Source organism: Dactylosporangium sp. CA-092794 (assembly GCF_050948465.1).
Lineage (GTDB): Bacteria > Actinomycetota > Actinomycetes > Mycobacteriales > Micromonosporaceae > Dactylosporangium.
Window position 1 is genome coordinate 4695023 of record NZ_CP192044.1, and the last position, 115343, is coordinate 4810365.

Sequence of the window (115343 nt, forward strand, 5' to 3'; positions counted from 1 at the left end):
TGGTGGTTGGGTTGTGGCGTGGGCGGGTTAGTTTCCGCGGATGGTGCAGCGGTTGGTGCGGGGGTTGTTGACGGACTGGATTTCGTTGGGCGTGCTGGCGTCGTCGGTGCCGCGGGATGTGGTGGATGAGGTGGTGGCGGTGACGGGTCGTGCGGCGCGGCGTTCGGGTGGGAAGTTGCCGCCGCATGTGGTGGTGTATTTCGTGATGGCGTTGGCGTTGTTTGCTGATGAGGACTATGAGGAGGTCGCGGCCCGGTTGGCGGAGACGTTGCTGGAGTGGGGGTGTTGGGATGGTGCGTGGTCGGTGCCGACGTCGGGTGGGTTGACGCAGGCGCGGCAGCGGTTGGGGTCGGCGCCGGTGGTGGAGTTGTTCGATCGGGTGGCGGTGCCGGTGGCGTCGGAGTTGACGCGGGGTGCGTGGCTCGGGCCGTGGCGGTTGATGGCGATTGACGGGTTCGAGTGGGACGCGCCGGACAGCGAGGAGAACGCTGCCCGGTTCGGGTTCGGGTCGGGTGGGGCGGCGTTGTCGAAGGTGCGGGTGGTGACGGTGTCGGAGTGCGGGTCGCATGCGGTGGTCGCCGCGGGGGTGGGGCGGGCGGGTCAGGGTGAGCTGACCGTGGCCCGGGGGTTGCTGACCGGGCTGGGCGGCGGCTGGCTGTTGCTGGCTGACCGGAACTTCTACAGCCTGGCCAATTGGAACGCCGCCCGGCGGGGCGGGACGCAGTTGCTGTGGCGGGTCAAGTCCGGTCTGCTGCTGCCGGTGCTGCGGGAGTTGCCGGACGGGTCGTACCGGTCGGTGCTGATCAACCCGAAGATCCAGAGCCGGTTCCGCCGTCGGGATCTGCAGGCCGCGGCCGCGGCGGGGGCCGGCCTGGACCCGGATGAGGCGGTGGTGGTGCGGGTGGTGGAGTACACCGTCCCTGACCGCGGCTCCAGCGACCGCGAGCCCGGCGCGGAGGTGATCCGGCTGATCACCACGATCGTCGACCCGGCCGCCGCCGCCGCGACGCAACTGGCCGCGGCCTACCACGACCGGTGGGAGCACGAGACCGGTAACGACCAGCTCAAGACCCATCTGCGCGGACCGGGCCGGGTGCTGCGCTCGAAAAGCCCGGACCTGGTCGTCCAGGAGATCTACGGCTACCTGCTGACCCATTACGCGATCAGCGCCCTGATCTGCCACGCCGCGACCGAGGCCGGTATCGACCCCGACCGGGTCAAGTTCCTGCGCACGGTACGGATCGTGCGCCGCCGGATCGACGACCCGGCGGCATTTTCCCCCTGAGCACCAGCCACAACTGCTCGCCAGGGTCCACGCCGACATCACCGACCGCCGGCACCTCAACCCACCACGCCGCCACCGCAGCTACCCCCGCGTGGTCAAACGCGGCCGGCACAACAGCTACCGGGTCAAACGGGCCACCGACATCGGCGTACGCCACGCCGGGCCAGCCACCATCACCCTCACCACAAGATCAACTTAAGCTAAGTGGCATTGACCCATAGGTACCATATGTCTCCGCGATCATGGCAAACCGCCGGTGTCGGGCGATCGCCTGCATGATCGCGGAGACTTTCTGTCGGTGACCGCGGCCGGTCAGCCGGCGCCCAAGTGCGGGTCGCCAGGCAGCCAGGACGCCTCGGCGAAGGCCCGCCCGGCCGCGTCGGCATACGCCGCCGCCCCCAGCCACGCCCGCGCGAACGCCGTACCGTCGTCGTCCGCCAGCCGGCCGAACGCATCCCGCGGCCGATCCGCCGCCGCACTCGCCAGCCGATCGAGCAGCGCCGCCCCGGTCTCCAGCCGGGCCCGCCGCAGCCTTGCCGCGTCGGCTGACCCGCGCCCGCCCGGCATGGTGAGCATCGCCCGGCCGCCGGCCACGGTCCGCTCGACCTGCGTCCGCAGCAGATGCAGCGCCGGATCACTCACCACCGGCCGCCACCCACCCCCGTCGCCGTCACCGTGAACGCCGCTGCCGCCTCCGCCGTCGCCCCCATCGCCGCTGCCGTCGTCACCGCCACCGTTGCTGCCATCGCCGTCGCGGTCGTTGCCGTCACCGTTGCCGTCACCGTCACCGTCACCGTTGCCGTCACCGCCACCGTTGCCGTCGCCGCTGCCGTCGGCTTCGCGGTCGTTGCCGTCGTCCCCGTCGCCGCTGCCGTCACTGCCAGCGTTGCCGTCGCTGCTTCCGCCGTCGTCACCGCCACCGTTGCCTTCGCCAGCGTTGCCTTCGTCACCGTTGCCGTCGGTGCTGTCGCGGGTGCCCTCGGCATCGTTGCCGGCGTTGGGGTCGGTGCCGGGGTCCGGGTCGGCGTTGGGCGGGGTGAGGGGTGCGTCGTCGGGAGCCGCGACGGGTGGGAGGCCGGGCAGGGCGGGGGACTGCGGGAACTGGCTGCCGTGGAGCCGGTCGAAGGCGAGGTCGGCGTGGCCGTCGTACGGCGCGGGCAGGTGCCACCCGCCGGCCTCCGGCGGCGCCACCGCGAGCGGCAGCACGGTGCCCGGCCGCCCCGGGTCCGGCCTGGCGATGAGGAGCAGTTCGAGGCCCGCGGCCCGGCCGAGGACGCGCAGGTTGTCCCGGTAGCCCAGGGCCGGATGCTCCGCCGCGACCCGCAACGTCAGCGGCATGCCCCCGGCCTCCTCGGCGACCACGGCGTCGCCGTCGGTGCCGCGGATCGTCAACCGCAGGAACAGCAGGTCGTCGCCGGCCGGGCGGTCCGTCACCGGCACGGCGAGCGCCGCGAACGCCCGGTGCACCTGGTCCGCGACCGGCTCGGCCCACAGCCCGGCCAGCGGCTCCTCGTGCCAGCTGGCCCCCGACGCGGTGACGGCCCGCACCGCCCGCCCGGCCCCGAGCTGCCGGCTGTCCGATGCCGTGGCCCCGGACACGACCAGCCCGGCCCGCGTCAGCCCTCGATGCGTGAGCGCGGTCTCACCCATGGCGACGGTCGCGTTTCCGGCCCGGGCCGCCCGCCGCGCGTCGCCGGGCATGACGTCGGCGACCATCCACAGCCGCCCCCGCCGGTCGGCCGCATACGTGACCACCCCGGCATGCCCGGTGCCGGCCAGCACCGCGGTCGTGAACAGGCCGTACAGCCGCAGGCTCCCCTCGAGGTGGTACTGCCGCCGCGCACTGCCCAGCAGCCCCTGCCCGAAGGCGCCGGCCTGGCCGGTGTGCAGCCGGTGAGTGACGTCGAGCAGCTCCCGCAGCGCGTCGGCGAGGTCCCCGAGCCGGTAGTGCGCGTCACCGGCCCGCCCCGCCTGCAGCAGCGCGGCCACGATCCGCGCCGCGGCCGCCGGCCGGTACACCCGGCACGCCTGCGCCTCGTGCGCCGCCCGCAGCAGCGCGGCCCGCGCGACCGTGCCCGACCCGGTCACGCCGTCGGCGAGCACCGCGGCGGCCGCCCGCCACAGCTGTTCCACTGCCGCCCGTTGCTGCACCGTCAGCTCGGCCGCGCCCTCCACCGGCCCAACGTCGTCGACCCGCTCGTCGACCGCGCTCTCGGCGCCGCCCCCTGCGGGCGCGCCCGGGCCGTCGTCGCTGGGGGCGGGGGCCGGATCGGCGGGGGCCGGCGCGGAGGCGGGATCCCAGACCGGGGCCAGCGAGAGCACGGCCGCGCGGTGCAGGCAGTTCGGCGCGAGCAGGCAGGTGCACGTCACCGACTCCGCGTCTCGGACCGCATCGGCCGACGCCAACAGGGTCACGGTCGTGGCGTCGTCGATCGTGACGGTGGTCCGGTCGCCGTCGCGCGTCACGGGACGGTCCGCGAGCTTCGCGGCGGTGTCGTCGAGCTTCTTGCGCAGCCGGGCGGGCAGCGCCTCGACGGCCGCGACCAGGACCTGGGCGTCGATCGGGGGCAGGGAAGCGTTCATGGCCGCACCTTCTCCGCGACCCAGCGGGCCAGCTCCAGCGGACTGAGCGCGGCGACCGGCATCCCGGCCGCCACGAGCTGCGAGGCGATCGACACCGAATATCGAGGCCGCCCCGCATCGTCGAGGCTCGCGCACCCGAGCACGGTCACGCCCGACTCGACGAGCGCCCGGGCCTCGGCGAGCAGGCCCCCGACCGGGTACCCCTCCTCGAAGTCGCTGACCAGCACGACGAGTGTCCGCGACGGTACCGTCACCAGACTCCGAGCGTGCCGAAGCCCTTTGGCGATGTGGGTACCGCCGCCGACCCTGACCTCCAGCAGGAGGCTCAGCGGGTCGCTCACCCGGTCGGTGAGGTCGACGACCTCCGTCGAGAACGCCACGAAGTGCGTCGTCAGCGCCGGCACCCCGGCCAGGATCGCTCCGGTCAGCGCCGACCAGATGATCGACGCCTCCATCGAGCCGGAGACGTCCACCACGAGCACCAGCCGCCAGTCGACCCCGCGCCGCGCCCTCGTGCGGAACACCGGCCGCTCCGGGATCACCTGGACCCGCCCGTCCGCGTCGCGGCGCAGGTTCGCCAGGTTGGCCCGCAGCGTGCGCGGCAGGTCCAGCGGCCCGCCCGGCCGGTACGTCGGCCGCGGCGTCGCGATCCCGGCCAGCGCCGGCCGCAGCCGCGTCGCCAGCCGCCGCGTCAGCGCCTCGACGATCCGCGCGACGAGCGGCCGCAACCGCGCCACCGAGCTCTCGGGCAGCCCGCCGGCCAGCGACAACACCGTCTGCAGCAGCTCCACCGACGGGTTGACCGCCTCCGGATCGAGCAGGAGCACCGCGTCGCTGCGCCCGGCCTCCGCCGCCCGCGCCAGCACCTCCTCGCGCACGCCCGGCCCGAACAGCGCGGACAACTCCTCGGCCCATTCCCGAACCCCGGGGAACGGCGCCTCCCGCCCGGCCCGCCCGGCCGCATCGGCGGCGGACCCTTCCCCGTGCCCGGCCCCGTACAGCTCGTCGAGCGCCGTCGCAAACCGCCGCGCCGCTCCGCCCATCTCCAGTTCCTGCCGCCCGAGCACCAGCCGCCACCGATCAACAGCGGAGAGCGTCCGCTCACCGCTATCACGCGGCCCGGCTTCTGCCGGCGAATCGGATATTTCCGAAATGTGGGCGGCAAAGCCGTCCGCGCCGCCCGCAGCCTGCACGGCCACGAGCGGACGCAACGCCCCGACCAGCGACGCACCCCGCGTGCCGTGCGGGGGGTCGCCCGTGCCGTGCGGGGCGTCGCCCGTGCCGTGCGGCGTGGCGCTGCTTGGGGCGGCCTCCGCGCTGGTCGTGCCCTGGGCGCCGGCCGCGGTGAGCGCGGCTTCCGTGCTTTCCGCGCCGCTCGCAGCCGACGCGGACGCGCTCGGCATGGCAGCCACAGCGGCCGCGGCCGCCCCGGCGGCGGTCGCGGTGGGCGTGAGCGGCGAGCCGGCGACGGCCGCGACGGGCGGGGGCAGCGGGCCGGCGGGGGTCGCGACGGGCGGGGGCAGCGGGCCGGCGGGGGTCGCGGTGGGCGGGGGCGGCGTGCTGAAGGTGGTCGCGGTGGGCGGGGGTGGCGGGCCGGGGGTGGTTGCGGTGGGTGGGGGCAGCAGGCCGAGGGCGTCGGCGGCGGCGCGGCCGGCGCGGTCGGCGAGCAAGCGGTGCAGCAGGCCCGACGGGTCGGGGGTGGTCAGGTCCAGGGACTGGGCGTCGCCCAGGCGGTCGCGGACCACCGCGAGCAGGCGGTCGCGAGCGGCCGGGCTGGCGGTCTGGAAGCCGCCGCGCAAGGCCGGCAGGCGGGACAGGAAGGCCGCGTCCGGCAGGGACGACACGCGGTCGAGCAGGCCGTCCAAGGTCTCCGGGGCGGCCTGCAGCAGCGGCTCGGCGGCGGCGAGGAGGCCGCGCAGGTGGCCGAGCAGGCGGCGGCGGGCGGCGTCCGCGGCGGCGGCGTCGACCCACGAGGCGACGCGGGTGCCCAGGGCGGCCGGGGTGTCCAGGCCGAGCAGCACCGCGACGGCGCCCGCCGCGGCGGCCATCGTCGGGGTGCCGGTGGCGGCCAGGTGGTGCAGGGCGGCGGCCAGGCGCAGGCCCACGCCCGCGGCGTCGGCGCGGCGGGCCAGGGCGACCAGGGCGCGGACGTCGGCCAGGTCGTCGGAGCCGGCGAGGCCGTCGATCTGGCGGACCGCCGCCTCCTCCAGCGTCGCGGCGAGGGCCGGCAGGTCGGCCAGGGCGGCGGCGGCCTCGGCGGGCAGGCCGGGGACGTGGCCGTTGCGGAGGCGGTCGAGCAGGGCCAGGGCGGCCATGAGCTCCTCCAGCGTCGCGCTGGAGGGGACCTGGTCGGAAAGCTCGGCCAGGCGCTCGGCGGCCAGGCCGGGCAGTCCGCACTCGGCCGCGGTGGCGAGACCGGAAATGATCAGGGCGGCGGTCGGCTCCTCGGCCCGGCGGCGCTCGCGCAGCGCGCCCTCGGCGGCCTGGGCGAGGGTCACCCCGCGCAGGCCGGCCACGTCGAGCATCGCCTCGGTGCCGGGCGTCCACTCGATGGTCCAGCGGGTGGTGAGGGCGTCAACGCCGCCGGTGCCCTCGACGGTGGCCGGCGCCGCGTAGGGGACGCGGCACACGGCGAGCCGGCGCAGCGCGACGTCGCGGCGGCGGTCGAGGTCGGAGCGCAGCGGGTCGAGGCGCAGGTCCTTGGTCCGCTCGCCAGGGCCGGGCAGGCGCAGCTCGGCCAGCAGGGCCTGAACCGCGGGGCGCAGGCCGGAGCGCGGGGCGCCGGGGGCCAGGGTGCCGCGCACGTCGCCGACGAGGACGGCCTCCATCGCGGCGGCGACGACCCGGCCGCGGCCGAGCACCTCGCCGTCGGCGAGCACGCTCTGCAGCGCCTCGACCACCTCGCCGCGGCCGGGGGCCGGCAGGCCGCGCAGCCGGGCCAGGTCGGCGGCGAGCCGGAACGCCTCGCGCGCCTCGGCCGGTCCGGCCGGGTGGCCGCCGGCCCGCACCCGGGAGCACACCTCGACCACGGCGGACAGCGCCGCCGCCTCGACCGACTCGGGCCGGCCGCCGGCCCCGACGACCGCCTGCTGCCAGCGCGGGTCGCGGATGCCGGCCGGATAGCCGGAGCGGGCGTCGAGCAGGGCGAAGCTATACGGCACGAGCGACGTCACCACGCCCCCGCCCGCCGGCACCGGGCCGCCCGCCGCCGGCCCGGACGAAGCGGACGAATCCGCGGCCGGCGCGGAGAGCGGGGCCGCGGCGTCGCCCCCGCCCGCCGGCGCCGGGCCGCCCGCCGCCGGTCCGGACGAAGCGGACGAATCCGCGGCCGGCGCGGAGAGCGGGGCCGGAGCGTCGCCCCCGCCCGCCGGTGCCGGGCCGCCCGCCGCCGGTCCGGAGGAAGTGGACGGCGTGGAGAGCAGGGCCGCGGCGTGGAAGGAGCCGACGACGGCGGCCACCCGCCGGTCGCCGGCCTCGGCCAGGCAGCGGCGCATCCACGCCTCGCGGCGCAGGTCGAGCCCGTCGATGCCCGGCCCGTCGGCGGCGTCGCGGCGCATCGCCCACCCCACGAGCAGCGCGGCCCGGCGGACCGCCTCGGCCGCGGCGCCGGGCGCCCGCGCCTCTACGACGCGGTCCCACATGTCCTCGCCGCCCCGCCCGGTCGCCGAGCGTTGCAACGCCTCGGCGTAGGACACCGCGGGAGCGGAAGAGACCCCGGCCGCGGAGGCCGGGTGGCGCTCGTGCCAGCTGGGCGCGGCCAGCGGCAGGTCGCACGGCACGACCGGCACGCCGTTGCGGGCTGCCCAGCGCACCGCGACCAGCTCCGGCGAGAAGTCGGCGAACGGGTAGAACGCCGGCGCCGCGTCGGGGCCCGCCACGCCGGCGAGGGCCACCGGCGCCGCGGTGGCCGGATCGGCCAGCCACGGCAGCCAGGACGCGAACTCGGCGGGCAGCTCCAGCAGCAGCACCTCGGGGCCGAAGCCGTCGAGCAGCTCCTCGATGACGACGGACAGCGCGGGGGAGTGGTGGCGGACGCCGATGACATACGGCGCGGTGGAGCCGGCCAGCTCGGCCAGCGCGGCGTCAGGACTGGAGGACATCGCGCAGCTCCCACAGCCGGCGCCACAGGCGCGCACCGTCCTCGGCCCGGCGGCGGACCGCGCCGTCCCAGTAGCCCAGCAGCTTCGCCAGGTCGGCCGGGTCGTCCTTGCAGACCGCGCCCTGCAGGTGGGCGGGGAGCAGGGACAGCACGTCGCGGTCGCCGGGGAAGTAGGCGGCGGCCAGGCCCAGCGAGGTGGCCACCGCGACCGCCTCCGCGGTGCTCATCACCGTGGAGGGGCGCTCCACCTCCCAGCCCTCGACCGAGCGGCCGGCCCGCAGGTCGCGGAACGCCGTGACGAGCGCCTCGAGGACCGCCTCGTCGACCGCGAACGGCGTGCGCACCCGCTCCAGCGCGGCGCGGGCCTGCCGGGCGACGAGCGCGGTCTCGGCGGCGAGGTCGGGGATCGGGCCGACGGTCTCGAAGTTGAACCGGCGCTTGAGCGCCGCGGACATCTCCGACACGCCGCGGTCGCGCAGGTTGGCGGTGGCGATGAGGGTGAAGCCGGGCGCGGCGTGGACGGTGGCGCCGTCGGTGCCGGCCAGCTCCGGCACCGCGATGCGCCGGTCGGACAGGATCGACACCATCGCGTCCTGCACCTCGGGCAGGCAGCGGGTGATCTCCTCGATCCGGGCCACCCCACCGGCCCGCATCGCGGTCAGCACCGGGGAGGGCACGAGCGCCTCCGGGCTGGGGCCGTGGGCGAGCAGCAGCGCGTAGTTCCAGCCGTAGCGCAGCTGGTCCTCGGTGGTGCCCGCGGTGCCCTGCACGACCAGCTCGCTGGTGCCGCACACGGCGGCGGCGAGCAGCTCGGACAGCATCGACTTGGCCGTGCCGGGCTCGCCGACGAGCAGCAGCCCGCGCTCGCCGGCGAGGGTGACGACGCAGCGCTCGACCAGGGCCCGGTCGCCGACGAACTTGCGCGGGATCTCCAGCTTGGCCGGCACCCCGGCCGGCCTCGAGCCCTTGGGCAGGGTCAGCGGCTGGCCGTCGCTGCCGACGATGAAGGTGACCACGGCCCGGGGCGTGAGCCGCCAGCCGGGCGGCCGGGCGCCGTCGTCGTAGGCGGCCAGGAACTCGAGCTCCGCCGCGTGGGCGTGCTCGGCGGGGTCGACCTGCCGGGGGCTGGTCACGGTGGCGGTCATCGGCGGCCTCTCGTGGTGAGTTCCTCGAAGCGGGGGTGGTCGCCGTCGACCACCCGGGCCCAGGCGAGGTGGAACAGCTTCGGCGCGGGGGCGAGCGGCACCAGGGCACCGAGCCGGGTGCCCTGGTCGGTCGCGCCGATGAGCAGCGGCAGCTTCCAGCGCTCCAGCGGCGGCAGTGGCGCCCGCCAGGCCAGCCACCCGCCGGGCAGGAAGAGCGACCGGCCGGCGCGGGGTCGCTTGGCCTCCACGACCAGCTCGCCGCTGGCGAGCTCGGCGCGGGCGGCCTTGAGCCGGGCCGGCTTCCACCCGGTCCAGGCCGCGACGTTGCGGTCGGTGGGGTCGGGTAGCGCGAGCAGCTGCAGGTAGAGCGTGGCCGCGTCGGCGCCGATGCCGTGCCGCCGGGCGACCTGCTCGACGAGCTCCGGCGCGCTGCGCGACGGGTCGTGCGGCGCCTCGGGCGGCGCCTCCAGCCAGGCGTCGAGGTCGCTGCCGGCGACGGCGCGCAGCGCGACGAGCGCCGCGCTCGTGCCGCCGACCGCGGCGAGCAGCGCGTCGGCGCGCGGGTCGGCGAGGCCGTCGAGCCGGGCCGGGCGCAGCCGGACCTGCCGCCAGTAGCCGGTCGCGCCGGCCGCGAACAGGCCGGCGTCGAGGGCCGTCTCGCTCCGCTGGATCGTCAGGCCCAGTGCGGCGGCGGCCTTCTCCACGCCGGCCTCGTCGGAGCCGCCGACGGCCACCTCGAACGCCGGGTCGGTGGCCCGCCGCCGCATCAGCTCGAGCGCCCGGGCGAGGCCGGCGCGGATCGGGTCGCCGGCCGGCAGGTGGCGGCCCAGCCACGGCACGCCGCGGGCGAGGCTGATCAGCAGATGGCCGCCTTCGACCGGCCTGGCGTCGCCGAGCAGCCAGCGGCAGGTGTCCGCGTTGGCGACACCGTGCAGGAACTCGGAGGCGCTCAGGCCCTCGGCGATGCCGGCCCGGTGGCACTCGACGATGAGCTCGTCGCTCACCGGGGTGCGGGCGCCGACCGTCGCGGCCCGCCACGCCGCGAACCGGGCCGTGTCGGGCCCGCCGGTCCACAGCCCGGCCGGCTCGGCCGGGAGGAGCACGGCGGCCCACGCGGCCATCGCGCCGCGGTCCCGGCGCCACAGGTGCTCGTGTGCGATCTCGATCGCGGTGTCGGTGACGTCGTCGCCGGCCGGCCGCCAGTCGTCGGGCCGGCGCTCCGTCCACTGCTGGTGGGAGTTGGTGCCGGCCAGCAGCACGGTGGCCTCGGCCAGGCTGATGCCCCCGGCGGCCGACAGCGCGCGCACCGTCTCGGGCCGCAGCAGGGAGGCCGGGCCGTCGTGGGCGCGCCCGGCGGCGGCGAACCGGGCCAGCGCGCCGGCCTCGAGGCCGCGCCGGTCGAACGGCCGGTCCACGGTGATCGTGTGGCCGGGGACCGGGCCGAACCGGCCGTCGGCGGCATGCTCGATCGCGGTCACCCCGCCCTGGTCCGGGTCGACCTGGAACGGCACCAGGATTCGGCCCTCGCCGGTGACGACCGGCAGCCCGGGCGTCAGCTCGGCGCGCCCGGTGTCGGAGGTGAGGACGAGCCGGCGGGTGCGCCCGTCGCCGTCGGCGAGCCCGGAGGCGGCGATGACCTCCAGCGCGTCGAGGAGGGCGGCGCGGTGGTCGGCCGGGGTGGCCGGGGCGGCCGCGCGCATCACGATCGCGGGCAGGGCGCCGAGCGCGTCATACCAGTCGAGGTCGGCGTTGGTGATCCACGGCGCCAGCGGCGTGCGCGGCTCGCGGCCGGTGAGCACGGCCCCGACGTCGGTGAACACCTTCACCCACTCGCGGCCGTGGTCGTAGCAGCCGGGCATCAGCATGGACAGCGCCTTGCCGAGCAGCTCGTCGCCGGGCAGGTGGGCGTCGGCGGTGTCCGCCCCGGTGCCGGCCCCGGCCCCGGCGCCGGCGGCGATCGACTCGGTGGCGCCGGTGAGCCGGGCCAGGCGCAGCGCCGCGCGGGTGGCGTGCTTGACCACGCCGGCGACGCCGGCGACCAGCGCCGGGTCGCTCAGCCGCGGCACCTCCGCGCGGACCGCGGCCCGGACCGCCTCGTTGTCGAAGTCGGCCCGGTCGGCCTCGGGGCCGGCGATCGCGGACACCGCGGCGAGCAGCCGCGCGGCCGCGTCGTCGCCGAGCGCGCGCAGGGCCCGGGAGCCGGCCTCGTCGCGCGGGCGCAGCTGGTGCCAGAACGCCGCCGGCGGCACCAGCGCGGTGCCCTCGGCGAACGGGTTGTCGTCGCCGGCGAGGTGGACGGTGGCCAGGCGCAGCCCGTCGGCGGTGCACAGGTGGAGCATGACCTGGCGCCAGCCGTGCTCGGCGATCAGGCCGTGCAGGGTGTCGGAGCCGGGGAAGCGGATCGCGCCGGCGAGCAGGCCCTCGGCGTTGCGGCGCAGCGTGTCGGGCAGGGCGAGGGTGAACGAGCGGCCGTCGACCGACTCGCCGGCCTGCCCGCCGGGAACGGTGCGCACCCGCCAGCCGACCAGGCCGTCGCGGTGGCCGAGCGGGCTCTGCGCCATCCGCGGCGAGGCGGGCCGCAGCCGGCAGGAGGCCAGCTGCAGCGGCTGCCCGTCGACGGCGCCCTCCTCGAAGAACGCCGGCACCGAGCGGCGGCCTCGCGCGCCGGTCGCCGGGTCGAACTCGTGCCAGAACCGGTTGTAGTCGGCGTCCTGCACCTGCACCCAGTAGTGCCGGCCGTCGCTGATCACCTCGCCGGCTTCCTTGGCACCGCGGTCGCCGGCGTGCAGCGGGCGGCCGCCGGCGGTGCGCCCGCCGTCGGGCAGGGCCAGCGACCCCTGGCCGGCCTCGTCGATGAGGTCCTCGCCGGTGGTGAACACGTCGTCGGGGGTGCCGCTCCAGTAGGCGGCCCGCTCGTCGCCGCGGTTCCAGGACACGAGCAGCTGGCCGTCGGCGTAGCGCACGGCGGTGTGCCAGGACTGGCGCAGCTCCTCCGGCGGGATGCGCAGGGTGTGCTCCAGCTCGACCCGCTCGTCGCCGACGACCGCGACCCGGTCGCCGCGGCGCAGCATCAGCGCCGGCCACTGCGCCTGCAGCTGCAGGTGCTCGCCGGACCGGCGGGCGTCGCCGTGGACGGCGGCGAGCCCGGCCTCCAGCGCCGGCCAGCCGAACTCGTCGACGACCCCGCCGCGCAGCGTGCGGCCCAGCAGCGGGCCGAGGTCGAAGGCGGTGATCCGGGCGATCGCCGCCGGGTTGACCGCCAGGCCGGCCGGGCAGGCGACCAGGGTGAGCCGGTCGAGCTCCTCGCCGACGTTGGTCAGGCCCAGCCCGGCGACGTGCTCGGCGAGCCGATCGAGCCACCAGTGCAGCGCGGCGCGCAGCCCCGGCACGGCCACGACCCGCTCGACCCGGTCGGGGGCCACGGCCGCCTGGGCGGCCCGATACCACGTCTTCAGATACTGCTCGACGCTGCCGGCGATGAGCGGCACCAGCCCCTCGTGGGCGGCGACCAGGGCCAGGTCGCGGCGGCCCTCGCCCTCGTCGGTGATCCAGTTGGCCACCTCGACCCGCACGTCCTCGCTGACCTCGGCGAGCGGGATGCCCAGCGCGAGGGCGTGGTCGACCAGGTCGAGGTCGCAGGGGCGATACGGGGGGCAGAGCTCGGCGGCCACCCCGTCGGCCCGCAGCCGCGGCGCCATCCGCTCGACCAGCGCGTAGAACCGGGCGCTGCGGGAGACCCGCCACCTCCGGCCCCGGCTGCGGTCGGCCCGGGCCAGCCACCCGGCCGGGCCGTCGGCCGGCTCCGCGGCCGGATCGACGGCGCCGGCCGGCTCGGTGAGCGCGGCGGTCGCGCCGCACTCGTCGAGCATGTCGAGCCACGTCTCGAACGGGCAGTCCGCCGGGAACATGCCCAGCAGCTGCCCGCGCACCCGCGGGTCGCGCCCGGCCAGGCGGGCCAGGGCCGGCCGGTAGGCCTTCCAGAAGCCGCCCGGCGCCCGCAGGATGGACGGGGCCGCGAGCAGCTCGCCCAGCAGCGCCTCCTCCTCGTCGATGCCGAGCCCGGCCGCCTTGGCCAGCCGCCCCAGGTCGACGTGCATCTGCGCATACGGCGGCAGCCCGCCCAGCGTGCGCTCCACGCACAGCCGGCGGAACCGCTCGTAGGCGACCGCGGGCGGGCAGCGGCCGGCCAGGTCGCGGGCGTGCGCGGCGAGCGCCTTCGCGGTCAGCGCGCCGGCGAGGGCGAACTCGAGGAACACCGTATGCTGGCGCTCCTCGTCGATCTCCAGCGCGTAGAGCCGCTCCGCCTCGCGGGCCCGGCCGAACATGCTCGCCGCATAGGTCGGGCTCTCGGCGGCCAGGAACGCCCGCCCGGCCTCCTCGTAGAACGTCGGCAGGAAGTGCGGCACCGCCCGGGCCAGCCGGTCGCCGAGCTCGGTGAAGCCGTCACGGGCCGGGCCGATGCGCGACTTGGCCTGCCGCACCAGCCGCTCGACGTCCTTGACCAGGGCCAGGGCGTGGTGGCCGTTGGCCGGGTCGTGCACCAGCGCCCAGGCCGGGAAGCCCAGCGCCTGCTGGCGCACCACGCCGATCTCGGCGACCGTCTCCGGCGCGGCGAAGCCGAGGAACTCCATGGTGAGGTCCTCGGCCGCGCCGAGCGTGCCCGGGACCAGCCGGACCACCCGGCGCTCGCCGAGCACCGGGTGCGTGTAGGCCCGGGTGGTCAAGGTGTCGACGGTGTCCTTGACCGCATCCGTGCCGACCGGCAGCACGGCACCCTCGTCGAGCAACGCCTCGATCTCGTTCATGCCGCCTCCTCCGTGCTCTGCTCGACGACCCGGCCCGCGTAGAGCGCCGCGGCCATGCGCATCCCCTCCGACCAGGCGATCGGCCCCACCTCGGCGAGCGGGATCGACCGGCCGTCGGGCCGGACGAACACCAGGTCGCCGGTCTCGGCCTCGACGAACGGATCGTCGGCGCCGAGCCAGCTGCGCGCCTCCAGGCCGGCGCCGTCCTCGAAGACCCGGCAGACCGCGTAGCCGCCGCGCACCGGATAGCCCAGCGACCCGGCCCGGGCCAGCAGGTGGCGCAGCTCCTTGAACGTGCCGCCGGCGTAGTCGCGCACGGCCGTCGCGCCCGGCTCCAGGTCGGCCGGGCGGGTCCAGGTCTGGCGGAACAGCTGGTCGACGGACTGCCGCACGCCCAGGTCGGCGGCGAACTCGCGCAGGTCGGCGAGGTCGGGCAGGCGGACCGGGTGCGGCACGGCGACCCGCTGGGCGCTCAGCCGGACGGTCTCGCCGTCGAGGTTGACGATGCCGATGCCCTCGGCGGTCGCGTCGCGCAGGAAGCCGGCCTCGTCGGGGTCGAACCCGCCGTCGTCGTCGAGGACCACGACGACGAGGTCGGTCAGCGCCGCCCGCCACGCCTCGTCGGCCCACACCCGGGCCAGCAGGGCGGCCGGCACCGGCAGCGAGCGGATCATCCAGCGGTCGACGTGCTCGAGGATCTCGGCGTCGTGGCGGGCCAGCCACTCGGTGAGCTGCCGCAGCCCGATCACGGCCGGGTCCTCGCGCAGCGCCGGGGGCAGCGACTTGAGGATCTTGCCCTTGGGATTACGGCACGCTATTCGCCCGTCCTCCAGAGTGACCTCGTAGCCACCGCCAGCCGCCAGCCATGCCATGCGATCCGCCTCCCGCCGCGTCGCGCTCCATCGAACACCCCGGGACATTAGCGAGGGGGTGCGACATTTTTTCGCGGGCCTGGCATCGTTGGGCGTATGTGCAGGAACATCCGGGTGCTGAACAACTTCGAGCCGCCGGCGACGCAGGACGAGATCGAGGCGGCCGCGCTGCAGTACGTGCGGAAGGTCGCCGGCATGACCCGCCCGGCCGCGGTCAACCAGGAGGCGTTCGACGCCGCCGTGCGGGCCGTGACCGAGGCGACCAGGGTCCTGCTGGACGAGCTGGTGACCCGCACGCCGCCGCGGGACCGCGAGGTGGAGGCCGCCCGCGCGAGGGCCAGGGCGGCGGAGCGTTACGGCCCGCGCACCGGCTGACACGACCGGACGCGGAATGGCATCGGCCGACGCGCGGATGCCCGCGCGGGCCCGGCTGGGGCACGATGCATATCGATGACGCTGATTCGGCGGGCCGTCGCCGCGCTGGACTGGTCGCGCATTCCGGCCGAGTCCGACGCGGAGATCGTGCGCGCCAACGAGCAGCGCCTGGCCCGCATGGTCGCCTACATCCGGGTCGCGACGGTGCCGTTTCTGGCCGTACCCCTCGTGCAATGGCCATCGCTGCCGCGGCCCTGGATCGTGGTGGCCGTGCTGCTGGCCGCGGCCGCCGAGGCCGGGTGGTTCGCGCGCCGGGTGCGCCGCACCGCCGACCTGCGCGGCGACCAGCTGCTCGCCTTCGCCGACGCCGCGTTCTGCGCGCTGCTCATGGTCGCCGGCTCCCGGGCCGGGCTGCCCGAGCAGCGCAGCGTGGTGCTCACCGAGCTGGTGCCGGTGAGCCTCGTGAGCCCGGTGGCGCTGGCGTTCGCGGTCGGCCTGCGCCCGCGCGCGTGCGCCGCCGTGCTGGCGCTGTCCGCCACGTGGAGCGCCGCGGTGTGGCCGGCCGTCACGCAGAAGCTCGGCTCCGACCTTCTCGGGTTTCTGGTGTGGTACCTCGCGGGCCTGGCCGTCGCCACGCTCCTGCGCGGCATGGCGGCGCAGACCGCGGCGGCGGTGGCGCACGCGCGGCGGCTGGACCAGGCCCTGCACCGGGAGCGGTTCCGCCGCTCGCTGCACGACCGCGTCCTGCCCATCTTCGACGGCATCGCCCTGGACCAGCGGGTCCGCCGGGATACCCGCCGCGCCGCCCGCCGGGGCGCGATCCAGGCCCGCGCGCTGCTGCACCCGGGCGGCGAGGCGGGCGGGTTCGAGGCGCGCCTCTACGAGCTGGCCGACACCTTCGCCGACCTCGGCCTGCTGCTGTCGCCGAGGGTGTACATCCACGCCGAGCCGCCCCCGCCGGTCGCCGCCGCGCTGCTGTCCGCCGCCCACGAGGCCCTGGCCAACGCGCTCAAATATGCCGGCGCCGACGCCGAGGTGGTCCTGTTCGCCGAGGCCGACGCCGGCTGCGTCGAGATCTCCGTGCGCGACAGCGGCCCCGGCTTCGACGCCGCCACCACGCCGCGCGGCCACGGCTACACCGAGTCGCTGCCGGCCGTCACCGCGGTCGGCGCCGCCTGGGCCGTGACGTCCGCGCCGGGCCAGGGCACCAAGGTGGTCCTGCGGTGGTCGTCCCCGTAGTCGTCGTCGACGACCACCGCCTGGTCGCCGGCCCGCTCGTCACCGTGCTCACCCCGCTGCTCGCGCCGCACGGCTTCGCGGTGCGCCCCCTCGCGACCACCGTCGCCGCCGCGGTCGCCGTCGCGCCGGCCGGCATCGCCGTGTGCGACGTGATCCTCGGCGCCGGCGCCTCCGGCGCGCAGGCGGTCCGGATCCTCGTCGAGCACGGCTGGCGGGTGCTGCTCATGTCCGGCTACGCCCCGGAGGAGCAGGTCCTCGACGCGATCGCGGCCGGCGCCGCCGGCTACGTGGAGAAGTCGGAGGACCCGGCCGTGCTGGTCGCCGCCGTGCGGGCGGTCGGCGCCGACGGGTGGTACCTGTCCCCGGCGCTGGCCGCGATGCTCTACGCCGACCTGCGCCGCCGCCCCCTGCTCGCCGACCTCGCCGATCGCGACCGGCGGGTGCTGCGCGCGTTCGTGCAGGGCGGCGGGCCGGGCACGGCGGAGGCGCGCGCGGCGGTGCGGCGGATCTTCGCCGCCGCGGGCGAGCGCCGCCGCCAGCACCAGCTCACCCCGCGCGAGCTGGAGGTGGTGCGGCTGGTCGGCTGCGAGCACCTGTCCACCGCCGAGGTGGCCCGCCGCCTGTACGTCTCGATCGACACCGCGAACACGCACCTGCGCTCGATCCGCCGGAAGTACCACCTCGTCCACCCCGAGGCCCCCTCGACCCTCCCGCAGCGGACCGCCGCACAGCTCTGGGCCCGCGAACTCAACCTGTGTTGAAAACGTTTCACCAGTCCTGGGGAGTGCGGCCGAAGTGCCCAAGCCGGGAGAATCAGTACAACCGTGCGGTGGCCACGCGGGGGGTGTGACCACCGCACGGCCGTATTGTGTGGTTACACTCCCCGGTGATGGCCCGGCGCGCGGACGTCCTCGCGGTCGCGAGTTACGTGCTCGGGGCGGCCGCGCTGTGCGGGCGCCTGCTCGCGCACCCCGGGCAGCGCCTGCCCTACACACCCGGCGACCGCATCCTCGCCGAGTACTACCTCGCCTCCGCCGCGCGATCACTCGCCCAGCTCGGCAACCCGCTGCTCATCGACCGCCTGAACGCCCCCGCCGGGGTCAACGCGATGGCGAACACGACGATGTACGGCCTCGGGTTCCCGATGGCGCCGGTGACCTGGCTGTTCGGCCCCGGCGTCGGGTTCGACGTGCTGACCGTGCTGGCCCTGAGCGGTACCGCCGCCGCCTGGTATTGGCTCTTGTCCCGGCACGTCGTGGACTCCCGGCCGGCCGCCTGGGTGGGCGGGCTGGCCGGCGGCTTCGCGCCCAGCGTCGCCGGCCACGCCGCCTTCCACCCCAACCTCACCGCCCAGTTCCTCGTCCCCGTCATCGCGTGGCGGGTGGTGGCGATGTTCGGCTCCCGCCGCTTCGTGCGCGACGGGCTGGTCCTGGCCGCGCTCGCCGTGTGGCAGGCGTTCATCAACGAGGAGACGCTGCTCGTCACCGCGCTCGCGCTCGGCGTGTTCCTGCTGCTGTGGCGCGGCGTGCGTTGGGCGCCGATCCTGCCCGGCCTCGCCGTCGCCGCGGGCGCGTCGCTGGTGGTGCTCGCCTACCCGCTGTGGTGGCAGTTCGCCGGCACCGGCGCCTACCGCGGCGGGGAGCGGCAGATGACCACCTTCCACACCGACCTGCTCGGCGTCACCTCGTTCTCCCGCAACTCGGTCGCGGTCCGGTTCAGCGAGTTCCCGCCCGCCCCGGGCTTCTCCGCCGAGCAGCACGCGTATCTGGGCTGGCCGCTGGTGCTCGCGGTGGCCGGGTTCGCCGCCTGGCGGTGGCGGGACGCGCTGGTGCGCTCCCTGGCGGTCACCGGCGCGCTGTTTCTCGCGCTGTCGTTCGGTACCGAACTCACCGTGCGCGGCCGCCCCATCGGCGTTCCGGGGCCGTATGCGCCGCTCGCCCACCTGCCGCTGTTCGACACGCTCCTGCCGACCAGGCTCGGCGAGGCCGCCACCTGGGCCCTGGCGCCGATCGCCGCGCTCGCGGTGGCCGCCGCCCGCCTGCCGTCGCGCGTGCTGACCGCCGGGCTGGTCGCCGCGATCCTCGTGCCGGCCGCCCCGACGCCCACGCTGGTCTTCGACCGCCCGGCGGTGCCGGCATTCATCACCACCGGCGCCTGGCGCGGCTATGCGACCGCCGATGACGATTCGGTACTCGTGGTGCCGGCCCCCGACTTCGACCAGTGGACGGCGATGCAGTGGGCCGCGGCCACGGGCGCGGACCTGCGCCTGTCGGGCGGCTACTTCCTGGGCCCCGAGGGCGGCGTGACCGGCCGGCACGCGGTCGTCGGCCCGCCGCCGCGCTTCCTCGACACGCTGCTGCGCACGCCACCGCGGACGGTGAGCGCCGCCGACCGCGGCCGCGCCGCGGCCGACCTCGCCTACTGGCAGACCGCGATCGTGATCGCCGCCCCTGACCCGGCGTTCGCCGCGCAGCGCGACCTGCTGGACGCGCTGTTCGGCCCGGGCCGGCTCATCGGCGGCGTCTGGGTGTGGGACGTGCGGCAGCACCGCTGACCCGGCGAGGATGAAGGTCGCGCCCGCGCGCATGCCCCGGCCGTCGCGGGGAAGGCCGACGCCATGCCGATCCTCGTCACGGGCGCGGCCGGGAACGTCGGTGCGGTGGGCCGCACCGTCGTCGACCTGCTGCGCCGGCACGACCTGCCGGTCCGCGCGCTCGTCCACCACGACGACGACCGGGCCGACGCGCTGCGGGCCGCCGGCGCCGAGGTGGTCGTCGGCGACCTCACCCGCGGCGCCGACGTCGTCCGCGCCCTGGACGGCTGCCGGCGGGTGTACTTCGCGATGAGCGTCTCCGCCGCCTACCTGCAGGCCACCGCGACCGTGGCGGCCGCCGCCCGGGACCGCGGCGACCTCGAGGCCCTGGTCAACATGTCGCAGATGACGGTCTCGCAGATGACCCTGACCAGCACCGCGGAGTCGGGCCAGCACCGGCTGCAGTGGCTCGGCGAGCGGGTGCTGTCCTGGTCCGGCCTGCCGGTGGTGCAGATCCGCCCGACCGTCTTCCTGGAGAACCCGCTCTTCACCACCCTCGGCCTCGACTCGATCGCCCGCGACGGCACGATCCGCCTGCCGTTCGGCTCGGCCCGCACCTCGCCGGTCGCCGCCCGCGACGTCGCCGAGGTGGTGGCCGCCGTCCTGACCGACCCGGCGCCGCACCTCGGCGGGGTCTACGAGCTGACCGGCGCCCGCTCGCAGGACATGTACGCGATGGCGCACGAGCTCTCCGAGGCGCTGCCCCGCCCGGTGACGTACGTCGACGTGCCCTACGACCGCTGGCTGGAGGAGGACCTGCTGCCGCTCGGCCTGCCCGCCCACGTGTTCGAGCATTTGGCCATGATGGCGAGCCTGCACGCGGCCGGACGCTACGACCGGACCACCTACGACGTGGAGCGGCTCACCGGTCACCGCCCGACCAGCGTCGCCGAGTGGGCCCGGGGCGCCCACGCCGCGGTCAGCTCTCCGGGCTGACGTACACCCACAGGTCCAGCATCGTCTCGTCGTCCAGCGGCAGGTGCAGCTCACCCACCCGCCGCCAGCCCTCCGCCTCGTAGAGTGCCACCGCCGCGCGCAGCGCCTGACCGACGTCGAGCACCGCCCGCCGGCCGAGCCCCGGCGCCTGCCCGGCCGCGTGCCGCAGCAGCACCCGGCCCAGCCCGGACCGGCGCAGTTCCGGCGCGACGAACAGCCGGGCCAGCAGCGCCAGCCGCTCCAGCGGCAGCCCGGTCGCGTCCCGGGCCAGCTCGAGCGTCGGGTCCTCGGGCGGGGTGTGCAGCGCCACGTGCCCGACGACGGCCCCGTCGCGCTCCGCCACCCACGCCGCCGCCTCGTGCTCCGGCGTGAAGAAACCGGGCACCTCCCCGGCGGTGAGGTGCATCGGATACCCGTCGGTGGCGTGGACCCGCAGCAGCAGCTCGAGGCAGGCCGCCGCGTCGGCCTCGCCCTTGGGCCGGATCCGCACCGGCGCGTCCTGAGTCAGCACGCGCGGCATCGTATGGCCCGGACCCGATCAACGCGCACGAATTTCGAGGTCAGCCCAGGCCGCGCTGCTGGGCGAGCGCGTCGACGGCGTCCTTGGCCTCCTTCAGGCCGGCGCCGGTCGCCTCGCGGTACAGCTTGATCGCCTGGATCTTCCGCCCGGAGACCAGCTCCTGCAGTACCCCCGCGGGAACCTCCGGGCCGGGGTCGCGGATCTGCAGATGGTCCATGATCAGGTCCAGCTTGCGGTCGAGGACGGCCAGCCGGCGGGCCACCTCCCGGTCGGCGTCGCCCTGCCCGGCGCCGCGCACCAGCAGCGCGAACAGGCAGGCGAGCAGGACAACCGCCTCAACCCAGTCAATCCATCCCATGCCGCCATTGAACACAACACCCGCCAGTTCACTCCCGGCCCGCCGAGGCGAAGGTCATGTCGGCGTACCGGTCGCCGGCCACCGCCGCGGCGAGCGGTTCGAGCCGCGCCACCTCGTCGGCGCTCAGCCGGATGCCGGCGGCGGCCGCGTTCTCGGCGACGCGCTGCGGGCGGCGGCTGCCCGGGATCGGCACCACCGGCAGCCCGAAGGCGTCCTGGCGGCCGTGCAGCCAGGCGAGCGCGATCTGCGCCGTCGTGGCGCCACGGTCCGCCGCGATGTCCCGCAGGGGTACCAGAAGATCGTGGTTGGCGGCGTCGTTCCCGGCGGCGAAGCGCGGCATCCGCCGCCGGTAGTCGCCGGCCTCGAGCCCGCCCGCCGACGGCACGGCGCCGGCCAGCACGCCCCGCCCCAGCGGCGAGTAGGCGACCAGCGCCACCCCCAGCTCGGCGGCGGCCGGCACGACCCGCGCCTCGATGTCCCGGCTGAACAGCGACCACTCCGACTGCACGGCGGCGATCGGGTGCACCGCGTGCGCAGCCCGCAGCTCCCGCGCCGTCACCTCGGACAGCCCGAGGTGGCCGACCAGCCCGGCCGTGACCAGGTCCGCCATCGCGCCCACCGTGTCCTCGACGGGCACGGCGGTGTCGCGGCGGTGCAGGTAGTACACGTCGATCCGCTCGATGCCCAGGCGGCGCAGGCTGGCCTCGGCGAACCCGCGGATCGCGGCCGGGTCGTTGACGATGCCGCGGGCCCGGTCGGCCAGCCCGAACTTGGTGGCGATCACCACTTCGCCGCGGTGCGCGGCCAGGAACGGCGCGAGGAAGCGTTCGTTGGCGCCGTCGCCGTAGGAGTCGGCGGTGTCGAACAGGGTGATGCCGAGCTCCAGCGCCCGCTCCAGGGTGGCGCGGGCGGCGGCCTCGTCGGTGCTGCCGTAGTACGCGGTGCCGATCGCCATGGCGCCGAACCCCTGCCGCCCCACCGAGGGGCCGCCCGCGCCGAGCATCACGTTGTCCATGCCCCTACCGTCGCGCGCTCGCCCGGCGGCGGCCAGCGTCGCGCCGTTCATAGGCCTGGCAGTACCAGGCTCGTCCGCGCCGGCGGCCATATCCTGGGCAGGGTGAACGCGCTGAGTGACTTCCTGCGCTCCCGCCGCGCCCGGCTGACCCCGGCCGACGTCGGCCTGACGGGCGCCGGCCTCGGCCACCGCCGCGTCCCCGGCCTGCGCCGCGAGGAGGTCGCCGCCCTGGCCGGGGTCAGCACCGACTACTACGTCCGCCTGGAGCAGGGCCGCGGCGCGCACGTCTCCGACGCGGTGCTCGACGCGGTCGGCCGGGCGCTGCGCCTCGACGCCACCGAGCGGGCGTACCTGACCGATCTGGCCCGGCCGAAGCGCCCGGTCCGCCGCGCCTTCCGCGCGCCGCGCCCGGCCGTGCGCCGGCTCGTCGACGCCATCCCCGGCGCCCCGGCCATCCTCACCGACCACCGCATGGTCATCGTCGCGGCGAACCAGCTCGGCGCGGCGCTGTTCGGCCTCACCGGCGACCCGGCCACCCGCGACCGCGCCCGGGTGTTCTTCCTCGACCCGCGCGCCCGCGAGCTGTACCGCGACTGGGCCGCCGACGCGGAGACGGTCACGGCGTCGCTGCGGCTGCTGGTCGCCCGCTACCCGGACGACCCGTGGCTGACCACGCTCATCGGCGAGCTGAGCATCAAGAGCCCGCAGTTCCGCACGCTGTGGGGGCGCCACCGGGTGAAGCACAAGACCCACGGCGCGAAACGCCTGCGTCACCCGATCGCCGGCGACCTGGACCTGACCTACGAACGCCTGTCGATCGCCGGCGACGGCGACCACGCGCTGATCGTCTACCAGGCCGAGCCGGGCTCCCCGACCGCCGAGCGCCTTGCCCTGCTCGCCAGCTGGACCGCGTGACCAGGTGACGCGCGTCCCGCCGCGCGTTCGCCCTCGAATGTGACCACCGGGGCACCTCCTCGGACGCTTTGCTGATCCCTGCACGCCCGCCACTTTGGAAGTCAGGGAGAAATTGCAGTGTCACGACTTGTCCGGAGTCTACTGATCATCGCCGCCGGCGGTGTGGTAGGACTCTTCGTCGTCCCCAACGCCCTTTCGGCGGGGGCGGCGACCGCGCCGAACCAGATCTGGCCGTCCGCCACTGAGGGCGACATCTGGCACCACGAGACCCCGAATCCGCACCCGACGCTGACGCACACGACGCAGCCGCCGACGAAGCCTCCCACGACGCCTCCGACGCACCCTCCGACGAAGCCTCCGACGACCACGGCGAAGCCGAAGCCGTCCGAGACGGAGCTGCCGATCACGGGCGGCGCGACCGACGGCGTCATCGGCGGGCTGCTGCTGACCGGTCTCGCCACGGTCGCCGCCGGAACCGTGCTGGTGCGCGTCGCCCGTCGCCGGTCGTCCTGACGCCGGCCCGCGGGAGCCAGGCTACGTGTTGTGACCGGGCTCTCGCGGGGCCCCGTCGGCGGCTGGGAACGGCAGGGCCACCTTCGCGGCCCCGGCGCGGCGTGCCCGCCGGGATACTGGACGAGTGGTGCACAACGGCGAGCTCAAGGAATTCCTCCGCTCCCGCCGGGCCCGCCTGCGCCCGGAGGAGTTCGGCATCGCGGACACGGCCGGCGGCCGGCGGGTGCCGGGCCTGCGCCGGGAGGAGCTGGCCCGGCTGGCCGGGGTCAGCGTCGACTACTACGTCCGGCTGGAGCAGGGCCGCAGTCTCAACCCCTCCGCGGCGGTCCTCGACGCCATCGCCCGGGCCCTGCGCCTCGATGACGCCGAACGGGCCCACCTGTTCGACCTCGCCCGGCCGCCCGCCGTCCCCAGGCGTCCGCCGCGCCGCCCGCAGCGGGTGTCCACGGCGACGTACCAGCTGCTGGAGACCCTCGACCAGGCCGTCTCCCCGGCCCTCGTCCTGGGCCGGCGGATGGACGTCCTGGCGAGCAACCACACCGCCCGTGCGCTCATCGCCGACTTCAACGCGCTGCCGGCCCGCCGGCGCAACTACGCCCGGTTCGTCTTCCTCGACGACGCCGCCCGCGACCTGCACCCGGACTGGGCGTCGGTGGCCGCCGACACGGTCGCCGCGCTGCGCCTCGACGCCGGCCGTCACGCGGACGACCCGGAGCTGTCCGCACTGGTGGGGGAGCTGTCGGTGCACAGCGCCGAGTTCCGCCGGTGGTGGGCCGACCACGAGGTGCTGGCCCGCACCTCGGGCACGAAGCTCTACCGTCACCCGCTCGTCGGCGAGCTGACGCTGACCTACCAGGCGCTGAAGCCGCCCGAGGACCCCGACCAGACGGTGTTCGTCTACACCGCGCCGCCCGGCACGCCCGCCCACACGGCGCTGCGCCTGCTGGCCCAGTGGAGCACCGAGGCCGGCGAGCCCGACCCGGCGCGTGCCCGGCTATCGGGATGATCTCTCTCCCCCAGTTCCCCCCTCCACGGCACCGGGCCCGCCGCCGCGGGCCCGGTGCCGTTCCCCGCTTCTTGGCGTGCTCTCAGGATCGCGGGGCGAGGATGGCGCTCCATGCGGCTGCTGACCTATCCCGAGGCGATCGTCGTCGGCCTCCTGCAGGGCGTCACCGAGTTGTTCCCCGTCTCCAGCCTGGGCCACAGCGTCCTGCTGCCGGCGTTGATCGGCGGGCGCTGGGCCCGGGACCTGAGCGTCTCCGCGCCGGAGTCGCCCTACCTGGCCTTCGTCGTCGGCCTGCACGTGGCCACGGCGCTGGCCCTGTTGCTGTTCTTCTGGCGGGACTGGGTGCGGATCCTGGGCGGGTTCGTCTCGTCCGTCCGGTACCGCCGGATCGTGACCCCGGAGGAGCGCCTCGCCTGGATGATCGTGCTGGCCACCATCCCGGTCGGGATCAGCGGCCTGCTGCTGGAGCACACGTTCCGCACCGTGCTGGGCCGTCCTGCCCCGGCGGCGGCGTTCCTGGTGCTCAACGGCCTGATCCTGTTCGGGGCCGAGCGGCTGCGCCGGCGGGCGGCCCGCGACGCGCACGTTCGGGCCGCGGTGGCGGCCGCGATCGACGGGGCGGGCGGGGTGTACCGCGGCCGCAGCGTGCCGGACCGTACTCAGGGCGACCCGGACGAGCGCCTGGCCAGCGGCACGCTGTCCCGGGCCGTGCAGATCGGTTCGGCCCAGATCCTCGCGTTGCTGCCGGGCATCAGCCGCTCGGGCGCGACCATGGGCGCCGGCCTGCTCAAGGGCCTGTCCCACGAGGACGCGGCGCGTTTCTCGTTCCTGCTAGCCACCCCGGTCATCCTGGCCGCGGGCGTGCTGAAGCTGCCGGACCTGTTCGGGCCGCTCGGCGCCGGAATCCACGGTCAGGTCCTGGCCGGCAGCGTGGCCTCCTTCGCCGCCGCCTACCTGGCGGTGCGGTTCCTGACCAGGTACTTCGAGCACCGCACGCTGACCCCGTTCGCGATCTACAGCGTGGCCGCGGGACTGGCCGGCCTGGCCTGGCTCACGCTGCGGTGACGCCGGCCCCGACCGCCGCGGGACGCAGGGAGTCAGCGCAGGCTGGCGAAGATGTCCGCGGCGAACGGCGGCCCGGGGCGGCGGCCCGGTTCGACGTACCATTCGCGGCCGGCGACCGCGGCGAACACCGGTCCCGGCAGCCGGCCGAGCACGGCGAGCGTCCGCGGGCCCCGGCCGCCCTCGGCCTGGCTGGTGTGCGCGCGCAGCGCCGCCCGTTTCTGCCTGAGGTAGGGCCGCACGTCGACCACGTGGGTCAGTTCCGCGTGCGCGGTGAATGCCGTGCTCGCACCGGCCAGGGGCAGGTTCGGCAGGAGCCGGCCGGCGAGGCGCAGCAGCGCCAGCAGCACGCGCAGCGATCGGCGGTCGACCGTGGCCTCCAGCAGCACCGGCGTGCCGGCCAGCCGCGCGGCCAGCGCGCCGACGCGGTGCACCTGGACGTGGTCGGGATGGCCGTACCCCCCTCGCGGGTCGTAGCCGATGAGCACGTCGGCCTGCTCCTGCCGCAGGATGTCCGCCAGCCGCGCGGCGGGCTGCCGCGCCGGCGCATCGGCGAACCGCCGCGCCGTAACCCCGGCCGATGCCGGTTCGTAGTCGCCGTGCAGCCCGGAGTCGAGATAGCCGAGGGTTTCCACCCGGGCGCAGCCGAGCGCGGACGCCGCCGCGAGCAGTTCGGCGTGACGGCGGGCGGCGAGGGCGTCACCGGCCGGATCGGCCGCCAGGCCGGCCTGCCCGAGGGTGGCCACCACGAGGACGACCCGATGGCCCTCCGCGGCGAGGCGGGCGAGTGTCCCCCCGGTGAGGAGGGCCTCGTCGTCCGGGTGGGCGTGAAAGGCGACCACCGTGAAGCGCCGTTCGCCGGCCGGTCCGGTGCGCCTCATGCGGGACTGCCCAGCAGCTGACCGAGCCGGCCGCTGTGCCGCGCCGCGGCCGCGGCGTAGAGGGCGTCGGCGGTCTCGAGGACCGCCTGCCAGTGCACCCGGGGCGCGACGGCGCGGTTGTGGTGCGCGACCGCGGCCAGCCGGGCCGGGTCGTCGAGCAGCGCGGCGATCGTGGCTCGCAGGTCGCTGCCGGAGTGCACCAGCCAGCCCTCGACCCCGTCCTGGATGAAGTCCGCGACCCCGCTGCCGGCGCGGGCGATGACCGGCAGGCCGGCGCTGCGGGCCTCCAGCGCGGCGATCCCGAACGACTCCCGGGGCGCGGGGGCCAGGTACAGGTCCGACCGGGCCAGCACCGTCCGGATCGACGTGCGGTCCAGGGCTCCGGTCAGCCGGATCCCGGTGCCGGGGCCGGCGGCGGCGAGGTCGCGGCGCAGGCCCGGCAGCAGCGGGCCGTCACCGACGAGCACCGCCCGGAACCGCCCGGGATGGCCGCGCTGCAGCGCCAGCAGCGTGCGCAGCAGCTCGCGTGGTCGTTTCCGGCGGACCATGCGCATCACGCTGATGAGCGTCGGGACGTTGCCGGCGGGCCGGCGGCCGGGGGTCATCCAGTCTTCCGGGTCGATGCCGTTGGGCAGTACCGCCACCGGGGCGCCGTCCAGGGCGGCGCGGACGGCGCCGGCCGCCGCCGAACTGACCGCGGCCCAGGCGACGGGCCAGGCGGCCGCGGCGTGCCAGCGGGCGTAGCGGCGGACCAGCGGGACGATGTCGTGCCACATCGAGTGCACCGACACCACCGTCGGCAGCCCCTCGGCCGCCGCCACCCGCGCCGCCGTCCAGCCCAGCGGGGAGAAGGCGGAGACGTGCACGTGCACCGCCTCCACCCGCTGGGCGGCCAGCGACGCTCGCAGCGCGCGGTCGTGCATGGCGCGGTAGGGGCCGAATCCGACCGTGCGGGCCTGCCGGCCGAGGCGCAGCACCGGCGGCTCATCGAGGGCGCCGGGGCGCTCGGCGCCGCCCGGCGGGCGTGGCCCGTCGGTGGTGGTCAGCACGATCGGGTCGTGGCCGGCCGCCCGCTGACGCCCGGCCAGGTCCCGCACCTGCAGCTCGATACCGCCCAGGCGCGGCAGGTAGACGTCAGTGACATGGGCGATACGCACGGCTGGTGACCTCCAGGCTCGGGTGCTCGTCGCCGGCCTGGCTCGGGCGGCGGCGGATGGCGGTGCGGCGCGTGAACAGCCACGCGACGAGGGCGAGACCTCCCACGGGGATCTCGGCGAGGAAGACGAATGCCCGGTAGAGCAGCACGCCGGCCAGCGCCCGGCTCGGATCGGCGCCGAGGGAGATCAGCACCGCGATCGTCCCCGTCTCGACCAGGCCGGCGCCGCCGGGCGTGATCGCGGCCAGGGTCAGCAGTCGTTCCATGACCAGGCCGGCGAAGATCACCGGTACCGGCAGGCGCAGGCCGACCAGCATCGTGCACAGCCACAACAGCGCACCCTGCGACAGCCAGTAGCCGGCCATGCCCCCGCTCAGCGCCGCCCACCGGCGCCGGACCAGCCGGTCCGTGCCCGCCAGCAGCTCGGTGACCGTGGCCGTCCACCCGAGCACCGGTCGCGGTCCCCGGCGGCGCCCGCCCCGGCCGAGCAGCCGCTCGGCCAGGGTCACGACGCGCAGCAGCGGGCCGGCCCGTCCGGCGACCGCCGTCATCACCAGCGCTCCGGCGACGGCGCTCACCACCCCGCCCACCAGCCACAACGCGCTGTGCCGGCCCGGTGCGACAACGTCCCACAGCACGAGCGCGGCCACCGCGACCAGCGGCGTGAGCAGCTTCGCGATCAGATCCGACGCTTTGGACACGACGAAGAACCGGGCGAAATCCCGCCCGCTGTGCCCCCAGCTGCGGACCATGCCGAGGTTCAGCGCGGTTCCGGCAACCCCGCCCAGCGGCAGGACGTTGGCGACCGCGCTGCCCGACAGGTTCAGTGTCAGCGCCCGCCGATGCGACAATCCCGGCATCGCGGCGGTCAGCACCACCGTGTGCACGCAGAGGCCGGCGAACCACACCACGCCCAGCCCCACCAGCCACTGCCAGCGCAGCCCCGCGATCAGCTGCCAGGCCGACGACCACGACGCGCCTACCGACGACGCATGCAGGCCGGCCCACACCGCCACCGCGGCGCCGGCCGCCAGCAGGCCGATCCGGCGGACCCTGCCCGGCGACACACCGCCGACGGCGCCGCCGCGCCCCTGCCCACGCTGTCCCATCCGACCCTCCTGTGCCGCCCGGACCGCCAACGGTCGCAAACGGCAGCTGAATGGAAGCTGAACGGCCGGCCGGCCGAGGCAAGCGTCGTGCAAGGTCGCTGCGGGGATGCTTGGCGTATGCGAGTGCTCGTGGTCGAGGACGAACAGGCGATGGCCGAGTCCCTCGCGTGGGGGCTACAGGCCGAGGGCTACGTCGTGGACGTCGCCGACAACGGCGAGGACGGGCTGTGGAAGGCGGTCGAGACCACCCACGACGTGATCGTCCTCGACGTGATGCTGCCGCTGCTCGACGGCTACCAGGTGTGCCGGCGCCTGCGCGAACGCGGCGTGTGGACCCCGATCCTGATGCTCACCGCGATGGACGACGACCTCGACCACGCCGAAGGGCTCGACAGCGGCGCCGACGACTACCTGGCCAAACCGTTCTCCTATCCGGTCCTGCTCGCGCACCTGCGCGCCCTGACCCGCCGCGGGCTCGGCGCCCTCGCGGCCCGGCCGACGGTGCTCACCGCCGCGGGCCTCGCCCTCGACCCGGCCAGCCGTACCGTCTCGTCCGCGGACGGCGCGGTGCTGGACCTGAGCAGCCGGGAGGTCGCGGTGCTCGAGCATCTCCTGCGGCACAAGGGCCGCGTCGTGTCCAAGACCGAACTGCTGCGGCACTGCTGGGACCCGCACTTCGACGGCGGCCCGGCCGTGGTCGAGGTGCACGTGCACCGGCTGCGCCGCAAGATCGATCCCGCCGCCGGCCGGCCGGTGATCCAGACACTGCGCGGGGAGGGCTACCTGATCCCGGACGATGCCGGATGACCATTCGTCGCGCGCGGCTGTTCCGCCGTCCCGCCACCCTCCGGACCAGGGTCACGGTGATCGCCGGGCTGGCGCTGTCGGCCGCCATCGTGCTCGGGCTGGTGTTCATGTACCTGCTGCTGGTGCAGTCGGTGCATCGGACGATCGACCAGCAGCTGCGCACGTACGCCGACCAGGTCGCGCAGTCGGGCGCGTCCGGCCGATGGCCGGACCCGCTACCCGCGTCGCCGATCGACCCGAACGCTCAGGCGCAGGTCCTCGCCCCGGACGGCCACGTCCTGGCCTCCACCCGCATGCTGGCCGGGCTGCCGGCCGTGTACGCGCTGCCGGCCGGGACGAACACGCCGGTACGCCAGAAAGCCGCCGAAGGCGTGATCCCCGGCGAGGCCAGGGTCTTCGCCCAGCGGACCACCGTCGCGGGCCGGCCGGTCACCATCGTCACCGGCACCAACACCGAAGCGCTCGGCCAGGTCAGCGAGGCATCCAGGCGGCTGCTGCTCCTCGGCCTGCCCGGCATCGTGCTGGTGGCGGCCGGCACCGTCTGGCTGGTCGTCGGCCGCGCGCTGCGCCCGGTCGAGCGGATCCGGCACACCGTCACCGACATCACCGACATCACGTCGGCGGATCTTTCCCGGCGCGTGCCGGAGCCCGCGACGGCCGACGAGATCGGACACCTGGCACACACGATGAACGACATGCTCGCGCGGCTCGAGGACGCCGCCCGCCGCCAGCGGCGCTTCGTCGCCGACGCGTCGCACGAGCTGCGCAGCCCGCTGGCCGCGATCCGCACCACGCTGGAGGTCGGCCTCGCCCATCCCGGCACGGCGCCGTGGCCGGTCATCGCCGACCGGGCGATGCGGCAGGCGGCCCGGCTGCAGGGTCTCGTCGAAGCGCTGCTGGTCCTCGCGAAGGCCGACGAACGCCAGCTGGCCGCCCGACAGCAGCGGGTGGACCTGTCCGCCCTGCTGCACGAGGTGGCGGCCGACACCCACACGGCGGGCCTCGACCTGGCCGTCGAGGTGCCCGCCCGCACCGCCGTGACCGGGAACCCGGACCAGCTGCGGCGCCTGTTCGGCAACCTGGCCGAGAACGCGGCGCGCTACGCCCGGACCGGCATCGCCGTCACGGCCACGGTCGAGGCCGGCGTCGTGCGGGTCGACGTCGACGACGACGGTCCCGGCATCGCCGAGGCGGACCGGGAACGGGTCTTCGACCGGTTCGTGCGCCTGGACGACAGCCGCGGCCGGGGCAGCGGCAGCGCCGGACTCGGCCTGGCGATCGCGCGCGAGATCACCGTCGTGCACGGCGGCCACATCGAAATCGGCGCGAGCCCGGCCGGCGGCACCCGGGTGACGGTCACCCTGCCGCCGGCGTAGTGCCGATGCCGATCGGCGGGCGGTGCGCGCCGGTACCGGCCGGCAGCGTACCGGGTGCGCGGCCGTGTTCGACCCAGTCCACGAGCGCGGCGAGCGGGTCCGTGGGCGCGGGTCCGGCGCCACCCGCGCAGTGACCGGCGCCCGGGGCGAGGAAGACGCGGAAGAACCGGTCGGTGGCCGCGGCACCGCCCATGGTGGCCTCGACGCGGCGGCGGTAGTCGACCGTACCCTGCGGGAAGACGGCCTGATCCGCGAGGCCGTGCCAGGTGATCATCTTGCCGCCGGCGGCGCGGAAGCCGGACAGGTCGGGATCGTCGGAGCCGATCACGGCGCTGTAGCGGGCCAGGGACTCGGCGAACAGCCGCTCGAACCCGGCGTAGCCGATGGTGGAGAGGTCGAAGCCGGGCCGCCGGTACAGGAAGTAGCGGATCCAGTCCGCCGCGACGGGAAACGGCGCGCCGCGCCGGGCCCGGAACGGGGGCTTGGTCGTGCCGGCCAGCCAGGTGAAGGGGGCGCCGGGCAGCAGGCCGTACCAGAGCCTCCGGCCGGTGCCGGTCGTGGGGCCGGCCCAGATCCGGCGGACGATGCCGGCGACCACCGGGGTGATGCGGACCGACCGGCCATGGCAATGCACGGTCGTGCCGACGAGCCGGCCGGGGTCGAATCGGCAGGTCTCGGGGCGGCCGATGACACCGTCGACGGCTCCGTCGTCGCCGTCGCAGGCGGCGATCGCGGCGCGGTCGAAGGCGGCGAACTCGCACGCCGCCGGATAGACGCCCGCCTCGTGCATGACGACCTGCGGCCAGAACTGGGCGAGGGTGAGGCGGTTCCAGGAGATGGCGGGTGCGGCCGCGAGGATGCCGTCGAAGTCGCCGGGGTAGCGCTGGGCCTCCACGAGGCCCTGCCGGCCGCCGGTGGAGCAGCCGGTGAAGTACGAGTAGGCGGGCGGCCTGCCGTAGAACCGGGTGGTCAGCCGCTCGCCGATCCGGCTCATGTCGTGCACCGAGCGGTAGGCGAAGTTGGCCAGCAACCCCTCGTCGATTGTCCGGTCCCGGCGCAGCGCCCAGATCGGCGCGCCGGAGCGGGACGTCGGTACCCCGGCGTCGGTGGACGCCGCCGCGTAACCCCGCCGGACCGCCGGAGCGAGTGCGCGCTCGAACGCACCGGCGGCGAACGCCCCGCCGCCGGTGGCCTGGAAGCGGCCGTTCCACGCCGTTCGCGGCAGCCACATTTCGAGCCGGACCCGGTCGCCGGCCGGCGGGTGGCTCAGGATGACCGTGACGGCGCAGAGCGCCGGAACGCCGGTGACCGCGGGCCGGCCGGCCGCGGACATGGACACGATCCGCACCCCCGGCAGCCGCGGCTCGGGCAGGCGCCGGCAGGACGCCGCGCCACGGTCGCCGAGCAGCGCGACGCCGACCAGCGCGGACGCTGCCAGTGCCACCGGGAGCACGAATGCGCCGACGGCGGCCAGCGGGCTTCTCATCGCCGCTCCTGAAAGCCGGATGCCTGCCGCCGATCCCGGCGGCCGTGGGGCGGATCTGCGCGATGTGCCGGATCGCATACCCGCGTGGCGGCGAAACTCACGCCGGGCGGCGCACCGGCCGGCGGCCCGGCCGGTGCGCCGGCAATCAGGCCTCCCCGACCGTGGCCAGGACGTTCTCGTCCCGTGCGGGCGACGCCGCCGGCGGCGGGCCGCTCTTCGGCAGGCGCAGCAACCGGGCCGTCCACGCGGGCATCCACCAGTTCGCCGCGCCGAACAGCGACACCAGCGCCGGCAGCAGCAGCATCCGTACCACCACCGCGTCGAGCAGCACGCCCGCGGCCAGGCCGGCGGCGATCTCCCGCACCGTGATGTCGTCGGCCATCGACAGCGATCCCAGGGCGAGGCACAGGATCAGCGCCGCGCTGGTCACCAGCCGCCCGGTGCGGGACAGGCCCTCGACGATCGAGCCGGGGGTGGAGCCGGTGCGTTCGTAGGCCTCGCGCACGCGGGACAGGATGAACACCTCGTAGTCCATGGATACGCCGAACAGGAACCCGAAGATCAGCACGGGGGCCATCTTGTCGATCGATCCGTAGGTGTTGCTGCCCCACAGCAGTCGCATGCCGATGCCGTGCTGGAAGACCAGGACCAGCAGGCCGTAGGACGCCGCGACCGACAGCGCGTTGAGCAGTACCGCCTTCAACGGCAGCAGGATCGAGCGCAGGCCGCGGGCCAGCAGGACGAACGTCACGAGCGCCACGACGGCGAACAGCAGCGGGAACGACCCGTAGGTTGAGTTGACCTGGTCGACGTCGACCGCTCCCTCGCCGCCGACCATCGCCTCGCGCGGCACCGTGCGCCGGATGTCGTCCAGCGAGGTGCCGCCCTGCGAGCTGCCCACCTCGTGCTGCGGAATCACGACGACCAGGGCGGTGCCGTCGCGGGTCCACGCCGGGGCGGTCGAGGTGACCGCGCCGCGCACGCTGGACACCGAGTCCAGCGCGGCGGCGACCCCGGGTGCGTCCGCCGCGTCCAGCAGGTAGACGGGCACCGTGGTCAGGGTTCCGCCGGGGAACCCGTCGGCCTGCAGCGCGTGCAGCCCGTCGGTGGCCGGGCCGCCGCCGGCCAGCGCGGTGCTGGCCGGGCCGGCGACGGTGATCGTCGAGGCGACGCCGGCCAGGCCGGCCAGGATGCCGAGCCCGAGCACGGCCGCCGCGACCCGGTGCCGGATGACCTGCCTCGTCCACGCGGTCCAGAAACGGCTGGCCCGGCCCGACGAGCGCCGGCGCGGCCGGTCCAGCCGCGGGCCGGCCGCCGACAGCACCACCGGGAGCAGGGTCAGCGCGACCAGCGTCGCGGTGGACGGGATGAACAGGCCCGAGATGCCGATGCCGCGCACGACCGAATTGGGGATGACGGTCAGCGCGAACAGCCCGAGCGACGCGGTCAGCCCGCTGAACCACACCGCGTGCCCGGCCCGCACCATCGCCGAGCGCACCGCGTCGTCGTTGGACTTGCCGGCCGCGCGCTCCTCGCGCCACCGGTTGACCACCAGCAGCGAGAAGTCGATGGACAGGCCGAGCCCGAGCAGCGCGACGATGTACTGCACCGCCGGGTGCAGCGGCTGCGACGACGGCATCAGATACGACAGGCCGTAGACCAGCAGCTGCATGGTCAGGACCGACACCAGCGCCATGATGATCGGCAGGAGCGCCAGGAACGAGCCGAACACCCACGCCAGCACGATGAGCGCGCCGAGGACGCCGATGGCCAGCTCGCTCAGCACGGTGGAGTTGCCCTGCCGCGCGGGCTTGCCGTCCTCCAGGGCCTTGAGGCTCGTGCCGTGCACCGTCAGGTCCGGCGCCGCGGCCCGGGCCGCCCCGGTCAGCGCGCTCACCGCGTCGGCGTCGACGTCGGCGCCGTTTGCCGGCGGATAGACCAGCACGACCGTGCTGCGCCCGCCCGACCCGACGAGGGTCTGGCTGCCGGTCGCGGCGAACGACAGCGTCCGCACCGGCGGCGTGGCCTTGGCCAGTGCGGCGTCGACCGCCAGCAGCCGCGCCGGCATCCCGGCCGACGTGACCGTCGTGCCGGCCGGCAGGTCGAGCACGATCACGCCCGGGTTCGACCCGGCTCCCGCGTACTGCTTGCCGATCTGCTCGTTGGCGATCACCGCCGGGCTGTTCACGGTGCCGCCGCCCACCAGGCGGCCCGAGACCGACGGCGCCACCACGAGGCCCACCGCCGTGATCGCCAGCCACAGCAACCCGACCATGAGCCGGTGCCGGGTGACCCAGGTACTGAGCCGTTCCACGACGCCCTCCTTCGACATCCGGAGCTTCTGCCGGAGCAGGACGCTACGAGCGGCCGCCTTTCCGGACGCTTTCACCGACCTCGGGCAGGCGTGACGTTCAGGGTTCTTTCAGGGTCGGCGCACCACGATCTCGCGCATGAACCAGCGCATGGTGGTGATCTCGGCAAGCTTCGGGGCCGGGCATGACGGCGCGGCGGACGAGATCATCCGGCGGCTGAGCGGGCGGGGCATCGCTCTGCGGCGGTACGACTTCGTCGACCTGCTGCCGCGGCGGGCCGGGCGGATGCTGCGCGCGCTGTACCGGCGGCAGCTCACCGCGGCGCCGCGGACGTGGGGCTGGCTGCTCGGGCTGGCCGGCGGCGCCGCGGCGGGGTTCGCCGCCCGGCTGACCGCGATGGCCGACGCGGCCGTACTGGCGGCCGTGGGCGGGGACGCCGACGCGGTGCTGTCCACCTATCCGCTGGCCAGCCAGGTGCTCGGCCGGCTGCGCGCGCAGGGGCGGCTGGCCGCGCCGGTGTACACGTACCTCACCGACCTGTCCGTGCACCCGCTGTGGGTGGCCGGTGGCGTGGACGTACACCTGGCGCTGCATGACGACGCCGCGCGGCAGGCCAAGGAGCTCGGCGCCGCCGACGTGCGGGTCGTCGCGCCGGCCGTGTCGCCGCGCTTCGCCCCCGCGCCGGCGCCGGCCGGGTTCCCGCGGGCGCTGGTGGTCGGCGGCGCGTGGGGGGTCGGGGAACTGGAGCGGGCCGCCGCCGACATCGCGGCGACCGGGCTGGCCCGGCCGGTGGTGGTGTGCGGGCGCAACGAGGGGCTGCGCCGGCGGATCGAGCGGGCCGGGCACGGTGACGCGCTCGGATGGGTCGCCGACATGCCCGGGCTCATGCGGTACAGCCACGTGATCGTGCAAAACGCGGGCGGGCTGTCGTCGCTGGAGGCGCTCGAGGCGGGGCGGCCGGTCGTGACCTACCGCTGCCTGGCCGGTCACGGACGCACCAACGCCGAGGTGCTGGACCGCATCGGGTGGGTGCCGTGGATCCGGGACCGGGCCGGGCTCGCCGCGGGGCTGCGCGCCGCGCTGAACGGGCCCGGGCGCTACACGCCCGCGGCCCAGCGGCTCGAGGACGTGCTGTCGTGAGCCACGTCGACGCCGGTGACGTGGTGCTGGCCGTGCCGGTGCTCGCCACGCTGACCCCGCTGCGCCGGGCGGTGCTGCCGGACCTGGCCGGCATCGGCGCGGCCGGCCACGTGGCGCTCACCTTCGACGACGGGCCCGACCGCCGCTCCACGCCACAGTTTCTCGACCTGCTCGCCGAGCACGGCGTGCGGGCCACGTTCTTCCTGCTCGGCTCGATGCTGCGGCAGGATCCGCAGCTCGGCCGGGAACTGGTCGCGGCCGGCCACGAGGTCGCGGTGCACGGCTTTCACCACCGGATGCTGCTGCGCCGCCGGGCCGCGGCCACGCACGACGACATCGAGCGCGCCCGCGACCTGGTCGCGACCGCCACCGGCGCCGTGCCGCGCTGGTACCGCCCGCCCTACGGCGTGCTGACCACCGCCGGGCTGCGCGCCTGCGGCCGGCTCGGCCTGTCGCCGGTGCTGTGGACCGCCTGGGGCCGCGACTGGGAGGCCGGCGCGACCCCGGACTCGATCCTGCGCACGGTCACCCGGCCGCTCGTCGGCGGTGGCACGGTCCTGCTGCACGACAGCGACTGCACGTCCGCCCCCGGCTCGTGGCGGCGCACCCTCGCGGCGCTGCCGGGGCTCATCGCCTGGGCCGGCGAGCGCCGGTTGACGCTCGGCCCGCTGCGCGAGCACGCGGTGGTGGTGCGATGAGGTGGCTGGTGACCGGCGGCGCCGGGTACATCGGCGCGCACGTCACGGCGGCGCTGCAGGCGGCCGGTGCGGGCGTGGCGGTCCTCGACGACCTCTCCACCGGCGACCCGCGCCGCGTGCCGGCCGGCGTCCCGCTGCTGGTCGGCGACGCCGGTGACCCCGCGACCGTCCGGGCGGCGCTGCGCCGGCACCGGGTCGGCGGGGTCATGCACCTGGCGGGCAGCAAGTCCGTGCCGGAGTCGTGGCAAAGGCCGCAGTGGTACTTCCGGCAGAACGTCACCGTCGTCACCACCGTGCTCGATGCGATGGCGGAGACGGGCGTGTCCCGTATCGTGCTGTCCTCCTCGGCGGCGGTGTACGGCACGCCGGGCACCTCGCTGGTGAGCGAGGACGCGCCGACCGGCCCGCTGAACCCGTACGGGCACAGCAAGCTGCTCGCCGAGCGCGCGGTCGCCGCCGCCGGGGTGTCGTGGATCGCGCTGCGCTACTTCAACGCCGTCGGCGCCGCCGCCGCGCACCTCGGCGACCGCGGCGGCGGCAACCTGCTGCCGCGGGTGTTCCGCGCCGCCCTCACCGGCGAGCCGCTCGTGGTCACCGGCGGGGCGCTGCCGACCCGGGACGGCACCGGCGTGCGCGACTACGTCCACGTCGCCGACCTCGCCGCCGCGCACCTGGCGGCCGCGGCCGCGGTGAGCTCCGGGCGGCTGGGCCGGGTGTACAACGCGGGCACCGGCCGCGGCCACTCGGTCCTCGACGTGATCGCGGCCGTGGAACGGGCCTGCGGCACCCCGGTGCCCTACCGCCTCGGCCCGCCGCGCCCCGGCGATCCGGCCGAGGTCGTGGCCGCCGTCGGCCGGATCCGGGCCGAGCTGCGCTGGCGGGCCCGGCGCACGCTCGACGGCGCGGTCCGCTCCGCCTGGCTGGCCGAACGCCTGGCTTTCACGTCATAGCGGCAGGTGGACGCTCAGCAGCGCTCCGCCGCCGGGGGCCTCGCCGAGGGTGAGCGTGCCGCCGTGGGCGGCGACGATGTCGCGGGCGATGGGCAGCCCGAGCCCGGTGCCGCCGGCCCGCCGGGAGCGGTCCTCGTCGAGGCGGACGAACCGGTCGAAGACGCGGTCCCGGTCCGCCGCCGCGATGCCGGGGCCGTCGTCGGCGACCGTGAGCTCGGCCGTGCCGTCGCCGGCGGCCAGGCGCACCGCGACCGTGCCGCGGGCGTGCCGGGCGGCGTTGTCGAGCAGGTTGCGCAGCGCCCGCTGCAGATGATGCGGATCCCCGGTGACCCGCACCGGCGCGATGCGGGTGTCGAGGTGCAGGTCGGGCCGTTCGGCGACGAGCCGGTCCCGTTCGGCGTAGACGATGTCGTCGAGGTCGACGTCCTCGTGGCGCAGCCGCAGGCCGGACTCGTCGACGCGGGCCAGCAGCAGCAGGTCGGCGATGAGCCGGCCCATCCGGCCGCTCTCGCCGCGCAGCCGGGCGATGTGCGCGGCGGCGGCCGGTGGCAGGTCGCCGGCGGCGAGCAGGTCGAGGCCCACGTGGATGGTGGCCAGCGGGCTGCGCAGCTCGTGGCTGGCGTCGGCGACGAACCGGTGCTGCGCGGCCGTGGCGGACTCGATCCGGTCCAGCATGGTGTTCATCGTGGCGGCGAGGGCGGCGATCTCGTCCGCGGCGGGCCCGACCGGCAGCCGGGCGTGCAGGTTCCGGGCGGTGATGGTGTCGGCCTGGCGGCGCATCGCCTCGACCGGGCGCAGGCCGCGGCCGACGAAGAGGAACGTCGCCGCGCCGGTGACGAGGGTCAGGACGGGCAGCCCGACGGCGAGGGCGCCGAGCGTCGCCTCGGTGCCTTCGGTGACCTCGTCGACGGCCTGCCCGACGAGCACGGTGCGTGGCCCGTCGGGGGTGGTGACACCGACGGCGGCGATGCGGAAGCCCTCGCCGTGGGCGGCGGCGAGGCGGCGTTGCTCCCACCAGGTCTGCCCGGCCGGGGGCCGCAGCGGCGATATCGGCGCGGCGCCGCCGATCCCGGCCGACGCGCCGACGACCCGGCCGTCCGGGTCGACCACCTGCACCACCGTGCGGTCGCGGGGCGACGGGCGCAGGACGGTGGCGAGGCCGGCCCCGCCGTCGCCGAGCGCGGCGGCGACCTGCGCGGCGCGCTCCCCGGTCGACTGGTCGACGTTCTGCATCAGGATCAGCCGGGCCGCCACGACGAGGGTGATCCCGCTGAGGACGGAGGCGCCCGCGACGACGGCCGCCGCCGCGAGCGCGGAGCGCATCCGTACCCCGAGCGGTTTCCGCAGGTGCCGAAGCATGCTGAGCATGCCGTGAACCTAGCGCGGCCGGGCTGAACCGGCGCTGAAGTCGCGTTCAGCCGTCCTTCAGCGTCGCGTTCCTATCGTGCCGGCATGCACAGAGTCAGCAGGCTCGTCCCGGTGGGCGTGGCCGCGGTCCTGGTGCTGGCCGGATGCGGCGGGCCCGGCCCCGCCGCGGACACGGGCGGCGCCGGCGACGTTCCCGGCGGTCAGGCGTACGTCGAGTACCGTCCCCCGGGCAACCGGTACACGATCCAGGTGCCGCAAGGCTGGGCCCGCACCGAGTCGGCCGGCACCGCCACGTTCACCGACAAGCTCAACACGATCACGGTCGCCCTCGGCAGCCGACCGGCGGCGCCCGACGTCGTCAGCGGGACCAGCGACCTGGATGCCCTGCGCGGCACGACGCCGGGCTTCACGCCGGGCACGGTGTCCACCGTCGAACGCCCGGCCGGGGAGGCGCTGCTCGTCACCTACCGCGCCGACGCTCCCGCGGACCCGGTGACCGGCACGGTCGTCAACGACGACGTGGAGCGCTACCAGTTCTGGCGCGACACGAACCTGCTCACCGTCACCCTCGCCGGCCCGCACGGCTCGGACGACGTCGACGCGTGGCGGATCGTCACCGAATCCGTGCGGTGGCTGCCGTAACCGTCCCTCGCCGGGCTCCGGCCCGCCACCGGGCGCGGCCGGTGCGGTGCGGTCAGCCGCCGTCCGGGTCGAGGCGGTAGCCGACGCCCCGTACGGTCTGGATCGCGGTTCGCCCGTAGGGCTGGTCGATCTTCTTGCGCAGGTAGCCGATGTACACCTCGACGATGTTCGGGCCGCCGTCGAAGGCCGCGTCCCAGACGTTCTCCATGATCGCGCTCTTGGTGAGCACGTCGCCCGCGCTGCGCAGCAGGAACTCCAGCAGGGCGAACTCGCGGGGCGTCACCGCGATCTCGTCGTCGCCGCGGGTGACGCGCCGGCGGGCCGGGTCGAGGCGCAGGTCGCCGGCGCTGAGCACGACCGGGCGCTGCGGAGCGCCGCGGCGGATGAGGGCGCGCAGGCGCGCGACGAGCACCACGAACGAGAACGGTTTCGTCAGGTAGTCGTCGGCGCCCAGGTCGAGGGCGTCCGCCTGGTCGTACTCGCCGTCCTTCGCGGTGAGCATGAGCACCGGCGTCCACACCTCCCGCTCGCGCAGGCGGCGGCACACCTCGTAGCCGGACAGGCCGGGCAGCATGATGTCCAGGATGATCGCGTCGTAGGCGCCATACGGCCGTTCGGCCGCCGCCCACAGCCCGTCGACCCCGGTGTGCACGAGGTCCACGGTGAATCCGTCCGTGGCCAGGCCGTCGCGGATCGTCTCGGCGAGCCCGACCTCGTCCTCCACTACCAGTAGCCGCATCGTGATCCGCCCCGTGGTCAGCCGGTCGGCTCGGGGCCGGTCAGGGGCGCGGTGGTCATGGCCTGACTCTAGACCATTTTCAGAGCTGACCCTTACGCGGAGCCACGGCCGCCAGCCACGGCGGCCGGGCCCGGCGACGCGGGGCTTACGGTTCGATCAGGACCTTGAGTGCCTTGCGGTCGGCCATGGCCTGGTAGGCGTCGGGCACGCGGTCGAGGTCAACGGTGCGGTCGAAGACCCGGCCCGGCCGGATCGAACCGTCCAGGACGTCCGGGAGCAGTTCGTCGATGTACCCGCGCACCGGCGTGGGGCCGCCGCCGACCCGCACGTTCTTGACCCAGGCCGCCATGGCGAGCGGCACGGCCGGGTAGTGCGGCACGCCGACCCGGCCGACCCCGCCGCCGGGCCGGACGGCCTCGATCGCGGTCGTGATCGCCTGCTCCGTGCCCACGCACTCGAGCACCGCGTGGGCGCCGCGGCCGCCGGTCAGCTCCCGCACCCGCTCGACCGCCTCCTCGCCCCGCTCGGCGACGACGTCGGTGGCGCCGAACTCGCGGGCCAACTCCGTGCGGCTGTCGTGGCGGCCGAGGACGATGATCCGCTCGGCCCCGAGCCGCTTGGCGGCGATCACCCCGCACAGCCCGACGGCGCCGTCGCCGATCACCGCCACCGACTGGCCGGGCCGGACCCCGGCGACGACGGCGGCGTGGTGACCGGTGGCCATGACGTCGGAGAGCGTGAGCAGCGAGGGGACCAGGTCGTCGTCCGGCGCGACGCCGACCCGGACCAGCGTGGCGTCGGCGTAGGGGACGCGGACGGCCTCGGCCTGCGCGCCCGGGTAGCCCATCCGGCCGAAGAACCCGATGTGCTCGCACCCGCTCAGCACGCCCTCGCGGCAGAAGGCGCAGGTGCCGTCGGCGGAGAACATCGGCATGACGACGAAATCGCCGCGGCGCAGGCTCGCCACCCCGGCGCCGATGTCCTCGACGACGCCGACCGCCTCGTGGCCCATGGACTGGCCGTCGCCCGTCGGCGCCATGTCGGCGTACGGCCAGAGGTCGCTGCCGCAGACGCAGGTGCGCGCGATGCGGATGATCGCGTCGGTGGGCTCGGCCAGCACGGGGTCGGGGACCTCGACGGTCCGCACATCCCCGGCGCCGTACATGTAGATCGCTTTCATGACACCACCGAAGCACCATTCCGGACCGGTTGAGAGACCTCGTCAGCGGTACCTCGGCAGGGTGCCCTTAGCGCGGATGTCAGCCCGTAGCCTGGTGGCGATGGACGCACGACGGGAGATCCGGGAGTTCCTGGCCTCGCGCCGGGCCCGCCTGACGCCCGAGAGCGTCGGGCTGCCCAACTACGGCCGCCGCCGGGTCCCCGGCCTGCGGCGCGAGGAGGTCGCCGTCCTGGCCGGCATCAGCGTCCCGTACTACGCGCGCCTGGAGCGGGGCGACATGAGCAAGGCCTCCGACAGCGTGCTGGCCGCCCTGGCCAGGGCGCTGCGGCTCGATGACGCCGAGCGCGCCCACCTGTTCAACCTGGCCCGCGCCGCCCGTCCGATCGCCGCCCGCGCCCGCGGCACCGACGACGCCACCCGGGTCCGCCCGGTCGTCCAGCAGCTGATCGACGCGTTCACCGGCGCCGCCGCCTTCGTCAACAACCACCGCCTCGACATCCTGACCGGCAACGCCCTCGGCTACGCGCTGTGCGCCGTGCTCTTCGCCGGCGCCCGCAGCACCAACCTCGCCCGCTTCACCTTCCTGGACCCGGGCGCGCACGAGTTCTTCGCCGACTGGGACAGCGCCTCCTCGGACGTCGTGGCCGACCTGCGCGCCGCCGCCGGTGGCCACCCGCACGACCGCCGGCTCGCCGCCCTGATCGGGGAGCTGACCGCCCACAGCGAGGAGTTCCGCACCCGCTGGGCAGCCCACGACGTCAACCTGAACCGCAGCGGCATCAAGCGCGTCAACCACCCTCTGGTCGGCGAGCTGGAGCTCAACTACGAGCAGCTCGACCTCCCCTCGGATCCCGGCCTCGCCATCTTCACCTTCAGCGCTCCGCCCGGCACCCCGGCCGCCGAGTCGCTGAGCTTCCTGGCCAGCTGGACCAGCGCCGGCACCCTCTGAACCACGGCGGTTCCGCCCGCGGCTTCCGGAGCCCTTGGGGTGTGCTACGCGGCGGGGGTTTCGCGGCCGCGTCGAGAGCCGGGCCGAGCGCGGCTTCTGGCGCCCTTGGGGTGTGCTACGCGGCGGGGTGTTTCGCGGCCGCGTCGAGAGCCGGGCCGAGCGGCGTCAACGCGGACCGCATCAGCACCGGCAGCGATCCGGCCGGCACCACGAACCCGGGCATCGACGCGGGCACGGTCGCCGCCCGCAACCATTGCCCGATCGCGACCCTGACGGCGGCGCCGACGGCGGCGGCCAGGACCTCGGCGGCCAGCCGGCCCAGGCCCGGGCAGCGCCCGGCGATGGCCTCGGCGAGCGGGCCGTCGATGGCGGCAACCGTTTCGACGTAGCAGTCGCGCAGCGCGGAACTACCCATGATCATCAGCAGTGCGGCCCGCGCCTCGTCGCCCGGTTCGGTGTACTGCCCGACGACGGCGTCGCCGACCGCCACCGCGAGGCCGACCTCGGCCGGCCGGCCGGCGACGGCCGCCGCGATCCGCGCCGCCCGGTCGGCGGTGACCGCCGCGACGATCGCCTGTTCGCGGCTGGAGAAGTAGTTGTTGTAGGTGCGCGGCGACACCCCCGCCGCCTCGGCGATGTCGTCGACCCGGACGTTCTCGGGCCCGCGCTCCAGCGCGAGCCGCAGCGCCGCCGCGCTGAGCGCGTCCCTGGTTGCCTGCTTCTTGCGCTCGCGCAAGCCCGGCTGGGCCGTCGTCACCGGATCACCCCCGCACGTCCGCGCGAGGCCGCCGCGTCGAGCCCTCCGCCGTTCGCGCGCTCCGGTCGCGTTCCGCTGGCGGCTGGGCGGACGTTGCGGATGCCGCACCCGCCGGACGCACCATCCGATCTGCGCGGCCAGGGCGGACAGATGTCTCCGTGATCATGATGTCCGCGCTGGCCGCACCACGGGTTTGCCATGATCCCGGAGCCTTTCGGTACACGGGGGTACATCACCACTCCGTGATCATGAAAAACCGTTGGTGTCGACGGTGGGTACAGCATGATCGCGGAGACTTCCGGTCGCTGCGCCGCGCTCGGCGGCGGCCGGCGCCCGGCGGGTGGGACGTGACCGCCGACCGTGGCCCCGCCCAGCGCATCGGGACACCACGCCGGCGGACGTGACCCGCGCTCCTTGCGTCCGCGCTGTGTTGCGTCCGCGCAAGCCGGGGCCGTTCTGGTCGTCACGCCACCACCATCGCACATACCATTGCGTGCACGCAAACTTGCGTGCGCGCAAAAATTTGCTACGGTCTGCTCCGAGACGCGGACCGGATGGACCGCGAAGGACCGTAAGCGCCGAACCGGAAGGACCGAAACATGCGAGCCAAGGGCATGGCCTACGACACCGGCTTCGTCCGCGACGGCCGGAACTCGGTGGAGCGCTTCGACCCCGGCCTGGTCCGGCGCGAGCTGACCATCATCCGCGACGACCTGCACTGCAACGCCGTCCAGATCGTCGGCGGCGACCCGCACCGCCTGGAGCTCGCCGCCCGCGCCGCCGCCGAACTCGGGCTCGAGGTCTGGTTCTCGCCGTACCCGCTGGAGCTGACGACCGACGAGATCCTCGCGCTCTTCCTGGATTGCGCCGAGCGGGCCGAGCGGCTGCGCGCGGCCGGCGCCGAGGTCGTGTTCGTCGCCGGTGTCGAGCTGAGCGTCATGAACCGGGGGTTCGTCGACGGCGACCGCATCGACGAACGCCTCGGCCGCCTGCTGGCCGACCCGGACGGCCGGGCCGAACGGATCGCCGAGGTCCGCTCCCGTCTCGACCGTTTCCTGCGCACCGCCGCGGCCGCGATCCGCGAACGCTTCCGCGGGAAGGTCACCTACGCCGCCATACCGTTCGAGGGCGTCGACTGGGACCTGTTCGACTTCGTGACCCTGGAGCTGATCCGGTCCGCGGAGGTCGCCGACCGGTTCCGCGACGGCGTCCGCACGCTCGTCGCCCGGCCGAAGCCGGTCGCGGTCACCGGCTTCGGCACCGCCACCTGGCGCGGCGCGGGCGACGTCGCACCCCGCAGCATGGAGATCCTCCAGTACGACGAACGCACCGGCGACCCGCTGCGACTCGACGCCCGATACGAGCGCGACGAGCCCGGCCAGGCGGCGTACCTCAGCGAGCTGCTGGAGATCTTCGACAGCGAGGGCGTCGACAGCGCCTTCGTGTACCTGTTCGCGCTCAACGGCCTGCCCCACCGCCCCGGCGGCGACCCCCGCGACGACCTCGACCTCGCCAGCCTCGGCATCGTCAAGGTCCTCGAAGGCCGCGCCGGCGACACCTACCCCGGCCTGCCCTGGGAGCCGAAGGCCGCTTTCGCCGCGGTCGCCGAACGCTACTCGGGATGACCCCGGTCCCCTTGCGCGCGCGGTGGCGTACCACCAGGATCGGTCATGCCGAATGAGGGGGAAGCCTGATGCCGCGGATCGAGTTCGACCTCACCACTCCGGTCGCGCCGGACCGATTCATCGCCGCCCTGACCGACTTCTCCCCGGCCCGCGCCGACCTTTGGCCCAACGTCGACCTGGAGCACCTGAAGGTCCACGAGGTCGGACCGGACTCCGCCGACGTCACCGAGGGCTCCTCCCTGGCCGGCGGCGTCTGGGAGCGCAACCGTTACGACTGGTCCGCCCCGGGAACGGTGCGGGTCGAGACGATCGAGTCCAACACGTGGCGCCCGGGCAGCTCCTGGCTGTACCAGGTGGAGCCGGCCGGCACCGGCAGCCACATCCGGGTCACCGTGGACCGCCGCCCGGCAACCCTCCGCGGCCAACTGGTGTCGGCCCTGCTGCTGGTCGCCGGCCGCCGCGCACTCCGCGGCGCCACCGAACAGGTCCTGCGGAAGCTCGCCGCGCAGTAGCCGGCGCCGCCGGGGCCGGTCAGGGGCGGAAGCTGGCCCGGTACTGCGTCGGCGAGCGGCCGGTCAGCTCCCGGAAGGCGGCGTTGAACGCCGACAGCGAGGTGTAGCCGACCGCGAACGCGATCCCGGTCACCGGCGCGTCGTCCGCGGCGAGGAGCTCGATCGCGCGCATCACCCGCATCCGGCGCAGCACCGCCCGCCACGTCATGCCGGTCTCGTCCTCGAAGCGCCGGGCCAGCGACCGCGGCGCGAGGCCGACCCGGTCCGCCACGTCCTCGAAGCGGACCTGCTCGCCGAGCCGCTCCTCGGTCAGCCGCAGCGCCCGGCGCAGCTCCGGCGATTTCCCGGCCGGCACGACGACCGGGCTCGGCCGCTCCGCGAGCCGCCAGGTCACCGCCGCGAGGGCCGCGAACAGCGTCTCCGCGTACGCCGGCAACGGCTCCTCGCTCTCGCCCCACCCGCCGCACTCGGCCAGCAGCGCCCGCGCCAGCGGCGTCAGGTCGAACACCGTCAGCGGTGCCGGGGGCGGCGGGGTGAAGCCCGCGTCGAACAGTACCGAAGCGGTCGTCACCGGCTGCGGAATGCTGACCCGGATCGCCCGGCCCGCCTCGATCAGCGCGGCCCGGGCCGGCGGCAGCAGCCACGCCTGGCCCTGCGCCTCCAGCCGGAGCGCACCGGCGGAGGCGCAGAGCAGGTAGTGGCGGTCGACGCGGAGGTCGCGCGCGGGCTCCGGCACGAACGCGCGAACGAAGCTGTAGGCCTGGCGCGTCATCGACAGCCTCGCACGACTCGATCGTAGGGCCGGGTCAGGCGACCGTCTCCAGCAGTTCGGCGTGAAAGCGCCGGCTCACCGGCGCCCCGGTCATGAGCGGACGAAGGACCACACCGGAGCGCGCGAAGGCGTCCGACTCCAGGTAGCCGGCGAACGCCGCCTCGTCCTGCCACTCGTGCACGACGGCGACGCGCGTCCCGTCCTCGCGCGACGCGTAGACCCGGAAGTCGAGGTTGCCCGGCATGGCGCGGATCCGGTCCCGCTCCGCGTCGAGCTGCGCGAGCGCGGCCGGACGGTCCCCGGCGGCGGTGCGGAAGTCGAGGATGGCGATGAGCATGATGAACCCCCTGGATCGGATGGTGATTGCCGCAGCGGTACCTCACGATCCTGGCGCGGCGCCGGCGCCCCGGCCGCCGCCGGCCGGACAGGTTCGCGCTCGCAACGGACAGGACCGTAACGGTTCCGGGATCGAACCGTTGCGATGCGCGGGGTACGGCCTGGCCGTGCGCCGCCTACCGCTGACCATTGTGGCGGTGACGACCGCCATTGCCGTGGCGGGCTGCGCGAGCGAGCCGATCGACGGCGACTCGCTGGCGCGCGACGCCGCGCAGGAGCACGCGCAGCGCCTGAACGACAAGCTCGGCCGCCGGGTCCTGGCCCGCGACGCGGAGTACGTCGCCGCGACCGAGGTGCCCAGCGGCGCGCAGGCCGACGGGCGGCTCGTCATCGCGCCGATCGCCTGGTCCGGGCGGATCACCGGGGACGAACAGGCCACCATCGACGTCCGGTTCTCGGTGACGGAGCCCGAGCACCGCCCGGCGACGTTCGGCGACCGCGGCCACGCGGCCGGCAGCGCCACGCGATGCTACCGATACACGCTGCGGCTGTACCGTGACACCGGCTTCCGCGAGATCGACTGTCCCGCGATCGCGAGCCCGCCGGTGCCCTCCGCCTCCCCGCCGCCGCGGCTGCCCGGCGACGCGCAGGACCGCCTCGCCGCGGCGCTGCGCACCGCCACGCCGGAAACCCTGGCGGACGCGGTGCGCAGGGCGTTCCCCGAGGACGGCAGCACGGTCGACACCGTGACCCAGGACGGCACCCTCGTGGCGGCGGTCGGCGCGTCCGCCGAGCGCGACTGCATCGTGATGATCAGGACCCCCGACGGCGCGACCAAGCGGATCAGCTACGACCCCATCCAGCTCGAGCCGGGCGAGCTCGGCTGCTCGGTCGGCCTGTTCACCAACCCGCCCCGCTGACACCGTCAGCCGGTCGGGCGCCCAGGGTTCGCCGTCTGGTCGATGGGCTCGCGGTGGGCGCTCGACCTCGACCCCGACGCGGACGAGGACGATCCGCGCCAGATCTGCGAGGGAGTCTCGGTCGCGCCGTACGACTACTTCCGCGAGCCGACGGACGAGGAGATCGAGGCGTACCTCCGCGAGGCCAATCGCTGAGCGCCGCGCCCTGGCCGAACGGCGGCTTCCCAGGCGTACTCTACCTATATAGAGTTACGGCGTGAGTCGGACCCGACGAGCGTTCCCGCAGACCGTCACGATGTCGCCCGCGCCGGAGGTGTGGCTGCTGGCGGCGGCGGTGCGGCTGCTGCCGGGGCCGCGCCGGGAGTGGGGCGAGGCGATGCTCGCCGAGCTGCGCGGCCTCGGGGCCGGCCGGGACCGGCGGCGGTTCGCCGCCGGGTGCGTCCGGGCGGTGCTCGCCCGGCCCGCGGTGTGGCGCCGCGCCGGCTACGCGCTCCTGCCGGCCGCCCTCGTGTGGTACGTGGTGCACTGGAGCGCCTGGATCGGCTGGGCGCCGCGCCGCTGGGGCGTGGTCGGCTTCGCCGCCGCCCTCGCGGTCGTCGCCGAGCTCGGCGTGCTCGGGCCGCTCGGCCCGGTCGGCGCCGGCCGGCAGGCGCGGTTCGCCCGGGCGGTGGCCTACCTGCTGATCGGCACCCTGGCGGTCGAGGCCGCCCGGTTCATGGCCCACCAGACCAATACCGACCTGGGCGGCGAACCGGTTCTGGCCGTCGTGCTCGCCGGCTGTCTCGCCGGGGCGCTCGCGGTGACCGGGCACCGCTCGCCGGCCACCCCGCGGACCCTGCGCACCGGCCTGGCCGGCGGCGCGGCCATCGCCGGCGCCTGGGCCGCGGCCTCGGTGCTGCATCCGCCGATCCGGCCGGGCGTGGGCCTCGCCGTCGCGCTCCTCGGCCTCGGCACGGCCGCGATCGGCTTCGCCGTCGCCCGCCGCCGCGGCCCGGCCGCCGCCTGGTGCGCGGCGACGACGGCCGGCACGACCGCCGCGGTGCTCATCGTCAACCTGATCACCGCGCTGTCGGTGCTCGGCCCGGCGCGCCTGATCCCGCACCTCATGCCGCCGGCGCTGCCGCTCGCCGACCAGGTGGCCGACAGCCGGATCGAGCTCGTCGACCGGTATCTGTGGCTGCTCCTGCTCGCCTGGTTCGTCGCCCTCGCCCAGTGGGTGGCGTCCCTGCCGGTCCGCGCACCCGACGACGAGGTCGGCCTCACGCCGGTGGCGTCCGGTAGACGGTGAAGGTGGTCTCGCGCCGGATCCGCAGGCCGAGCCGACGGTAGAGGCGGATGGCATTGGTATTGCTCGCCGCCGCGTGCAGCAGCACGCTGTCGCCGCGTGAGCGGATGTTGTACGCCACGGCGCGGACGAGCCGGCCGGCCAGCCCCTGGCCGCGGTAGGCGGGGTCGGTGCACACCGCGCTGATCTCCGTCCAGCCCGGCGGGTGCAGCCGCTCGCCGGCCATCGCGACCAGCTTGCCGTCGCGGCGGATGCCCAGGTAGGTGCCGAGCTCGAAGGTGCGGGCGCGCCACGGTCCGGGATTGGTCAGCGCGATCAGGTCGCTCATCTCCGCCGAATCCGCGGCGGTGAGCACCACGGCCTCCTCGTCGGGGCGCGCGTCGACGCCGTCGTCGACCATCTGCACGCCGTTGCCCTCGTGCAGCGGCTCCCAGCCGGCCGGCGGCGCGAACAGCGCCCCGGTGATCGGTACCTCCACCGCGGCACCGACGAGCGCGGCGAGGTCCCGCCAGGCCTGTTCGTCGCGGTCGTCGGGAAGAGCGACGAACACCGACACGTCCGGGTGATAGCGGCGGGCCGAGCCGTAGGTCTGGGCGAAGCGCGCGTGCGGGCCGTTCAGCGAGTGCCAGGCGGGATTGTCGAGCACGGAGTACCGGTCGCGGTCGATCACAGCGGTGCCAATCTTCGAGGGGTAATTGCTAGTTAACCGATCGGGATTGACAACTTACCTCGGGCGTCCTTATGTTGCCCAGTAGCGCCCCGGCGGCCAGGGGCCTCGCCGTCACACCCCGATGGAGCCACTCGTATGAGCGAGCCCGTAACCCTGACATCGCCACCCGGAAGCCCGCCGGAGAGCGGGCGGACCGGCCAGGTCGACCCGGAGATCGCGCGGCGCCGGGTCACGCCGCGGCTGCGCCCGTGGCGCTGGATCGTCAGCGCGGTCGTGCTGGTGGTGCTCGCCCAGTTCGTCATCGGCGTCTTCACCAACACGCACTACGAATGGCACAAGTTCTGGCCGTTCTTCACCCGCGAGTCGATCCTCGACGGCGTCGTGGTCACGCTGAAGGTCGTCGCCCTGAGCGCCGTGTTCGGGCTCCTCCTCGGCGTGGTCGTCGCGCTCGGCCGGCTGTCGGCCAACCCGCTGATCACCGGCATCGCCTGGGCCTACGTGTGGTTCTTCCGCGCGCTGCCGCTGCCGCTGCTGCTGATCATCACCTTCAATTTCTCGTACTTCTATCCCCGCCTCGGCGTCGGCATCCCCTGGGGTCCGGTCTTCGCCGAGGTCCAGACCAGCAGCCTCACCCCGCTGGCCATCGGCGTCATCGCCCTGAGCCTCAACGAGGCGGCATACGCGGCCGAGGTCATCCGCGGCGGCATCCTCTCGGTCGAGCCCGGCCAGATCGAGGCCGCCAATGCGCTCGGCCTGTCCAGGGCCCGCCAGCTGCGCCGGGTTGTGCTGCCCCAGGCGCTGCGTTTCATCGTCCCGGCGTACGGCAACCAGCTCATCGGCCTGATCAAGGCCAGCTCGCTGGTGTACTACGTGTCGCTGCTCGACCTGTTCGGCGCGGTGTTCGTGCTGGAGTCGCGCCACCCCGAGTCGCTCGTGCCGATCCTGATCGTCGGCGCGGTCTGGTACCTGCTGCTGACCGCCGTGCTGTCGGTCGTGCAGTTCTACGTCGAGCGCTACTTCGCCCGCGGCAGCGTCCACGCCCCGCCGCCCACCCCGATCCAGCGGCTGCGCCGATTCACCGTCGACTCGTGGGCCCGGCTCGCCGGCGTGCGCCTGACCCGGAGGGGTTTGTGATGACCACGACGCTCGGCACGACGGCGGCGCTGGAGATCCGCAACGTGCACAAGTCCTTCGGCCCGCGCGAGGTGCTCAAGGGCGTCGACCTGACCGTCCGCCCCGGCGACGTCGTGGCCATCCTCGGCCCGTCCGGCTCGGGCAAGTCGACGCTGCTGCGCACCGTCAACCACCTCGAGCGGCCCGACCTCGGGTACGTCGCCGTGCACGGCGAGCTGATCGGCGTCGAGGTCCGCGGCGCCCGGCTGCACGAGCTGTCCCAGCGCTCGGTGCGCCGCCAGCGCACCCGCATCGGCTTCGTCGCGCAGAGCTTCAACCTGTTCCCGAACCTCACCGCCCGGGACAACGTCGCCGAACCGCTGATCGCGCACAAACGGCTCGGCAAGCCCGCCGCGCGCGAACGGGCCATCGAGCTGTTGGCCCGGGTCGGCCTCGGCGACCGCGGCGACGCGTACCCCCGCCAGCTCTCCGGCGGCCAGCAGCAGCGCGTGGCGATCGCCCGCGCGCTCGCGCTCGAGCCGAACCTGCTGCTGTTCGACGAGCCGACCTCCGCGCTCGACCCCGAACTGGTCGGCGAGGTGCTCTCGGTGATCCGGCAACTCGCCGACAGCGGCACCACCCTGGTGATCGTCACCCACGAGATCGGCTTCGCCCGCGAGGTCGCCGACACCGTGGTGTTCATCGACGACGGCGTGATCGTCGAACAGGGACCGCCGGCCCGGGTGCTCGACAACCCGCAACAGTCCCGGACCCGCGAGTTCCTCTCCAAAGTGCTGTAAAGGCCGGACCTCTTCGAAGGAGAACCATGTCCACCGTCAGACCAATCGGCGCAACGTTAGCCGCCGCCGCTTTCGCCGTCGCGCTCACCGCCGGCCTCGCCGCCTGCGCGAGCGACGACGAGGCCACGGCGGACACCGGTTCCGCCGCCGGCACGGTGACGGTCGGCGCCCAGGCGAAGGGCATCGCCAAACCGGCCGACCTGAAGGTCGAGCAGCAGCAGAGCATCGCCGACGAGGTACCCGCCGCGATCAAGGCCGACGGCAAGCTCACCATCGGCCTCGGCGCGCTGCCCACCGGCTTCCCGCCGCTGGCCTTCGTCGGCGACGACGACAAGACCGTCACCGGCGCCGAGCCCGACCTCGGCCGCCTGGTCGCGGCGGTGCTCGGCCTCAAGCCCGAGTTCAACAACGACACGTGGGACAACCTGTTCGTCGGCATCGACTCGGGCAAGAACGAGGTCGGATTCTCCAACATCACCGACACCGAGCAGCGCAAGGAGAAGTACGACTTCGCCTCCTACCGCCAGGACAACCTCGGCTTCGCGGTGAAGGCCGGCAACTCCTGGAACTTCGACAAGAACTACGAGAACCTCGCCGGCCTCAAGGTCGCCGTCAGCGCCGGCACCAACCAGGAGAAGATCCTGGTCGCGTGGCAGGACAAGCTCAAGGCCGAGGGTAAGACCCTCGACATCAAGTATTTCGCCGACACCCCCAGCACCTTCAAGGCCGTCGTCTCCGGGCAGATCGACGGGTACTTCGGCCCGAACCCCGGCATCGCGTTCCAGATCAGCCAGACCCAGGGCACGCCCGACGCCGTGCGCAACGCGGGCGTCTACTCCGGCGCCGGCGAAACCCTGCAGGGCCTGATCGCGGCCACCACCAAGAAGGACAACGGCCTGGCCAAGGCGCTGGCGGACGCGATCAACTACCTGATCCAGAACGGCCAGTACAAGCAGTGGCTCGCCGCCTACAACCTCGACACCGAGGCGGTGGGCACCTCTCAGGTGAACCCGCCGGGCCTGCCGAAGTCCAACATCTGACCCCGCGGCTCAACGGTCCGGCCGGGCGTCGGCGTAGCCGGCGAGCCGGCCGGCCAGGGCGCGTACCTGGTCGCGCAGGGCGTCCGGGGTCTCGACGGCGAACGGCCGGTTCAGGCCGGCCAGCACGCCCGGTACCCAATCCAGCTCCTCCGCCCAGAACCGCACCCGGACCCGCCCGTCCGGCAGCTCCTCGACCGTCCCGATCGCGCCCGGCAGCCGCCGGCGCACCTCCTCGGCCGCACCCTCGACCAGGACCGACACCGCGTGCCGGTAGGGCGCCCCGGCGATCCCGGTCAGCACGTGGGCCGCGGGGTCGAAGCCGGCGGGGACCTCGAACAGGCCGGGGAGCACCGTGGTCGTACCGATGCGGTCGAGGCGAAACGTGCGCACCTCGCCGCTGGCCGAGTCCGCACCGGCCACATACCACCGCCCGGCGTGGGCGACGATGCCATACGGGTGCAGGGTGCGTTCGCTGTGCCGTCCGTCGCGGCTGGTGTACCCCAGGGCGACGGGCCGGCGGTCCCGCGCGGCCTCGGCGAGCGTCAGCAGCACGCCGGTCTCCGGGCCGACCGCCGCCCGGGCCGGCGCCGTGAAGCCGAGGGTCTCCAGCAGTGCGTCAAGCCGGGCGCCGAGCGCCTGCGGCAGCACCCGGCGCACCTTGGCGGCCGCGCTCTCCATCGCCGCGGCGGACGCCGCCACCAGCCCGGCTCGGCGCCCGGCGAGCAGCCCCAGGAGTACCGCCAAGGCCTCTTCATCGGTGAGCATCAAGGGCGGCATCCGGTAGCCGGGTGCGAGGCGGTAGCCGCCGTAGCGCCCGCGGACCGGGTGGACGGGGATGTCCAGGTCGACGAGATGCTCGACGTAGCGGCGGATGGTCCGCTCGTCCACGCCGAGCTGTCCGGCCAGCTCGGCGGCGGTGCGGGTGCCGCCACGCTGGAGGATCTCCAGCAGCGCGAGCACCCGCGCGGTCGGTCGGGTCACCCCCGAATTCTCTCCCGGATACCGGGCGGCTCCTGCCCGGTATCACCCCTACCGTGGCGCAACGCCACCTGACGCCCCGGATCGGCTGAGCCGGGGACGACCGCCCGGCCAGAAGCCGGCTCGCGCCGGCGACTTTCGCCTACGGAAGTTCACCGGCGGCTCATCCCGCCCCCGACCGCGGGCCGGCCCCGGTTCCGCCGGGGTTGTCAGGGTGCGAAGCGATCTCCACCGGAGGACCGCCCATGAAGCGCACCGTTCGTGCCGGCGCCGTGCTGGCCGCCACCCTGCTGGTGCTGGCCGCACCCGTCACGTCCGGCGCCGCCCAGGCGCGCGGCGACGGAGCAGCCGCGCACTTCTACACCACCAAGACGCCGTACACGGCCCAGGAGCGGCCGCGCGACTACCAGCCGGTGCCGCGGGGGTACGTCGCGGTCTTCACCGAGAACGTGGCGCGGCACGGCTCGCGGGCCATGTCCAACAGCGAGGACGGCGACGCCGTGCTGGCCGTGACCGAGCGCGCCCAGGCCGAGGGCGGGCTGACCGGGCTCGGCGCGGCCCTCGTCCCGCAGGTGCGGACGCTGCTGACGGCCGGGGCGTCGATCGGCTACGGCAACCTGTCCGGCCTCGGCGCGCGGGAGCAGCGGGAGACCGCGCTGCGCATGGAGCGCCGCCTGCCCGGGCTGTTCGCCGGCATCGCGCAGCGGCGCGAGCCGATCGAGGTGCAGACCTCCGGCGTGGCCCGGGCGGTGGCCAGCGCCAACGCCTTCACCGGCGGCCTGGCCGAGGGCGACCCGGCGCTGAGCGGGCTGATCCAGGCCCCGGTCACCAACAAGGATCTGCTGTACTTCCACAAGCAGCCGCAGAACGCCGACTACCAGGCATACGTGGACAGCGACCCGGATCTGGCCGCGGTGCTCGAGCGCATCGACGACCAGCCGCGCACCGCGCAGGTGGCCCGGCACGTCGTGTCCCGCCTGTTCGAGCCGGGATTCGTGGCCGGACTGTCCACAGCGGAGCAGATCTCGTTCGCCCGGTCGCTGTTCGAGCTGTACAGCGCCGCGCCGGACCTGCGCGTCGAGGCGCCGCACGTGGACCTCGACCCGTTCCTGCCCCCGTCCGACGCGGCGTGGCTGGCATACCTGGACGACGCCGAGGAGTACTACCAGAGCGGTCCGGCCTTCGCCGGTCGTACCATCACCTTCAAGCTGGCCGGCGTCCTGCTCGACGACCTGTTCGCGCAGGTCGAGGCCAAGGCGAACGGGACCAGCGGCAAGGGCGCGGTGCTGCGCTTCACGCACGCCGAGGAGATCGAGCCGCTCGCCGTGCTGCTCGGCCTGCCGGGCAGCACCAAGCAGTCGCGGCTCGACCAGCCGTACACCTATGAGCACAACCCGTGGCGGGGCGAGACCGTCGCGCCGATGGGCGCCAACGTCCAGTGGGACCTGTACGCCAAGGGCGGCACCTACCTGGTGCGCATGCTCTACAACGAGCGGGAGACGGCCTTCCCGCCGTCCTGCCGCCCGATCGCCAGGGGCAGCTACTTCTACCGGCTGAGCGAGCTGGAGCGCTGCTTCAACCGCTGACCCCGCGACCGGTCTGCTCCTGCAGCTCGTCGATGAGCCGCGAGGCCTCGGCCTTGGTGAGGCCGTCCGGCACGTCCCGGCCGGCCTCGCGGGCGAGCGTGGCGAGATATGACTCCTGCGGTCCGGTCATCGGCTCGTCGCCGGTCACCCAGTCCTGCGGGTCCTTCTCCGGGTTGCGTTCGGTCACGGTACTCAGCCTCCTTCTCGAACGCACGTCCTATACCCCGCCGCCGACCCGCTCGAACATCATCTCCGTCGTGTGTTCGGCCCCGGCACGGGCGATGCACAGGGTCGGGTGGTCGGGCGCGACGAGCGGCTCGAGGATGGCGGCGGCGCGGGCGTAGAGGCGGGCGGCGGCAGCGGGCCGGTCGCCGGCCTCGTGGGCGGCGGCGAGGTTGACCAGGGTCGTGGCGCAGTCCGGGTGGTCGGCGCCGAGCAGGCGTTCCTTGGCGGCCAGGGCCAAGTGGTACTCGTCGACGGCCGCGTCGAGCTCACCGCGGCGGTGGTGGATCGCGGCGAGGTTGTTGCGCACGACGGCGATGTCGTAATGGTTCGGCGCCGGCGCCGCCTCGAAGACCGCCAGGGCCCGGCGCAGCAGCCCTTCGGCCCGGGCGTGCTCGCCGCAGCCGTCGAGCAGGGCCGCCCACGCGACATGCTCGGCGGCGACGACCGGGTGGTCGGGGCCGAGCACATCGGTCCGCAACTCGACCGCCCGGCGGGCCCACGGTTCGCCCTGCGCGTGCTCGCCCCGGGCGTGGGCCAGGCCGCCGAGGTTGTGGTACAGCGTCGCCACGCTGTCGTGGCGCTCGCCGTGCTCGGCGCGCAGGATGTCCAGGGCCCGCCGGTACAGCGCCTCGGCGCGGTCGAAGCCGCCGGTGTACTTGCCGAGCACGGCCCACTCGTTGCACACCGCGGCCACCGCCGGCGAGTCCGGCCCGAACCGTTGCTCGGCGGCGGCGAGGGTCAGGCGCAGGAGCAGGCCGGCTCGGCGGTACCGGCCGGTGATGCGCCACAGCCCGCCCAGCATGGTCTGGGCCGCGATCCGCCCGGCCGGGTCGGCGGCCGCCCGGCAACCGGCGATCGCCGACCGCACGGTCCGCTCGGCCGCCTCGTGGTCGCCCGCGTCGCGCTCGCGCTCGGCCCGGTCGAGGAGCCCGGTCTGGGTCTGTTCTTCTGGTTGTTCGGTCCGGCCGCCGGCATGGGGAATATGGACCATTTTCCCGGGCAGTAGCCGGCCGAGCCGGACCGTGGCGAGCGCGCCGATGAGGAGCACCGCGATGCCCGCCGGAAACAGCAGGCCGACCGCGCCGGCCCCGACGATCGCCCCGGTCCCGGCGGCGCCGACGAGGAATCCACCGGTCCAGGCCACCGTCTGGGCTCCGTTGTACCGCCCGCGCAGGCCCGGGGTGGCGAGGTCGTTGACCACTGTGGACACCAGCGGGATGAACAGCGTCTCCGCCGCGGCGAAGACCAGCCCGGCGGTCACCAGGACGAATGCCTCGGACGCGCCGGCCGCCAGCAGCAGCACCCAGGCCGCGGCCATCAGCGCCAGCGCCGCCCCGAGCGCACCGGCCCGGCGCCGCCCGGGCAGCAGCCGCTGCAGCGGTACCTGCAACACGACGACCCCGACCATGTTCGCGGCGAACGCCCAGCCCAGCGCCCGGACGTCGAGCCCCGCGGCGGCCACGAACGCCGGCAGCCCGACGTGGAAGACGGCGAACCCGCCCGCGACCGCGAGCAGCACGATGGCGCAGGTCCACCGCATCGCCGGGTCGCGCGCCACCGCGCCGTATCCGCCCCGGCCGTCCTCCCGGACCGCCGCTTCCACCGGGGTGGCGTTGCCACGGACGACGGCCGCGATCAGCACGGCGAACACCGCGAACGACAGTCCGTCCACAATGTACAGTGCGATCAAACCGGTGGTTGGTCCGGCCGTCGCCACGGCGATCGAGGCCAGCGCGGCACCCGCCGCCCCGCCCAGGTTCACCGCCGCGTTGCGCCACCCGAACAGCGTGGGCCGGAGGTCCGTGCCGACCGTCCGGGCCAGCAGGGTGTCGAGCGCCGGCGCGAGCGCTGCGCACGCGAACGTGCAGGCCGCCACGGCCGCGAACCCGATCATCGGTCCGCCGGCCGCCGCCGCGACGACGGAGGCCAGCCCGGCCATGCCCAGGCCCGCGACCGCGACCGTCCGGGCGCCGACCCGGTCCGTGGCCGTACCGCCCGCCGCCGCCCCGATGATGGCCAGCACCGCTCGCACGGTCAGCATCACGCCGACCGCGGCGAGCCCGGCCCCGCGGACCGTGTGCAGGTAGATCACGAGATACGGTACGGTCGCCCCCGAGCCCATGGAGGACACGAGTTCGCCCGCGAGGACGAGCCGGGCCCGCCCCGGCAGGCGTCCCGCCGCACGGCCGGTCTTCACTGTTCGCACGTTCCGTCCCACTCGTCGCGTGGTTGCCGGTACCGGCGTCGGCCGGTACCGGCACCTTGCGATTACCGACCGGCGGCCGGCCGCGCCGGCGCGACGACCACGGTCTCGTTGTGGTTGGAGGCGAGCGCGCGGCCGACCACGGTCTCGTTGTGGTTCGAGGACAGTGCGCCGTCGGCCTTGGGAGAGACGACGGTTTCGTTGTGGTTCGAGGACAGCGGATGCTCTCGCCGGACCACGGTTTCGTTGTGGTTGGCGGTCAGGCCGCGGATGGCCGTCGTGGTGCTCATGGCTGGCTCCTTCGGTGAGGACTTACGGTTGCGGCCGGATCGGCATCGTGTCGACCCGGCCATCGGGCATTCAACCGTTGCCCGCCCGCACCGTCCGCGTACTTCGACACACACCCGCCGCGCCGCCGTGTGACCCGCACGACATGCGCGGCCCGTTGGTCCCTTCCCGGAGCCCGCGTCAGGGGATTCGGGTGGCGAGCGCGATGACGAAGCAGCCGAACGCGAGGATCGCCGCCGACGAGCGCAGGGTGTCGATGCGCTGCCAGCGCAGGACGGTGGCCCGCCAGTCCGGCGGCGGGTTGTCCGCCCGCCACTCGATCACCTTGATGTTGATGGGCACCGTACCGAGGAGCGAGAAGAGCATGAAGGCCGCGAGCGCCGCCATGCCGGCCCAGCGGAACCCGGCGCCGGTGCCGGAACCGCTGACGATCAGCACGGCGACGCCGAGGGCGACGGTGGGCAGCATGACGATCGGCACCACGATGCGCAGCGTGCGCACCAGGGCGACCCGGGCGGCGACGTGGGCGTGGTCGTCAAGGCCGCGCAGGGCCGGCTGGATTCCATATCGGACGATGAACTCCTCACCGGCCAGGATCCCGGCCAGGCACAGGCCGATCGCCTGCAGGATGACGGCGGTCATGTGAGCTTCCTCCCGGATTAAGTACAGTTACTATAAACTTACTCTAGCGGAAACTCAATGAGTGCACCGTGCCGGTAGGCGTACCACTGGATGAATCAAGCGCAGGGTGGCGCGGGTGGGGCCGTCAGTCGTGGCACGGCCGACGGGTCGTGCAGCACCACGAAGTCCTTCTCCTCGAAGACGACCTGGTAGCCGCGGCTGCGGAGCAGCTCGACGCGGGTGCGCTGGTCGTCGAGGGCGCAGAACGGGAACTGCGGCCGCCCGACGTCGGCGACGACCCAGGGTGCCCAGCGGGGGATTCGGTCCCACAGCAGCACGCGGGTGCGCCGGCTCAGGTGCGGCCCGACGCTCGAGGCGGCCTCGACCAGCGCCCCGTCGGGGATCCGGTCCACAGCGTCCTGCGCCGCACGCATGTCCGCGGTCTGTCGCCACGCCGTTGCCCGCCACAGCGGGCCGTAGGCCGAGGTGGGGAGGGCGGCCACCGCGACGAGTACCACGCCGGTCGCCCACACCGCGGCGACGCGGCGTGCGGGCCAGCGCCGTGCGATGCGGGCGGCCCCGTCCACGCCGGCGCACAGCAGCGGGATCACCACGAACGCGTTGTACTGCGCCCCGGTGCCCCACCAGCCCGGCGACCCGGACAGCATCCGCTCGGCCAGCAGCGGCAGCGTGACCGCGAGGTAGGGCGACAGCAGCGGGGTGAGCACGCCGAGGGCCAGCAGGAGCAGTACCGTATGGATCTTGGTCGCCGGATGGGTCAGCGTCGACCAGGCGTCGGCCGGCCGGCTGACCACATGCCAGAGCACGGCCGGAACCGTCCGGCCGAGCCGGTCGTAGGACCAGTAGTAGTCCGCCCGCCCGCCGAACGCCGGAATGATCACCCGCGTGGCGAGCGCCGTGTATGCCGGGCCGCCGAGCAGGCACCCGAGCCCGAGCAACACGTCGCCGCGCCCGGGCCGGCGGCCGCGGTGCGGCAGGAGCAGGCAGAACCCGACCCCGGCCACCGCCAGCCCGAGGTCCTCCTTGACGCACAGCACCGCCGCACACGCCAGCGCCAGCCGCCACCGGCGACCGGTGCCGTGGCGCAGCGCGGACAGCTGGTCGAACACCACCGCCATCAGCAGCGGCGCAAACGCTACCTCATGAACGTCGAAATCGACCGCGCTGGCCAGCGGCCATGACAGTGCGTATGCCGCGGCAACACCGTACGCGGCGGTAGCCGTCAACTCCCGCCGCGTGAACCGCCACAGCGGTACGATCGCGCAGGCGAACAGAACGGCCTGGGCGACCAGCAGCGTGCGGGGATCGTCGTAGACCAGATACAGCGGCGCGAGCAGTGCGAGGATCGGCGACACGTGATCGCCCAGCACGCTGAAGCCGGGGCCGAAGCCGTTGTGGACGCCCTTGACGATCGCGACCGGAAGATGGCCGTGAGCGTAGGACCGCACCGCCTGGTCGAAGATGACCAGGTCATACGTTGAGGAGCGCCAGGTCTGAAACCGGTTGAGCGACACCACTGAATACAGCAGCGCCGCGCCGAGCATCATCGCCGCCAGCGCGACGACATCGCGCCGCCCGACGCCGGCGCCTGAGCCGGCCGGCGCGGCGCCGGCAGCACCTTCCGCCACGCTCGCCGGCGGCTGCGTGGTCACACCCGCCCCACGGCGTCGGCGACCGCCACGCTGGTTGTAGTCATAGCCGCCCCGCGGCGCCAGCGGCGACGGACGCGAAGCTGGCTGGCGGTTGTGTGGTCACGTCTGCCTCGCAGTGCCGGCGGCGACGACAGCCACGCCCGTCGACGGTTGCGTGGTCATACCCGCCTCGCGGCGCCGGGCGGCGACGACCACAAAGCTCGTCGGTGGTTGTGCGGTCACAACTGTCCCGCGGCGGCGACCGCCGCGCTCATCGTGGTCATAGCCGACCCACGGCGACGGCGACCGCAGCGCCGACCGCCAACACGTGCCCCACGGCGACCATGCTATTCCCCGTAGATGCCAGGCCCCGGCGCCATCGGAATCAGCCACCAGGCGTCGCGACCAACCGGCCGCGGCCGGAGCAGACGTATCTCTCCGCGATCATGCGACTCTGACCGCCGAGCGGCGGGTTTTTCATGATCGCGGAGCCTTAAGGTACCTCTGAGTACATCAACCTTCCGTGATCACGAAAAACCGCCATACCGGCAGCGACAACGGCATGATCACGGAAGGTTCTGGCCGCAAAGCCCCCATGCCGTTGGAGTCGAGCCGATCGAGGCGTCATTGGAACAGGCTGACCAGGGTGCGGATCAGGTGGCCGTCGTGGCGGTCGTCGACCCAGGTGACCGTCTCCAGGGCGCGGCCGTCGGCGCGGGCCTCCTTGCAGTACTGCAGCACGTCACCCGCGGCGGGCACGTCCGTGACCGCGAGGGCGCCGTCGGTCCGCAGCTTGTAGGCGGTGTCCTCGGCGTCGCGGACCGCCACCCGGCCGTCGTCGCCGCGCCGGGCGGCGACCGCGATCCGCCACCGCGACTTGATCACGATCATGCTGTCGTCCTGCTGGGTGACCTTGACGTTGCCGCGCAGCAGCGCGCGGCTCACCGCGTCGCCGTAGGCGAAGGCGAGCACCCGCTGCTCGCGGCGCGGGTCGGCGACCGACTCGATCCGCTGCCGCTGGTCGGGCGTCAGGCCGCCGAGCAGCGCGGCGAGCGCGCTGTCGGAGAGGCCGGCGACGACCGGGCCGAGGCGCTCGGTCGGGATCAGCGGAACCAGCCCGGCGGCGGCGTCCAGCGGTATGCCGCGCATCACCTCGAACAGGTGCTCCGGGCCGAGGGCCTGGATGAGGCTCCGGCGCGCCTCGGGGCGGATCGCCGGAATCAGCCGGATCAGGTCGGCGGGGCGCATCGCGGCGGTGACGATCGGCAGCCGGTCGGCGGGCATGGCCATCAGCAGGCCGGCCCCCGACTTGGGCGAAGAGCTGCGGATCATCGCGATGAGCTGGGTGACGGGCATCATCCCACCGGGTAACATCAGGCGTTCATAACATCGTCACCGGCAGCGGCAAATGGCCCGCGCGGCTCGGCTTGGCGAGCCGTCCAGCCGCCGTGCACGTGCATGATCCCTCCCGATCTGAGCGCCGTCGATGGGCTAGTGGCGGCCGCGTTGCCAGGGGCCGGTGATCACGCAGGTCACGCCCGGGTACTGCACGTTGATGAACAGGTACCGCCCGTCGGCGGTGAACGCGGCTCCGGCGAGTTCGCTGGCGCCGGTCGGGCCCGGCCGCGGGAAATCCTCCGGGTCCCAGTAGTGCAGGTCCAGCGGTGCGATCACCCGGGCCAGGTTGGCGATGCCGCCGGTCGGGGTGAGCACCCGCAGCCAGTTGTCGCCGCCGTCGGCGTCCTCTCCGTCGCCGTCCTCGGCCAGCAGGATCGTGCCGTCGGGGGCGACCGCGACCGTGTCGGGCTGGTTGAGGGTCCGCGGGTTCGGCGACTCGAACAGCAGCTGCAGCGTCCCGGTGTCGTGTCCGGTCGGGGTGTACCGCCACACCTGCCCGTTCTCGCCGTCGCCGGCCTCGCTGGCCACGAACGTGACCCCGCCGTTCGCCCAGGCCGAGCCCTCCAGGCCCAGGAAGCGGCAGCCGCCCTTGGCGCGGCCCTGCGAGTACACCGCGCCCGGGTTGTCCTCGGCGTCGGACGGGTCCGGCTCGTCGATGTCGACCCAGTGCGTGTCGAGCACCTCGCCGACGCGCTGGCCGGTGGCGGTGTCGTACTGCGGGTCACCCGTGACGGCGAGCATCTGCAGCCGGCCGCCCGCGGCCAGGTGACCGGGCCGGTTCGGCAGGAACCGGTAGAAACCGTCGCCGGGATCGCCGTTGTCCTCGGTCATGTAGACGATGCCGGTGCGCGGGTCGATCGGCGCGGTCTCGTGCTCGAAACGGCCCATCGCCTTCAGCGGCACCGGCGTCACCGGGCTGCGGGCGTCGGCCGGCACCTCGAACACGTAGCCGTGCGGCTGCTCGAAGCCCGCCCCCACGCCGTCGGTCGTCTCCTCGCACGACAGCCACGATCCCCACGGGGTCGGGGCGCCGCTGCAGTTGGACAGCGTGCCGTTGAGCACGAGAAAGCTCTCGAGCAGCTTTCCCGAGCCGATGTCGTACAGCGACGACGTGCATCCGGCCGGCGCCGCCCGGTCGTAGGCGTTGCGTGGCCCGAGCGCCCGCTGCCGCGCGCCCGGGATGTCCAGGTCGATCTCGTGGTTGCGGATGAGCCGGACCCGTCCCCGGCCGGCGTCGAAGACCGCCTGCCCGTCGTGGCAGCCGGGCGTGACCAGGCCGTCGCTCATCCGGGTGCCGGCGGCGCCGAACGTGCGGTAGGTGAACCCGGCGGGCAACGCCAGCTCCTTGCCGGCCGGGGCGAGGGGGCCGTACCCGTCGATCGCCGGCCGCCCGTATCCGGACCCCTGCGGCGGCGTGGCGCCCGCCGTACCGGCGCCGAGGAACGCTCCGCCGAGCCCTCCGCCGACGAGCCCGAGGCCGGTGACGGCCAGCACATCGCGCCTGTTCAATGCCATGACAACCTCGATTCGGCGGGGGGTGTGGTGATCGACAGGGTTGTCCGCAGGGGCGTGCAGATGGTGAACATCCCGCGAAGCACGCACGGCGTTTCGGCGGGCGAGACGTAAGGTGAGTCGGTGGAGGCGAGGTTCGCCGATCCCAGCGTGCTCATCCTGGCCAGCCTTGCCGGCGGCCCCAAACACGGGTGGGCGCTGATCAAGGACGTCGAGGAGATGGCCGGCACGCAGCTGGGGCCCGGCACGGTCTACGGCGTGCTGAGCCGGCTCGAGCGCGGCGGGCTTGTCGAGGCGCTGCCCACCGACGACCGCCGCCGGCCGTATCGGATCACCCCGGCGGGGGCCGCGGCGGTGCGCGCCTACCTGGAGCACCTGCGGCACGTGGCCACGGCCGGCCTGCGGCGCCTGGGCGGCCGCTGAGCGCCAGGGCCGGCCCGGTCGTGGCATGACGCGCCTACCTGGAGCACCTGCGGCACGTGGCCACGGCCGGCCTGCGGCGCCTGGGCGGCCGCTGAGCGCCGGGCCCGGCCCGGTCGTGGCATGACGCGCCTACCTGGAGCACCTGCGGCACGTGGCCACGGCCGGCCTGCGGCGCCTGGGCGGCCGCTGAGCGCCCGGCCCGGCCCGGTCGTGGCATGAATCGGGGAGACGTCCCGCGGCGGGGGCGGCCACGCTGGTCACATGGCGTACGCATACCAGCCGCAGCAGGCGTGGCAGCCCTACCCGGTCCGCACCACGGCCCCGATCTCCCTGCACATCGTGGCGATCTTCCAGTACCTCGGCGGCGTGCTCATGCTCGGCGTGGCCGCGCTGCTCGCCCTCGCACTCGCCGACATCGCCCCGCGGTGGGACCTCCACGCCGGCAACGATATGTTCACCACCCGGCCACAGGCGGTCACGACCGCGACGTACGTCGTCGTGGGTACCGTCGCTCTCTTCGGCATCATCGCGATCGCGCTCGGCCGCAAGCTGCAGCGCGGCCGCAACTGGGCCCGCCTGCTGCTCACCCTGCTCAACACGCTGAGCGTCGCCGGAGGTGTCTGGCAGGGGTACACCATCGGCGCCCCCTACGCGCAGACGCTGCTGTCGATCGCGTTCCCGCTGCTCTTCGTGATCCTGCTCAACACCCGCGCCGCCCGATCCTGGTGCCGGTACCGTACCTACTGAGTGGGTTAGAGTCCTTTTCGACGGGTCTGCATGGATGCGGGCCCCGCGAGGAGGGAGTTGCATGGTGCTACGCCGTCGCGTGCCTCGGCTCGCTCGGCTCGTCGCACTCGCCGCCGCGGCGGTGGTGACCGGGCTGAGCTTCGCCACGCCCGCCCAGGCGGTCGCGAACGGGACGCCCGTGCCGGAAGGGCGGTACCGCTTCGCGGTGAAGCTGACCATGACCGACATCCCCCGGCCGGACGGCAGCCACTACGACAGCGCCTGCTCGGCGGGTCTGGTGTCGCCGTGGTGGATCATCACGGCCGGGCACTGCTTCCACGACGTCAACCGAAACCCGATCTCCGGCCCGGTGCCGTATGCCACGACGGCCACCGTCGGGCGCGCGGACCTGTCCCACGACCACCTCGGCCACGTGGTCGACGTGGTGAGCGTGCAGCAGTCCCCGAGCAACGACATCGCCCTGGCGAAGCTCGCCCGGCCGGTGTACGACGTGGCGCCGCTGCGCCTGCCCCAAAAGGCCCCACAGGCCGGCGACGTGCTGCGCATCGCCGGCTGGGGTGCACTGTCCGATGTGGACGCCAAACCGGCCACGCACCTGCAGACCGGCCAGTTCAAGGTCGCAAGCGTCGCGGCCACCACGGTCGGCGTGCAGGGCTACCGCCCCGACCCCGACACCAGCGCCTGCCTCTACGACTCGGGCGCGCCCTACTTCGCCGAGCACGGCCCGATCGCCGTGCTCGTCTCGGTGGAGAGCAACGGTCCGGCCTGCCCGCACGCGCAGGTGGAGACCACCGCCCGGGTCGACGGGCTGACCGGCTGGATCCGCACCACCATCCGCTGACCGCGGACGGGCCGCGGCGGCATGACGGGGGGTACCCCATGCCGCCCGGCCCGGAGGACAATCGGGGCGTGCGGTTCGGCATCCTCGGCGCGACGCGGGCCTGGCGCGACGACGGCAGCGAGGTCCCGCTCGGCGGACCGGCCCGCCGGGCACTGCTCGCCCTGCTCCTGGTGCGGCCGGGCACGGCGGTCACCGTGGACAGCCTGTTGGAGGAGTTGTACTCCGGGAGCCCGCCCGGCGGCGCCGTCCACGCGCTGCAGTCCCAGGTGACCCGGCTGCGCCGGCTCCTCGGCGCCGCCGCGATCGAGCTGCTGCCCGCCGGATACCGGCTCGACGCCGGCCCCGGCGACGTCGATGCCGGGCGGTTCGAGCTCCTCGCCGGTCAGGGCCGTCAACACCTCGACGCCGCGCGCCCCGCCGAGGCGGCCGCGATCCTCGGCGACGCGCTCGCCCTGTGGCGCGGCACCGCGTTCGCCGACCTCCCCGACGCGGCCGGCGCCCGCGCGCACGCCCTCCGGCTCGAGGAACGCCGCCTCGCCGCCGTCGAGGACCGGCTGGCCGCCCGCATCGCGCTCGGCGAGCACGGCCCCGCCTCCGCCGAGCTGCGCGAGCTGGTCGCCCACCATCCCCTGCGGGAGCGCCTGCACGAGCTGCTCATGCGCGCCCTCGACGGCGCCGGCCGCCCGGCCGAGGCCCTCGCCGCCTACGAGTCGCTGCGCCGCACGCTCGCCGACGAGCTGGGCGCCGACCCGTCCTCCCGGCTCGCCACCGTCCACACCGGACTCCTGCGCGGCACCGTCCACACGGGACCCCTTACCGACGCCGTCCACACCGGACAGCCCGGCACCGTCCATACCGGACCGCTGCACGGCACCGCCACCGGCACCGTGCCGGCCCCGCTCACCAGCTTCGTCGGCCGGGACGACGACCTCCGCCGGGTCGCCGAGTTGCTGGACCGCGCCCGCCTGGTCACCCTGCACGGCCCCGGCGGCGTCGGCAAGACCCGGCTCTGCGTCGAGGCCGCCGCCCGGCGCACCGACGCCGTCTTCGTCCCGCTCGCCGCCCTGCGTCACCCCGCGGAGCTGCCGTCCGCGATCCTCTCCGCCCTCGGGCTGCGCGACGACGGCGCCATCCCGCCGCTCGAGCGCCTCGCCGCCGCCTTCGCCGGCCGCCCCGCCCTGCTCGTGCTCGACAACTGCGAACACCTGGTCCAGCCCGCCGCCGAGCTCGCCGAGCGGCTGCTGACCCGCTGCCCCGGCCTGCGGATCCTCGCCACCAGCCGCGAACCGCTCGGCGTCACCGGCGAGCACCTGTGGCCGGTCCGCCCGCTCGCCCCCGCCCCGGCGGCCCGCCTCTTCGCCGACCGCGCCCGGGCCGTCCGGCCCGACCTCGCGCCCGGCGCGGACACCGTCGCGCGAATCTGCCGCCTGCTCGACGGCCTGCCGCTGGCCATCGAGCTCGCGGCGGGACGGGTGCGCACCCTCGACCCGGACGCGCTCGCCGACCGCCTGACGGACCGGTTCGCGGCGCTGTCCCGCGGCAGCCGTACCGCCGAACCGCGCCACCGCACCCTCGAGGCCGCCGTCGCCTGGAGCTGGGACCTGCTGACCGCCGCCGAGCGGGCGGCCCTGCGCCGGCTGTCGGTGTTCGCGGGCGGCGCGGCCGCGCCGGCCGCCGCGGCCGTGTGCGCCGTCCCGGACGCCGCCGACGTCCTGGACGCCCTCGCGGACAAGTCGCTGCTGACCACGGCCGCGGGCCGCTACGGCATGCTGGAGACCGTGCGCGCTTTCGGCCGCCGCCGGCTGGCCGAGGCGGGGGAGGAGCCCGACGCCGCCCGCGCCCACGCCGAGTTCTTCGTGGAACTCGCCGGCGCCGCCGACCCGCACCTGCGCGGCGCCGACCAGCTGGCCTGGCTGCAGGTCCTCGACGCGGAGCAGGACAACCTGCGGGCCGCTCTGCGCTGGTCGGTCGCGGCCGGGGAGCCGGCGCAGGCCCTGCGACTGTTCGCCTTCCTCGCCATGTACTTCTGGATGAGCGGCACGCGCGAGCCGGCCGCCGCGCAGGCCGTGCTCCTGCTCGACCGGATCGGCACGCGACCGCCGCCGGGACTCTCCCAGGAGTACGCCATGTGCGCCCTGATCGCGGCGGGCAGTGTCACCGGCCGCACCGCCTGGCCCCGCCACCGCGCCGCCGTCGAGCGGATACTGTCCGATGTGGACCGCGCCGCGCACCCGTTCACCACGCTGCTGTGGTCGATGGCCGCCTACAGCGGCGACCCGGCCGCGGCCTACAGCGCGGGCCCACAGGCGGTCCTCGAACTCGCCGGCCGCGAACGGGACGCCCCCGACCCTTGGCAGGCCTCGGCGGCCCGGCTGGTCCGCGGCTTCCCGCAGCTGGTCCAGCACGGCCCGGCCGCCGCCGAGCGCGAGTTCACCGCCGCCGCCGAGTCCTTCCGGTCCCTCGGTGAGCGCTGGGGCGCGGCCATGGCCCTGGGCTCGCTCGCCGGCCTGGCCGACCTGCGCGGCGACCACGCGACCGCGGCCACCCTCGCCGGCGAGGCGGTCGAACTGACCCGCCGCCTCGGCGCCCAGGAGGACCTGTGCGACCTGCTGTGCGACCGCGCCGACTACGCGATGCGCTCCTCCGCCGCCTCCCGGCCGCCCGCGACCTCCGACCGCTCGGACGTTGACGGTGCCGGCTCTGACGGTGCCGGCTCTGACGGTGCCGGCTCTGACGGTGCCGGCTCTGACGGTGCCGGCTCTGACGGTGCCGGCTCTGACCGTTCGGACCTTGAGCGGGCGCGGACGGACTACGACGAGGCGGCGCGGCTCGCCGCCGGAGCCGGCCTGGCCGCCGCCCGCGGCGCGGCGCTGCGCGGACTGGCCGACACGGCCAGGCTGACCGGCGACCGGGACACGGCCCGCCGGCTCTACGACGAGGCGCTCGCCGACCTCGATCCGCACGGCGCCCGCAGCGCCGCCAACCGCGCCGCCGCCCTGCTCGGCCTCGGCCACCTCGCGGCGGCCGCTTTTGGTCCGGCAAAGGTCGGCGATGGTGTTCCGGGGCCCGGATTTGGTCCGCCGGAGGCTGGCTTCGGTCCGCCGGAGGCTGGCTTTGGTCCGGTGAAGGCTGGCTTCGGTTCGCCGGACGCTGGCTTTGGTCCGGTGGGGGCTGGCTTCGGTTCGGTGGAGGCTAGCTTTGGTCCGGCGGAGGCGGGTAGCGACCCGGTCGGCGCCCGCGAGCGCTACCGGCAGGCGGCCGAGGTGGCGGTTGCCGCCGGACTGCTCCCGTGGGCGGCGCGTGCCGTCGACGCCGTCGCGGGCCTCGCGTTGCGGGAGGGCGACCCGTCCGCGGCGGCGACGCTGCTCGGCGCGGCGACCGCACTGCGCGGAACGGCGGACACATCGGGCGACCCGGAGGCGGCACGCTGCGCCGCCGACGCCCGCCGGCGGCTGGGCGACGCGGCGTTCGCGGCGGCATACGACCGCGGCGCCTCGCTCGGCCACGCCGACGCCCTGCGGCTGGCCGGCGTGCCGGATTCCCTGGTCGCGGCATCCCTGGTCATCGCGCTGGGCCCCGGCGACGGGCGGCCGGGAGCGGGCCGAAGCGCCAACGTGGGCCGCCGCTGCGGCGAGCCTACTGCCGAGCGTGATGCAGACCGTCGATGAAGATGGCGACCATACGGGCGCTGCGCTCGTACCCTCTGATGGTGAGCGATAGCAATGACTACGTGAGGTTGCGGGAGACCTTCAACGAGGACGCCGCACGGTATGACCGTGCCCGCCCCCGATACCCGGTGCAGCTGTTTGATGATCTCGCTGCGGCCGGGGTAGCACCTGGGGCAAGAGTGCTGGAGATCGGCTGTGGCACCGGACAGGCGACCGTGCCCTTGGCCGAGCGGGGCTACCGCATCGTGGCTGTCGAGTTGGGCACGGACATGGCGGCTGTGGCTCGGCGAAATCTTGCCGCGTTCGACGCGGTGGAGGTCGTTACCGCGGCGTTCGAGCAGTGGCCCTTGCCCGGTGAACCGTTCGACGTGGTGTTCTGCGCTACCGCGTTTCACTGGATCGACCCCGCGGTGCGGGTGTCGAAGTCTGCTGACGCTTTGCGTCCCGGTGGCCTGCTGGCCACCGTCGGAACCCACCACATCGCCGGCGGCACTTGGACCGAGGCATTCTTCGTTGAGATCCAGAAGTGCTACGCGCGCTTCGATCCGTCGACCCCACCGGGCCTGCGTCTTGAGACGGCTCGTGACATCGTCGAAGACGATCGGGAGCTCACCTCGTCGGGGCGATTCGGGCCGGCGAAGTTCTACCGATACGAGTGGGAGCTGCCGTACTCGACAACTGACTACCTGGATCTGCTGTTGACCTACTCCGGACACCGTGCCTTGCCGGACGTGCGGCGGAGCGCACTGCTGAACTCCATCGCGCGGCTGATCGACATGGACTACGGGGGTCGAATTGTCAAGCGGTACCTGACCGAGCTGAGGATCGCCCAACGAGTCCGGTGAATCGCTCCGTGCCGTTGCCGAGTTCGTTCGGTGCCGGGCCGGATGGAGTCGCGACGTCGGCGAGTCGGTTGGCGAGGGCGGTCAGGGCCTCTCGGTCGCCGACGTCGGGTCGGCATCGGCATAGGCGGGTCGGTGCGGGCGGTGAGCGGATCGGTGTGTGCGCGGTGTGCGGGCGGTGAGCGGCCCGGCGCACGCTCACCGGCATGCATCCTCTCCACGGCCGCGACATCCTCATCTCCGGCGCCGGCATCGCCGGCCCCGCCCTCGCCTACTGGCTGCGCCGCCACGGCGCCGCACCGACCGTCGTCGAGCGTGCCCCGGCCCCGCGCCCGGGCGGGCACGCCGTCGACTTCCGCGGCGACGTCCACCTCGGCGTGCTGGCCCGGATGGGGCTGCTCGACGCCGTCGAACGGGCCCGGACCCCCGCCGCGCCGATGTACTACGTGGACGACCGCGGCCGCCGCCTCGGCCGCCTGCCCGACGACCAGACCGCCGGCGACCTGGAGATCCGCCGCGGTGACCTGGCCGAGATCCTGTGCGACGCCACCGCGGACGGCACACGGTACCTGTACGGCGACACGGTCGCCGCCCTGCGCGACGACGGCGCCGGGGTCACCGTGACGTTCGAGCACGCCGACCCGCGCACCTTCGACCTGGTGATCGGCGCCGACGGCCTGCACTCGCGGGTGCGCGAGCTGACCTTCGGCCCCGAACCGGCCCTCGTGCGGCACCTCGGCATGCACTGCGCCGTCTTCACCGCCCCCGACTTCGTGGGCCTCGACGGTGCCGGTCTGGTACACGCGGCCCCGGGCCGGGTCGCCGTCGTGCACCCCACGGCCACCGCCGGGCAGCTGCAGGCGCTGCTGTACTTCGCCGCGCCGCCCCTGCCGCACACCCGCGACGACCCGGGCGCCCTGCGGCGCGCCGTGGCCGAGGCGTTCGCCGGCGCCGGCTGGGAGATCCCGCGGCTGGTTGGCTCGCTGGAGGAGGCCGGTGACCTGTACGTCGAACCGATCGGCCAGGTGCACCTGGACCGCTGGTCCCGCGGCCGGGTAGCCCTGCTCGGCGACGCCGCCTGGTGCCCCTCGTCGCTGTCCGGCATGGGCACCGGCCTGGCGGTCGTCGGCGCATACGTCCTTGCCGGGGAACTGGCCGCGACCGGCGGCGCCCACGGACCGGCGTTCGCCGCCTACGAGCGGACCATGCGCCCCTATGCCGAGCGCTGCCAGCGGCTGGGCCGTACCGCGGCCGCCTGGATGGTGCCGCGGGGCCGGCTGTCCGCGTCGCTCATGCGCCTCAACGCCCGGCTCCTGCCCTACCTGCCCGGCAAGGACATGGCGGCCAAGGCGGCCCGCCGCACGGCGAGCGCCGTGTCGCTGCCCCGCTACGCCGAATGAGCCGCGCGGGGGCTACTTCGGCGTGGTGGGGGAGTCGAGCCAGGTGTTGATCAGCGCGGTGAAGTCCTTGCCCGTGTGCTGGTTGACGAACGCGATGAACGAGGCCCGGTCCTGGGTGGTGCCGCGGTTCTTCTGCGCCCAGTCGGTGGCGAGCGAGAAGAACGCGGCGTCGCCGATCTGCTTGCGGATCTGGTGCAGCATGAGCGCGGGGCAGACGTACACATTGGACTCGGCGAAGCTGTCGGCCTTCGGTTTGCCGGGCGGACCGAGTTGCTTGCGCAGCCGGGCGTCGACGCCGCGCGCCCAGTCCTCCCACTGCTTCGCGGTCACCTTGTCGCGCTCGTTGGTGTAGAGGTACTGGGCGTACTCCGCCCAGCCCTCGTTGAGCCAGAGGTCGTCCCAGTCCGCCGGGGTGACCGCGTCGCCGAACCACTGGTGGGCGTACTCGTGCAGCAGGTCCGCGTCGAAACCGCTCGTGAAGTTCGCGCCGCTGCCGTAGTCCGGCAGGCCCATGGTGATCATCTGCTGGGTCTCCATGCCCGACACCGACGGGACCATCACGACGCCGCCGCTGTCGAACGGGTACGGGCCGAAGCGCTGCTCGAGCCAGCTCAGGTACTGCGGCGACTTGCGCAGGTACGGCAGGGCCTTGTCGTCGGCGCCCGGGCGGTACCAGTAGGACAGCGCGATCCCGTGCGGTCCGCTCGCGGTCTCCTGCTTGTACTGCCCGACCGCGAGGGTGGTCAGGTAGCTGGCGACCGGCACGCTCGTCGTGTATCGAAAGGTATCGCCGTCGTGGCTCTTGGGTGTACCGCTGGCGATCGCCGTCCACCCGTCCGGCACGGTGACCGCGATGTCGTAGAGCGCCTTGTCCGACGGCTGGTCATTGACCGGGTACCAGGTCGACGCGCCGTACGGTTCCTGCATCGTCCACAGTGCACCGTCGTTGGTGACGGTGAGCCCGAGCGGCTCCACGTCGTCGCGGTGCGACGGCATCGGCACGGTCGCCGGCGTGCCGTGGTACTTGACGACCAGCTGCGCGGACGCGTCCTTGGCCAGCGAACCGTTGACGGTCAGTTTGGTGTCGGCGACCGTACCGCCCGCCGCCGCCCCGTTGAGCGTGACGCCGTCGAGCGTGTAGGCCTTCGAGAAGTCCAGCCTCACCTCGGCGACGTCGGCGGCGGCGCGCAGCTGGATCGTCGCCGTGCCGGTCAGGGTTTTGGTCTGCGGCGCCCAGGCCAGCTCCAGACCGTAATGGAGCACGTCGACGGCCGGGTTGCCGTAGCCCGGGTAGACCGGATCGGCCACCGGCGCCGACCGCCCGGCCGCCCACTGGCTGGAGTCCGGCCCGGCCGGGCTCGCGCTGGGCGGGTTGCTGGGCTGTGGTCCGCTTGCCGCCGGTTTCGGTTCACCACTGGTACACGCGCCGGTCAGCAGGGCGGCGCACAGGACGACCGGAAGCCATGATCGATACACGATGTGGAACCTACGGCATCCGGACCGCCCGCAATGCCCCATCGAGGACACCGACCCCAGGTGGCGGGCCGGCCGGACGGAGCGACATGCCGGCCGGGCGTGGTGGTGAGCGGTCCGGGGGTCGTTGGACCGTTTGCGACCGATACCTTGCGCCGTTGGCGCACAATCGCGAAGCGTGGTGTGGTGGCGCAAGGCACAGTGCCCCGTGCGGCCGGTCGAGCAGGAGTGGATCGAGCGTTCCATGGACTGGCTGCTGGCCGAGTTCGGCCGCGACCGGCTGCTCGGGCCGGTGGTGCTGCCCAACGACGACTGGTTCCCGGGTGCCTATCGTGGCACGGCGCGCGAGGTCGAGGTCCTGGTCGGCCGGCTCTGCGACCATATGGGCGTCGCGGCGGACCGAATCGAGATCGAGCATTTCTCGCCGGACATCGGCGTGGAGCTGACCGCGCACGTGCCACTCAGCGTCAGCGGCAGCGGTGCGGCTGGGCATCACCGGATGCGGGCCGGCCGTTCGGTCATCGCGATCCGCGAGGACCTCGCCGCCCGTCCGATGGAGCTCGTCGCCACCGTCGCGCACGAACTCGGCCACGCCCGGTTGCTCGCCGAGGGCCGGGTCGGTCCCGGCCGGGAGGACCACGAACCGCTCACCGACCTGCTCACGGTCTTCTTCGGTCTCGGCATCTTCGGCGCGAACGCCGCCTTCGACTTCTCCCGGGAGGTCCGCGGCGATTCGGTCTGGACCAGCACGAGCCGCCTGGGCTACCTCACCGAACCGATGTTCGGCTACGGTCTGGCCCGCTACGCCTGGCTCCGGGACGAACCGAATCCGGCGTGGGCCCGCTACCTCGACACCAACCCGCGCTCGTTCCTCAACCGGGGCCTGCGCTACCTCACCGAAACCGGCGGGGCCGGCGGCGGCACGCGCTGAGCCGGTGCGGTGCGGTGCGGGGCGGTGCGGGGCGGTGCGGGGCGGGGCGGTGCGGGGCGGGGCGGTGCGGGGCGGGGCGGTGGTCAACGGGGTGGGCGGGGCAGACTGGGTGCCGTGACGAGCGAGCTGACCCTGCTGCGCGAGGTCGCGTACCAAGGCCGCGAGGTGACCGGCGCCCGCCTGCACGACCTGCTCGCGCTGCTGGCCCGGGAGCTGCGGGCCGGGTGCAGCACCGGCTGGCTGGTCGACGGCGTCTGGCCGGACAAGCAGCCCGAGAACCCGGTCAAAGCCCTTCAGGTGCTGGTCTTCCGGGCCCGCGCTCAGCTCGGCTCCGACGTCATCGTCAGCACCCCGGCCGGCTACCGGCTCGCCCTCGGCGACGACCAGGTTGACGCGGCCGCCGTGCTGGTGCGGGCCGCGGCCAGCGCCCGCCACGCCCGGGCCGGGGACCACGCGGCGGCGCTCGCGCACGCCGAGGCCGGCCTGGCGCTGTGGGACGCACCGCCTGCCGGCGGTCGTCCGCCCCGCAGCGGTCCATCCCAAGGCCAGCCGCCGGACGACGGCGGAAGCACCGCAGCGCCAGGAACCGGAAGCACCACGGCGCGAGGCGGGGCCGCGGGCGACGGGGGGAGCGGGGCGCTGGCGGAGCTGCGGCGGGAGCGGGCCGCGACGTACCGGACCCTCGTGCGCGGCCGGGCCCTGGCGCTGGCGCGGCTGGGCCGGGCCGCCGAGGCCGGCGAGGCGTTGGCCGCGCTCGCCGCCGAGCGGCCGCTCGACGAGGAGGTGCTGGTCGAGCTGCTGCGCTGCGAGGCCGCGACCGCCGGCGCGGCGGCCGCGCTGGAGCGGTACGAGCAATACCGGCGGGCGCTGCGCGAGGAGCTCGGGACCGATCCCGGGCCGGCCGCGCGGGAGCTGCACCGGGGGCTGCTGCGCGGGCAGGCGCCGGCCGTGCGCCGCGGGGTGGTGCAGGAGCCCAACCCGCTGCTCGGCCGCGACGACGACATCGCCGCGGTCCTGGGCCTGCTGCGGACCGCGCGGGTCACGTCCGTGGTCGGCGCCGGTGGGCTGGGCAAGACGCGGCTGGCGCAGGCCGTGGCGCGGCGGGCCGAGCAGCCGGCCGTGCACTTCGTCCCGCTGGCGGGCGTGACGGGGGACGCCGACGTCGCGGCAGCGGTCGCGGCGGTGCTGGGCGTGGGCGAGGCGGCGCCCGACGAGATCGCCAAGACGCTGGGCGGCGGGCCGGCCCTGCTGGTGCTGGACAACTGCGAGCACGTCCTGGCGGGCGCGGCCGAGCTGGTCGGGGCGCTGGTGGCGCTGACCGCGCAGCTGCGCGTGCTGACCACCGGCCGGGCGCCGCTCGGGCTCAGTTCCGAGTGGGTGTATCCGCTGCCCGAGCTCGACCTGCCCACCGCCGTCGAGCTGTTCCGCCAGCGGGCCCGCGCGGCCCGGCCACGGCTGGAGCTCGACGCCGGCGAGGTGGAGCGGCTGTGTGCGCGGCTCGACGGGCTGCCGCTCGCCGTGGAGCTGGCGGCGGCCCGGACCCGGGTGATGTCGGTCGCCGAGATCGGGCGCGGGCTGGGGGACCGGTTCGCGCTGCTGCGCGGTGGGGCCCGCGACGCACCCGAGCGGCACCACACGCTGCACGCCGTCGTCGACTGGAGCTGGAACCTGCTCGACGACGAGGGGCAGGCGGCGATGCGGGCGCTGTCGCTGTGCCCGGGCGGGTTCACCGCGGAGACGGCCGCGCGGCTGTGTCACACCGAGGATGCGGTACCGCTGGTGGAGCGCCTGGTGAACCATTCGCTGCTGCAGGTCGCCGACACCCCGGCCGGCACCCGGTTCCGGATGCTGGAAACGGTTCGCGCGTTCGGCGCCGAGCGGCGGGACGCGGCCGGCGAGACCGCGGCCGCCGAGGACCGCATGCTGGGCTGGGCCCGCGAATTCGGCCTGGCGCACCACGCCGCGCTGCTCGGGCCCGTCCCGGCCCCGGCGGTCAAGGTTGTCCGGGCCGAGCAGGACAACCTCGTGTTCGCGCTGCGGCTCGCCCTGGCCCGCGGCGACCGGCCGGCCGCCGCCGCGACCGCCGCGGTGCTGGCCAGCCTGTGGGTCATCGAGTCCAGCCAGACCCGGCTGCCGATCCTGGGCGAGACCGCCGCGCTGCTGGCCCACTACCGGCCCGAACCGGACCTGGTCGAGGCGACCCGGACCGCGGCCACGCTGCTCACCGCGATGACCTACATCCTGTCCGGGCCGCGCCCGACCCGCTCCCTGGTGACCCTGCGCCGGCTGCCGCCCGCGCCGCCGGACACCGTCGTGCGCGCGGCCGCCGTCGTGCTGCTGCGCACCCGGGACGTGCTCGCGCCGGGCCACACCTACCTCGCGGAGCTGTGCGAGCGGGCCGAGCCGCTGCTGGCCGGGGTGGCACGGGCGTTCGCCAGCTTCGTGTACGAGAACGAGGGCGATCAGGAGGGCGCGCTCGCCGCCGCCGAGCGCCTGCTGGAGCTGACCGGGGCCGGCGGCGGTACCCCGTGGACGACGGTCCTCGCCCACTCCCGCATCGGCGAGCTGTGCCTGGCGCTCGAGCGCCCCGACGAGGCCCGCCGCCACTTCCGGGCCGCGCTGGGCGTGCTGGAGGCGCTGGAGCTGCGCATCGGCACGCTGCAGCTGGAGTGGGCGATCGCCCTGGCCAGCCTGCAGACCGGCGCGCTGGACGAGGCCGAGCACTGGCTGGACCGGGCCACCCTCGGCACGAGCGACGAGCAGATCGGCAGCGTCCTGCTCGATCTCGGCGCCCGCGCCGAGATCCGGCTCTCCCGCGGCGACGTCGAGGCCGGGCTGCACCTGTGGCGGCGGGCGGTGGAGCGCATCCGCACCGGTGAGACTCCGGGGTACCGTCCGGAGCCGCCCGGCTTCGCCCCCGAGGCCCTGGAGGCGCAGTCGGCGACGGTGGTCGCCCACGCCCGGCATGGCCGCCTCGACCTCGTCGCCGACGTGGTCGCGGAGCTTGCGGGCAAGCTGGAGACGCTGCTGGCGCGGCCGATGCCGCACCGGCCGGTGTATCTCGTGGAGTTCCCGGTCTGCGGCGTCATGCTGCTCGCCCTGGCCATGGCCGGCCTGGACCGCGCGCCGGCCGCCGCGGCCCGGATGGTCGCCATGGCGGAGCGGATGCGCTACCTGCGCGGCTTCCAGCCCACGCTGTCCTCCGCCCGGGCCCGGGCCGCCGCGGAAACGGCCGACGGGCCGGCGTACGCCGAGGCGGTCGAGTCGTACGCCCGCCTGGATCCGCCGGCCCTGCGCGCGCAGGCCCTGGAGCTCGTCCGCACCCGTGCGGGCCGCTAACGGCGCTCGTAGAGGGCGCGGGCCCACCAGGAGCCGCCGGCCGCGATCGCCACGCACCAGGCGACCGCCTGCCAGCCGCTCGTGCCGATCGGCGTGCCCAGCAGCAGCCCGCGCAGCGTCTCGGTGATCGGGGTGAACGGCTGGTACTCCGCGAACCAGCGCAGCCCCACCGGCAACGAGGCGGCCGGCACGAACCCGCTGCCCAGGAACGGCAGCAGCATCAGCGGCATCGGCAGGTTGCTGGCCGTCTCGACGCTCCTGGTCACCAGCCCCAGCGCGACGGCCAGCCAGATCAGCGCCAGCGCCACCAGCGCCAGCAGGCCGGCCACGCCGAGCCAGCGCAGCGGGCCCGCGTCCGGGCGGAAACCCAGCAGCACCGCCACGCCGACGACCACGGCCATCGCCACCAGCGTCTGCAGCAGGCTGCCGGCCACGTGCCCGGTCAGCACCGCGGAGCGCCGGATCGCCATGGTGCGGAACCGGGCGATGATGCCCTCGGTCATGTCCGTGGCGACCGAGATCGCGGTGGTCTGGGCGGCGCCGGCCGCCGTCATCAGCAGGATGCCGGGCGTGACGTACCGCAGGTACTCGGCCCGCCCGCCGGCGCCGCCGATGCCGTCGCCCAGCGTGCCGCCGAAGACGTAGACGAACAGCAGCAGGAACACGATCGGGGTGCCGACCAGCGCGACCGGCAGCGTGGGGTACCGCGAAATGTGCAGCAGATTGCGGCGGACCATGGTCAGCGAGTCGCTCATCGTGCCTGCTCCAGCGTCGTGAGGGCGAGGAATACGTCGTCGAGGTCGGGTGTGTGGACAGCCATGGTGGTGGGCTCCACGCCGGCGGCGTCGAGCCGGTCGAGCAGGGCCCGCAGCGTGTGCACGCCGCCGTCGCCGGGCACCTGCAGGGTCATCGCATCGGGGTCGGTGATCTCGCCGCCGAGCGCCACCGCGGCCGTGCCCAGCGCCGCCGGGTCGGCGAACTGCAGCGTCACGTGCCCGCCCGGCACCAGCCGCTTGAGCTCCTCCGGCGTGCCGTCGGCGACGATCCGGCCGCGGTCGAGCACCGCGATGCGCCCGGCGAGCTGGTCGGCCTCCTCCAGGTACTGCGTGGTGAGGAAGATCGTCACCCCGCCGGCGACGAGCTCGCGCACCACGTCCCACATCGCCCGCCGGCTGCGCGGGTCGAGCCCGGTGGTCGGCTCGTCGAGGAACACCAGCTCGGGCTTGCCGACGAGCCCCATCGCCAGGTCCAGCCGGCGCAGCATGCCGCCGGAGTAGGTGCCGGCCCGCCGCCGCGCCGCGTCGGCCAGCCCGAACTGCTCCAGCAGCTGCGCGGCCCGCCGCCGCCCGGCCCGGCCCAGGTGGTGCAGGTCGGCCATGAGCCGCAGGTTCTCCTCGCCGGTGAGCAGCTTGTCCACCGCCGAGAACTGGCCGGTCACGCCGATCGCCCGGCGTACCGCGGCGGCCTCGCGCACCGGGTCGTGCCCGGCAACGCGGATCCGCCCGGCGTCGGCGCGGCACAGCGTCGACAGGATGCGCACGGTCGTGGTCTTGCCGGCCCCGTTCGGCCCGAGCAGCGCGAAGACGGTCCCCGCGGCGACGTCGAGGTCGACGCCGTCGAGGACGACCTGTGTGCCGTACGACTTGCGCAGCCCGGTCACCGAGACCGCCGATGTCTGCGTTGTCACGTCTCCTCCTCCGGATGGGCCGCCCGTTCCGCGACCCGCCGGCAGCCTGCGGTGCCGCGGACTCAGCGCGGCTTCACGCCGGTTTCACACCGCCGGCCCGGTGTCGGTGTGACGACATCGCCGCAGGTGAACGGGGGCATGGCGGGCCTGCGTGTCTCTGGCTGTCCGGCGGCGAAGGGCGCCGCGGGCTTCACCTGATGGGGAGTACCAGATGGGCATCTTCAAAGGCATCGCGACGCTGACCGTCGGTGCGCTCGCGGGCGCGGCCATCTTCGCCGGTGTCAACGCGGTGCGTGGCGCCGGCGAGGACGCGCCGGCCTTCGACAAGGTGGGCGACTACACCTCGACCGCCAAGAACGTCGTGCGGTTCAAGCTGGCGCCGAGCAACGACAAGCTGGCGCAGTGCATGCCGAAGGTCAAGGTCGACGTGGCCGTCGCGCTGGAGACCGACAAGACCGGCCGGGACGTGTTCGACGTGACGATGACCGGCGCGCCGCCGAAGACGTCGTTCACGGTGTTCCTGCTCGAGGTCCCGGGCGCGCCGTTCGGCGCCGCGGAGTACATCGGCGACGTGAACACCGACCAGCACGGCAAGGGCAAGGCCGAGTTCAAGCTCATTGTCGAGGAGGCGTTCTCCTCCACGATCGTGGGCAAGGACCGGGTCCGCAAGGAGCTCAACCACGTGGGCATGTGGTTCGCCGACCCGAAGGACGACGACTTCTGCCTCGGCGCGAACAGCCCGGTGACGCCGTTCGACGGCGACAACGAGGCGGGCGTGCAGGCGTTCAACTCGGCGCCGTCGCTGCCGAAGGCCCCGCTGCCCTAAACCCTCCCGCGACCCGGAAATGCCGGATAAGCCAGGCTTATCCGGCATTTTGCCGCTATAGCCGCCGAGAGATAGCCGATCAACGTGATAGGTTATCTATGTGTCGATCGACGCTCTGCCGGTGCCGGCCGCGGTGGTCCAGGTCCGGCATCCGTGGCGCCGGCTGCTGGCCGACCGCTGGGCGATGGCGGGGGCGGCCGTCGTCGCCGTGCTGCTCGTCGTGGCCGCCGCGGCGCCCGCGATCTGCGCGGCCGAGGGGCACGACCCCTACACCTACGACCTCGACGCGCTGTCCGACCTCGGCGCGCCGGCCGGCTTCGGCGGTGGCATCGGCGCCGGGCACTGGTTCGGCGTGGAGCCGGTGACCGGGCGCGACCTGTTCGCCATCGTGGTGCACGGCGCCCGCACCTCGCTGCTCGTCGGGATCAGCGCGACCGTCCTGTCGGTGCTGCTCGGCGTCGTCATCGGCGCCACCGCGGGGTATTTCGGCGGCTGGTACGACCGGGTGGTCGGCCGGGTCGTCGACGTGCTGCTCGCCTTCCCCTGGCTGGTGTTCGTCATCGCGCTGGGCGCGATCGCCCCGGCCTCGGTGCCCCGGCCGGTGCTGCTCGTCGGCGCGCTCGCGCTGCTGTTCGGCTGGCCGTCGATCGCCCGGGTGGTCCGCGGCCAGACCATGGCGCTGCGGCGGCGCACCTTCGTCGTGGCCGCCACCGCGATGGGCGCCGGCCCCCGGCACGTGCTGGTGCGCCAGATCCTGCCCCACCTATCGGCGACCGTCATCGTCTACGCCACGATCCGCGTCCCGGGCATGATCGGCGCCGAGGCGGCGCTGTCGTTCCTCGGCGTCGGCGTGCCGCCGCCGACCCCGGCCTGGGGCCGCTCGATCGGCGACGCGATCGCCTGGGTGCACACCGACCCGATGTATCTCGCCTTCCCCGGCGCCGCCCTGTTCCTCACCACGCTCGCCTTCAACCTGCTCGGCGACGGGCTGCGCGACGCCTTCGACCCGCGCTCCGCGGCGCTGGCCCGATGAGCGCGCTGCGCGTCGTCGCCGGCCGGCTGCTGGCCATGGTCGTGACGCTGCTCGTGGTCAGCCTGATCACCTACGCCGTGTTCTACCTGCTGCCGTCCGACCCGGCGCAGCTGTCCTGCGGCCGGCCGTGCACCCCGCAGCGGCTCGCCGACGCCCGCGCCTTCATGGGCTTCGACGAGCCGTGGTGGCGGCAGTATCTGGACTTCCTGGCCGGGCTCGCGGCCGGGCGCACGTTCGGCGAGGGGGCCGCCGCGGTGCACTGCGCCGCGCCCTGCTTCGGCTACTCGTTCCGGCTCAACGAGCCGGTCACCCAGCTCGTGCTCGACCGGATCCCGGTCACCTTCTCCATCGCGATCGGCGCCGCCGTGCTGTGGATGCTCCTCGGCGTCGGCGCGGGGGTGGCCGCCGCCGTGCGCCGCGGCAAGCTGACCGACCGGGTGGCGATGGCCGCCGCGACCATCGGCGTCTCCGCGCCGAGCTACCTCGTCGCGCTGCTGGGCATCCTGCTGTTCGGGTTCACCCTGAACATGGTTCCGGTCGGTGGGTACGTGCCGCTCACCGAGAATCCGGTGCAGTGGCTGTGGCACCTGGTCCTGCCGTGGTGCGTGCTCGCCCTGATCACCGCCGCGGTGTTCGCCCGGCTCACCCGCGCCCAGATGCTCGAGGTCCTCGGCGAGGACTACATCCGCACCGCCCGGGCCAAGGGCCTGCGGGAGCGGCGGGTGGTCGGCCGGCACGCGCTGCGCAACGTGCTCATCCCGGTGGTCACCGTCTTCGGGCTCGACCTGGGCATGCTGCTCGGCGGCGCGATCATCACCGAGCGGGTGTTCAGCATGCCCGGCCTCGGCGCCCTGCTGCTCGAGGCGGTCGGCACCATCGACCTGCCGCTGATCGTCGGCATCACGCTCTTCTCCGCCTTCCTGATCATCCTCGCCAACGCGCTCGTCGACCTCGTCTACGGCGTGCTGGACCCGAGGGTCACGCGCTGAACGCCAACGAAAGGACCATCGTGAAGCACAGATCGGCGGCCCCGGGCACCGTCGCACTCGCCGCGCTGCTCGCCCTGGCCGGCTGCAACGCCAACCCGGAGGGCGCGGGCACCGGCGGGTCGCAGCCGGCCGGCGGCACCGCGAAGGGCGGCACGCTGACCATCCTCACCTCGGTCAGCGACCAGCAGTTCGACCCGGCCAAGAGCCAGAACCTGGCCATCACCACGCTCGGGCTGGTCCTGCGGCGGCTCACCACCTGGGACGTCCAGCCCGGCAAGCCGGCCCAGGTCGTGCCCGACCTGGCCACCGACACCGGCCGCACCACCGACGGCGGCAAGACCTGGACCTACACGCTCAAGGACGGCCTCAGGTACGCCGACGGCACCCCGATCACCGCCGCCGACGTCAAGTACGGCGTGGAGCGCTCGTTCGCCCCCGAGCTGTCCGGCGGCCTCGGCTACCACAAGGGCCTGCTGGAGGGCGGCGCCGGCTACAAGGGGCCGTACACGGGCGGCGAGCTGGCCTCGATCGAGGTCCCCGACGCGCGCACCGTCGTGTTCCACCTCAAGACCGCCTACGGCGACTGGCCCTGGATCGCGTCCATGCCGGCCTTCACGCCCGTGCCGAAGGCCAAGGACGATCCGAAGGTGTACTCCCAGAAGCCCGTCGCGTCCGGGCCGTACCAGGTCGAGGACTACCAGCAGGGCAAGGCGGTCCGCCTGGTGCGCAACCCGAGCTGGGACCAGGCCACCGACCCGGTCCGCACCGCCGGCCCGGACCGGATCGTCATCCAGCTCGCCCAGGACACCACGGTCCAGGCGCAGCGGCTCATCGCCGACTCCGGCGACGACCGCAACGCCTTCGGCGCCGGCTTCGTCCCGCCCGCCCAGCTCGCCCAGATCGAGCAGAACCCGGCCGCCAAGGCCCGGCTGGTGACCTCCGACGCCGGCGCCCTGGCGTACCTCGCCATCAACACCCGCCGCGGCCCGCTGCAGGACCTGCGGGTGCGCCAGGCCATCGCCTACGCCGTGGACAAGCGCGCCTTCCAGGTCTCTGCCGGCGGCGCCATCGGCGGCGACCTCGCCAGCACCCTCATCACCCCCGGCATCGCCGGGCGGGCCGAGTACGACCTCTACCCGGCCGGGCCCTCCGGCGACGTCGCCAAGGCCAAGCAGCTGCTCGCCGACGCCGGCCAGAGCACCGTGAGCCTCACCCTGCTGTCCCGCAACGACCAGCCGCACCTGGCCCAGTCCCAGGCGATCCAGCAGGGCCTGCAGCGGGCCGGCATCACGGTCACCATCAAGCCCGTCGACGACACCGCCTGGGAGGCCGAGGTCACCGGCGACCGCGGCGACTACGACCTCACCGTGAGCAGCTGGCAGCCCGACTTCCCCAGCGCCAACGGCAACATCCAGCCGCTCTTCGCCACCAGCGAGATCGCCGGGGGCGGCTACAACATCTCCCGCTACTCGCAGCCGGAGGTCGACGACCTCATCAACCGGGCCACCGCCGAGACCGACCAGGCCAAGGCCCAGCAGCTGTGGGCGCAGGCCGACAAGCGCATCATGCAGGACGCCCCGGTCGTGCCGCTCATCTATACGAAGAACTCGTTCCTGCACGGCTCCAACGTGCGCAACTTCTTCGTCGCGGCGTTCCCGGCCTACCCCAACTACCTCAAAGTGTCGCTGCAGCAGGGATGAGCGACCCGCTGCTCACGGTGACCGGCCTGGCCGTCGCGTTCGACGTCGACGGCCGCACCCACGAGGCCGTCCGCGGCGTGGCCTTCGAGCTGCGCCGCGGGCGGGTCCTCGCCCTCGTCGGCGAGTCCGGCTCCGGCAAGAGCGTCACCGCGCTGGCCGCCCTCGGCCTGCTGCCGGGCACCGCCCGGGTGACCGGCAGCATCACGCTGTCCGGCACGCAGCTCGTCGGCGCGCCGCCGGCCGTGCTGCGCCAGGTGCGCGGCGGCCGCATCGGCACCGTCTTCCAGGAGCCGATGAGCGCGCTGAACCCGGTGTTCACCGTCGGCGACCAGATCGCCGAGGCCATCCGCGCCCACCGCGACCTGCCCCGCACCGCCGCCGCGGACCGGGTGCGCGAGCTGCTGGCCACCGCCGGCCTCGACGACCCGCGCCGGGTCGCCCGGTCCTACCCGCACGAGCTGTCCGGCGGGCAGCTGCAGCGGGCGATGATCGCGATGGCGATCAGCTGCGACCCGGACCTGATCATCGCCGACGAGCCCACCACCGCCCTCGACGTCACCGTCCAGGCCGGCATCCTCGAGCTGCTGCGCGACCTGCGCGCCCGGCTCGGCACGGCGGTGCTGCTCATCACCCACGACATGGGCGTGGTGGCGGACCTTGCCGACGATGTGGTGGTACTCCACGCAGGCCGGGTGGTCGAGGAGGCCCCCGCCGACCGCCTGTTCGCCGCGCCCGCCCACGAGCACACCCGAGCACTGCTCGGCGCCGTCCCGCGCCTGCCCGCGCTCGGCGAACCCCCGCCGCTCCCGCCGCCGGCCCCGGCCCGGCCGCCGGCCGTCACCGTCCGCGACCTCGTCGTCGACTACCCCGCCCGGGGCCGCCGGGTGCGCGCGGTCGACGGCGTCTCGCTGCACATCGACCCCGGCGAGGTCCTCGGCCTCGTCGGCGAGTCCGGCTCCGGCAAGTCGACCATCGGCCGCGCCCTGGCCGCCCTGGCCCCGGTGACCGCCGGCACGGTCGGCGTCGACGGCGTCGCCGTCGGCCCCGGCCGCACCACCCGCCGCCGCGACCTGCGCGCCGTCCGGTCCCGCATCGGCATCGTCTTCCAGGACCCGGCCTCGTCGCTCAACCCGCGCTGGACGGCCGGCGCCAGCATCGCCGAACCCCTGGCGCTGCACACCGGCCTGCCCCGCGCCGAGCGCCGCCGCCGCGCCACCGAGCTCCTCGCCGCCGTCGGCCTGCCGGCGGACGTGCACGAGCGCTATCCGCACGAGATGTCCGGCGGCCAGCGGCAGCGGGTCGCCATCGCCCGCGCCGTCGCCCTGCGCCCGGCCCTGCTCATCGCCGACGAGCCGACCAGCGCGCTGGACGTCTCCGTCCAGGCCCGCATCCTGGAGCTGATCCGGCGGGTACAGGCCGACCTGGGCTTCGCCTGCCTGTTCATCAGCCACGACCTGGCCGTCATCGAGCGCGTCGCCGACCGCGTGGCCGTCCTGCACCGCGGCCGGATCGTGGAGGAGGGCCCGGCCGCGACCCTCCTCCGCGCGCCCGAGCATCCCTACACCGCCCGCCTGCTCGCCGCCGTGCCGGTCGCCGACCCCGCCGAACAGGCCACCCGCCGCGCGGCGTGGCGCCGCCTGGCCATCCCCCACGAGGCAACCGGCGAACGCGTGTGACCCGGCGGGTCATCCGGCGCGGGGGATGGGCGGGGGTAGCGGGCGTTCGATCCTGGGACTGAGGGGATTAACCCGTGCCCGATCCGGGCGGGTGAAACGTTTGCCGGGGAGGTGGACGATGGCTGGGCAATGGCTCGGCACCGTGGTGTTGGGGACGGTGTGGTTCATGGTGGTGTTCGCCTGGGTGTGGCTGATGGTGAGCATCCTGAACGACCTGTTCCGCGACCCGTCGATGCCGGGCTGGGGCAAAGCGGTGTGGACGCTGGGATTGATCGTGTTCCCGTGGATCGGCGCGCTGGTGTACCTGATCGCGCGCGGCCGGTCGATGAACGAGCGGGCGGCGCAGCGGGCCCGGCGCCAGGAGGCCGAGGTCCGTCAGTACATCCGCGAGGCCGCGGGAACCGGCGCGACGGCGAGTCCGGCGGACGAGCTGGCCAAGCTCGCCGCGTTGCACGACCGCAAGGTGCTCAATGACGCCGAGTACGAGCGGGCGCGGTCGGCCGTGCTCGGCGCGAACGGTGGACTGGCCCGGCCGCGGGCCTGACCGAGCCGGGAGGTGAGCGGGATGAGCGTAATCGGGCATCCGCGTGCGGGGACCGCCCGGCGGGAGCCGATGGCGGTGCCGACGTGGCAGCTGCTGGCCGTCGGGGTCGTGACGGCCCTGTTCGGTGTGGCGGTGCTGGCCTGGCCGGGCGAGACGCTGCGGCTGCTGGGCCTGCTGGTCGGGTTGTGGCTGCTGGTGACCGGCGTGACCCGGCTGATCGCCGTGTTCCGCAAGGCGGAGGGCGACAACCTGATGCACCGCATGGTCGACGGCGTGGTCGGGGTGGTGCTGGTGGCCATCGGCGTCACCTGCGTGCGCGACACGGCGCTGGGAGTGGCGACGCTGTCGGCGCTGATCGGGCTGGCCTGGCTGCTGAGCGGGTTCGCCGGGGTGCTGCTGGGCGTCCTCGTCCACGGCCGGGCGAGAGGCTGGCTGATCGGGGTCGGCATCGCCTCGATCGCGGCCGGCGTGCTGTTCCTGGTCTGGCCGGGCCTGTCGTTGCAGGTGCTGGTGCTGCTCAGCGGGATCATCGCGATCGTGCTCGGCGCCGTCGAGGTGGTGGTGGCCGTGCAGGCGCGGCGGCATGGCCGCCGGGCGCTGCTCCGGCCCGGCTGACCGTCTGCGGGTCAGGCGCCGGCGACCGGGCCGGACGGGCGGCGGGTCGCCTGCCACCATCGGCGGGCGATCGCCGCCAACGGCGGGGCGAGGAAGACGCCGCACAGCCCGCCGAGGGCGGCGCCGATGACGGTGGCGGCGAGCACCGTCACCGGGTGCAGGTCCAGCGCGCGGCCGAAGACGTACGGGCGCAGGACGCACTCCAGCACGTTCTGCGTGATCAGCACGATCCCGGTCATCCACAGGGCGGTCTCGGCGCCGCCGTCGCCCAGGGCCAGCACGATCACGAAGACGCCGGAGATCCAGGCGCCGAGGTACGGCACGTAGGCCGCGACGAACGTGATGACGGCGATCGTGAACAGGAACGGCAGGCGGAGCACGGCCGCGCCGAGCGTGATCACGACGGCGTCCATGGCGGCCACCACGCTGGTGCCGACGACGTACCGGCGCAGCCGTACCGCCGCATCGTGCAGCAGCGGCACCGGGTCCAGCCCGGGCCGGGTGGTCAGCCGCCGGGCCGCGCGTTCGGCGAAGCGCGGGCCGTCGCGCAGCACGTAGTACGACAGGTAGACACCGACGAGCACACCCACCGCGAGCTGCCCGGCGATCACGACGCCGTTGACCAGCACGGAACCGGCGCCCAGCAACGCGGTGCGCCAGGTCGAGGACTGCAGGGCCGCGCGGACCGGGTCGATACCGATCGCCGCGCGCAGCGACGCACCGGCGTGGGCGGCCGCCGGTTGCCACTGCGACGCCTGGGCCGCCACCACCGCCAGCAGCAGGACCACGACACCGCCGAGCAGCAGCGGCGGGACCAGGGCGCCCAGCAGCGCCGACAGGGCCGCGGAGCAGCCGCGCCGCCGCAGTGCCTCGGCGACGGGGTGCAGCGTCACCGCGGCGACGACCACGACCAGCAGCGGGGCGAGCAGCGGCACCACGACCCCGACCGCCGTCGCCAGCAGGGCCACCCCGGCGACCAGCCCCACGACCCACCAGCCGAGGCGGCCCAACCGGGCCATCCGCGCGTCACCGTCAGCGTGCGACGCTGGGGTCACTTGCCTTCCGGCGTGCGGGCACGCTCGCGCCCGCGCTCGGCCGACTGGCCCGCGGAGCCGGACTCGAGCATGTTCATGATTTTCGGGGCCAGCGCCGCGGCGAGCGTGGGGGCCAGCGCCTCCGCGAGCGCGTCGGCCAGCGCCTCGGCGACGAGCACCCGTTCCAGCATCGAGGCCTTGCCCTTGCCGAGCATCGGCGCGCCGGACAGCACCGCGTCCAGCAGCGGCGCCGCGGACGTGCGGCTGCGGGCGGCGACCTGGCTGCCCGCCTCGTCGAGGATGCTACGGATCGCCTCGTCGATCAGCGACTCGATCGGGTCGGTGGACTCCTGTGGTTTGTTTCCGGGTTGCTCTGGCGTTCGTTCGGCCACGGTGACCTACTCCTTGCTGTGTCGGCGACGCCCCCGGCCCGCCACGGGCCGGGGACGGGTCATGAGGTGTCTCAGCGCTGCGAGAGCAGCGCGGCGGCCATGAGCGGGTGTTCCACGATGTTCTCGCCCCGGCGGCGGCGACCGGCGAGCGCCATGAGCAGCAGCGGGTGCTCGATGCCCTCTTCCTCCTCCGCCCCGCGCCGGCTCATCAGCGCGGCGAGCAGCAGCGGGTGCTCGAAGATGCCCCGGCCTTCGCGGCGGCGGCGCATGAGCGCGGCGAGCAGCAGCGGGTGCTCGATGCCCTCCTCTTCCTCCTCCTGACGGCGGCTCATCAGCGCGGCGAGCAGGAGCGGGTGTTCGGCGATGCCACCCTCCTCCTGACGGCGGCGCATGAGCGCGGCCAGCAGCAGGGGATGCTCCACCATGCTCTCCCCACGCTCCCTGCGGCGCGCGAGCAACGCCGTCAGCAGCAGCGGAGAGATCCCCTGCTCCTCACCCTCGCGTTGCTGCGCCTCGGCTTTGCCCCGTTCGGCGGTACCTGCGGTCATCGTCTTACCTCCTGTGCGAGCCGGGCCGGCATCCGCCGACCCGGTCCGGTCCGGAATCACGTCTTCCCGAATCACCGTGACTGATCGCGAACGTCCACGCGTCACCTGCGCGTGATGACCGTCGCTGGCCAGGCCCCCGGACATCGATGCGCGCACCACGTGCCCGCCCGCCACATCCGTCCGGGGTCATGCCGGCTTGGCGTATGAGGTGGCCGGCGCCTGACGTGGTGGTTGCTGTCCGGGGGCAGGTGGCGGCCACCGCGGCCGGGCGTTCGCTGGCGCCGCCGGTCGGGCAGGGCGGTCGACCCCGGGACGGGCGTTCGCCGGCCGCCGGTGGGGCAGGGGCGGTCGACCCCGGGCCGGTCGTTCGCCGGCCGCCGGTGGGGCAGGGCGGTCGACCGCGGGACGGGCGTCGCGCCTGTTCGCCCGTTGGGCGAGCATGCGATCGGTGTGGCCGGGCGGACGTATGTCTCCGTGATCATGATGCCCGTCGTGACCGCACACGGGTTTGCCATGATCCCGGAGACTTTCGGTACACGGGTGTACATGGACACTCCGTGATCATGAAAAACCCTTGGTGCCGGCGGTGGTTCGGCATGATCGCGGAGACTTCCGGTCGGTGCGCCGCGCTCTGCGGCGTGCAGCGCCGACCCTGCCGGTGCGCGGGTGGCGCCGGCCGGCCGCGGAGTGCGTCGGCCCCGGTTCGGCACCGCGGCTGCGGCGACCCGGCGTCGCGGGCGGTGCAGGTCAGCGGCGAACCGCCAGGTGCTCGTGGTTCCGATGCGCTATGGCCGCGGCGATGAACTGCCAGGAGACGTGCCGGTTGTTCCAATGGTTCGGGTAGAGGTCGGCCAGCGGCGTACCGTTTCGCGCGAAACGGTTCAGCGAGTCCTTCGACAGGTCCAAATGGTACGGGTCGTCGCGGCACCAGCCGTTGGGGTCGCCGCACGAGTCGGCGACGAGCATGTCCAGGGTGCCGTCGTTGTAGGCGTCGGCGGTCCACGAACCGTTTCGGCAGAACGGCTGGCCGAGTGCGCCGTCGTTCGTGCCGGTGCAGTAGTCGCCGATCCTCACGCGCACCCAGCGGCCGCAGTTGCGGCCGTTGTTCCACAGTCCCATTTTCGACGCCTGCGCGGCGGGCAGCGGCCGGGTGTACATCGTGCCGTCGCCGGGGGTGTCGAAGACGTTGAGCGCGACGAAGTTCTGCGTCTCCAGCTCCGGCTGCGGCATCCCGCATCCGCCGTAGGGCGAGCCGAGGCCGTCGAAGTAGGTCGCGTTGCCGGTCACCGGTGACGACGGCTCGGAAACGGTCGCCCGCGCCGGCGGCTGCAGGGCCAGCAGGATCAGGGCGGCGCCGGCCGCGGCGATCGCCGGGACGGCCAGCCGGGCGAGCGGGGCACCACGGAGGCGTGCGGTCATGCCCGGCACATTCGGGGCCGGGCCGCCCGTGCGTCAAACACGGGCGGCCCGGTGCGGCGCCGGCCTGCGGCTCACCGCGAAACTTCCACTACTGCGGCAGCGACCACTTCTGGGCGCCGGTGCCGTTGCAGTCCCAGATCTGCACCTGGGTGCCGGGCGTCACCGACCCGGACGGGTCGTCGAGGCACTTGTTGGCCTGCGGGTTGTAGTACGTGTTGTCGGAGCGGTGGATGAAGACCTGGGCCGCGGTGTTGTTGCAGTCCCACAGCTGCAGCTTGGCGCCGTTGGCGGTCGATCCGCCCGGGATGTCCAGGCACTTGCCCAGCGCGTGCAGCGTGGTGCCGGCCTCGACGTAGGTCCACTGCTGCGCGCCGGTGCCGTTGCAGGTGTAGATCTGCACCGGGGTGCCGTTCGCGGTGCCGGACGAGCGCACGTCGAGGCACAGGCCGCCGGGGCCCGTGATGGCCTTGCCGCCGGTACCACCACCACCACCGCCGCCACCACCGCCGCCGCCACTACCGCTGGTGTAGGCGGCCACATAGTCGATGACCATCGGCACGCCGGACTGGGTCGCGCTGGTGGGGCCGCCGCCGAACGCGTCCGGGAAGCCGCCGCCGATCGCCACGTTGAGGATCATGAAGAAGCCGTGGTGGGTGGCGTTGTTCCACGTGGTCGCGTCCACCTGGTTGGCGTTGACCGTGAAGAAGTTGCTGCCGTCGAGGTACCACCGGATCTGCTCCGGCGACGTGCTGCGGTCCAGCTCCATCGCGTAGGTGTGGAAGCCGGTCTGGCAGCCGCCGCAGGCCCGCTCGCCGCTGCCGAGGCCGACGGTCTCGTTGCACGGCCCGTTGGGGGAGACGCCGCAGTGCAGGGTGGCGAACTCCGAGCTGCGCCCGTTGATGTCCTCCATGATGTCGATCTCGCCGATGCCCGGCCAGCCGGTCGCGCCGGTGCCGCGCGCCGCCGCGCCCAGCGACCAGAACGCCGGCCAGTAGCCGGCCGCGGCCGCGCCGCTGACGTTCGGCTGCTGCAGCGACGCCTCGAAGCGCAGCTTGCCGCCGGCGGGCGCGGCGAAGTCGGTCCGCTGCGTCTCGACCCGGCCGCTGGTCCAGTTGCCGGCGCCGTCGCGGATCGGCTTGATCACGAGGTGCCCGGCGCCGTCCTGGTAGACGTTGGCCGTGCTGTTGGTCATGTTCTCGATCTCGCCGGTACCCCAGTTACCGGCACCGCCGGGGTAGCCGTGTCCGAGGTCGTAGAGCCAGTTGGCGGTGTTGAGCCCGGTGCCGTTGGCGCCGCCGAAGTCGTCGGCGAAGACCTGCGTCCAGCCGGAGGGGGTGGGCGGCACCGACGCGCCGGCGTCGGGCAGCGCCGCGATGGTGGCGGCCACGACCACGGCCGCGCCGGCGCCGGCGAGCAGCGCCATCCGGCCGCGCCGACGGCGCCCCGTTCGTTTCTGTTGATTTTCCACAGTGAATGTGACCTTCCTGAGCCTGAGGGCGGGCGTAGGACATCCCTGTTCAGCCCCCACATTGGCGGACGTGAGAGCGCTCTCAGATGGTCGCTTACTGAAAACATAGTTGTCAATAGTGGGTTAACCTTGTAGGTCCGTGTGCGTTTCCGCGTATCACGCGGTCACGTGCCGCTGCCCCAGCCATCGACGTACCACCGCGAAGTCGGCATCGGTCAGCCCCACCGCGGGGTCGACGCGGTGCAGCAGCGCCGGCCCCGGGTGGTGCGCGGCGACCCATCGCCGGTCGGCGCCGGTCGTCTCGTCGTCGAGCCAGACGAAGGGCCGCCCGGCCGTCCACCGCGCGAGGAAGACCGTCTTCCAGTGCAGGCCGTGCTCCGCTTCCTCGTCGTCGTCCGGCCAGCCCACGACGGGGAGCGCCGGGAGGCCGAGCCGCGGCGAGACGATCTCGTTCGCCTCGGCCATCCACGTGGTCGCCCAGACCAGCTCGCCGTCCAGGGCCAGCAGGCGTTGCCCGTCGGCCGGGTCGAGCCGGTCCAGCAGCGGGTTGCCGGCCCCGCCCGAGGGCCGCTGCCCGCCCACCGACCGGCCGCGGAACGGGATGAGCACGCCGTCCACGTCGAGAAAGATCAGCGGCCGTTGCGCGTTCAGCACTCCCGAACCGTATCGGCCGTGGTCTGCGTCAGCCTTGCGGATGACGTGCGTTTCAGGCGGTTCTCAGCGCGATCGGGTGAGCATGATGTGTGCCATTGCCGCGCCGCCGCGCTCTGCCTGTGTTGTTGCCGGCCCTTGCCCTGGTCGTGCTGGCCGGACTGTCCGCGCTGGTCGCCGCGCGGGCGCCGGGGCTGGTGCGGGCCGACGCCGTGGTCAGCGCCGCGGCAAGGCGGTTCACCGCCGGGCACGGCTGGTGGCGGGCCGCCATGGCCGGCATCTCGCACAGCGCCGACCCGGTCGTCCTGCGCGTCATCCTCGCGGTCGTCCTCGGCGGCCTGCTGCTCGCCCGCCGGGTTCGGGCGGCCCTGTTCGTCGCGCTGGTCGCCGCCGCCGGCACCGGGGCGCGGCTCGGTCTGCTGCACCTCGTCGCCCGGCCACGGCCCGCGGACCGGCTGGCCGCGGCGTATGGGTTCTCCTTCCCGTCGGGCCATACCACGTCGTCCGCGTTGGTCGCCGGTGCCGCGGTCGTGCTGCTGGGCGTGCTGTTCCCGACCGGTGCCGCCGGCCGCATCACGGCCGGGGTCCTCATGATGTGGGCGGTACTGGTCGGCCTGAGCCGGATCGCGCTGGTCGTGCACTGGCCCACCGACGTGCTCGGCGGCTGGCTGCTGGCCACCGCCGTGATCGCCGGCCTGGCTCCGACGCTCGGCGAGCGACATCACCTAGGTTCCTAGGAAGCAAGACGCACCGCGAGGCGGGCCACAGTGGCCGAGGTCAGGCGCCGGGCTTGCGGGGCGGCCCCTGGTGGCCGAGGTCGGGCGCCGGGTTTGCGGTGCGGGTGGAGCGGTGCGGGGCGCCGCGAGGCGGCCCCTGGAGGTCGCGGTCAGGCGCTGGGCTTGCGGGCGGAGCGAGGTGGGCCGTGGTGGCCGAGGTCAGGCGCTGGGTTTGCGGGGCGGGCGGGGGCGGGCGGAGCGGGGCGGCGCGGCGCGCATGTGGGTGAGGACCCGGTCCATCAGTGAGCGGAGCGTGGCGAGGTCCGAGCGGTCCAGCGGGTCGACCAGCAGGCGCCGCACCACCTCGACGTGGCCGGGCAGCACCTGGAAGAAGCGGTCGCGGCCGGCGGCGGTGAGCGACACGACCACCGTGCGCTCGTCGTCCGGGCCGGTGCCGCGGACGACCAGGCCGGCCTTCTCCAGCACGCCGACCTGATACGTCAGGCCGCTGCGGCTGTACACGATGCCGTCGGCGAGGTCGGTCATGCGCAGCCGGCCACTGGGAGCGCCGGTCAGCCGGGCGATGATCTGGAACTGCACGGAGCTGAGGTCGCCGTCCTCGCGGAGCTGCTGCTCGACGGCGTACTGCAGCAGGCTGCCGACGTCCGTGAGGGCGAAGTAGGCGGCGAGTTGCTCCGGGTCGAGGTGTGGTGCGTCCGGCGTCACACCGACATCCTACTTGCTTCGAATTCGAAGGAGTGTACTGTCACGGTGTGCTTCGAATTCGAAGTACCAATCGTGGGAAAGAGGGAGCGACATGCGTGCTGTGCGGTTCCACGAGTACGGCGGCCCGGAGGTGCTGCGGGTCGAGGAGACGGACCGGCCGGTGCCGGGGGCGGGGGAGGTGCTGGTCCGGGTGGCCGGCACGTCGTTCAACCCGGTCGACGCGACGATCCGCTCCGGGCGGCTGCAGCAGGTCTTCCCGGTGACGCTGCCGCACACGCCCGGCATCGACGTGGCCGGGACGGTGGCCGAGGTCGGGGCGGGCGTGACCGGGCCGGCGGCCGGCGACGCCGTGGTGGGCTTCCTGCCGATGGGGGCCTCGGGCGCGGCCGCGGAGTACCTGGTCGCGCCGGCCGCGGTGCTGGCCGCCGCGCCGGGGGCGATCCCGCTCGCCGACGCGGCCGCGCTGCCCGCGGTCGGGCTGACCGCGCTGCAGGCCGTGACCGAGCACGCCGCCGTGCGGGCCGGGCAGCGGATTATGGTGCACGGCGCGGGCGGCGCGGTCGGCGGCTACGCGGTGCAGCTGGCGGTCGAGGCCGGCGCCACGGTCGTGGCGACCGCCGGGCCGGCCAACGCCGAGCGGGTGCGCGGCTACGGCGCCGAGGTCGTCGGGCGCGACCCCGCGGCGGCGACCGGCGAGTTCGACGCGGTGCTCAACTTCGCGCCGGTGCCGCCCGCGGAGATGGCGGCGCTCGCCGCGCTGGTCCGGCCGGGCGGTCTGCTGCTGTCCACGGCCACGCCCGGCCCGCAGGACGACCCGCGCGGCGTGCGGTCCGTGCCGGTGTACGTGCGCAGCGACGCCGAGCAACTGGCCGCCCTCGTCAAGCGGGTCGACGCCGGCGCGCTGCGCGTCCACGTCGCCCAGCGGGTGCCGCTGGAGCGCGTGGCCGAGGTGCACGCGGCGGAGGAGGCCGGCACGCTGCCCGGCAAGACGGTGATCACCGTCTGAGCCGCGTCCGTGGCAGACTGACGGTCCGCATCGCGCACGACACGGGGGAGCACATGACACGCGCGTTCCTGCGGCCGGACGACCTGCACGACCTGGTGACGGCGCACTTCGGTGCCGACCGGCGCGTCGCGTCGCTGGACCGGCTGACCGGCGGTACCAAGAAAGGCGTCTATCGGATCGGACTCGACGACGGGTCGTCCGTGATCCTCTACCTGTGGGCCGCGGGCGAGAACTACTGGCCCCCGTCGCCGGTCGTTCCGGACGACCCGTTCACCGACGCGAGCGGCGCCGAGCTGTTCGGGGCCGCTCACGCCGCCCTCACCGCGGCCGGCGTGCGGGTGCCGCGGCTGCTGCTGCTCGACCGGGACGGGCGGTTCCTGGACGACGACCTGGCTCTGGTCGAAGATGCCGGTTCGGTACTCCTGGAAGCGCTCCTCCAGCACGACCCCGCGGCCGCCGAGGCACACCTGGCCCGGCTCGGCGACGCGGTGCGCCGGCTGCACACCGCGCGCGGCCCCGGCTACGGCAAGGTCGCCGCGATCGTCGACGGCACCGCACCGCAACAGCGCGGTACCGAAGACGTCATCCTGGACCGCGCGCTGGGCCACCTGGCCCTCGCCGCCGGCCGCGACCCGCGGATCGCCGGTGCGCGGGAGCGCATCGAGGACCACCTGCGCGGCCTGCGCGCGGCGGTCGCGCCCCGCCGGGAATACGGGCTGGTCCACGGCGAGCTCGGCCCCGACCACGTGCTCGTCAACCCGGCGGGGGAGCCGGTGATCATCGACTTCGAGGGGCTGGCCTGGTTCGACGTCGAGTGGGAGCACGCTTTCCTGCAACTGCGCTTCGGCGACCGCTACCCGGCGCTGCGCCCGGTCGAGCTCGACCCGGACCGGCTGGAGCTCTACCGGTACGCCCAGACCATCGCCCTCATCGAGGGACCGCTGCGCATCGCCGGCACCGACTTCCCGGACCGGCAGTGGATGCTTGACCTCGCCGAGCACCACATCGGCCGGGCGCTCACGGCGGTGGCCAGGCCAGGGCGCGCAGGCCGGCCGGGCCGCCGTTGACCACGTCGCGGTCGTGGCTGTGCGCCCGGTCGGGGTCGCCCGGCATGTACTGCCACAGCGCGAACGTGGTCCAGCCGGCCGGCAGCTTCGGCGCCTTCGCGCTGTAGTTGGCGATGTCCAGCGGGTACGACCCGTAGGAGGGGTCGTTGCCCGTGCACGGATTCCACCAGTACGTATTCGTATAGATCATCGGCTTGCGCCCGATGCTCGCCTCGATCCGGCCGATGAACGCGCCGATCCAGGCGCGCAGCTGCTGCGGGGTGAGGTTGTAGCAGTCGCCGGCCTTGACCCCGGCGTAGGGCCACTCGAGGTCGACGAACGGCACGAGGGTGCGCGCGTCGCGGGTGAAGCGGGCGTGGCGCAGGAAGTGGTCCGCCTGCCCGACCGGGTCGCCGAGGTCGGGCCGTGCGTATACGTACGCCCCGACGTATCGGCCGGCGGCCTTGGCGGCGGCGTAGTCGGCGGCGAAGTGCGGGTTGACGTACGACTTGCCCTCGGTGGCCTTGATGTAGACGAACTCGCTGCCGGCCGCGACCTCGGTCGGCCAGTGCACTCCGAAGCGGCGGTGGTCGTGGCTGGACACGTCGATGCCGCCCACCGCGAAGCCGGTCGGCCGCCCGGCCTGGATCGCGGCCACCGCCTGCGGCGACGGCGGGTCGGGCGGCGGCGCCGGCAGGATCGGCGGCAGCGCCGGCGCGGAGGCCACGCCCCACACGGACCCGGTGAGCACCAGCAGCGCGGCGGCCAGCCCGCGGCGCTGCCCGGTGGACAGCTCGCGCAGGCGCCGCCCGGCCGCCAGCACCAGCGCGGCCGCCATCAATGCCAGCAGGACGGCGGACGGCGCGCGCCGCCGCGCGGCGTCCCGCCCGCGGCGCCATGCCGCCATCCATCGCTCCCGCACCATACAAGTGTGCCGTCCCGCAACGAAAACTCGTTTTCGACAACGCGTTGTCGTATCGTCGGGGCGTGGCGGGGCGCAGCCGGATGCCGGCCGAGCGGGAGCGTGAGCTGCTCGGCATCGCCCTCGCGCTGGTCCGCGAGCGCGGGTACGAGCAGGTCACCGTCGACGACATCGCCGCCGCGGCGCGGGCCAGCACCGCGACGCTCTACCGGCGGTGGGGCGGCAAGGCCCGGATGGTCATCAGCGCGCTCGCCGACGGCGAGCCGGAGGCGCCCGCCGACGTCGACACCGGCAGCCTGCGCGGCGACCTGCTCGCCCTGGCCGCGCGGGCGGCCGGGCCGTTCCGCCCGCCCGACCTGCGGGCCGCGGCCATGACCGGGCTGGCCCGCGACGCGCTGCTCGACCCCGGGCTCATGCGGGCCCTGCGCGAGATCACGGTCGAGCCCCAGGCCGAGCTCCTGCGGCGCGTGCTGCGGCGGCACGCCGAGGCCGGGCGCATCGCCGCCGGCAACCCGATCCTCGACCTGGCCGACCGGGTGCTGTTCGGGCCGCTGCTGTTCGAGCAGGTGTACGCCGGGGACGACCCCGGCCTGGCCGAGCGTCTCGTCGACGAGGTACTGCTGCCGCTGCTCCTGGCGGCACCCATTTGACAAGTATTGACAATTCTCACTGCGCGCGGGAACCTTGACGCGCGTCGATTTCGGCGGTCGGCGGCCCCTCACCGGTTGACCGATCGGAGCGACGTGAGAAGGCTGCTCTGCAACGCCCTGTCCCTTGCCGTTGCCGCCACCGCCGCAGTGACCGTCTTCGCCGCCGGCGCACCCGCCCGCGCCGCCGTCCCCGCCGACCTGACCACGCTGGTCAACCCGATGATCGGCACGCAGCAGGAGGGCAACACCTTCCCCGGTGCGGCGCTGCCCTTCGGCATGGTGCAGGTCAGCCCGGACACCGGCTGGGAGACCGGGTACAACTACGACCACAGCCGGGTGTGGGGCTTCTCCCAGACCCACCTGTCCGGCGTGGGCTGCCCGGTGGCCGGCGAGGTGCCGCTGATGCCGACCGTCGGCGCGGTGAACACCAGCGACCCCAACACCTACGGCCAGCCGCTCAACCACGGCCAGGAGCAGGCGTCCCCGGGGTACTACCGCATCGGCCTGCCCAACGGGGTCACCACCGAGCTGACCGCGACCCTGCGCAGCGGCTGGCAGCGGTACACCTTCCCGGCCGGCACCCAGTCCAACGTGCTGTTCAACACCGCGCAGGCGCGCGGCCAGGCGACCGGCGCCAGCACCTCGTCGGTGTCCATTGTGGGCAGTGACACGGTCGAGGGCTCGGTGACCACCTCCGGGTTCTGCGGCCCGTCGCCGGCGCACACGGTCTACTTCTCGGCCCAGTTCAGCCGGCCGTTCGCCGGATTCGGTACCTGGTCGGGCTCGACGTTCAGCAGTGGTTCCCGGGCCGCGTCCGGCGGTGGCGCGCAGGGCGGCTGGGTGCGGTTCGACACCACGACCAACGCGGTGGTCACCGTCAAGGTCGGGCTGTCCTACACCGGCCTCGCCGGTGCGCGCGCCAACCTCTCCACCGAGACGTCCGCCGCCGCGTTCAATTTCGATTCGGTACGCCAGAACGCCCACGACACCTGGAACGCTAAGCTGCACAAGGCCGAGGTCGACGGCGGCACCACCGACCGGCAGGTCGCCTTCTACACCTCGCTCTACCACGCGCTGCTGCACCCGAACCTCGCCGGCGACGTCGACGGCGCCTACCGCGGCTTCGACAACGCCGTGCACACCGCCGCCGGGTACACGCCCTACCAGACCTTCTCGCTGTGGGACACCTACCGGGCCCAGAACCAGCTGGTCGCGCTCCTGGAACCGCAGGTCGCCCGGGACTCCGCGCTGTCGCTGCTCGCCGTCGACCGGGAGCTCGGCTGGCTGCCCCGGTGGGCGCTGGACAACACCGAGACCAACACGATGACCGGCGACCCGGTCACCCCGTTCCTGGTCGACCTGTGGGCCCGCGGCCTGCTCAGCGGCTACGAGGAGCAGTTCTACACCGCGCTGCGCAAGAACGCCTTCGGCACGCCGCCCGCCTCGACCGGGCTCAACGCCCGCAACGGCAACCCGTACTACACCGCGCTCGGCTACGTCCCGACCGGCGTGGTCTGCAACCCGACCGCGATGTTCGACAACGACTGCCAGTACCCGAGCTCGGCCACCCTGGAATACGCCGCCGCCGACTCGGCCCTGGCCATCATGGCCCGCGCGCTCGGCCACACCGCCGACGCCGACCAGCTCGCCGCCCGCGGCCAGAACTACCGCAACCTCTCGACGCGTCGATCGGCTTCTTCCGGCCGCGCAACGCCAACGGTGTGTTCGGCACGCCGTACTCGCCGACCGACGGCGCGCACACCTTCCACGAGGCCGGCGCCTACCAGTACCAATGGTTGGTCCCGCAGGACCCCGACGGCCTGATCGCGCTGCTCGGCGGGCGGACCAATGCGGTCAACCGGCTGGACCAGTTCTTCGCCTACAACGACCTGCTGACCGACCCGTCCGGCACCGCGCACACCAAATGGGTCAACGGCGCCTACGACTACTACAGCTTCACCACCTACAACCCGAACAACGAGCCGGACCTGCTCGCCCCCTACACCTACCTGTGGACCGGCCAACCGGCCAAGACCGCCACGGTCCTGCGGGCCGCCTTCACCCTCTTCGCCAACGGACCGAACGGCGTCACCGGCAACGACGACCTCGGCACCATGTCGGCCTGGTACGTGTTCGCCTCGCTCGGCCTGTACCCGCTCATGAACGGCGCCAACGTCTACGGCGTGAGCACGCCCCAGTTCCCCTCGGCGAAGGTGACCGTCGGATCGTTCGGGTCCCAACCGGGCGGTACCATCACCATCAACGCATCCGGCGTGAGCGACACCAACCGCTACATCGCCACCGCCAGCCTCGGCGGCACCCCCTTCACCCGCACCTGGCTGTCGCAGGCGGACCTGGCAAACGGCGCCGCCCTCAACTACACCGTTTCCGGCACGGCCGGCAGCTGGGGCACCGGCGCCGCCGACGCCCCGCCGTCGTCGAACCACACCACCCCGCCGCCCGCCCAGCCGAACCTGGCCCAGGGCCGCACCGCCACCGGCTCCGCGCCGTGCGCCGGCACCGAAGGCCCGGAGAAGGCCGTCAACGGCAGCGTCACCGGCGGCAACCCCGACAAGTTCTGCTCCGCCGCCGGCCCGTCCTCCCTGCAGGTCGACCTCGGCTCGGCGCAGACCCTGACCCGCCTCGTCGTCAAGCACGCCGGCGCCGGCGGCGAACAGGCCGCCTACAACACCAAGGCGTTCACCATCCAGCTGTCCACCGACGGCAGCACCTGGCAGACCCCGGTCACCGTCACCAACAACGCCGACCCGGTGACCACGCACCAGATCCCGGCCACGACCGCCCGGTACGTGCGGCTCAACGTCACCACGCCCACCCAGACCACCGACACCGCGACCCGCATCTACGAGCTCGAGGCCTACGGCGGCGGCACGCCGACCAACCTGGCCCTGAACCGCCCGGCCACCGGCACCACCCCGTGCGCCGCGAGCGAGGGCCCGGAGAAGGCGGTCAACGGCAGCGTCTCGGGCGGCAACTCGGACAAGTTCTGCTCCGCGACCGCCGGCGCCTGGCTGCGCGTCGACCTCGGCACCACCCAGGCGATCAGCCGCTTCGAGATCGCCCACGCCGAGGCCGGCGGCGAACCGGCCGGCTACAACACGAAGGCCTTCACCATCGACGTCTCCACCGACGGCACCACCTGGACGCCAGCGGTCACGGTCACCAACAACACGGCCGCGAACACCACGCATCCGGTCAGCGGCCTGTCGGCCCGGTACGTGCGGCTGACCATCACGACCCCGACCCAGACCACCGACGCGGCGGCACGCATCTACGAGCTACGCGTATACGGGTGATGGTCGTCCGGGCCGGGTGAGGTGAGCGGGTGAAAGGTCTGCTCACCCGGCCCGGACGGGATCGGCGACCACTGATGAGGCTTACGGTCCAACCATGCCTCCCGTCCTGGTCCGCCCGTACGTTCGCATCATCCCCGTCGCCCACATTCCACCGGCCGCGCCGCGGCGTTCCCCCGTCGCGCCGCGGCCGGTTCCACCCGAGTACCACCCGCGCCACGCCACTTACCGCCCGGTCCCGCCTCCCCGCCCGCCGATCCCGCCTCCCGGCCAGCCGATCCCGCCGGCCTTGCCGAGCCAGCTGCTCCGGCCGGGCGGCTCCGGCCAGCCCATCCCGCCCGCCTTGCCGGCCCAACTGCTCCGGCCGGGCGGCTCCGGTCAGCCGGTCCGGACCTTCCAGCCCGGCCGAACCGACCAGCCGGCTTCGCTGGCGCAGCCGGTGCAACCGGCTCAACGGCACAGGACGGCGCAACCGGCTCGGGACGGCCGATCGGCTCAGGACAGCCGGTTGGCTCAGGCGGGTCGGTCGGCTCAGGACGGCCGGTTGGCTCAGGCGGGTCGATCGGGTCAGGACGGCCGGTTGGCTCAGGCGGGTCGATCGGGTCAGCCGGGCCGGCTGGCTCAGTCCGGTCGGTCGGGTCAGCCCCCTCAGCCGCGCCGGTCGAGCCAGCAGGCCGACTCGGTCCAGCCCGGCCGATCCACGCAACCGGGTCAGCCGGTCCGGGCGGTGTATTCGGTTCGCTCGGCCGATTCGGTTCGCTCGGCCGATTCGGTTCGGTCGGCGTATTCGGTTCGGTCAGCCGATTCGGTTCGGTCCGCTCAATCGCTTCACTCGGCCCAATCGGTCCGGTCGGTTCAGCCGACCCGGTTCGGCCAGCCGGGCCGGGCGGTTCCGCCCGGCCGCCCGGGCAGGCCGGGTAGCGGCTTCGCGCCCGATCAGCCGCCACGACGTGCGCGGCGCCGCTACCCGGCCCTCGCGTGGGGCGCACTGCTGGTGACCCTGGCCGCCACCGGCGTGGCACTACGCCCCGGCCAGGAGCAGGGCGCGGGCCGGGTCCCGGCCGCGGAGGCGGGCCGGCTGCAGATCTCACTCATCCCGGCGCCCGTGGACCCGGTGGTGCCCGTGGACGCACCGCTCGTCCAGCCCGAGCCCCAGCCCCAGCACACCGGCACCAGGGTGCCACCCGATGCTCCGGATACCCCCGACCGTCGCGGCCGGCATTGACCCCTGCCGGCCGCGCCGGCCAACCTCCGCCAGCGCCCAACCTCGGTCGACGGTCGCCGACGGAAACGTTTGCCGGCCGACCAGTGCCCGCAGCTGATGCATGGCGTTTTCCGCCGCCGTCCCCGCTCCGATTCGTCGAGGTCGGGCGGGCGCGGACGGGGCGAGCACGTCGCACCCGTCGGACACTGGCCGCCGCGGAGCACGGCGCAGTGACCGGAAGTCTCCGCGATCATGCACTACCCGCCGCCGACACCAACGGTTTTTCATGATCACGGAGTGCTGATGTACCCCCGTGTACCAGAAGTTTCCGGGATCATGGCAAACCCGTGGTGCGGCCACCGCGTACATCATGATCACGGAGACATACGTCCGCCCCGGGCCGCGCAGATCGGATGCTCCGCCCGGCGGATGCGATATCCGCACCGTCCGCCCCGCCGCGCCGCCCAGGGGTCGGCGCCGATGACCGGCGGTCGGTTCGTGGGGAGCAGAATTGTCACCTGCCGGTGGCCTCGAAGGATCCGGGCGCCGGCGAGGGACCGATAGCCATTGTGTTCGGCCTGCCGCCGGGCTTGATCCGGGTCGGCCCCGGGCGTCGCGGCCTGGGCTGGGTGGTGATCGTGACCGGTATGCTTCGCGGACCGGCCGTACCGCGCCGGCAGGGCGGCGTGAGGCAGACGGTCAGATGGAGCAGCAAGAGCGCGAAGTGCTGGACTGGCAGACGTTCGGCGGCGCGGCCCGGCAGTTGGCGCAGGCGATCGCCGACGACGGCTTCCGGCCCGACCTGGTGCTCAGCGTGGCGCGCGGCGGTCTGCTGGTGGCCGGCGCGTTGAGCTACGCGCTCGACGTCAAGAGCATCCACATGATGAACGTCCTCTACTACACGGGCGTCGACCAGCGGCTCGACGCGCCCGTGATCCTCGAGCCCACGCCGGACCTCAGCGAGTTGTCCGGCGCGCGGGTGCTCATCGCCGACGACGTGGCCGACACGGGGGCGACGCTCGAGGTGGTGCGCGACTTCTGCGGCGGGAAGGTCGCCGAGGTGCGCTGCGCGGTGCTCTACGAGAAGCCGCACTCGACCGTGTCCTGCCAGTACGTCTGGCGCAGGACGGACCGCTGGATCACCTTCCCGTGGTCGAGCCTGCCCCCGGTCACCGACCCGGCCGCCGCCGTCACCGGCTAGCGGCCGTGACAGGCTAAGCAGGTTGCCAAAGGTCCTGTCCGAAACCGGCGGCGAGAAGGCCGGTCAGCGCGCCGAAGCGCCGCCGGAGTTACGGACAACACTTCTGAGCAGGCGCTTAGCGGCCGTGACAGGCTGGCGGCGGTGATCGGCTGGCGGCCGTCGCCGGATCGCCGGGGTCAGGTGGTGGGTGCGTTGTAGGCCTCCGCGGTGACTCGGACGCCGGACGGGCGGTGCAGGCGGGCCGGCCAGGACACGGCGACCTGGCGGGTCTCGGCGGGCAGGAGCCAGAAGTAGTTGTCGTCGTAGCGGGTCGGCAGCACCCGCCGGCCCTGCGCGTCGCGGGCGCTCAGCCGCACCAGTGCGGCGACCGCGGCGCCGCGGTTGGTGACCGTCGCGGTGAGGCCGTCGCGGCCGGGGGCCGGTCGCTGGGCGGCGGCTGACACGGTCAGGCGGGTGCGGGGCAGGCCGTTGAGGGCGCGCATGTCGGTGGGCTGGGCGTAGCGCCAGTAGGTGTTGTCGGACAGCAGGCGGCCGCGGGCGTCGCGCAGCTCCAGGCGGACCAGGTGCAGGGCGGCGGCGGCCTGCTCGGCGAGCGGGAACGCGGCCGCCGCGGCGGAGGCGGCCACGTCGACGCGGGCGGTGCGGGTGGTGCCGAGCGGCCGGCCGGCCAGGTCGTAGGCCCGCGCGGTGACGGTCGCGCCGGTGAGCGCCGCGGTGGTGTGGTTGACCACGCGGACCTGCCACGTGCCCGGGTCGGCCTGGACGTGGACCGGCTCGCAGCCCTTGCGGGCGCCGTAGTAGGCGCCGTTGACGTCGAGGTCGTAGTCGTAGGTCTGCCAGACCGTGCTGTGCCAGGCCGGGTGGGACATCCACAGCAGCAGGCCGGTGGCGTCGTGCCACAGGTTGGCGTTCCACGCCTCGAACATGGCGCGGTGGCTCTCGTAGTTGACGAACTGCGCGCGGGTGGCGAACTGCTCCAGCGACGCCGACGGGCCGAGCCGGGCGTCGATGGCGGCGAGATACGTATCGGTGTGCTGGTTGCCGATCGTGGACCAGTCGTGGTAGTTCCAGACCTCGCCGATCGGCCAGCCGGGCTCGTCGCCGACGAGGTTGCGCATGGTCTCGGGCACGGACACGACCGGCATGCCGATCTCGGTGTGGAAGCCGAAGGCGCCGGTGTCGTAGGTGGTGCGGTCGTTGTAGGAGGGCGGGTCGACCCAGCGATACGGCCCGTGGCCGCTGACGATCCCGCCGGCCGAGTTGGGGATGTAGAGGATCTCCGGGTCCTCGGCGGCGGCGGCCTGCTTGAGGCCCGCGTCCACGAGCGGCGGCGGGTCGCCCTCGTTGGCGCCGCACCACACGACGATGCAGGGATGGTGACGATATCGCCGGATCGTGTCGGCGGCGATGTCGACATAGCCGGGGGGATTGGGCAGGAACTGCCCCGCCTGCCAGAAGTCGTTCCACACCAGGATGCCCTGCTCGTCGCAGGCCCGGTAGAGCTCCTCGCGGTTGCTGCTGCCCAGCCAGTTGCGGATCATGGTGAAGTGCATGTCGCGGTGCATCTCGACGGTGTCGGCGAGCCGGTCGGGCAGCACCCGGCGCAGCAGCTCGTCCCAGCCCCAGTTGCCGCCGCGGCAGAACACCGGCACGCCGTTGACGCTGATCCGCAGCTGGACGACGGCGTTGCTGACCGCCTTCACGTCGGTCCACGACCGGCCGTCGGCCGAGACCTGGATGACGAAGTCCCGGGCATACGCCTGCTCCCAGGCGATGGTCACCTGGTCGAAGGCGACGGCGGCGCCGAGGTCGACCTGGATCCATTGATCGTCCTGGTATCCCGAGGACCAGCGGGTGCGCGGGTTGCCGTCGACGGCGTTGCCCGGCCCGTTGGCGTCGCCGTCGGTCGAGGACGCGGTGGCGGTCTTGTGCAGGGCCAGGTCGACGTCGGGGTCGTCGGAGTGCTGCACCGACAGCGTCCACATCGACACGCCCCACTGGGTGGCCCGCGCCCCGGCCTGGATGCGCACGTGCTGCGCGGTCTGCGCCGGGAACCGCTCGATCTGGGTGGCGGTGTCACCGATCGGGGTCTCGTTGCTGACCGAGGCCACGTCGGTCCACGCGGCGGCGTCGGCGGAGACCTGGACGCGGAAGTCGAGGGCGTAGGCGGTCTCCCACACGATGGTGACCCGGTCGAAGTCCGCCGCCGCGCCCAGGTCGACCTCGAGATACTGGTCGTCGGCGTAGGCCGAGGACCAGCGCGTGCCGGGGTCGCCGTCGACGGTGTTGGCGGCGGCGTTGGTGTCGTTGTCGGTCGACGAGGCGGTCGCGGTCTGGTGCAGGGCCAGGTCGGGGCCGGCGCCGTCGGACACCGACAGCGTCCACATCGACACGCCCCAGCCGGTGGCCCGGTGCCCGGCCTGGATGCGCACGTGCCGGGCGTGCTGCCGGCCGAACGTCACGGTCTGGGTGGCGGCGTTGCCGGCGAACTCCAGCGGCGGCTGCCCGGGCGGCGACACGACGATCGGCTGGTGCCAGTCGTAGCCGAACTCGCGGACGCCGAACCGCAGGTCGCGCCGGTCGCTCAGCGCGCGGCCGACGGTCGCGGTCAGGTGCAGGTCGTAGAGGTCGGGGGCGCCGTAGCCGTTGGGCCACCACAGTCGCGGGTCGCGCAGCCGCAGCGCCGGGAACCGGTCCGGCGCGAACGTGACCGTGGTGCTCGTCGCGGCCGGGACGCTCACCGTCGTGGCGACGCTGACCTTGTCGAACGCGGCCCGCACGGTCACCGTGGCGGCGGCGCCGGTCGCGTTGCGGACCGGCACGGCGATGGTGACCTCGGCCGTGCCGGTGTCCGGCAGGCCGGGCAGCCTGGTGGTGACGTGCGGGTCGCCGATGACCACCGGGCCGGTGCTGCGCAGGCGGACATGGTTCCACAGGCCGGTGACCCGGTCGCGCACCGCCGGCATCCAGTCCCAGCCGGACACCGCGAGATAGGTCGGGGCGTCGAGGTAGTGGTGCGCCGACTGCAGGAAGGTGTTGCCGTCGGCGCCCTTGTCGCCGGGCGTGCCCGGGTGCGGCATCGGCGTGACCCGCACCGCGATCGCGTGCTCGGCGCGGCCGGCCAGCGCGGCGGTGATGTCGAAGGCGGCCCGGGCGAACGGGTGGGCGACGCTGCCGACCTGCACCCCGTTGACCCAGGCCGTGGCCTCGTGGTTGACCCCGTCGAACTCGAGCCAGACCAGCCGGCCTTGCGAAGCGTCGAAGCCGCGCGGCAGCCGCAGGGGCCTGCGATACCACCAGGAGTGTCTCGACAGCGCCTCGGGGATCCGCAGGTTGTTGTAGCCGGACACCGGGTCGGGGAGGTGGCCCTGCTCGACGAGCGTGGCGAGCACGGTGCCCGGCACGGTCGCCGGCAGCCAGGACCGGACGTCGACCGGGCCGCCGGACAGCTGCGCGCCGCCGGCTCCGCCGACGAGATCGTCCATGGTCAGTGACCAGCCGGACTCCAGCGGCACCGTGCCGTCGGCGGCGACGGCGAGGTCGGGCGCCGGGCGGGTGTTGCCGCCCTCCCAGCTGGTCCAGCCGCGGGCGGGCGGCTGCGGGGCCAGGGCGGTGCCATAGACCTGGAAGCCGTTGAGGCCGACCGGATTGGTGTTGGACCGCGCGGTCACGCTCAGCCGCACCCACCGGGCGGTGACCGGCGCGGGCAGCGTGACGGCCTGGACGCCGCCCTGCCCGGCGGTGGTCTGGTAGGCCGTCGTCCACGCGCGGCCGTCGGTGGACGTCTCGAGGCGGAAGGCGACCGCCGCGCTGGAGCGGATCTCGTCGCCGTCGGTGTCGCTGTAGTTGCCGTCGAACGGCCCGTCGGCGAGCGTCGCCTCGAACACGAGCGTGACGGCCTCGATCCGGCACGGGGCCTGCAGGTCGACGGAGATCCACTGCGGGTCGCCGGGCGCGGCCCGCCAGCCGCTGCCGCGGACGCCGGCCTCGGCCAGCCCGTCGACGGCGAAGGCGCCCGGCGTCGGCGCGTAGTCCGTGGAGGACACCGCCACCGGGCGGTAGCGCGCGAGGTCGGTGCGCGGCGCGGCGCTGCCGCCGGGGGCGGCGCCGGCCCGCTCGGGCAGGGCCCCGGCCACGCCGACGGAGGCGAGCAGGGTGGCGCCGGAGGACAGCAGCGTGCGGCGGGACAGGGCGGGGGTGTCGGGCATCGGCGGAACTCCCAACGTGTCGATCGTGTGACCGATGTAATCAGAGACGGACATCGCTGTCAAGAATAATTCGTAATTAATGGTTACTTGACGCGCGTGGTGACGTCCGGCAACTGGGACACCTTCAAGGTCCGGCTGGGCGCGCAAGGTCCGCGGTGGACGGTCCAGGGCAGCAAAGTCCCATGGGCAACGTCGGCGCCGGCCAACGGGGGATTCGAGAGCGGGGGACGAAGGCGGTGACCGCGAGCGACACCGCACAGTGCCGGCAGACCGTTGCCGTCCGGCCGGCCTACTCCGCCGACGACTGCACGCTGACCCCCGTGTGGCCGCCTACACCGCGGCCAGGGCCGGGGCGGCGAAGAAGCCGCCCAGACGGTCCAGCATCGCCCGGTTGACCCGGTAGTACACCCATGTGGCGCGGCGCTCGCTGCTCACCAGGCCGCTCTCGCGCAGTACCCGAAGATGGAAGGAAATGGTCGGGGCGGTCACCTCGAACTCGCCGGTCAGCTCGCAGACGCAGACCTCGCCGTCGCCGCGGGCGGCGATGAGCGACAGCAGCCGCAGCCGCACCGGGTCGCTCAGCGCCTTGAAGAGCTTCGCCGTGTCGGCCGCCTCGGGCGCCGTCAGCGGCCGTCCCACCAGCGGCGTGCAGCACTCGGGCGAGGTCGCGGCGGCCAGGTCGAGCGTCGTCTTGGTGCGTGCCATGGCACCCATCGTGACGTAGCGCAACCGGCCGCCGCAACCTCCGCTCCTTACCGTTCGCCGGTTATTGGTTCCAGACCTGCAACTCCGAGATCTGGCCCGCCGGCCAGCCGGTGTTCGCGCTGACCGTCACCCGCCAGTACCGTTGCGTCGCCGCGGGGAACGTGATCGTCACCGCGTTGCCGGACGTGGGGGAGAAGGCGTAGGCCGCGGACGCCTGCACCGTGGTGAACGACGAGCCGTCGGCCGAGGCGGTCAGCGTGAGCGTCTCGGTGCGGGCGCCCCACGCCGCCGGCAGCTGCAGGACCACCCGGCTTGCCGAGCGGGCCGTGCCGAGGTCGACCTGCACCCACTGCGGGAACGCGTTGTTCGCGCTTTCCCAGTAGCTGCCCTGGTTTCCGTCCGTCACGTTCGACGAGGGGTACACGTCGGTGTGCGACGACTCGGTGGTCGGCCGGCCCGCGGCCAGGTTGGCCGGCGTGGTCCCGCCGCCGCCCGTGGCCAACTGCAGGCTGTTGAGGTTCCAGCCGCCGCTGTCCTGGGCCAGGGTGAGCACCTGCTGCCCGGCCGGCAGGGTCAGCGTGGCGGTGACCGTGGCCCAGGCCTGCCAGTCGCCCGTGGCCGGGAGGTTCACCGCGCCGGTGAGGTTGGCCCCCGACGAGCTGGCCAGGTGGAAGGCCCCGGTCACCGCGCTCGGCGCGGCCACCCGGGCGCTGAGCGTGTACTGCCCGGCGGTCGCCACGTTGACCGTGTAGCGCAACCATTGGCCGCCGCTGGTCCAGCCGAGGTTGTAGCCGCCGCCGGTGTCCGATGTGGACTCCAGGTCGACGCCGTCGGCGCGGTAGCCGTTGGCCGTACCGTTGATCGACGTGACGTTGTAGGCCACGCCCGGCCCGCCGGTGTCGTAGTTCTCGGCCTGGACCGTGCCGGGGACGGCCGCCGGGGTGCCGCCGTAGGGCGCCTCGGCCGGCGGCGTGCCACCGCCGCCCTGCCAGCTGTTGCCGCTGAGCGTCGCGGCGAAGCCCGCCGAGTTGTTGAGGTACGCGGAGGAGCCGGCGCGCAGGCCGGTGACCGTGGTGCCGGTGATGGTCGCCGAACCGCTCGGCGCCGGGTAGAACGGCGGCGCGATCACCACGCCGTTGCGCCACGGCGACGTGACCGTGTTGTTCTGCAGCAGCGTGTTGGTCGACTGGGAGAAGCCGATGCCGTCGTAGAGCGAGTTGACGATCGTGTTGTCGGTGACGGTGACATGGTCGACGACGCCGGTGTTCTGCCCGTCGCCGCCGTTGCCGACGTGCAGCGCCGGCTGGCCCTGGTTGTAGCCGTTGCCGCCGGAGCGGGTGACGACGTTGCCGCTGACCGTGGCGGTGAGCAGGTCGTTGCCGTTGACGCCGAACCGGCCGGCGCCCAGGCCGATGTAGCGGGCCGTGTCGCTGATCGCGTTGAGCTCCACGTCGTGGCCGCTGCCGCCGTAGATGCCGATGCCCTTGCCGCCCCACGGCGCGATGATCGTGTTGTGCGTGAACGTCGCGTGCGACATCGCGGTGTAGTAGGTCCGGTTGCCGTTGCCGTCGGTGTTGTAGTTCACCGAGTTGATGGCCATGCCGTCGTCGCCGGTGCCGCGCACGAAGTTGTTGGTCGCGGTCAGGTTGTTGCCGACCGAGTTGTTCAGCGACACGTTGTTGACGTTGATGCCGTCGGCCCAGATGGTCGTCAGCCGGCTGTTGCGGACCGTGCCGCCGGTCCCCGACGCCCAGAAGCCGCTCAGCGTGTGCTGGGTCCAGATGTTGTCCGCGACCCAGTTGGTGCCGGTGGTGTCCATCGCGCCGCCGGCGCCGTCGGCCGTGGCCCGGCTGGTCGCGTTGGAGTCGACGTGCAGGTCCCGGATGGTGCACGACGTCACCTGGAAGATGGCACCGAGCGGCGTGTTGTTCGGCAGTGGTACGGCGCGATAGATGGTGCTGTACCAGGGCCCGGCGCCGGCGATGGTGATGCCCTGCGCGTGCAGACCGTTCGTACCCTTCAGATAAAAGGTCCCGGCCGGGATCCACAGGATCTTGTTCTGCGCCTGCGCCTGGTCGATGCAGCTCTGGATCGCCGCCGTGCTGTCGGGCGCGGCCGGATCCCCGGCGCCGTTGGTCGGTGCGGTGCTCGCCACCGCGCCGCACGAGGTGATCGAGATGGAGTTCGCCGGCTGCGCGATCTGCCCCGGCGGGTTCTCCGAGTCGACCACGTCGACGTCGTAGAAGGCGGCGCCGTTGGCCGCGTCCTTCTGCAGCGCGAACGTGCCGCCGGGCGCGATCGGCGTCCCGGTCACGAAGGTGCGGGTCTCGTCGAAGTAGACCCGCGGGTTGCCGTCTGCCGGGTTCTGGTCGCTGCTGTCGTTGTAGTGGTTGTTGCCCTCGTACACCCACGTCTGCTTCGAGTTGACGTTGAGCGCCTGGCGGAGCGTGCCGTCGACGTACAGGTTCAGCGTCGAGGTCATGCCACCGCCGCCGGCCGAGTCCGGGATGCTCACCCGCACCGTGATCGCGCTGACCGGCTGGCCGGTGGTGTTCGTCCACTGCACCCGCTGGCCGTTACCGGCCAGGTGCACGTAGGCGTGGCCGGACGCCTCCAGGGCGGCGCTGGAGTACTGCGTGGTCGGCGCCGTGGTCAGCGCCACGGTCGAGGCGCCGCCGCTGAGCGTGCCCGCCTCGGCCTCGAAACTGGTGAACGGCGTCGTGGCCCCCGCCGTGCTGGTGGCCGCGGGCGCCGGCGGCGCGACCGACAGCATCGCCCCCAGCAGGACCGCGGCGGCCACCGGCGGCAGCAGCCGGCGCGCGGCACGGATCGATGATCGTCCCATGGAAAGTCCTCCTCGGACCTGCGGCACGTAGCGGCGTGCCGCCGGCTTGCGCGACGCAAGCATTTGCATGAATACGCCCACGCTGTGACGCCAGTCAAGGGCGACGGGAGGCCAGACAGTGGCAAGAATTTGCACGGGTATCGTGAAATCACGACGGAACTGCGATTATTCTCCGACGATCGGCCGGGGCGCGGCGCGCCATTCCCGGTTGCCGGGGTGATGTGGCTCGCAAAGGTATGGTCCATAGATCGCTTGCGGGCGGGCCGGTCGGCGATGCAATGTGTCCCTGACGGTCGTCGATGTAGCCGACCGGGCCCCCTGGGAACGCGGCCCGGACAACGACGGGATCCGCATGACTACAGGATGGGGTGCGGTGTGACACGGCCGGAGTGGGCACCGGATGGCGTCGACATCAACGTGGCGAACGCCGCCCGGATGTACGACTACTCGCTGGGCGGCTTCCACAACTTCGCGGTCGACCGCGAAATGGTCGACAAGGTCGTGTCGATGGTGCCCAACGCCCGGCAGATCGGCCTGGCCAACCGGGCCTTCCTGGGCCGGGTGGTGCGCCGGCTGGTGGCCGGCGGCGTCAAGCAGTTCCTCGACATCGGCTCCGGCATCCCGACCCTGGCCAACGTGCACCAGGTCGCGCAGCAGGTCAACCCGGAGGCCCGGGTCATGTATGTCGACATCGACCCGGTCGCCGTGGCGCACGGCCGCGCGCTGCTGGCGGACAACCCGCTGACCGACACGATCCTCGGCGACGTGCGCAGCCCGGACGAGATCGTGCGCCATCCCGAGGTGACCGGGCTGATCGACTTCAGCGAGCCGGTCGCGGTGCTGCTCATCGCCGTGCTGCATTTCGTGCCCGACGCCGACGACCCGGCCGGCATCGTGCGCCGGTTCCGCGAGGCCGTCCGGCCGGGCAGCTTCATCGCCCTCTCACACGGCACGATGCCGCCGGAGCGCAAGGAGGACACCGAGGCCGTGACCGGCGTCTACCAGCGCACCTCCACGCCGCTGCACCTGCGCACGGTGGAGGAGGTCCGCGGCCTGCTCGACGGCCTGGAGATCGTCGAGCCGGGCATCGTGCCGGTCACCGACTGGCATCCCGAGCCGGAGGACGAGGGCACCGAGCGCCGGCCCGAGGTGCTCGCCGCCGTCGGCCGCAAGCCATAGGGCCCGTGGGCATCGGCGCTCATCGCTGGCTTTAGGTGATCACCAGGTAAAGAATCTCCGGTTCGGGGGTCAGTTCCGCGGAGGAGTGTTCGACATGTGCTCGTCCGACGATGCGCCTTCCGGTGCGGAGGCGTTCACCCGGGCCTGGACCGGCGTCGTCACCGGCCACACCGTGCTCAGCCTGAGCCGCGGCGACGTGTACTGCCTGCTGGAGCGCTTCGTGTGGCGGCTGGCCGGCGCGCTGCGGGCGGAGCCGTTCGACACCGGCCCGGGCCACCGCATCGGCGCGGACCTGGTGGCGGCCGGCATCGCCACGCCCGACCTGCTCGGCCGCACGGTGACGCTCATCGGGCAGCGGTTCCTCGACGACCTGCGCCCCGACGGCGCCGACGCGCGGGCCCGCCTGGACGCGACGCTCGGCGGGATCGTCGCCGGGTTCACCGCCGCGCTGACCGCGCAGACCGTGGCCGACCAGGAGGCGCTGCGCCGGGCCGAGCTCGCCGGCCGCTACCGGGAATCGGTCGCCCGCCGCAGCCGCCGCGGCGGCTCCGGCACGCTGCGCCGCCGCCTCACCGGCCTGCCCGACCGCGACTGGCTGCTGCAGCGGCTCAGCGAGGCCGTCACCGACCGCCCGCCACAGACCCGGCTGGGCCTGTGCCTGATCAACCTCGACCGGTTCAAGGCGGTCAACGACAGCCTGGGCTACCACGCCGGCGACCAGGTGCTGCGCACCGTCGCGCACCGGCTCGACCGCCTCGCCGCCGCGTCCGGGCACTTCCTGGCCCACCTCGCCACCGACACCTTCGCCCTGGTCGTCGACGACCCGACGGGCCTGGACGAGGTGACCAAGACCGCCGACCGGGCGCTCGAGGCGATCGCGCACACCTTCCCGATCAACAACGGCCACACCCTGCCGATCCGGGCCAGCATCGGCGCGGTCGAGCGGGCCGCCGCCGACACCGACCCGGCGACCCTGCTCGGCGCCGCCGAGCGGGCCCTGGCCTGGGCCAAGGCCGAGCGCCGCGGGCAGTACACCGTCTTCGACCCGATCCGCGCCGCCCTGGAGTCGGCCCGCCACGCCCTGAGCGCCGAGATGCCCGACGCCCTCACCCGCGGTGAGTTCCTCGTCGACTACCAGCCGCTGGCCGACCTGGCCACCGGCCGGCTCGTCGGCGTCGAGGCGCTGGTGCGGTGGCAGCACCCGAGCCGCGGCCGGCTCGGCCCGGCCCAGTTCATCGACCTCGCCGAGCACACCGAGCTGATCGTGCCGCTCGGCGAGTTCGTGCTGCGCCAGGCCTGCGCCCAGGCCGCCGCCTGGAACGCCATGGACCCGGACCACCCGCTGTTCGTCAGCGTCAACGTGGCCGCCGCCCAGCTGCGCCGCCCCGGCCTGCCCGCCATGATCAGCGCGGTGCTCGACGAGACCGGCCTGCCCGCCGGCCTGCTGCAGCTGGAGATCACCGAGAACGTCCTGCTCGACCCGGCCGGCCTGGGCACCCTCGACGAGCTGGACCGGATGGGCACGAAGATCGCCCTGGACGACTTCGGCACCGGCAACTGCCGGCTGGCCGAGATCCGCGACCTGCCCGCGCACACGCTGAAGATCGCCGCCTGCTTCATCGACCTCCTCGGCCACGAGGACGAGCACCCCGCCGGCCGGGCCAACCTCACCGTCCTCACCACCATGATCAAGCTCGGCCACGACCTGGGCCTCACCGTCACCGCCGAGGGCATCGAGACCGCCGCCCAGGCCGAGCGCCTGCTGGAGCTCGGCTGCGACACCGGCCAGGGCTTCCACCTGGGCCGCCCGCAACCGGCCGCCCGCATCACCGAGCTGCTCAGCGGCCAACTCCGGATCGGCTAGCCCCCACCGCAGCCGACGGCCGCGAGCGGGCTGACGAAGCGCCCGCCCACGCCGCCTCCTCATCGCTGACCGAAGGCGACGATTCCGGATAAGTCCGAACACTTCGTGTCCTGACTTATCCGACATTTCGTATATGTCGCGGTTCGTAAGCTTTTGCCTGACTCGGGCCGCGTCACTTCCAGACCGTTGCTCCCGCCAGACACCGGTCGGGCCTGGCGGCCCTCCCTGCCAGGCCCGCGGTGCCAAGACCCCGCGCGCCCGCACCCCGCAAGACCCACCGCGCTCGCACCACCGCAAGCCCCAGCGAGCACTGCCGCACCGACGAGCCCCGACCGCAACTCTCCGCGATCATGCGCGACCCGCCGCCGTTCACCGACTTTTCCATGATCGCGGAGACAAACCGTACCCATGTGTACCAAAAGTCTCCACGATCATGAAAACCCTTGGTGTCGACGGCGATCACTGCATGATCGCGGAGACTTACGACCGCCCACCCGACGGCTTGAAGTGACGAGGCGCCAGCCCGCCGCCTCGGGCCGGTGATGAGCGAACTCCCGCGCATCGCACGCGCGGCGGCGAAGACGAAGGGCGCCGCGCCTCGATGCCGGCCGGACATCCGGCCCGGCGCGGCCGGCTCCGCCGCGGAGTCCAGGACCGGCTGCGCCCGGTGCGGCGGGCGAGATTTGGCAGTGGCTGACAAGTTTGGCTTATGATGCCAGCATGTCGAAGACCATCGTTATCACCGGCGCCAGCGACGGCATCGGGGCCGCGGCCGCTCGCCGGCTGCACCAGCAGGGACATCGGGTCGTCGTGGTCGGCCGTTCGCCGCAGAAGACGCGGGCGGTCGCCGGCGAGATCGGCGCCGATCAGTTCGTCGCCGACTTCACCCGCCTCGACGAGGTGCGCAAGCTCGCCGCCGAGCTGGACGCCGCGTACCCCCGCATCGACGTGCTCGCCAACAACGCCGGCGGGGTCTTCGGCGATCCGGCGAAGACCGTCGACGGGTTCGAGCGGACCTTCCAGATCAACCATCTGGCGACCTTCCTGCTCACCCGGCTGCTGCTGGACAAGCTGATCGCCTCGCGGGCGACGGTGATCCAGACCTCGAGCGTCGCCCACCGCCTGGCCGGCAAGCTCGACCTCGACGACCTCAACCACGACCGCAACTTCGACCCGATCCGGGTCTACAACGCCGCCAAGCTCGAGAACGTCCTGTTCACCATCGAGCTGCACCGCCGCTACCACGCCCAGGGCATCGCCGCCGTCGCCATCCACCCGGGCAACGTCGCGTCGAGCTTCGGCGCCCAGACGACCAGCCGGCTGATGCGGTTCATCACCACCAGCCCACTGACCCGGCCCATGCTGATCACCCCGGAGCGGGGCGCCGACCAGCTGGTCTGGCTCGCCGAGACCCGGCCCGGCGCCGACTGGGAGCCCGGCCGGTACTACGTGAAGCGCAAGCCCGCGAAGCGCCTCAACCCGCAGGCCCTCGACGCCGGCCTCGCCCGCCGCCTCTGGGAGCAATCCGAGCAACTCGTCGGCTGACGGACAGGGTTGGGGGCGTGACGGGAGCCGCGCGCGGCGCCGCCATCGCGGCCGGCCTCGGCCGCCTCGACATCCACGGGCCGGACTGCGGGCCGGCGCCGGGGCCCGGCCGGGTCGTCGTGCGGGACCTCAGGGGGCCGCGCGGTCCGCTCGTGCGCACCTACCTCTAGGGTGGTGGCTCATGAGCACCGTGTTCTCGCGGATCATCGCCGGTGAGTTGCCCGGCCGGTTCGTCTGGCAGGACGAGGACGTCGTCGCGTTTCTCAGCATCGCGCCGCTGCGGCCCGGGCACACGCTGGTCGTGCCGCGGCAGGAGGTCGACGGGTGGACCGAGGCCGGCGGCGACCTGCTCGCCCGGTGCACCGCCGTCGCCCAGGCGGTCGGGCAGGCCGCCCGGCGGGCGTGGGACGCGCCGCGGGCCGGGCTGGTCGTGGCCGGGTTCGAGGTGCCGCACATGCACATCCACGTGTTCCCGGCCTGGGAGATGGCCGACTTCGACTTCGGGCGGGTCGACCACAGCCCGGAGCCGGCCGGGCTGGACGAGGCGGCCGAGCGGCTGCGCGGGGCGCTGCGCGAGCTCGGCCACGGCGCGTCGGTGCCGGCGGGCTGAGCCGGCCAGTTGTGTCAAGTTCCGTCCGGGGTAGCCGGCCGGGCTGACGATCGATACGAGGGACCGCCGCCGGGGCGGTCCGCGGCCTCGATGGAGGACTCGATGTCGATCGTCGACGACAACCAGCAGACCGACGACCAGCAGACCGACGACCAAACGACCGACGACCAGGTGCCGGCGCTCGTCGAGCGGGCGGCGATCCTGCTGCGCTTCCAGCCGGTGCCCGGCTCCGACCCGGGGCAGGCGCGGGAGTGGCTGCGGTCCGTGGCCGAGTTCCTCAGCTCCGCCGCGCTGCGGGAGGTGCTCGACGGGCTCGTCGCGCCGCCGCCGAGCCCGGCCGGCGCGTCCGCCTGAGCGCCGGCCGTCATGACCGAGGCCGGCCAGCCACGCCTGATCAGCCACGCCGGGCGCCGCATGGATCCGCGGACCGGGCCGCCCGCGCGGGCCGGCGCCGCGGCCGTGGGGCGCTCGCCGGGCGCCGGCGTCCGCAGCGTCGTGCAGTTCCGCCGTCCGCTCACCCGGGACGAGCGGTTCCGATTCCAGCGGGGGTACGGCCTCGCGCTGGCCGACTACGTGCCGGACAACGCCTACGTGGAGAGCGTGCCGCCCGGGCGCCTCGCCGACCTCGAGCGGGAGCCCCTGGTCCGGGCCGTCATGGCCTACGGCGCGGACCTGCGCCGGCCGGCCGCACGCCGGGAGCTCGCCGAGCGCCGGGGCCGCTACGAGGCGGTCCTGTTTCCGGACGCCGACGCCGGCGCGGCCGTCGGCGCGCTGCGGGAACGCGGCGCCGTCGAGCCGGCGGTGCTCGACGACCGGGCACACGGCGGTACCGTCAAAATCCGGTTCTTCGTGTCGGCGCCGGTGGACTCCACCGTCGCCGGGCTCGCCGAGGTCGACGACGTCCGCTGGCTCGACGAGGTCGGCGAACCGAAGCTCGACGCCGCGGGGC

96 protein-coding genes and 2 pseudogenes (1 of these 98 cut by a window edge) are annotated in these 115343 nt (G+C 74.2%); 56 read left to right on the forward strand and 42 right to left on the reverse strand.

What is annotated here, in order from left to right; translation table 11 throughout:
• Positions 1-40: 40 nt before the first annotated feature.
• Complete coding sequence (locus ACQPXD_RS20265; protein ID WP_432840707.1) at positions 41-1285, forward strand: IS4 family transposase; 1245 nt, start codon at positions 41-43, stop codon at positions 1283-1285.
• Positions 1286-1597: 312 nt separating this feature from the next.
• Here the strand turns inward: ACQPXD_RS20265 and ACQPXD_RS20270 are convergent, their stop codons facing one another.
• The 5 genes from ACQPXD_RS20270 to ACQPXD_RS20290 are packed head-to-tail and all read right to left on the reverse strand — an operon-like array spanning position 1598 to position 14789.
• Complete coding sequence (locus ACQPXD_RS20270; protein WP_432840709.1) at positions 1598-3868, reverse strand: hypothetical protein; 2271 nt, start codon at positions 3866-3868, stop codon at positions 1598-1600.
• Positions 3865-7968, reverse strand: coding sequence for a DUF5682 family protein (locus ACQPXD_RS20275; protein ID WP_432840711.1), 4104 nt, complete (start codon positions 7966-7968; stop codon positions 3865-3867). Before ACQPXD_RS20275 ends, ACQPXD_RS20270 begins: the two co-directional genes overlap by 4 nt.
• Positions 7952-9112: an ATP-binding protein gene (locus ACQPXD_RS20280; RefSeq protein WP_432840713.1), complete on the reverse strand. Its 1161-nt coding sequence runs from the start codon at positions 9110-9112 to the stop codon at positions 7952-7954. Before ACQPXD_RS20280 ends, ACQPXD_RS20275 begins: the two co-directional genes overlap by 17 nt.
• Positions 9109-13917, reverse strand: coding sequence for a hypothetical protein (locus ACQPXD_RS20285; protein WP_432840715.1), 4809 nt, complete (start codon positions 13915-13917; stop codon positions 9109-9111). The genes ACQPXD_RS20280 and ACQPXD_RS20285 overlap by 4 nt, the downstream gene beginning before the upstream one ends.
• The gene (locus tag ACQPXD_RS20290; RefSeq protein WP_432840717.1) at positions 13914-14789 is read right to left on the reverse strand and encodes a DUF4132 domain-containing protein; all 876 of its coding nucleotides are present in this window, start codon (positions 14787-14789) and stop codon (positions 13914-13916) included. Before ACQPXD_RS20290 ends, ACQPXD_RS20285 begins: the two co-directional genes overlap by 4 nt.
• A 96-nt stretch (positions 14790-14885) precedes the next feature.
• On the opposite strand from ACQPXD_RS20290, the gene ACQPXD_RS20295 reads away from it, so the two are divergent.
• The 5 genes from ACQPXD_RS20295 (at position 14886) to ACQPXD_RS20315 (ending at position 19932) form a co-directional block, all read left to right on the forward strand.
• On the forward strand, positions 14886-15164 hold the full coding sequence (locus tag ACQPXD_RS20295; RefSeq protein ID WP_432840719.1) for a DUF2277 domain-containing protein: 279 nt from the start codon (positions 14886-14888) through the stop codon (positions 15162-15164).
• 75 nt (positions 15165-15239) lie between these two features.
• Positions 15240-16403 (forward strand): ATP-binding protein, encoded by a 1164-nt coding sequence (locus tag ACQPXD_RS20300; protein WP_432840721.1) that lies wholly within the window; start codon positions 15240-15242, stop codon positions 16401-16403.
• A complete protein-coding gene (locus ACQPXD_RS20305) occupies positions 16388-17164 on the forward strand; it encodes a response regulator (RefSeq protein WP_432840723.1) in 777 nt (258 codons plus the stop codon). The genes ACQPXD_RS20300 and ACQPXD_RS20305 overlap by 16 nt, the downstream gene beginning before the upstream one ends.
• Positions 17165-17292: 128 nt before the next feature.
• Positions 17293-18957, forward strand: coding sequence for a hypothetical protein (locus ACQPXD_RS20310; protein WP_432840725.1), 1665 nt, complete (start codon positions 17293-17295; stop codon positions 18955-18957).
• A 63-nt stretch (positions 18958-19020) separates the two neighbouring features.
• On the forward strand, positions 19021-19932 hold the full coding sequence (locus tag ACQPXD_RS20315; RefSeq protein ID WP_432840727.1) for an NAD(P)H-binding protein: 912 nt from the start codon (positions 19021-19023) through the stop codon (positions 19930-19932).
• Here ACQPXD_RS20315 and ACQPXD_RS20320 read toward each other — a convergent pair.
• The 3 genes from ACQPXD_RS20320 to ACQPXD_RS20330 are packed head-to-tail and all read right to left on the reverse strand — an operon-like array spanning position 19916 to position 21825.
• Complete coding sequence (locus ACQPXD_RS20320) at positions 19916-20443, reverse strand: N-acetyltransferase family protein (RefSeq protein ID WP_432840729.1); 528 nt, start codon at positions 20441-20443, stop codon at positions 19916-19918. The genes ACQPXD_RS20315 and ACQPXD_RS20320 overlap by 17 nt on opposite strands.
• 49 nt (positions 20444-20492) lie before the next feature.
• Positions 20493-20810, reverse strand: coding sequence for a ribosomal protein L7/L12 (locus tag ACQPXD_RS20325; protein ID WP_432840731.1), 318 nt, complete (start codon positions 20808-20810; stop codon positions 20493-20495).
• A gap of 28 nt (positions 20811-20838) precedes the next feature.
• Positions 20839-21825: an aldo/keto reductase gene (locus ACQPXD_RS20330; protein ID WP_432840733.1), complete on the reverse strand. Its 987-nt coding sequence runs from the start codon at positions 21823-21825 to the stop codon at positions 20839-20841.
• 102 nt (positions 21826-21927) lie between these two features.
• Here ACQPXD_RS20330 and ACQPXD_RS20335 point away from each other — a divergent pair, with 102 nt between their 5' ends.
• From ACQPXD_RS20335 to ACQPXD_RS20350, 4 genes are all read left to right on the forward strand, one after another.
• A complete protein-coding gene (locus ACQPXD_RS20335) occupies positions 21928-22740 on the forward strand; it encodes a helix-turn-helix transcriptional regulator (protein ID WP_432840735.1) in 813 nt (270 codons plus the stop codon).
• Positions 22741-22857: 117 nt separating this feature from the next.
• A complete protein-coding gene (locus tag ACQPXD_RS20340; protein ID WP_432840737.1) occupies positions 22858-23253 on the forward strand; it encodes a hypothetical protein in 396 nt (131 codons plus the stop codon).
• A gap of 124 nt (positions 23254-23377) precedes the next feature.
• The gene (locus ACQPXD_RS20345; RefSeq protein ID WP_432840739.1) at positions 23378-24259 is read left to right on the forward strand and encodes a helix-turn-helix domain-containing protein; all 882 of its coding nucleotides are present in this window, start codon (positions 23378-23380) and stop codon (positions 24257-24259) included.
• 111 nt (positions 24260-24370) lie between these two features.
• A complete protein-coding gene (locus ACQPXD_RS20350; RefSeq protein ID WP_432840741.1) occupies positions 24371-25324 on the forward strand; it encodes an undecaprenyl-diphosphate phosphatase in 954 nt (317 codons plus the stop codon).
• 32 nt (positions 25325-25356) lie between these two features.
• On the opposite strand, the gene ACQPXD_RS20355 is transcribed toward ACQPXD_RS20350, so the two are convergent.
• The 3 genes from ACQPXD_RS20355 to ACQPXD_RS20365 are packed head-to-tail and all read right to left on the reverse strand — an operon-like array spanning position 25357 to position 28467.
• Entirely contained in the window at positions 25357-26202 is an 846-nt protein-coding gene (locus ACQPXD_RS20355; RefSeq protein WP_432840743.1) for a PIG-L deacetylase family protein, read from the reverse strand.
• Entirely contained in the window at positions 26199-27359 is a 1161-nt protein-coding gene (locus tag ACQPXD_RS20360) for a glycosyltransferase family 4 protein (RefSeq protein ID WP_432840745.1), read from the reverse strand. Before ACQPXD_RS20360 ends, ACQPXD_RS20355 begins: the two co-directional genes overlap by 4 nt.
• The gene (locus ACQPXD_RS20365) at positions 27337-28467 is read right to left on the reverse strand and encodes a lysylphosphatidylglycerol synthase transmembrane domain-containing protein (RefSeq protein WP_432840747.1); all 1131 of its coding nucleotides are present in this window, start codon (positions 28465-28467) and stop codon (positions 27337-27339) included. The genes ACQPXD_RS20360 and ACQPXD_RS20365 overlap by 23 nt, the downstream gene beginning before the upstream one ends.
• Positions 28468-28584: 117 nt before the next feature.
• Here ACQPXD_RS20365 and ACQPXD_RS20370 point away from each other — a divergent pair, with 117 nt between their 5' ends.
• Together ACQPXD_RS20370 and ACQPXD_RS20375 are read left to right on the forward strand one after the other, a co-directional pair.
• Complete coding sequence (locus ACQPXD_RS20370) at positions 28585-29274, forward strand: response regulator transcription factor (protein WP_432840749.1); 690 nt, start codon at positions 28585-28587, stop codon at positions 29272-29274.
• Entirely contained in the window at positions 29271-30650 is a 1380-nt protein-coding gene (locus ACQPXD_RS20375; RefSeq protein WP_432840751.1) for a sensor histidine kinase, read from the forward strand. The genes ACQPXD_RS20370 and ACQPXD_RS20375 overlap by 4 nt, the downstream gene beginning before the upstream one ends.
• Here the strand turns inward: ACQPXD_RS20375 and ACQPXD_RS20380 are convergent.
• Both ACQPXD_RS20380 and ACQPXD_RS20385 read right to left on the reverse strand, forming a co-directional pair.
• Complete coding sequence (locus ACQPXD_RS20380) at positions 30631-32136, reverse strand: tannase/feruloyl esterase family alpha/beta hydrolase (RefSeq protein ID WP_432840753.1); 1506 nt, start codon at positions 32134-32136, stop codon at positions 30631-30633. The two genes, ACQPXD_RS20375 and ACQPXD_RS20380, sit on opposite strands and share 20 nt — an antisense overlap.
• Before the next feature lie 145 nt (positions 32137-32281).
• Positions 32282-34450, reverse strand: a complete 2169-nt coding sequence (locus ACQPXD_RS20385; RefSeq protein ID WP_432840755.1) for an MMPL family transporter — start codon at positions 34448-34450, stop codon at positions 32282-32284.
• A 136-nt stretch (positions 34451-34586) separates the two neighbouring features.
• Here ACQPXD_RS20385 and ACQPXD_RS20390 point away from each other — a divergent pair, with 136 nt between their 5' ends.
• The 3 genes from ACQPXD_RS20390 to galE are packed head-to-tail and all read left to right on the forward strand — an operon-like array spanning position 34587 to position 37236.
• Complete coding sequence (locus ACQPXD_RS20390; protein WP_432840757.1) at positions 34587-35588, forward strand: MGDG synthase family glycosyltransferase; 1002 nt, start codon at positions 34587-34589, stop codon at positions 35586-35588.
• The gene (locus ACQPXD_RS20395; protein WP_432840759.1) at positions 35585-36286 is read left to right on the forward strand and encodes a polysaccharide deacetylase family protein; all 702 of its coding nucleotides are present in this window, start codon (positions 35585-35587) and stop codon (positions 36284-36286) included. Before ACQPXD_RS20390 ends, ACQPXD_RS20395 begins: the two co-directional genes overlap by 4 nt.
• On the forward strand, positions 36283-37236 hold the full coding sequence (gene galE / locus ACQPXD_RS20400) for a UDP-glucose 4-epimerase GalE (protein WP_432840761.1): 954 nt from the start codon (positions 36283-36285) through the stop codon (positions 37234-37236). The genes ACQPXD_RS20395 and galE overlap by 4 nt, the downstream gene beginning before the upstream one ends.
• Here galE and ACQPXD_RS20405 read toward each other — a convergent pair.
• Positions 37231-38604 (reverse strand): sensor histidine kinase, encoded by a 1374-nt coding sequence (locus ACQPXD_RS20405; RefSeq protein WP_432840763.1) that lies wholly within the window; start codon positions 38602-38604, stop codon positions 37231-37233. The two genes, galE and ACQPXD_RS20405, sit on opposite strands and share 6 nt — an antisense overlap.
• A gap of 84 nt (positions 38605-38688) precedes the next feature.
• Here ACQPXD_RS20405 and ACQPXD_RS20410 point away from each other — a divergent pair, with 84 nt between their 5' ends.
• On the forward strand, positions 38689-39246 hold the full coding sequence (locus ACQPXD_RS20410; protein WP_432840765.1) for a hypothetical protein: 558 nt from the start codon (positions 38689-38691) through the stop codon (positions 39244-39246).
• A gap of 52 nt (positions 39247-39298) precedes the next feature.
• Here ACQPXD_RS20410 and ACQPXD_RS20415 read toward each other — a convergent pair whose 3' ends face one another.
• Complete coding sequence (locus ACQPXD_RS20415) at positions 39299-39985, reverse strand: response regulator transcription factor (protein WP_432840767.1); 687 nt, start codon at positions 39983-39985, stop codon at positions 39299-39301.
• Between the two features lie 145 nt (positions 39986-40130).
• Positions 40131-41165: a zinc-binding dehydrogenase gene (locus ACQPXD_RS20420; protein ID WP_432840769.1), complete on the reverse strand. Its 1035-nt coding sequence runs from the start codon at positions 41163-41165 to the stop codon at positions 40131-40133.
• Positions 41166-41265: 100 nt separating this feature from the next.
• On the opposite strand from ACQPXD_RS20420, the gene ACQPXD_RS20425 reads away from it, so the two are divergent.
• Complete coding sequence (locus ACQPXD_RS20425; RefSeq protein WP_432840771.1) at positions 41266-42114, forward strand: helix-turn-helix domain-containing protein; 849 nt, start codon at positions 41266-41268, stop codon at positions 42112-42114.
• 115 nt (positions 42115-42229) lie between these two features.
• On the opposite strand, the gene ACQPXD_RS20430 is transcribed toward ACQPXD_RS20425, so the two are convergent.
• Positions 42230-42871 (reverse strand): TetR/AcrR family transcriptional regulator, encoded by a 642-nt coding sequence (locus ACQPXD_RS20430; RefSeq protein ID WP_432840773.1) that lies wholly within the window; start codon positions 42869-42871, stop codon positions 42230-42232.
• A 599-nt stretch (positions 42872-43470) separates the two neighbouring features.
• Between ACQPXD_RS20430 and ACQPXD_RS20435 the strand changes: the two genes are divergently transcribed.
• Both ACQPXD_RS20435 and ACQPXD_RS20440 read left to right on the forward strand, forming a co-directional pair.
• Positions 43471-44496, forward strand: coding sequence for a hypothetical protein (locus tag ACQPXD_RS20435; protein ID WP_432840775.1), 1026 nt, complete (start codon positions 43471-43473; stop codon positions 44494-44496).
• Positions 44497-44564: 68 nt separating this feature from the next.
• Positions 44565-45008 (forward strand): SRPBCC family protein, encoded by a 444-nt coding sequence (locus ACQPXD_RS20440; protein ID WP_432840777.1) that lies wholly within the window; start codon positions 44565-44567, stop codon positions 45006-45008.
• 19 nt (positions 45009-45027) lie between these two features.
• Here ACQPXD_RS20440 and ACQPXD_RS20445 read toward each other — a convergent pair whose 3' ends face one another.
• Positions 45028-45780 carry an AraC family transcriptional regulator gene (locus ACQPXD_RS20445; RefSeq protein ID WP_432840779.1) on the reverse strand — a complete coding sequence of 251 codons (753 nt, stop codon included), beginning with the start codon at positions 45778-45780 and terminating at the stop codon, positions 45028-45030.
• 34 nt (positions 45781-45814) lie between these two features.
• Positions 45815-46117, reverse strand: coding sequence for a putative quinol monooxygenase (locus ACQPXD_RS20450; protein WP_432840781.1), 303 nt, complete (start codon positions 46115-46117; stop codon positions 45815-45817).
• A gap of 196 nt (positions 46118-46313) precedes the next feature.
• Here ACQPXD_RS20450 and ACQPXD_RS20455 point away from each other — a divergent pair, with 196 nt between their 5' ends.
• From ACQPXD_RS20455 to ACQPXD_RS20465, 3 genes are all read left to right on the forward strand, one after another.
• Positions 46314-47036, forward strand: a complete 723-nt coding sequence (locus ACQPXD_RS20455; protein WP_432840783.1) for a hypothetical protein — start codon at positions 46314-46316, stop codon at positions 47034-47036.
• Positions 47037-47078: 42 nt separating this feature from the next.
• A complete protein-coding gene (locus ACQPXD_RS20460) occupies positions 47079-47231 on the forward strand; it encodes a hypothetical protein (protein ID WP_432840785.1) in 153 nt (50 codons plus the stop codon).
• 61 nt (positions 47232-47292) lie between these two features.
• Positions 47293-48324, forward strand: a complete 1032-nt coding sequence (locus ACQPXD_RS20465) for a hypothetical protein (RefSeq protein ID WP_432840787.1) — start codon at positions 47293-47295, stop codon at positions 48322-48324.
• Here the strand turns inward: ACQPXD_RS20465 and ACQPXD_RS20470 are convergent.
• The gene (locus ACQPXD_RS20470; RefSeq protein WP_432840789.1) at positions 48296-48991 is read right to left on the reverse strand and encodes a GNAT family N-acetyltransferase; all 696 of its coding nucleotides are present in this window, start codon (positions 48989-48991) and stop codon (positions 48296-48298) included. The two genes, ACQPXD_RS20465 and ACQPXD_RS20470, sit on opposite strands and share 29 nt — an antisense overlap.
• Positions 48992-49126: 135 nt before the next feature.
• Between ACQPXD_RS20470 and ACQPXD_RS20475 the strand changes: the two genes are divergently transcribed.
• From ACQPXD_RS20475 to ACQPXD_RS20485, 3 genes are read left to right on the forward strand one after another with little or no spacing between them, the layout of a single operon-like run.
• The gene (locus tag ACQPXD_RS20475) at positions 49127-50125 is read left to right on the forward strand and encodes an amino acid ABC transporter permease (RefSeq protein WP_432840791.1); all 999 of its coding nucleotides are present in this window, start codon (positions 49127-49129) and stop codon (positions 50123-50125) included.
• The gene (locus tag ACQPXD_RS20480) at positions 50125-50904 is read left to right on the forward strand and encodes an amino acid ABC transporter ATP-binding protein (protein WP_432840793.1); all 780 of its coding nucleotides are present in this window, start codon (positions 50125-50127) and stop codon (positions 50902-50904) included. Before ACQPXD_RS20475 ends, ACQPXD_RS20480 begins: the two co-directional genes overlap by 1 nt.
• Before the next feature lie 26 nt (positions 50905-50930).
• Entirely contained in the window at positions 50931-51944 is a 1014-nt protein-coding gene (locus ACQPXD_RS20485) for an ABC transporter substrate-binding protein (RefSeq protein ID WP_432840795.1), read from the forward strand.
• A gap of 9 nt (positions 51945-51953) precedes the next feature.
• On the opposite strand, the gene ACQPXD_RS20490 is transcribed toward ACQPXD_RS20485, so the two are convergent.
• Positions 51954-52925: a helix-turn-helix transcriptional regulator gene (locus ACQPXD_RS20490; protein ID WP_432840797.1), complete on the reverse strand. Its 972-nt coding sequence runs from the start codon at positions 52923-52925 to the stop codon at positions 51954-51956.
• A gap of 242 nt (positions 52926-53167) precedes the next feature.
• On the opposite strand from ACQPXD_RS20490, the gene ACQPXD_RS20495 reads away from it, so the two are divergent.
• Positions 53168-54508, forward strand: coding sequence for a histidine-type phosphatase (locus tag ACQPXD_RS20495; RefSeq protein ID WP_432840799.1), 1341 nt, complete (start codon positions 53168-53170; stop codon positions 54506-54508).
• Here ACQPXD_RS20495 and ACQPXD_RS20500 read toward each other — a convergent pair.
• From ACQPXD_RS20500 to ACQPXD_RS20530, 7 genes are all read right to left on the reverse strand, one after another.
• Positions 54498-54695, reverse strand: a complete 198-nt coding sequence (locus tag ACQPXD_RS20500; protein ID WP_432840801.1) for a DUF3072 domain-containing protein — start codon at positions 54693-54695, stop codon at positions 54498-54500. The genes ACQPXD_RS20495 and ACQPXD_RS20500 overlap by 11 nt on opposite strands.
• A 30-nt stretch (positions 54696-54725) precedes the next feature.
• Positions 54726-56930, reverse strand: coding sequence for an MFS transporter (locus ACQPXD_RS20505; protein WP_432840803.1), 2205 nt, complete (start codon positions 56928-56930; stop codon positions 54726-54728).
• 71 nt (positions 56931-57001) lie between these two features.
• Positions 57002-57226: a hypothetical protein gene (locus tag ACQPXD_RS20510; RefSeq protein ID WP_432840805.1), complete on the reverse strand. Its 225-nt coding sequence runs from the start codon at positions 57224-57226 to the stop codon at positions 57002-57004.
• 178 nt (positions 57227-57404) lie between these two features.
• On the reverse strand, positions 57405-57866 hold the full coding sequence (locus tag ACQPXD_RS20515) for an anthrone oxygenase family protein (RefSeq protein WP_432840807.1): 462 nt from the start codon (positions 57864-57866) through the stop codon (positions 57405-57407).
• A gap of 95 nt (positions 57867-57961) precedes the next feature.
• Complete coding sequence (locus tag ACQPXD_RS20520) at positions 57962-59518, reverse strand: DUF2079 domain-containing protein (protein ID WP_432840809.1); 1557 nt, start codon at positions 59516-59518, stop codon at positions 57962-57964.
• 603 nt (positions 59519-60121) lie between these two features.
• Positions 60122-60871 carry a magnesium transporter MgtE N-terminal domain-containing protein gene (locus ACQPXD_RS20525; RefSeq protein ID WP_432840811.1) on the reverse strand — a complete coding sequence of 250 codons (750 nt, stop codon included), beginning with the start codon at positions 60869-60871 and terminating at the stop codon, positions 60122-60124.
• 117 nt (positions 60872-60988) lie between these two features.
• Positions 60989-62410, reverse strand: a complete 1422-nt coding sequence (locus tag ACQPXD_RS20530) for an alkaline phosphatase PhoX (RefSeq protein WP_432840813.1) — start codon at positions 62408-62410, stop codon at positions 60989-60991.
• Positions 62411-62530: 120 nt separating this feature from the next.
• Here ACQPXD_RS20530 and ACQPXD_RS20535 point away from each other — a divergent pair, with 120 nt between their 5' ends.
• From ACQPXD_RS20535 to ACQPXD_RS20560, 6 genes are all read left to right on the forward strand, one after another.
• Complete coding sequence (locus ACQPXD_RS20535) at positions 62531-62830, forward strand: PadR family transcriptional regulator (RefSeq protein ID WP_432840815.1); 300 nt, start codon at positions 62531-62533, stop codon at positions 62828-62830.
• A gap of 261 nt (positions 62831-63091) precedes the next feature.
• Complete coding sequence (locus ACQPXD_RS20540) at positions 63092-63577, forward strand: hypothetical protein (RefSeq protein ID WP_432840817.1); 486 nt, start codon at positions 63092-63094, stop codon at positions 63575-63577.
• A gap of 61 nt (positions 63578-63638) precedes the next feature.
• A complete protein-coding gene (locus ACQPXD_RS20545; protein WP_432840819.1) occupies positions 63639-64418 on the forward strand; it encodes a trypsin-like serine protease in 780 nt (259 codons plus the stop codon).
• 68 nt (positions 64419-64486) lie between these two features.
• Entirely contained in the window at positions 64487-68086 is a 3600-nt protein-coding gene (locus ACQPXD_RS20550) for an AfsR/SARP family transcriptional regulator (RefSeq protein ID WP_432840821.1), read from the forward strand.
• Positions 68083-68931 carry a class I SAM-dependent methyltransferase gene (locus ACQPXD_RS20555; RefSeq protein WP_432840823.1) on the forward strand — a complete coding sequence of 283 codons (849 nt, stop codon included), beginning with the start codon at positions 68083-68085 and terminating at the stop codon, positions 68929-68931. The genes ACQPXD_RS20550 and ACQPXD_RS20555 overlap by 4 nt, the downstream gene beginning before the upstream one ends.
• A gap of 203 nt (positions 68932-69134) precedes the next feature.
• Positions 69135-70328, forward strand: coding sequence for an FAD-dependent monooxygenase (locus ACQPXD_RS20560; protein WP_432840825.1), 1194 nt, complete (start codon positions 69135-69137; stop codon positions 70326-70328).
• A 12-nt stretch (positions 70329-70340) separates the two neighbouring features.
• Here the strand turns inward: ACQPXD_RS20560 and ACQPXD_RS20565 are convergent, their stop codons facing one another.
• Positions 70341-71804: a M1 family metallopeptidase gene (locus ACQPXD_RS20565; protein WP_432840827.1), complete on the reverse strand. Its 1464-nt coding sequence runs from the start codon at positions 71802-71804 to the stop codon at positions 70341-70343.
• A gap of 175 nt (positions 71805-71979) precedes the next feature.
• Here ACQPXD_RS20565 and ACQPXD_RS20570 point away from each other — a divergent pair, with 175 nt between their 5' ends.
• The gene (locus ACQPXD_RS20570; RefSeq protein ID WP_432840829.1) at positions 71980-72732 is read left to right on the forward strand and encodes a hypothetical protein; all 753 of its coding nucleotides are present in this window, start codon (positions 71980-71982) and stop codon (positions 72730-72732) included.
• Between the two features lie 114 nt (positions 72733-72846).
• Entirely contained in the window at positions 72847-76071 is a 3225-nt protein-coding gene (locus ACQPXD_RS20575) for an ATP-binding protein (protein WP_432840831.1), read from the forward strand.
• Here the strand turns inward: ACQPXD_RS20575 and ACQPXD_RS20580 are convergent.
• Entirely contained in the window at positions 76068-76826 is a 759-nt protein-coding gene (locus tag ACQPXD_RS20580; protein ID WP_432840833.1) for an ABC transporter permease, read from the reverse strand. The genes ACQPXD_RS20575 and ACQPXD_RS20580 overlap by 4 nt on opposite strands.
• Positions 76823-77758 (reverse strand): ATP-binding cassette domain-containing protein, encoded by a 936-nt coding sequence (locus tag ACQPXD_RS20585; RefSeq protein WP_432840835.1) that lies wholly within the window; start codon positions 77756-77758, stop codon positions 76823-76825. Before ACQPXD_RS20585 ends, ACQPXD_RS20580 begins: the two co-directional genes overlap by 4 nt.
• Before the next feature lie 211 nt (positions 77759-77969).
• Here ACQPXD_RS20585 and ACQPXD_RS20590 point away from each other — a divergent pair, with 211 nt between their 5' ends.
• The 7 genes from ACQPXD_RS20590 to ACQPXD_RS20620 all read left to right on the forward strand — a co-directional run bounded on the left by ACQPXD_RS20590 (position 77970) and on the right by ACQPXD_RS20620 (position 85141).
• Positions 77970-78584: a hypothetical protein gene (locus ACQPXD_RS20590; RefSeq protein WP_432840837.1), complete on the forward strand. Its 615-nt coding sequence runs from the start codon at positions 77970-77972 to the stop codon at positions 78582-78584.
• 100 nt (positions 78585-78684) lie between these two features.
• A complete protein-coding gene (locus ACQPXD_RS20595; RefSeq protein ID WP_432840839.1) occupies positions 78685-79617 on the forward strand; it encodes an ABC transporter permease in 933 nt (310 codons plus the stop codon).
• Complete coding sequence (locus ACQPXD_RS20600; protein ID WP_432840841.1) at positions 79614-80606, forward strand: ABC transporter permease; 993 nt, start codon at positions 79614-79616, stop codon at positions 80604-80606. Before ACQPXD_RS20595 ends, ACQPXD_RS20600 begins: the two co-directional genes overlap by 4 nt.
• A 20-nt stretch (positions 80607-80626) precedes the next feature.
• On the forward strand, positions 80627-82306 hold the full coding sequence (locus ACQPXD_RS20605; RefSeq protein ID WP_432840843.1) for an ABC transporter substrate-binding protein: 1680 nt from the start codon (positions 80627-80629) through the stop codon (positions 82304-82306).
• Positions 82303-83982, forward strand: coding sequence for a dipeptide ABC transporter ATP-binding protein (locus ACQPXD_RS20610; protein WP_432840845.1), 1680 nt, complete (start codon positions 82303-82305; stop codon positions 83980-83982). The genes ACQPXD_RS20605 and ACQPXD_RS20610 overlap by 4 nt, the downstream gene beginning before the upstream one ends.
• 118 nt (positions 83983-84100) lie before the next feature.
• The gene (locus ACQPXD_RS20615; protein WP_432840847.1) at positions 84101-84526 is read left to right on the forward strand and encodes an SHOCT domain-containing protein; all 426 of its coding nucleotides are present in this window, start codon (positions 84101-84103) and stop codon (positions 84524-84526) included.
• Positions 84527-84547: 21 nt separating this feature from the next.
• The gene (locus ACQPXD_RS20620; RefSeq protein ID WP_432840849.1) at positions 84548-85141 is read left to right on the forward strand and encodes a DUF308 domain-containing protein; all 594 of its coding nucleotides are present in this window, start codon (positions 84548-84550) and stop codon (positions 85139-85141) included.
• An 11-nt stretch (positions 85142-85152) separates the two neighbouring features.
• Here ACQPXD_RS20620 and ACQPXD_RS20625 read toward each other — a convergent pair whose 3' ends face one another.
• The 6 genes from ACQPXD_RS20625 to ACQPXD_RS20650 form a co-directional block, all read right to left on the reverse strand.
• On the reverse strand, positions 85153-86160 hold the full coding sequence (locus tag ACQPXD_RS20625; protein WP_432840851.1) for an AI-2E family transporter: 1008 nt from the start codon (positions 86158-86160) through the stop codon (positions 85153-85155).
• Positions 86161-86192: 32 nt separating this feature from the next.
• Complete coding sequence (locus tag ACQPXD_RS20630; RefSeq protein ID WP_432840853.1) at positions 86193-86567, reverse strand: hypothetical protein; 375 nt, start codon at positions 86565-86567, stop codon at positions 86193-86195.
• A 71-nt stretch (positions 86568-86638) separates the two neighbouring features.
• On the reverse strand, positions 86639-87115 hold the full coding sequence (locus tag ACQPXD_RS20635; RefSeq protein WP_432840855.1) for a hypothetical protein: 477 nt from the start codon (positions 87113-87115) through the stop codon (positions 86639-86641).
• 747 nt (positions 87116-87862) lie between these two features.
• A complete protein-coding gene (locus ACQPXD_RS20640; protein ID WP_432840857.1) occupies positions 87863-88534 on the reverse strand; it encodes a hypothetical protein in 672 nt (223 codons plus the stop codon).
• 88 nt (positions 88535-88622) lie between these two features.
• The gene (locus ACQPXD_RS20645; protein WP_432840859.1) at positions 88623-89957 is read right to left on the reverse strand and encodes a ricin-type beta-trefoil lectin domain protein; all 1335 of its coding nucleotides are present in this window, start codon (positions 89955-89957) and stop codon (positions 88623-88625) included.
• A gap of 201 nt (positions 89958-90158) precedes the next feature.
• Positions 90159-90635, reverse strand: a complete 477-nt coding sequence (locus ACQPXD_RS20650) for an HAD domain-containing protein (RefSeq protein ID WP_432843910.1) — start codon at positions 90633-90635, stop codon at positions 90159-90161.
• Between the two features lie 140 nt (positions 90636-90775).
• Here ACQPXD_RS20650 and ACQPXD_RS20655 point away from each other — a divergent pair, with 140 nt between their 5' ends.
• Positions 90776-91390, forward strand: coding sequence for a phosphatase PAP2 family protein (locus tag ACQPXD_RS20655; RefSeq protein WP_432840861.1), 615 nt, complete (start codon positions 90776-90778; stop codon positions 91388-91390).
• 198 nt (positions 91391-91588) lie between these two features.
• On the opposite strand, the gene ACQPXD_RS20660 is transcribed toward ACQPXD_RS20655, so the two are convergent.
• Entirely contained in the window at positions 91589-92095 is a 507-nt protein-coding gene (locus tag ACQPXD_RS20660) for a MarR family winged helix-turn-helix transcriptional regulator (RefSeq protein ID WP_432840863.1), read from the reverse strand.
• 91 nt (positions 92096-92186) lie between these two features.
• Between ACQPXD_RS20660 and ACQPXD_RS20665 the strand changes: the two genes are divergently transcribed.
• Both ACQPXD_RS20665 and ACQPXD_RS20670 read left to right on the forward strand, forming a co-directional pair.
• Positions 92187-93101, forward strand: coding sequence for an NADP-dependent oxidoreductase (locus ACQPXD_RS20665; protein WP_432840865.1), 915 nt, complete (start codon positions 92187-92189; stop codon positions 93099-93101).
• A gap of 53 nt (positions 93102-93154) precedes the next feature.
• Entirely contained in the window at positions 93155-94168 is a 1014-nt protein-coding gene (locus ACQPXD_RS20670; protein WP_432840867.1) for a phosphotransferase family protein, read from the forward strand.
• Here ACQPXD_RS20670 and ACQPXD_RS20675 read toward each other — a convergent pair.
• Positions 94119-95054 carry a GH25 family lysozyme gene (locus ACQPXD_RS20675; protein WP_432840869.1) on the reverse strand — a complete coding sequence of 312 codons (936 nt, stop codon included), beginning with the start codon at positions 95052-95054 and terminating at the stop codon, positions 94119-94121. The two genes, ACQPXD_RS20670 and ACQPXD_RS20675, sit on opposite strands and share 50 nt — an antisense overlap.
• Positions 95055-95134: 80 nt before the next feature.
• On the opposite strand from ACQPXD_RS20675, the gene ACQPXD_RS20680 reads away from it, so the two are divergent.
• From ACQPXD_RS20680 to ACQPXD_RS20700, 5 genes and pseudogenes are all read left to right on the forward strand, one after another.
• On the forward strand, positions 95135-95719 hold the full coding sequence (locus ACQPXD_RS20680) for a TetR-like C-terminal domain-containing protein (protein WP_432840871.1): 585 nt from the start codon (positions 95135-95137) through the stop codon (positions 95717-95719).
• A gap of 147 nt (positions 95720-95866) precedes the next feature.
• A pseudogene (locus ACQPXD_RS20685) lies at positions 95867-98517 on the forward strand (GH92 family glycosyl hydrolase); the annotation flags it as partial.
• A gap of 93 nt (positions 98518-98610) precedes the next feature.
• A pseudogene (locus tag ACQPXD_RS20690) lies at positions 98611-99036 on the forward strand (discoidin domain-containing protein); the annotation flags it as partial.
• Positions 99037-100027: 991 nt separating this feature from the next.
• A complete protein-coding gene (locus ACQPXD_RS20695) occupies positions 100028-100258 on the forward strand; it encodes a hypothetical protein (protein ID WP_432840873.1) in 231 nt (76 codons plus the stop codon).
• Positions 100259-100940: 682 nt separating this feature from the next.
• Positions 100941-101438, forward strand: a complete 498-nt coding sequence (locus ACQPXD_RS20700; RefSeq protein WP_432840875.1) for a phosphoribosyltransferase — start codon at positions 100941-100943, stop codon at positions 101436-101438.
• 176 nt (positions 101439-101614) lie between these two features.
• Here ACQPXD_RS20700 and ACQPXD_RS20705 read toward each other — a convergent pair whose 3' ends face one another.
• From ACQPXD_RS20705 to ACQPXD_RS20715, 3 genes are all read right to left on the reverse strand, one after another.
• The gene (locus tag ACQPXD_RS20705; protein WP_432840877.1) at positions 101615-105700 is read right to left on the reverse strand and encodes a discoidin domain-containing protein; all 4086 of its coding nucleotides are present in this window, start codon (positions 105698-105700) and stop codon (positions 101615-101617) included.
• A 276-nt stretch (positions 105701-105976) separates the two neighbouring features.
• On the reverse strand, positions 105977-106351 hold the full coding sequence (locus ACQPXD_RS20710) for an ArsR/SmtB family transcription factor (protein ID WP_432840879.1): 375 nt from the start codon (positions 106349-106351) through the stop codon (positions 105977-105979).
• Positions 106352-106412: 61 nt separating this feature from the next.
• Positions 106413-109196, reverse strand: a complete 2784-nt coding sequence (locus ACQPXD_RS20715; RefSeq protein ID WP_432840881.1) for a carbohydrate-binding protein — start codon at positions 109194-109196, stop codon at positions 106413-106415.
• A 375-nt stretch (positions 109197-109571) separates the two neighbouring features.
• Between ACQPXD_RS20715 and ACQPXD_RS20720 the strand changes: the two genes are divergently transcribed.
• From ACQPXD_RS20720 to ACQPXD_RS20750, 7 genes are all read left to right on the forward strand, one after another.
• Positions 109572-110375 carry an SAM-dependent methyltransferase gene (locus ACQPXD_RS20720; RefSeq protein ID WP_432840883.1) on the forward strand — a complete coding sequence of 268 codons (804 nt, stop codon included), beginning with the start codon at positions 109572-109574 and terminating at the stop codon, positions 110373-110375.
• A 94-nt stretch (positions 110376-110469) separates the two neighbouring features.
• A complete protein-coding gene (locus ACQPXD_RS20725; RefSeq protein ID WP_432840884.1) occupies positions 110470-112239 on the forward strand; it encodes a putative bifunctional diguanylate cyclase/phosphodiesterase in 1770 nt (589 codons plus the stop codon).
• Between the two features lie 720 nt (positions 112240-112959).
• A complete protein-coding gene (locus ACQPXD_RS20730) occupies positions 112960-113784 on the forward strand; it encodes an SDR family NAD(P)-dependent oxidoreductase (RefSeq protein ID WP_432840886.1) in 825 nt (274 codons plus the stop codon).
• A gap of 17 nt (positions 113785-113801) precedes the next feature.
• Positions 113802-113954, forward strand: a complete 153-nt coding sequence (locus tag ACQPXD_RS20735) for a hypothetical protein (RefSeq protein WP_432840888.1) — start codon at positions 113802-113804, stop codon at positions 113952-113954.
• An 11-nt stretch (positions 113955-113965) separates the two neighbouring features.
• Entirely contained in the window at positions 113966-114394 is a 429-nt protein-coding gene (locus tag ACQPXD_RS20740) for an HIT family protein (RefSeq protein ID WP_432840890.1), read from the forward strand.
• 102 nt (positions 114395-114496) lie between these two features.
• On the forward strand, positions 114497-114748 hold the full coding sequence (locus ACQPXD_RS20745; protein ID WP_432840892.1) for a hypothetical protein: 252 nt from the start codon (positions 114497-114499) through the stop codon (positions 114746-114748).
• 12 nt (positions 114749-114760) lie between these two features.
• A protein-coding gene (locus ACQPXD_RS20750; protein WP_432840894.1) for a S8 family serine peptidase crosses the window boundary here: on the forward strand, positions 114761-115343 show its beginning. Its footprint extends 1298 nt past the window's final position; only the first 583 of its 1881 coding nucleotides appear in the window; it begins with the start codon at positions 114761-114763; its stop codon lies off the right edge, out of view.

Coding starts and splice junctions, on each gene's coding strand:
- ACQPXD_RS20730 (WP_432840886.1), top strand. CDS start 112,960: ATGTCGAAGACCATCGTTATCACCGGCGCCAGCGACGGCATCGGGGCC.
- ACQPXD_RS20440 (WP_432840777.1), top strand. CDS start 44,565: ATGCCGCGGATCGAGTTCGACCTCACCACTCCGGTCGCGCCGGACCGA.
- ACQPXD_RS20450 (WP_432840781.1), bottom strand. CDS start 46,117: ATGCTCATCGCCATCCTCGACTTCCGCACCGCCGCCGGGGACCGTCCG.
- ACQPXD_RS20375 (WP_432840751.1), top strand. CDS start 29,271: ATGACCATTCGTCGCGCGCGGCTGTTCCGCCGTCCCGCCACCCTCCGG.
- ACQPXD_RS20495 (WP_432840799.1), top strand. CDS start 53,168: ATGAAGCGCACCGTTCGTGCCGGCGCCGTGCTGGCCGCCACCCTGCTG.
- ACQPXD_RS20580 (WP_432840833.1), bottom strand. CDS start 76,826: ATGAGCGACTCGCTGACCATGGTCCGCCGCAATCTGCTGCACATTTCG.
- ACQPXD_RS20700 (WP_432840875.1), top strand. CDS start 100,941: ATGGAGCAGCAAGAGCGCGAAGTGCTGGACTGGCAGACGTTCGGCGGC.
- ACQPXD_RS20285 (WP_432840715.1), bottom strand. CDS start 13,917: ATGAACGAGATCGAGGCGTTGCTCGACGAGGGTGCCGTGCTGCCGGTC.
- ACQPXD_RS20415 (WP_432840767.1), bottom strand. CDS start 39,985: ATGCGGCTACTGGTAGTGGAGGACGAGGTCGGGCTCGCCGAGACGATC.
- ACQPXD_RS20705 (WP_432840877.1), bottom strand. CDS start 105,700: ATGTCCGTCTCTGATTACATCGGTCACACGATCGACACGTTGGGAGTT.
- ACQPXD_RS20540 (WP_432840817.1), top strand. CDS start 63,092: ATGGCGTACGCATACCAGCCGCAGCAGGCGTGGCAGCCCTACCCGGTC.
- ACQPXD_RS20640 (WP_432840857.1), bottom strand. CDS start 88,534: ATGACCGCACGCCTCCGTGGTGCCCCGCTCGCCCGGCTGGCCGTCCCG.
- ACQPXD_RS20710 (WP_432840879.1), bottom strand. CDS start 106,351: ATGGCACGCACCAAGACGACGCTCGACCTGGCCGCCGCGACCTCGCCC.
- ACQPXD_RS20645 (WP_432840859.1), bottom strand. CDS start 89,957: ATGGCGCTGCTCGCCGGCGCCGGCGCGGCCGTGGTCGTGGCCGCCACC.
- ACQPXD_RS20725 (WP_432840884.1), top strand. CDS start 110,470: ATGTGCTCGTCCGACGATGCGCCTTCCGGTGCGGAGGCGTTCACCCGG.
- ACQPXD_RS20475 (WP_432840791.1), top strand. CDS start 49,127: ATGAGCGAGCCCGTAACCCTGACATCGCCACCCGGAAGCCCGCCGGAG.
- ACQPXD_RS20615 (WP_432840847.1), top strand. CDS start 84,101: ATGGCTGGGCAATGGCTCGGCACCGTGGTGTTGGGGACGGTGTGGTTC.
- ACQPXD_RS20610 (WP_432840845.1), top strand. CDS start 82,303: ATGAGCGACCCGCTGCTCACGGTGACCGGCCTGGCCGTCGCGTTCGAC.
- ACQPXD_RS20325 (WP_432840731.1), bottom strand. CDS start 20,810: ATGGGATGGATTGACTGGGTTGAGGCGGTTGTCCTGCTCGCCTGCCTG.
- ACQPXD_RS20620 (WP_432840849.1), top strand. CDS start 84,548: ATGAGCGTAATCGGGCATCCGCGTGCGGGGACCGCCCGGCGGGAGCCG.
- ACQPXD_RS20365 (WP_432840747.1), bottom strand. CDS start 28,467: ATGGGACAGCGTGGGCAGGGGCGCGGCGGCGCCGTCGGCGGTGTGTCG.
- ACQPXD_RS20300 (WP_432840721.1), top strand. CDS start 15,240: ATGACGCTGATTCGGCGGGCCGTCGCCGCGCTGGACTGGTCGCGCATT.
- ACQPXD_RS20600 (WP_432840841.1), top strand. CDS start 79,614: ATGAGCGCGCTGCGCGTCGTCGCCGGCCGGCTGCTGGCCATGGTCGTG.
- ACQPXD_RS20410 (WP_432840765.1), top strand. CDS start 38,689: ATGCACAGAGTCAGCAGGCTCGTCCCGGTGGGCGTGGCCGCGGTCCTG.
- ACQPXD_RS20485 (WP_432840795.1), top strand. CDS start 50,931: ATGTCCACCGTCAGACCAATCGGCGCAACGTTAGCCGCCGCCGCTTTC.
- ACQPXD_RS20715 (WP_432840881.1), bottom strand. CDS start 109,196: ATGGGACGATCATCGATCCGTGCCGCGCGCCGGCTGCTGCCGCCGGTG.
- ACQPXD_RS20315 (WP_432840727.1), top strand. CDS start 19,021: ATGCCGATCCTCGTCACGGGCGCGGCCGGGAACGTCGGTGCGGTGGGC.
- galE (WP_432840761.1), top strand. CDS start 36,283: ATGAGGTGGCTGGTGACCGGCGGCGCCGGGTACATCGGCGCGCACGTC.
- ACQPXD_RS20390 (WP_432840757.1), top strand. CDS start 34,587: ATGAACCAGCGCATGGTGGTGATCTCGGCAAGCTTCGGGGCCGGGCAT.
- ACQPXD_RS20515 (WP_432840807.1), bottom strand. CDS start 57,866: ATGACCGCCGTCATCCTGCAGGCGATCGGCCTGTGCCTGGCCGGGATC.
- ACQPXD_RS20555 (WP_432840823.1), top strand. CDS start 68,083: ATGAAGATGGCGACCATACGGGCGCTGCGCTCGTACCCTCTGATGGTG.
- ACQPXD_RS20270 (WP_432840709.1), bottom strand. CDS start 3,868: ATGAACGCTTCCCTGCCCCCGATCGACGCCCAGGTCCTGGTCGCGGCC.
- ACQPXD_RS20460 (WP_432840785.1), top strand. CDS start 47,079: ATGGGCTCGCGGTGGGCGCTCGACCTCGACCCCGACGCGGACGAGGAC.
- ACQPXD_RS20670 (WP_432840867.1), top strand. CDS start 93,155: ATGACACGCGCGTTCCTGCGGCCGGACGACCTGCACGACCTGGTGACG.
- ACQPXD_RS20560 (WP_432840825.1), top strand. CDS start 69,135: ATGCATCCTCTCCACGGCCGCGACATCCTCATCTCCGGCGCCGGCATC.
- ACQPXD_RS20370 (WP_432840749.1), top strand. CDS start 28,585: ATGCGAGTGCTCGTGGTCGAGGACGAACAGGCGATGGCCGAGTCCCTC.
- ACQPXD_RS20545 (WP_432840819.1), top strand. CDS start 63,639: ATGGTGCTACGCCGTCGCGTGCCTCGGCTCGCTCGGCTCGTCGCACTC.
- ACQPXD_RS20355 (WP_432840743.1), bottom strand. CDS start 26,202: ATGAGGCGCACCGGACCGGCCGGCGAACGGCGCTTCACGGTGGTCGCC.
- ACQPXD_RS20350 (WP_432840741.1), top strand. CDS start 24,371: ATGCGGCTGCTGACCTATCCCGAGGCGATCGTCGTCGGCCTCCTGCAG.
- ACQPXD_RS20510 (WP_432840805.1), bottom strand. CDS start 57,226: ATGAGCACCACGACGGCCATCCGCGGCCTGACCGCCAACCACAACGAA.
- ACQPXD_RS20625 (WP_432840851.1), bottom strand. CDS start 86,160: ATGGCCCGGTTGGGCCGCCTCGGCTGGTGGGTCGTGGGGCTGGTCGCC.
- ACQPXD_RS20740 (WP_432840890.1), top strand. CDS start 113,966: ATGAGCACCGTGTTCTCGCGGATCATCGCCGGTGAGTTGCCCGGCCGG.
- ACQPXD_RS20530 (WP_432840813.1), bottom strand. CDS start 62,410: ATGGCATTGAACAGGCGCGATGTGCTGGCCGTCACCGGCCTCGGGCTC.
- ACQPXD_RS20665 (WP_432840865.1), top strand. CDS start 92,187: ATGCGTGCTGTGCGGTTCCACGAGTACGGCGGCCCGGAGGTGCTGCGG.
- ACQPXD_RS20425 (WP_432840771.1), top strand. CDS start 41,266: ATGGACGCACGACGGGAGATCCGGGAGTTCCTGGCCTCGCGCCGGGCC.
- ACQPXD_RS20265 (WP_432840707.1), top strand. CDS start 41: ATGGTGCAGCGGTTGGTGCGGGGGTTGTTGACGGACTGGATTTCGTTG.
- ACQPXD_RS20280 (WP_432840713.1), bottom strand. CDS start 9,112: ATGACCGCCACCGTGACCAGCCCCCGGCAGGTCGACCCCGCCGAGCAC.
- ACQPXD_RS20590 (WP_432840837.1), top strand. CDS start 77,970: ATGGGCATCTTCAAAGGCATCGCGACGCTGACCGTCGGTGCGCTCGCG.
- ACQPXD_RS20330 (WP_432840733.1), bottom strand. CDS start 21,825: ATGGACAACGTGATGCTCGGCGCGGGCGGCCCCTCGGTGGGGCGGCAG.
- ACQPXD_RS20745 (WP_432840892.1), top strand. CDS start 114,497: ATGTCGATCGTCGACGACAACCAGCAGACCGACGACCAGCAGACCGAC.
- ACQPXD_RS20295 (WP_432840719.1), top strand. CDS start 14,886: ATGTGCAGGAACATCCGGGTGCTGAACAACTTCGAGCCGCCGGCGACG.
- ACQPXD_RS20290 (WP_432840717.1), bottom strand. CDS start 14,789: ATGGCATGGCTGGCGGCTGGCGGTGGCTACGAGGTCACTCTGGAGGAC.
- ACQPXD_RS20310 (WP_432840725.1), top strand. CDS start 17,293: ATGGCCCGGCGCGCGGACGTCCTCGCGGTCGCGAGTTACGTGCTCGGG.
- ACQPXD_RS20525 (WP_432840811.1), bottom strand. CDS start 60,871: ATGTTACCCGGTGGGATGATGCCCGTCACCCAGCTCATCGCGATGATC.
- ACQPXD_RS20420 (WP_432840769.1), bottom strand. CDS start 41,165: ATGAAAGCGATCTACATGTACGGCGCCGGGGATGTGCGGACCGTCGAG.
- ACQPXD_RS20405 (WP_432840763.1), bottom strand. CDS start 38,604: ATGCTCAGCATGCTTCGGCACCTGCGGAAACCGCTCGGGGTACGGATG.
- ACQPXD_RS20445 (WP_432840779.1), bottom strand. CDS start 45,780: ATGACGCGCCAGGCCTACAGCTTCGTTCGCGCGTTCGTGCCGGAGCCC.
- ACQPXD_RS20435 (WP_432840775.1), top strand. CDS start 43,471: ATGCGAGCCAAGGGCATGGCCTACGACACCGGCTTCGTCCGCGACGGC.
- ACQPXD_RS20675 (WP_432840869.1), bottom strand. CDS start 95,054: ATGGCGGCATGGCGCCGCGGGCGGGACGCCGCGCGGCGGCGCGCGCCG.
- ACQPXD_RS20480 (WP_432840793.1), top strand. CDS start 50,125: ATGACCACGACGCTCGGCACGACGGCGGCGCTGGAGATCCGCAACGTG.
- ACQPXD_RS20635 (WP_432840855.1), bottom strand. CDS start 87,115: ATGACCGCAGGTACCGCCGAACGGGGCAAAGCCGAGGCGCAGCAACGC.
- ACQPXD_RS20380 (WP_432840753.1), bottom strand. CDS start 32,136: ATGAGAAGCCCGCTGGCCGCCGTCGGCGCATTCGTGCTCCCGGTGGCA.
- ACQPXD_RS20275 (WP_432840711.1), bottom strand. CDS start 7,968: ATGTCCTCCAGTCCTGACGCCGCGCTGGCCGAGCTGGCCGGCTCCACC.